Below are 101,129 nucleotides of genomic sequence, written 5' to 3' on the forward strand. Positions count from 1 at the left end.
ATCTGCATTTCCGGGGAAAGCACGGTACAGGCCGTTGTCTTGTGTGGTTGGGGAGTGGGGTGGGGTGGTGGGGATCTGTTGGGGTGGGGCGTTCGGCGTCAGGGGCGTGTCCTGTTCCGTCTACCATGTAGTGGTGAAGGAAGAGGATGGTCGCGGCGACAACCGCGAGGGACGTCAGGGTCAGGGTGCCGGCACCGGCCGTAAGGGCGGGCAGACCGGACGGAAGCCGGGCGGATCTCGCAAGCCGGTGAAGCCGGGCGGGAAGGCCGGCGGTCCGCGGCACGGTAAAAACGGGGGAGGGCAGGGCAAAGACGGCAAGCCACAGTCGGGCCGTCCGTTCGGCGCGCGTGAGGGCGAACGCCGGGAAGGCGGGTTCAGGCGCGACGACCGTCCGCAGGGCGGCGGGTTCCGCGACGACCGCCCGCAGGGTGGCTTCCGTAGGGACGACCGGCCGCAGGGCGGGTTCCGGCGTGACGACGAGCGTCAGGGTGAGCGGCGTGAGTTCCGGCCCCGGGACGACCGTCAGCAGGGTGGCCGTCGTGACGATCGCGAAGGCGGCCGCCGTGAGTTCCGGCCGCGGGACGACAGGCCCCAGGGCGAGCGTCAGCAGGGCGGGTTCCGCCGCGACGACCGGCCGCAGGGCGGCGGCTACCGGGGCGAGCGCTCGCAGAGCGGCTTCCGGCGTGACGACGACCGCCGTGAGTCCCGTCCGCGCGACGACCGCCAGCAGGGCGGGTTCCGGCGTGATGACCGGCCGCAGGGCGGCTTCCGACGGGACGACAGGCCCCAGGGAGACCGCTCGCAGGGCGGGTTCCGCAGGGATGACCGGCCGCAGGGCGGTGGCTATCGGGGCGACCGCTCCCAGGGTGGGTTCAAGCGTGACGACCGGCCGCAGGGTGAGCGGCGTGAGTTCCGTCCGCGCGACGACCGTCCGCAGGGCGGGTTCCGGCGTGACGATCGTCCGCAGGGTGACCGTCAGCAGGGTGGTTTCCGGCGTGATGACCGGCCCCAGGGAGACCGCCAGCAGGGTGGTTTCCGTAGGTATGACCGTCCGCAGGGCGGTGGCTATCGAGGCGACCGCTCGCAGGGCGGGTTCAAGCGTGACGACAGGCCCCAGGGTGAGCGGCGTGAGTTCCGGCCCCGGGACGATCGTCAGCAGGGTGAGCGTAAGGACCGTGAGGGCGGCTACCGGGGGGACCGCTCGCAGGGTGGTTTCCGTAGGGATGACCGTCCGCAGGGCGGTGGTTATCGGGGCGACCGCTCGCAGGGTGGGTTCAAGCGTGATGACCGTCCGCAGGGTGAGCGGCGTGAGTTCCGTCCGCGCGACGACCGTCCGCAGGGTGGCTTTCGGCGCGATGACCGGCCGCAGGGCGACCGGCAGCAGCGCGGATTCCGGGACGACAAGGGCGAAGGGGGCCGTGGCGGCTTCCGGCGTGACGACCGTCCGCAGGGCGGCGGCTACCGGGGCGACCGCGCCGAAGGCCGTCGTGACGACAGGCAGGGCGGCGGCCGTGGCGGCTACCGCGACGCCGCCCCCGGACGGCGTGACGAGCGTCGCCCCTTCACCGGTAAGGACGCGCGTCGTGGCGGGTTCCGCGAGGAGGGCCGTGACGAGCGGACCACCGAGGAGAAGTTCGCCGAGCGGCGTGAGGAGCGGCAGGCGCGCGGCGGCTACGGCGCGCGTGAGGACCGCGACCCGAACCGGACCTCCTACGACGACCCGGTGATCCCCGAGGAGATCACCGGCGACGAGCTCGACCCCGAGGCCCGCGAGGAGCTGCGGACGCTGCCGAAGGAGCTCGCCAAGCACGTCGCGCGGCACCTGGTCGCGGCGGGCGGCCTCGTCGACGAGGACCCCGAGGCCGCGTTCCGGCACGCGCGCACGGCGCGTCGGCTGGCGAGCCGGGTCGGCGTCGTCAGGGAGGCGTGCGGGCTCGCCGCCTACCACGCGGGCGAGTGGTCGGAGGCGCTGTCGGAGCTGCGGGCCGCCCGCAGGCTGCCCGGCCGTGAGGAGCTGTACCTGCCGATCCTCGCCGACTGCGAGCGCGGCCTCGGCCGTCCCGAGCGGGCGCTGGAGATCGCCAGGTCCAAGGAGGCGGGCGCGCTGCCCCGCGAGGAGCGCGTCGAGCTGCAGATCGTCGCGTCCGGCGCGCGGCGCGACCTCGGCGAGTTCGACGCCGCCGTCGTGGCGCTGCAGATCCCGGAGCTGAAGGACCGCAGGCTGCGCCCCTGGTCGGCCCGCCTGTTCTACGCCTACGCGGACGCGCTCGTCGCCGCCGACCGCGGTGCGGAGGCCAAGGACTGGTTCCTGCGCGCCGCCGCCGCCGACCGCGAAGAGGAGACCGACGCCACCGAGCGCTACGCCGAACTCGACGGCCTCCACATCATCGACACCGGCGAGGACGCCCCGTCCGACGCCCTGGAAGCCCCGTCCACCCTCACCCCCACCTTCCAGGCCCCCCCGACCCTCCTCAACACCGAGGACGACGAGGCCGACGAAGAGGACGAGGACGGCGAGGACTTCGACACCCTGTCCTTCACCGAGTCCGACGACGAGGACGAAGACGACACGGACGAGGACGCCGACGAGCTTCCCGAGGCTGAGCCCGCCGACGTCACTTTCCTCACCGAGTCCGACGAGGACGAAGACGACGAGGACGACGAGGACGACGACGACGCAGAACTCGCCGACGAAGCAGCGGACACCCCGTCCCTCATCGACGACGAGGAAGCTGCCGACCTCCCCTCACCCGCTGAGGCCGACGCCGACAAGGACGACACGGCACCGGCCCCGTCCCGCGCCGAGTCCGCCGAGGACGTCCCCCCGGCCCCCGCCGAGGACCCCTCGCCGCGCCCCGCCGAATAAGCGCGGCAGCACCGCACAAGCGCAGCACCACAGTGAAAGCCCGGCCCAGCGTCGGGCTTTCGCCTTTTCGCCGGGCGCCGCCATGCCCGACGGCGAGGATGACGTGCTGCGGCCCGACGCCAAGGCGGCCGACCCCTCGCTCACGCCGAGGCGGCGTCGATGGGGAAGAGGCGGCGTCGGCGGACGGTGCCTTGGCCGACGGCGAGGGCGACTCGGCGTGGACCGGTGGAAGGGCCGCCGACCCTCGCTTGCGCTGGAGCCGATGTCGATGCGGGCGGCGCGGCACCGGTCGCCGATGAGGTGGCGGATCTGTTCCGCGCTGGAGGCGGCGGGGGTGTCGGCCGAAGGTGATGAAGGGTGTGGGTGGCCGGTTGTGGTGGGGGGAGTAAGTGAGCGTTGACTGGGGTGGGGTGTTGGGGGGATATTCACTGGGTTGTTGTGGATTGTCGGGGTTGGTGGGTGATCAGGTGTTTGGCGGCGATCGCCATGGATGAGGAGGATGTTATGGGTGTGACTCTGGGACGGCGGGGGTTTCTTCGCGGGGCCGTGGTCGGGGGCGGGGCTGTGGCGTTCGCAGGGGGGCTCTGGCAGTCGGCGGCGGGGGCCGCGCCGGCACAGCCGGGAGTGGGGCCCTACGGGGCGCTGGGGGCCGCGGACGGGAACGGGCTGCGGCTGCCAGCGGGGTTCAGCAGCAGGGTTGTGGCCCGGTCTATGAAGCAGGTGCCGGGCACCGGGTACGTGTGGCACTCGGCGCCGGACGGCGGGGCGTGCTTCCCCGACGGGGACGGCTGGATCTATGTGAGCAACTCGGAGGTGCCCCTGGTCGGCGGGGCGTCGGCGGTGAGGTTCGCGGCGGACGGGAGCGTCACGGGCGCCTACCGGATCCTCAACCTGACGCAGATCAACTGCGCGGGCGGCGCCACGCCCTGGAAGACGTGGCTGTCGTGCGAGGAGTACGACTTCGGGCTCGTCTACGAGACCGACCCCTACGGGAACAAGAAGGCCAAGGCGCACCCTGCGATGGGCCGGTTCAAGCACGAGGCGGCGGCCTGTGACGGCGACCGCAAGGTGGTCTACCTGACGGAGGACCAGAGGGACGGCTGCTTCTACCGGTTCGTTCCGAAGACGTGGGGCGACCTGTCCAAGGGCACGCTGGAGGTCCTCGTGGGCGACGGCCCCGGGCCCGTCCAGTGGAAGAAGGTCCCCAACCCGGAGCTGTGGCTGAAGCCGACGCGTGAGCAGGTGGCGGGCGCCGTCAAGTTCAACGGAGGCGAGGGCTGCTACTACGCCGACGACGTCTGCTACTTCACCACCAAGGGCGACAACCGGGTGTGGGCCTACCGGGCCGCCGAAGGCGTCCTGGACATCGCCTACGACGACGACCTGGTGACGTCCGGGGAGGCGCCGCTCACCGGGGTGGACAACATCACCGGCACCGCGGGCGGCGACCTGTACGTCGCGGAGGACGGCGGCGACATGCAGATCAACGTGATCACCCGGGAGGGTGTGGTGACGCCGTTCCTGGAGATCGTGGGCCACCCCGACTCCGAGATCACCGGCCCCGCGTTCTCCCCGGACGGGTCCCGCCTGTACTTCTCGTCCCAGCGCGGCGCCAGCGGCGTCATCCTGGGCACGGGCGGCGTGACCTACGAGGTGACGGGTCCCTTCCGCGCGTAGGCCGACGGGCGGCTAGTGCGACAGTGAGTGGAGGATGCCCGCGACGTTCGACCTCATGTCGTTGAGGATCGCGTGCTTCTCCTTGAGTTCCGGGTCGTCGAGCGCCTTGTAGCGGCCCGCCGTGCGTTCGACGACCATCGCGACGGCGTGGTCGAGGTCAAGGTCGGCCTCGTGTGCCGCCTTGACGGTCTCCACCCACAGCCGTAGCTCCTCCTCGGACCTGTCGAGGGTGAGGGGGACGTCCGTGACGGGCCCGTAGTGGGCGAACAGGAGGCGGGTCGGCTGGAGCGCGCGGAAGCGGTCGAGGGAGGCCAGCGCGGTGTCCAGGTCGAAGTCCGGGGGCGGCGTGGCGGGCCGTACCTCGGCCGTCTCGGGGATGTAGATGCCGGCCGCGTCGCCGACGTAGAGGTCGCCGGTGAGGGAGTCCAGTAGGCCGACGTGGTGCTTGGCGTGGCCGGGCGAGTAGTGGCTCTCCAGGCGGCGGCCTCCACCGAGGTCGATGACGCCGGTCTCCTCGACGGCCCGGATGCGGGACGCCTCGGTGGGCTTGAGGCCGCCGAAGAGCGTGTCGAAGGCGTCGCCGAAGACCATCCGGGCGCTGCGGACGAGCCGTTCGGGGGAGACGAGGTGCCGCGCGCCCTTCTCGTGTACGACGACCTCGGCCTCCGGGTACATCTCGGCGATGTCGCCGACGCCCCCGGCGTGGTCGAGGTGGATGTGCGTGACGACGACCGAGGCCAGGTCGCCGGGGGAGACGCCCAGCTCGGTGAGCGCGTCGCGGACGACCGGGGCGGAGCCGGCGGTGCCGGGTTCGATGAGGCAGGGCCGGTCGCCGAGGACGAGGTATCCGGCGGTGATCCCGGTGTGCCCGGCCATCTGGGTGTCGATCTCGTAGACGTCGTTCCCGAGCGGGGTGATCAGGTTGGCCATGCCCCAACCTAACCCGCTGACGTCGCGAGTCCTTGATCTACAATGTAAAGGCGTCTGCTTCGAGTAGCCGCATCACCAGGCCCGTGCGCGGCTTCGGCCCGAACGACGTGGACTTGCGCGGCACCCGCTCGCCCTCGGCGGCCAGGGCCGTCACGCCCGGCACCGTCAGCGGGTTGAGGATCACTGCGGTGCCGCCGAGCGAAGCGGCCCGGTCGACGGCGTGCGCCGCGTCGTCGTGGACGACCTGGACGGTGTGCTCGTCGGGCGTGATCCCCCACAGGCCGCGCACGAGCAGCCCGTCGAGGACGGCGGTGTTCAGCGCCTTCCAGCGGGCCGACCGCGCGGCGGGCAGCGCGGCGGCGACGCGGGCCGGGTCGGGGTCGGTGAGCAGCCAGAACCGTCCGGCGCCGGCCACCAGGAGGCCGTCAGACGCCTTCTCCAGCGCCGCGAGCGCCGTGTCCAGGTCGGTACCCGGCGAGGCGACGGCGAAGGCCGCACGGGCCTTCTCGACGGCTTCCAGCGGGTCGAGCCCCGGCAGTACCCGGTGGATCGCGCCGAGCCGGGGCGGGTAGCGCAGCGCGTCGACGAGCAGCGCCAGCCCGAAGTCCCACGGTCCGGGGCCCTCGCGTCGCGCCTGGTAAGCCCGGTATGCGGCGTACCGGTGGTGTCCGTCCGCGATGAGCGCGCGCCGGCCGCGCAGGTCCGTGGCGACGGCGCCGAGCGACGCGGCGTCGTCCAGCCTCCACAGCCGGTACCGGGTCCCGGCCGCCGAGACCGCCTCGACGAGCGGAGCGGCGCCGTCGGCCGTCGCGTCCACGAGGTCGCTGGCCGAGCCGCCGCCCTCGTACGTCAGGAAGATCGGTTCGAGGTGCGCGCCGGTCGCCTCCATGAGCGCCAGCCTGTCCTGGACGGGCCCCGGATAGACGTCCTCGTGCGGCAGGATCACGCCCTCGGACTCGTCCCGCAGGCCGACCGCGCCGATGAGCCCCCGCTGGACGTCGCCGGAAGTCCGCCTCTCGTACACGTACAGCGCGGGGGAGGGGTCCACGCCCAGGACGTCCGAGGACAGCCAGGACCGCAGCAGCTCCCCGGCGGCCGCGTGATCCCCGTCGGGAAGGGTGATCCGGACGATGTTGTGGGAGTCGGCGGCCCGCAGCCGGGCGAGGTCCTCCTCGTCGATGAGGTCGTACGGTGGACAGGTGACGTCCGCGAGGCAGGCGCCCGCGGACGCCGTGAACCGCACACCGTGAACAGGGGCCAGGACAAGGCCCTCGCGAAGGTCGAATCCGTCCATGGTGGGGCATGGTACGGAGGGAGGCGTATGGGAGGTGCACACGGTGGTTCAAAGTTCCGGAGAGCCCGCTGATTCCCGCAGGACGCGGGAGCAGGGCGGGGAGGACGTCTATGACCTGTACTCACGTGGTCTGAAGCTGCTGGCGTCGGGGAGTCCGGCGGCGGCGGCGCAGCTGCTGAGCCGGGCCGCGGAGGCCGAGCCGGAGTCGCAGAGCATCAGGGAGGCGCTGGGGCGGGCGCTGTTCGGGGCGAGGCACTACGCGGAGGCCGCCGACCGCTTCCGTTCCATCATCGAGGAGAATCCGGCTGAGGACTTCGCCCTCTTCGGCCTCGGCCTTTCGCTGAGCCGGATGGGCATGTTCCAGGCCGCGGCCGAACATCTGGCCCTGGCCGTCGCGATGCGGCCGGAGAACAAGGACTACGTCTCCGCGCTGCGGCATGTCCGAGCCACCCTCGACTCACGGAGATGACCCCCGCATGCTGACCGACACCTACGACGTCGCCCTGCTGGACCTGGACGGCGTCGTCTACCGAGGGCACCACCCGATCGAGAAGGCCGCCGAGGCGCTCGCGGAGGCGCGCGGCAGGGGCATGCGCCTGGCCTATGTGACGAACAACGCATCACGGACTCCGGGCGCGGTCGCGGCCCTGTTGACCGGCATGGGCGTCCCGGCGGGCGAGGAGGACGTCGTCACGTCGGCGCAGAGCGCGGCCCGCCTGCTGTCTGAGAAGCTGCCCCCCGGCGCGAAGGTGCTCGCGGTGGGCGGGACGGCCCTGCGGCACGCCCTGTACGCGCGGGGCCTGACGCCGGTGTCCACGGCCGCGGAGGGACCCGAGGCGGTCGTGCAGGGGTTCAGCCCGGATCTGTCCTACGGGCTGATCGCGCAGGGCGCACAGGCGGTCCGCAACGGCGCGCTGTTCGTGGCGTCGAACGGCGACTTCACCGTGCCGGTCAACCAGGGCCCGCCCAAGCCCGGCAACGGCTCGCTCACGAAGGTGATCGAGTACGCGACGGGCGTGGCGCCGGTCGTCACGGGCAAGCCGGAGATCCCGCTGCACCGGGAGAGCATCCTGCGGACGGGGGCGGAGCGCCCGCTGATCGTGGGGGACAGGCTCGACACCGACATCGAGGGCGCGCACAACGGCGGCGCCGACAGCCTCCTGGTGTTCACCGGCGTCACCGACCCCCTGACGGCGCTGACGGCGGCCCCCGAGCACCGCGCGACCTACCTCGCCCCCGACCTCACCGGCCTTTTGACGGCCTATCCCGACGTCACAGAGGAAGCCGAAGCGTATGGGTGTGGTGGCTGGCATGCCCGGTGGCAGGACGGCGCGGTACGGCTCACCGGCGAGGGGGATCCCTGGCACGGTCTGCGGGCCCTGGCCGCCGCCGCGTGGCGCGCGCCCGAGCCGGTTCCGGCCGACGCCGTCAGGGCGGCCCTCACGGGGCTCGGCCTGGCCTGACGGGGGCGGCGTGCGGTCAGAGGATCTTGCGGAGCCGGACGAGGTCGAGCAGGCTCGCCTCGATCTTGAGCCTTCCGGTGGCCCACGCCTTGGCCGGGCTGATCCGGTCGGCGGCGAGGTCGAGCAGGTCGGCCGACTTCATCGTCAGCCGGACCTGGGCGGTACGGGGGTCCTCGGTCGGGACGAAGGGGTCGAGGCCGGTCTTGGTGATGCGGGTCGCGTAGGCGAGGTCGAGGTCGCTGACGCGGCAGCTGACCGAGCGGTCCACGGCGTGCCGGGCCCAGGCCTCGGGATGCACTTCGCCGAGTTTCTGCGCCAGCCTGCTGAGCGCTTCCTCGCACTCCTGCACGGTCGCCATGACTCGAAATCCCCGCTTCCGTCGACATCAATGTCGGCACAGGACGGTAGCGTTCCTCATGTGGTCCGCGCGAACCGCGGCACGCCGGGAAGACGTTCGGGTCGCACACGGCCCGACCTGCGACTTGAGTGGATGGGCGCTGGGATGGGCGGGGAGATGCAGGCAGGGGTGCCCTCGGGCGAGGCCGGGGTGGCGGCGGTGCTCGCCGCCCTGGACGGCCTGGAGGGGGTGCCGGTGGCCGGGCACGTCGCGGTGTTCGGACGGGTCCACGCGGGCCTCCAGGAGATCCTGGCGGCCTCCGAGGAGCCGCGGGAGCCGCGGGAGGCCCGGTGAGCCGGCGCAGGCTGGACGCCGAGCTGGTGCGGCGCAAACTGGCCAGGTCGCGTGAGCACGCGGGCGAGCTGATCGGCGCGGGCCGGGTGAAGGTCGGCGGCCAGGTCGCCACGAAGGCCGCCACCCAGGTCGAGGCGTCGGTCGCGGTCGTGGTGGAGACGGCCGAGGAGGGCCCGGAGTACGTCTCGCGGGGCGGGCACAAGCTGGCGGGCGCGCTGGCCGCCTTCCCCGGCCTGAGGGTCGCGGGCCGCCGCGCGCTGGACGCGGGCGCGTCCACCGGCGGGTTCACCGACGTGCTGCTGCGCGCGGGCGCCGCGCACGTGGTGGCCGTGGACGTCGGGTACGGGCAGATCGCCTGGTCACTGCGCACGGACGAACGTGTGACGGTCGTGGAGCGGCTCAACATCAGGGAGATGACCCCCGAGCACGTGGGGGAGCCGCCCGGCCTTGTGGTGGGCGACCTTTCGTTCATCTCCCTGACCAAGGTGCTGGCGCCGATCCAGGCGTGCGTGACGCCCGACGCGGACTACGCGATGATGGTCAAGCCGCAGTTCGAGGTCGGCAGGGCCCGGGTGGGTGCGGGCGGCGTGGTGCGCGATCCTGAGCTGCGCAAGGAGGCGGTCCGTGACGTCGCGGCCTACGCGGCGACGCTGGGCCTGGGCGTCCTGGGCGTGACGGCGAGCCCCCTGCCGGGGCCGTCGGGGAACGTCGAGTACTTCCTGTGGCTGAGGGCGGGCGCGCCGCCGCTGGCCGAGGAGGACCTCGCCAAGGCGATCGCGGAGGGCCCCGCATGACGCGTTCAGTGCTGATCATGGCGCACACCGGAAGGCCGGGCGCGGTCACCAGCGCCCAGCTGGTGATCAAACGGCTGGCCGAGGCCGGGATCAACCTCCGGGTCCTGGAGGGTGAGGCCAAGGACATCGGCTGCGCCGAGGTCGAGGTGTTCCCGGCCGATCCGGCCGCGACGGCGGGCGCCGAACTCGTCATCGTGCTGGGCGGTGACGGCACGCTGCTGCGCGCGGCGGAGCTGACCCGGCAGACGGGCACCCCGGTCCTGGGCGTCAACCTGGGCCACGTGGGGTTCCTCGCGGAGGCGGAGCGGGCGGATCTCGCGGCGGTGGCGAGCCGTGCCGTCAGCCGGGAGTACGAGGTCGAAGAGCGGATGGCGATAGACGTCACCGTCCGGCACAACGGAAGCGAACACCGCACCTGGGCGCTCAACGAGGCGTCCGTGGAGAAGCTCGCCAGGGAGAAGCTGCTCCAGCTCGTCGTGGGCATCGACGGAAGGCCGCTGTCGCACTGGGGCTGTGACGGCGTGGTCTGCGCCACACCCACCGGCTCCACCGCCTACGCGTTCTCCGCCGGCGGGCCCGTCGTGTGGCCGGAGGTGGAGGCGATGCTCGTGGTGCCGATCAGCGCGCACGCCCTGTTCGCCCGGCCGCTGGTGGTCTCCCCGGCGTCCACGGTGGCGGTGGAGGTGACGCACGAGAACGAGGGGGCCGTACTGTGGTGCGACGGACGCAGAACCGTCGACCTGCCCCCCGGCGCCCGGGTCGAGGTGCGCCGCAGCGACGTCCCCGTCCGGCTGGCGCGCCTGCACCTGACCCCGTTCACCGACAGGCTGGTGACGAAGTTCGGCCTTCCCGTGGCCGGCTGGCGGGGGCGCGTTCGCACACAGGAGCGATAATCTGTCCGGCGAAGACGGATACGGCGTGAGCGGATGAGGTGTCCGGAGTTGAGCCCAAGACCGAGGGTCGAAGAGGTCCGCATCCAGGGCCTAGGCGTCATCGACGAGGCCGTGCTCGAACTGTCCGAGGGGTTCAACGTCGTCACCGGTGAGACGGGCGCGGGCAAGACCATGGTGGTCACCAGCCTGAACCTGCTGTTCGGCGGCAGGGCGGACCCGCAGCGGGTCCGTCCCGGCGCGGAGAAGGCGACGGTCGAGGGCCGCGTCCTGCTCGCCCCCGAAGGCAGGGCCGCCGCCAGGGTCGAGGAGGCGGGCGGCGAACTCGACGAGGGCACTTTGATCGTCACGAGGTCCGTCTCGGCCGAGGGCCGCTCGCGCGCGCACCTGGGCGGCAGGTCGGTGCCGGTGAGCACGCTGCTCACCCTCGCCGACGACCTGGTGGCCGTGCACGGCCAGTCCGACCAGCAGCGGCTGCTTCAGCCGGGCCGCCAACGCGCCGCGCTCGACAGGTTCGCCGGGCAGGAGCTGGTAGGCCCGCTGCGCGCCTACGGCGACGCCTACCAGCGGCACCGCAAGGTCGCCGCCGAACTCGCCGAGCTGACGACGCAGGCACGGCAACGCGCTGACGAGGCCGACAGGCTCAGGTTCGGCCTGGAGGAGATCGAGAAGATCGCCCCGCGCGAGGGCGAGGACGTCGAGCTGGCCGCCGAGGACGAGCGCCTCGCCAACGCCGACGCGCTGCGCACCGCGTCCAGCACCGCGCACGAGGCGCTGCTGGGCGACCCGTCCCGGATGGACGCGCTCGCCGACGTCACCAGCCTCCTGGGCACCGCGCGCGCCGCGCTGGAGGCCGTCCGCGACCACGACCCGGAGCTCGGCGTCCTGGCCGACCGGGTGGCCGAGGCCGGCTACCTCGTGGCCGACATCGGAGGCGAGCTCGCGGCCTACGCCGAGTCCGTCGAGGCCGACCCCGCGCGGCTGGCGGCGGTGCAGGGGCGTCGCGCCGACCTGTCGATGGTGGCCCGCAAGTATGGCGGCACCGTGGACGAGGCGTTGGCCTGGGCCGCGGAGTCGGCGGTCCGCCTTGCCGAGCTGGAGGGCGACGACGACAGGATCGCCGCCCTGGCCGCCGAGGAGGCCGGGCTCGCCGCGAGCCTGCAGGACCTCGCCGACAAGGTGACCGACGTCAGGTCCGTGGCCGCCGAGCGGTTCGGCGACGCCGTGACGGCGGAGCTGACCGCGCTGGCGATGCCGCACGCCTGCGTCGTGGCCGCGCTGACCCGCCTGCCTTCGTTCGCCCCGCACGGCCAGGACGAGGTCGAGCTGCGCCTCGCGTCCCACCCGGGCGCGCCCGCCCTGCCGCTGCACCGGGGCGCCTCAGGCGGTGAGCTGTCCCGCGTCATGCTGGCCATCGAGGTGGTCTTCGCGGGCGCCGACCCCGTCCCGACGTTTGTGTTCGACGAGGTGGACGCGGGCGTCGGCGGCAAGGCCGCGGTCGAGATCGGCCGCCGCCTGGCCAAGCTCGCCCGGACGTCCCAGGTGATCGTGGTGACGCACCTGCCGCAGGTCGCCGCGTTCGCCGACCAGCACCTGCTCGTCGAAAAGTCCGATGACGGCACTGTCGTCCGCAGCGGTGTGACAGCCTTGGACACCGAGTCGAGGATCCGGGAGCTGTCCCGGATGCTGGCGGGCATGGCCGACAGCGAACTCGGGCGCGCACACGCCGAGGAACTGCTGGCCATCGCCGCACGGGACAAGGACGGACACGCCTGACCGCGCGCCCGGCTCGGGCGGTCGCGGGCTCTGGCAGGATGAGAAGGCAATGAGCGGACCGGGGGACGAATCGGATACGCGCACGCGCCGCTGGCCGGTGCCCGCGCGGCTGCTGCGGCTGCGCCGCCGTGGCGCCCCCGGCGCGGCGGGCATCGTCGGCACCGTCCGGGTCGACAAGCGCACCAAGGACCTCGCCAAGCGGCTCCAGCCCGGTGAGATCGCGGTGATCGACCACGTGGACCTCGACCGCGTCGCCGCCGAGTCCCTGGTCGCCGCGGGCGCCGCCGCGGTGGTGAACGTCGCGCCGAGCATCTCCGGCCGCTACCCGAACCTGGGTCCGGAGATCCTCGTGGACGCCGGGATAGCCCTCGTGGACGACGTCGGCTCCGACATCTTCCAGAAGGTGCACGAGGGCGAGACGCTGCGGGTGGACGGCAGCCGGGTGCTGCTGGACGACGAGCTCGTCGCCAAGGGCATCAGGCACACCGCCGAGAGCGTCGCCGAGGCCGTCGAGGAGGCCAAGGGCAACCTCTCGGTCCAGCTCGAGTCGTTCGTCGCGAACACCCTGGAATACGTCAGACGCGAGCAGGACCTCCTCATCGACGGGGTGGGCGTGCCCGACGTCGCGACGTCCTTCGAGGGCAGGCACGCCCTCATCGTCGTGCGCGGCTACCACTACCGCGAGGACATAGCCACGCTGCGGCCCTACATCCGCGAGTACCGGCCCGTCCTCATCGGCGTGGACGGCGGCGCGGACGCCCTGCTCAAGGCCGGCTACAAGCCCGACATGATCGTCGGCGACATGGACTCGGTGTCGGACGAGGCGCTGACCTGCGGCGCGGAGATCGTCGTGCACGCCTACCGGGACGGCCGCGCGCCCGGCCTGAAGCGGGTCGAGGAGCTCGGCGTCACCGACGCCGTGGTGTTCCCGGCCGCCGCCACCAGCGAGGACTGCGCGATGCTGCTGGCCGACGAGAAGGGCGCCAAGCTCATCGTCGCGGTCGGCACCCACATGAACATGGTCGAGTTCTTCGACAAGGGCCGCGCCGGCATGTCCAGCACGTTCCTCACCCGGCTGCGGGTGGGCAGCAAACTGGTCGACGCCAAGGGCGTGAGCCTGCTGTACCGCAGCCGGATCTCCTCCTCCGCGCTGCTCGTGCTCGTCGCCGCCGCGCTGGTCACCATGGTCGCCGCCCTGTCGGTCTCGCCGGTCGGGCCGCTGGTGATGTCGGGCCTGGTGGAGCGCTGGCACTCCTTCCTCTTCTGGCTGACCGGACTCTTCACGTGATCGATTTCCGCTACCACCTCGTCTCGATCGTCGCCGTCTTCCTCGCGCTGGCGACCGGGCTCCTGCTGGGCTCCACGAACACCGTGCAGCGCGCGTCCCAGGTGATCGTCGACAAGAACCTCCAGTTCATCCAGAAGAACAACGACGAGCTGCGCGCCCAGGTGACCGCGCAGGACGACCAGCTCGCGGGCCAGGAGCAGTTCGCGCGGGTCGTCGGCCCGTCGCTGCTGGCCGACCGGCTGAAGGGCCAGTCCGTGGTGTTCGTGCTGGCGCCGGGCGCCGCCGAGCAGACCCGCACCGGCCTGGACGCCGCGGTGAAGTCCGCGGGCGGCACCGTCTCGGGCTGGGTGAGCCTCACCGACGAGTTCCTCGCCGACGGCCAGCTCGAAGTGGTCGAGCAGCTCACCGCGACGCTCAAGCCCGAGGACTTCGCCTACCCCGACAACGCCGACACCTACACCAAGGCCGGGGCGCTGCTCTCGCACGTGCTGCTGACCAAGGACAAGGAGGAGGTCGGCCATGAGGACGTCGCTTCCGGGGCCGTCCTTGAGGCGTTCAAGCAGGCCGGGCTGCTGACGATCAGCGGCAAGCCCGCCGCGCGCGCCACCCTCGCGATCGTCGTCGCGCCCGGCAGCCCGTACGAGGGCGACGGCGGCGAGGCCGACACCAAGGCGCTCGTCGCGCTGACCGGCGCGCTGGACCGGGCGGGCGGCGGCACCGTCGCGGCCGGGAACACCGCTTCGGCGGGCGAGCGCGGGCTGCTGTCGGCGCTGCGCTCGAACTCGGCGGGCGAGCACGTCTCGTCGGTGGACACCGCCGACACCTCCGCGGGCCAGGTCGTCGTCGTGTTGGCGCTCAACGTCGAGATGGCGGGGCAGTCGGGCGAGTACGGTACGGGTTCCGGGGTCAGCGGCTATCTGCCCGACCCGCTTCCGCCCGTTCCCGCCACCACCGGAGCCAGGCCGTGAAACGTCTCCTGATCGGCGCCGTGCTCGGCGCAGCCGCCGCGCGCACCGCCTACGTCGCGCTGACCAGCCGCCCGCCCGGCTACGCCGGACGCAAGGGCGAGGAGGTGTGGGGGCGCACCAACCACCGGGGTGAGCCCGTCACGCTGCTCGAAGGCCCGGCTTTCGCGCTCGGAAGCGCGGCCGCCGGCCTCGTCGCGCCGGGGCTGCCCGGAAGGCTGCGGGCCGCCGCGTTCGTCGCGGGCGCGGGATCGGGCGCGTTCGGCGCCTACGACGACCTCGCCGGGTCGGCCTCCTCACGCGGCTTCAAGGGCCACCTGAGCGCGCTGGCGCGGGGCGAGGTGACGACGGGCGCGGTGAAGATCCTCGGCATCGGCGCGACCGGGCTGACCGCCGCCGCGCTCGCCGGGTCGCCCGCCGCCACCCCCGTGCGGCGCGCCGCCGACACGCTGCTGAACGGCGCGATCGTCGCCGCGTCGGCCAACCTGATGAACCTGTTCGACCTGCGGCCCGGCCGGGCCATCAAGGTCGGCGCGCTGGCCGGCGTCCCGCTGACGGCCACGTCCGGCGGCGCCGTCGTCGCGGCCCCGCTGGGCGCCGCGTTCGCGCTGCTGCCCGAGGACCTCGGCGAGCGCGCCATGCTCGGCGACGCGGGCGCCAACGCCCTGGGCGCCCTGCTGGGCCTGGCCGCGACCCGGCTGAACCTCCCGGCCCGGCTCGCCGTCGCGGGCGGCCTGGTCGCGCTGAACGCCGCGAGCGAGTACGTCAGCTTCACCAAGGTCATCCGGGAGACCCCGGCCCTGAACTGGCTCGACATGCTCGGCCGCCGCCCCCTGGACCCCCCTCCCACTGAGGCGGCGGGGGACCAGCCGGGTTCGTGAGGCGGCTCGGCGCGGGCATCGCGGGGGCCGCCGCGCTCATCGCGGTGCTCACCGTGCTCGCCCGGATCGCCGGGTTCGGGCGGACCGTCGTGTTCTCCCAGACGGTCGGCGAGAACTGCCTCAGCGACGCCTATCTCACCGCGAACTACATCCCGAACATCATGTTCGAGATCGTCGCGGGCGGGGCGCTGGCCAGCATGGTCGTGCCCGTGCTCGCCGCGCCCGCCGAGCGGGGCGACAGAGACGCCGTCCGGCGGATCTCCTCGGCGCTGCTCACCTGGGTGCTGCTCCTCCTCGTGCCGCTCGCGCTCCTCGTGGCGGTGGCGGCCGGGCCGATCATGGGGCTGTTCAGCCAGGGGATCGAAGGCTGCGACGCCGCCGCCTACCGGGGCATCGGGACGCGGATGCTCCAGGTGTTCGCCCCGCAGATCGCCTTCTACGGCCTCGCCGTCGTGCTGTACGGGGTGCTCCAAGCGCACCGGAGGTTCACCGGCCCGGCGATCGCGCCCCTGGTGTCCAGCCTCGTGGTGATCGGGGCCTACCTGCTGTATGTGCCGGTGATGGGCGGGAACGACCCCTACGACCTCACCTCGGTGCCGAGCGGCGCGGAACTCGTCCTGTCGGTGGGGACGACGCTGGGGGTGCTCGCGCTGGTCGTCGTCGCCGTCTTCGCGGTGCTCCCGCTGCGGCTGAGGCTCCGGCCCACCCTGCGGTTCCCCGAGGGCGTCGCGGGGCGGGTGAAGGGGCTGGCGCTGGCCGGGCTCGCGACCGTCGTCGCGCAGCAGGTCGCGATGGCGGTGGTCCTCGCCCTGAAGAACCTCGGCACGGTCGGCACCCTCACCCTCTACAACTACGCGTGGGCGGTCTATCTGCTGCCGTGGGCGATCCTCGTGGTGCCGATCGCCACCAGCGCGTTCCAGGCGCTGTCCGCGCGGGCCGACGACCCCGACCCGGCCGGGTTCGACCGGACGGCCGCCGCGACGACCCGCGCCGTCCTGCTCGCCTCGTGCCTGGGCGCGGCGGGGGTCGCCGCCGTCGCCGCCCCCGTAGGCGCGTTCTTCACCAGCAACGCCGAGAACGCCACGATCATGGCCCGCGCCCTGCTGGCGTTCGCACCGGGCCTCCTCGGCTACGGCCTCGTCGCCCACCTGGGCCGAGCCCTGTACGCCTGCGGGCAGGGCCGCGCCTCAGCCTGGGCGACAGTCACCGGCTGGGCCGTAGTGCTTGTCGCCGACGTGGCCCTGGCCCTGACCGTCCCCCGAGACTGGGTCGTCGCCGCCTTCGGCCTGGGCAACACCCTGGGCATGACCGTCGCAGGCACCCTCCTGACCGTGGCCCTCCTTCGAGCCCGAGGCCGCACCGCCCTGACGGGCCTACCCCGAACCCTCACCCTGGGCACCGCCGCCGCCTCCGCCGCCGCCCTGGCAGGCCACCTGGTCGCCAACACCCTGGGCACCGGCCCCCAGCCCCAGAACGTCACAACGGGCCTGGCCGCCGCCCTCACCGCCCTAACCGTCTTCGCCCTAATCACCACCTTCGGCGCCCGCCAAGACCTCAAAACCCTCCTACGAAGAACCCCCCAAGACCCCACCCCCTGACCCACCCCAACCCACCAAGCCCAGCCAATCCGGGTTTTGTTCCAGCCCAGCCCCGCGCGGATCGGGCGCCCCGGGGTCGCCCCGGAGGCCGCCAGGCCGGAGGGGCGGCGCCGGGCTCGCAAGCGCCCGATCCCCGCCGCACCGCAGGCCGCCAAGGCCGGAGGTGCGGCCAGCAAACACAGCCGGGCGGGAGAACCTTGACGGCTGGGCTGGAAACTCGATGGTTGGTCCGGAAACTCGCTGGCCGGGCTGGAAACCCCGATGGGTTGGGGTTTGGGGGACGGGGATCTGCCCCGTGCGGGGTCTTCGCCGGGCGGCGCGGGTTATCCACAACTTGGGGTTGGGGGCGTGTCGACGGGTGGGGATGCGGCAAGGTGGGGGGCATGGATGATGTGCAGGGGATGCGGGTGGCGTTGGTGTTGGCGACCAGTGCCGGAGGGGTCGGGCGGCATGTGAGGGCCGTGGCGGCGGGGCTCGCGGAGCGGGGGGCCAAAGTGGCGGTGCTGGGGCCGGGGGCGACGGAGCGGACGTTCGGGTTCAGTGGGCCGGGGGTGCGGTTCGCCGAGGTGGACATCAGTGACAGGCCGCGTCCGGCGGGGGATCTGGCGGCGGTGCGGCGGCTGCGGGGTCTGGTGAGGGGTGCTGACGTCGTGCACGCGCACGGGTTGCGGGCCGGGGGGCTCGCGGTGATGGCGCGGGGCAGGTTCGCGGGGCGGGGTCCGGCGCTGCGGTTGGAGGCGCGGCCGCCGGTGCTCGTCACCTTGCACAACGCGCCTCCGGCGGGCGGGGTGGCCGGGGCGGCCTACGGGGCGCTGGAGCGGATCGTGGCGCGGGGCGCGTCGGGGGTGTTGGCCGTTTCGCCGGATCTGGCGGAGCGGATGCGGGCGTTGGGCGCGCGGGAGGTGGGCCACGCGATCGTGCCCGCGCCGCCGCGCGGCCCGCAGCCGGGCGCGGACGTGCGGGAGCGGCTGCGTGAGGAGTTGGGCGCGGGTTCGGGCCAGGTCGTCCTGACGGTAGCGCGGCTGGCCGAGCAGAAGGGTCTGCCTGTGCTGCTGGAGGCGGTGGAGCGGTTGGGGGAGCGGGCTCCGCTCGTCCTCATCGCGGGCGACGGCCCCCTGGACGGCGTGTTGCGCGACCGGATCGCGTCGGCTGATCTGCCCGTCCGGCTGCTGGGCCGCAGGAACGACGTGCCCGATCTGCTCGCGGCCTGTGACGTCGTGGCGGTGCCGAGCCTGTGGGAGGGCCAGCCCTTGTTCGTGCAGGAGGCGTTGCGGGCGGGCCGCCCGATCGTCGCGACGGCCACGGGCGGCGTCCCGGGCCTGGTGGACGACGCGGCGGTGCTCGTCCCGCCGGGCGATCCCGCGGCGCTGGCGGAGGCGCTGGGGGGTGTCCTGTCCGATTCGGCGCGCGCGGTGCGGTTGGGCGCCGCCGCCGCGCAGCGCGCCACCGCGCTGCCCACGGACGACGACGCGGTGGACCAGCTCGCCGCCCGTTACCGGGGGTTCCTCCCGACCTGAGGAATGAGTAGAGTCACCTCCGACAGGGAGACGAACCGCGTTCTAGAATAAAGCTCGAATCTTGTTCCGCACCCCTGGGCGGAGCCGGGCACCGAACTTTCGACCGAGAGGTGTGCAATGGCCATCGGACTGACCGAGGAGCACGAGGACCTTGCCGAGTCCGTACGGGGACTCGCCGAGCGCCATGTGACGCAGGCGGTGGTCCGCGCCGCGCTGGAGGCCGAGCAGGAGACCCGGCCCGCGTTCTGGCCGCACCTCGCCGAGCAGGGCCTGCTCGGCCTGCACCTGCCCGAGGAGCACGGCGGCCAGGGCTTCGGCCTGCTGGAGCTCGCCGTGGTCCTGGAGGAACTCGGCCGCGCCGCCGCCCCCGGGCCGTTCCTCGCGACGGTGCTGGCCAGCGCCGTCGTCAACGCCTCCTCCAACGCCAAGGCGCACGCGCTGCTGCCCGGCCTCGCCGACGGGTCCGTCACCGCGACCGTCGTGCTCGGCGGCGGCTTCACCGGCGTCCGCGAGGGCGACGCGATCGTGGTGGACGGCGCTGCCGAGCCCGTCCTCAGCGCCACCCTCGCCGACCTCGTCGTGCTGCGCGCGGGCGAGGAGTGGGTCGTCGTGGACGCCGCCCAGCTCACCGTCACCGCCCGGCCCAGCCTCGACGTGGTGCGCCGCTCCGGCAGGGTCGAGGCGGCGGGCGTCCGGGTCAGCACCGAGCGCGTCCTGGACGGCGTCACCGACCAGACCGTCGCCGACCTCGCCGCCGTCCTGCTGGGCGCCGAGGGCGCGGGAGTCGGCCAGTGGGCCGTCACCACCGCCTCGGAGTACGCCAAGGTCCGCGAGCAGTTCGGCCGCCCGATCGGCCAGTTCCAGGGCGTCAAGCACAAGGCCGCCCGGATGCTCATCAACCTGGAGCAGTCCCGCGCCGCCGTCTGGGACGCCGCCCGCGCGGTCGGCGAGGGCGCCGAGGACGCGCACTTCGCCGCCTCGGTCGCCTCGGTGATCGCGCCCGGCGCGATCGCCCAGATCGCCCGCGACGCGGTGCAGATCCTCGGTGGCATCGGCTTCACCTGGGAGCACGACGCGCACATCTACCTGCGCCGCGCCCTCACCCTGAAGGCGTACTCGCGCCCCGCCGACGCCGCCGCCGCCGAGGTCGCCGACCTCGCCCTGGCCGGCGGCCGCCGCGAGGTCGAGCTGGAGCTGGACGACGACACCGCGCCGCTGCGCGAGCGGATCCGGTCCGAGGTCGCCGAGCTGGCCCGGATCGCCGACCGCACCGAGCTGAGCACCAGGATGGGCGACGAGGGCTGGACCGTCCCGCACTTCCCCCAGCCGTGGGGCAGGGGCGCGGGCCCGATCGAGCAGGTCCTCATCCAGCAGGAGCTGCGCGCCGCCAAGGTGAAGGCGCCCAACCTGGTGATCGGCGCCTGGCTGGTGCCGTCCCTCGTCGCGTACGGCACCGAGGAGCAGAAGGAGCGCTTCCTGCGCCCGACGCTGCGCGGCCAGATCGTCTGGTGCCAGCTGTTCTCCGAGCCGGGCGCGGGCTCCGACCTCGCGTCCCTGTCGATGAAGGCCGAGAAGGTCGAGGGCGGCTGGAAGCTGACCGGCCAGAAGATCTGGACGTCGGTCGCGCAGCTCGCCGAGTGGGGCTTCTGCATCGCCCGCACCAACCCGGACGCGCCCAAGCACGAGGGCATCACCTACTTCCTCGTGGACATGAAGGCGCCCGGCGTGGACGTCCGCCCGCTGCGCGAGCTGACGGGCGAGGCGCTGTTCAACGAGGTGTTCCTGGACGAGGTCTTTGTGCCGGACGACTGCGTGGTCGGCGAGGTCGACAAGGGCTGGCAGGTCGCCCGCAACACGCTGTCCAACGAGCGCGTCTCGCTGTCCACGGGCGGCGGCCTGGGCATGGGCGTCCCCGAGCTGCTCGACTGGTTCAAGGGCAAGGAGCTCGGCCCGATCGCCAAGGCCGAGGTCGGAAGGCTCGTCGCGCAGGGCCAGTCGATCGACCTGCTGGGGCTGCGCACCACGCTCAAGCAGCTCTCGGGCGTCAACCCGGGCGCCGAGGCGTCGGTCCGCAAGCTGCTCGGCGTCCAGTTCAACCAGGACGTCGCGGACTACTGCTACGCGAGCCAGGGTGAGCTGGCGGCGTTGGAGGAGCTGCTGGCGCCCACCGGCATCGTCGCCCGCGCCATGCTGTTCAGCCGGGCCATGACGATCTACGGCGGCACCACCGAGGTGCAGCTCAACATCATCGGTGAGCGGCTGCTGGGCCTCCCGCGCGACCCCGAGCCGGGCAAGTAACGCGAAACCGGGCGGTAAGGGGAGAAGGGCGTCCATGTCTCCCTACCGCCCGGTACGATGCATCGCCCGACGCGTCGATCTCGCCGCTCATCCCCGGAGGCTCCGTGAAACCCCTCGCCGTCGCCCTCGCCGCCGTCCTCACCCTGTCCCTGACCGCCTGCGGCGGCGGGGGAGCGGAGAAGGAGGGCGCGGCCCCGGAGACGTCAGCCAGCACGTCCGCGGCGCCCGCCGAGGAGCCCGGCGCGCCCGGCCTGTCGCCCAAGACCGGCGAGCCGCTCGGCGAGCCGCTGGTGGAGCCGTCCGAGACGGGCAAGCCCGCGCCCAAGCCGCAGCCGAGCCAGGTCAAGCCGCTCGTCGGCACCTGGCAGGGCGACGGCCCGGTCAAGGAGTACTTCGTCTTCACCGCCAAGGGCGAGGGCGAGCTGATCGCCGGCGGCAAGACGCTGTGGAGCGGCACCGTGATCCCGGCGGGCAAGAACACCTACCGGCTGTCGTGGGAGGGCACCGACCCGGGCGCCACCTACTGGCAGGTCGTGCTGAAGGATGGAGGCAAGTCCTTCACCTTCGCCGCCAACAGCCAGACCTACAAGAAGGTCACCAAGCCGGCCACCGGCAAGCCCGAGACCCCGAAGCCCGAGGAATCATGACGCTGTTCTCCTCCCCCGCGCACGCCGCCGAGGCCCTGTCCGGCGTCGGCTACCTGCCGGGCCACGAGATCGCCACGACCGTCTTCCTCGCGGACGCGCTGGGCAAGCCCCTGCTCATCGAGGGCCCCGCAGGCGTCGGCAAGACCGAGCTGGCCAAGGCCGTCGCCGCCGCTACCGGCGCGGAGCTGATCCGCCTCCAGTGCTACGAGGGGCTCGACGAGGCGCGCGCGCTGTACGAGTGGAACTACAAGAAGCAGCTCCTGCGCATCCAGGCGGCGGGCGACAGGGCGTGGGACGAGACCCACGACGACATCTTCACCGACGAGTTCCTCCTCGAACGCCCGCTGCTCGCGGCGATCCGGCGCGACGCGGCGACGGTCCTGCTCATCGACGAGACGGACAAGGCGGACGTCGAGGTCGAGGGCCTCCTCCTTGAGGTGCTGTCGGACTTCCAGGTGACGATCCCCGAACTCGGCACGATCACCGCCAAGCGCAAGCCGTTCGTCGTCCTCACCTCCAACGCGGCCCGCGAGCTCTCCGAGGCGCTCAAGAGGCGCTGCCTCTACCTGCACCTGGACTACCCGCCGCTGGAGCGGGAACGTGACATCGTGCTCACCCGGGTGCCCGGCATCGAAGCGGGCCTCGCCGAGCAGATCGTCAAGACCGTCGGGGCGCTGCGCGGCCTTGAGGTGAAGAAGGCCCCGTCGATCGCGGAGACCATCGACTGGGCCCGCACCCTCCTCGCGCTCGGCCTCGACACGCTGGACTCCCAGGCCGTCCGGGACACCCTCGGCGTCGTCCTCAAGCACGTGGCCGACCAGCGCCGGGCCATCACGGAACTGAAACTGGGATGAGCCTCGTCGACCGGCATGTCGGGTTCGTACAGGCGCTGCGGGAGGCGGGGCTGCCGGTCTCGGTCGCCGAGGGGCTGGACGCCGTCCGGGCGATCGGGCACGTCGACCTGATCGACCGGGAGGCGCTGCGGTCGGCGTTCGCGGCGACGCTCGTCAAGCGGCCCACCCACCGGGCGCAGTTCGACCTGCTGTTCGACCTGTGGTTCCCGGCGGCGCTCGGCGCGGGGGAGGGCAACACCGACCGGGAGCCCGACCCGGAGCGGCGGCGGGTGCCGCCCGCGCTGGACCCCGAGGTGCAGGCGATGCGGGAGGAGCTGTTCGACCTGCTGCTCTCCGGGGACGAGGCGGGCATGCGCGGCTTCGCCCGCAGGGCCGTCGCCGGGTACGGGCGCAGCCCCAACGGGCAGAGCTGGTTCTCCTCGTCCGTCGTCAGGGCGATGTCACCCGAGACGCTCATGGCGGCGCTGCTGGACGCCGTCCTGAACCAGCGCGGCGGCCTGGAGGAGGCGGCCGCGCGGCGGCTGTTCCGGACCCGGATCACCGGGTTCCAGGAGGCCGTCGCCACCGAGGTGCGGCGGCGCATCGCCGAGAACACCGGGGTCGAGCGGACCGGCCGGGCCACCGTCCGGCCGCCGCTGGAGCAGCTCGACTTCAACCGGGCGACCCGCGCCGACCTGACCGCGCTGCGCCGCGAGGTGCACCCGCTGGCCCGCCGCCTCGCCTCCCGGCTCGCCCAGCGCAACCGGCTCGGCGACCGTGGCCGCCTCGACTTCCGCAGGACGGTCCGGGCCTCGCTGGCGACCGGCGGCGTCCCGCTCACCACGCACTTCAAGCCGAAACGGCCGCACAAGCCCGAACTGGTCATCCTGTGCGACGCCTCGGACTCCTGCCAGGCGTTCGCGCACTTCACGCTGCTGCTGACCTTCGCGCTGCGGGAGCAGTTCACCAAGGTCCGCGCGTTCGCGTTCATCGACTCGACCGACGAGATCACCCGGTTCTTCGAGCCGGGCGCCGACGTTGTGGACGCGATGACGCGGATGGCGCGGGAGGCCGACCTCGTCTGGCTCACCGGGCGCAGCAACTACGGGCACGCGTTCAAGACGTTCAACGAGAAGTACGGCGACGCGGTGACCTCCCGGACGTCGCTCCTCATCCTGGGCGACGCGCGCTCCAACTACGGGCCGCTCGCGCTCCCGATCGTCAGGCGCCTGGCGGCCACCGCGCGGCACGCCTACTGGCTGAACCCCGAGCGGCTGCGCGACTGGGACACCGGCGACTCGGCCGCCAGCACCTACGGCGACGTCATCGAGATGCACGAGTGCCGCAACCTCGTCCAGCTCGGGCAGTTCGTGGAGCTGCTGGCCTAGGCCGTCGCGCGGCCCGGACGGCCGGTGGTGAGCCGGGTCACGGGCCTCACCACGGGGGGTCGCGCGGAGTGATGTGACCCGAACGGCGGCCACACGGCCGGGCAACACTTCCGAAACACCCGGTGCCTACGTTCGCGGACATGACCGCCCGCCTGCTCACCCCGGCCCGTCCGGCCGCGCCCGCCGTCCCCGCCGGGCCCGCCCTCACCGCCAAGATCATCGTCGCGGGCGGCCCCGGCACCGACCGCCGCGCCTTCGTCCGCGCCGTCGCCGACGCGCCCGGCGTGCCGCTCGCGTACCCCCGCCACTGCGCTCTGTCTTCCCCCACCCGTGATCCTTCCTGCTGGGAGACCGCCCGGGTCACCCTCGCTCCGTCGCTTGTCGTCGACCTGTACGCCACCCCTGAACCCCTTCCCGCTGCCGACAGCCCGCTCCTGGCCGAGGCGCTGGGCGCGGTGATCCTGTTCGACACCCGCCGCCCCCGCCGCCACACCCCGGCCCTGGACTTCTTCGAGGACCACGGCCTGGCCCACCTCGTCGCGCTCACCCACACCCACCACCCCGCCCGCCCCGCGCTCCCGCTCTACGACGCCGTGCCCACCACGCCCTGCGTGCCCAGCGACCCGAGTTCGGCCCGCACCACCCTTCTTGCCCTGCTCCAAGCGAACGTAGTGGCCACCACTCCCTGACCCCCACGGGACCGTTCCGTGGCGGTCAGGTGAGGGCCTGGGTGAGGAGGTCGGCGACGGCGTCGGGGTCGATGCGGTCGCCGGTGAGCTGGTGCAGGTGCTCCTGGTAGAGCAGGACCGTGGCGAACGTGGTGGCGGCGATCTCCAAGCGGGCGGTGTCGCCACGGGTGCCGGGGAGGGTGGACTCCAGCGCGCGGCGGGCCAGCCGGACGAGCTCGCGGTTGAGGGTGCCCAGCCGTTCGCGGACGCTGCGGTGGGTGTCGGCCTCGCGGAACAGGATGCGGCGCATGCGGGGCGAGGCGCGCAGCGGGAGGCGGGCGGCCAGCCGGCGCAGCGCGCCCGCCGGGTCCGGGTCGGCCGCCGGCGGGTCGTCGGGGTCCTCGATGGCGGTGCGCTCGTCGACGAGCGTGATGAGGACGTCGAGCTTCTGCGGGAAGTAGTGGAAGACCAGGCCCTTGGGGACGGCGGCGACCTCGGCTATCCGCGCCGTGGACGTGGCCTCGTAGCCCGTCTCGGCGAACAGCTCCTCGGCGGCGTCGAGGATGCGGGTGCGTGAGTCGCTCAAGGTCGGCCCCCCGGTGTGCATGGGTGTGGTCCCCGGCGTGCCCCGCCGGGGACCACTGGACGGATGAGGCGCCGCGGGTCAGTCCGCCGCGTCCCCCGCCGTCGCGGAGTCGTACAGCCCGACGATAACGGTCACGGCACCGGCGATCCATGCCGTCCAGGCGGCGGCGTCGGAACCGGTGAACTGCCACGCCCAGGGCGCGACGAACAGGAGCACCGCGAACGCCGTCGCGGTCCACTCGCTGGGGCCCGCCTTGCCGAGCAGGCCGAACGCGCCGACCAGCGCGAGCAGGGCGCCCAGCACGAACAGCGGCTCGCGGCCCGCGCCGTCGGCCCACAGGTCCGGCGCCAGCAGGGCCGCCAGACCGGCCACGAACGCCACCGCGGCGGGCAGGGAGAACTTCACCGACATTTTCGCCACCTCCAGGGGGATCTGGACTTCTTCGTCCCACTTTCGAGAATCCTCTGATTGACCGTCCGGTCAATCAGTCGAGATGGTGACAGTCGGCTAACCGCGAGGTGAGGTGGCTCTCACTCGGCTCGACGTTTACCGTCACAGTCTGCTATTGGGCGAGGTGGCGCATACCGCGCGGGGGTACCCAGGGTGACCCCGCCGCCGAGACGGCTCCCGCCCGGCCCTTCACGGAAAAGGAACGGTCGCTTAACGGCCGCGAAACGCCGTCGCGGTGTTCTGTGGGGGACTCGCTGCCAGCGAGGCGCGTCTAGGGTTCCGCGGCGAGAGCCGGACTGGTCCGAGAGACGCAGACGGTCCGGTGAGACCGTTCCACGGCGGGACAAAAGCCCGGGAGGCCAGCCGCGCTCCCGGCTGCCGCCGGGGGCATCCCGTGAACGAGGTGCCCGTGCACTGGAACCACCGACGCCTCCCGCCCGAGTTCGATCCGGGCAAGCTGCACGACGACTACGGCCCCGAGGCCAGGTACGCCGTCGCGGCCGAGGAGGTCCTCCCGACCACCCGCCACGAGGAGGAGATCCGCCGTGGCCTGGAGTACGGCCTCCCCGGCGCCGAATCCATCGTCGACAAGACCATCCCGACCTTCTCCCGCGGCGAGCTCCCGCACTTCGCGGGCATCAACACCTTCCTGAAGGCCCCCTACGTCGAGGACGTCAGGCGCTGCGGCGAGTACGACGTCGCGATCCTGGGCGCGCCCTTCGACGGCGGCACCACCTACCGGTCGGGGACGCGCTTCGGCCCCCAGGGCATCCGCAAGATCTCCGCCCTGTACGGCCCGTACAGCTTCGAGCTGGGCGTGGACCTGCGCGAGACGATCACCATGTGCGACCTCGGGGACATCTTCACCATCCCCGGCAACATCGAGAAGACCTTCGACCAGATCTCCAAGGCCGTCTCCCACGTGTACGCCTCCGGCGCGTTCCCGGTGGTGCTGGGCGGCGACCACTCCATCGGCTACCCGACGGTGCGCGGCGTGGCCGAGCACCTGCAGGGCAACCTCGGCATCATCCACTTCGACAGGCACGTCGACACCCAGGAGACGGACCTGGACGAGCGGATGCACACGACGCCGTGGTTCCACGCGACCGACATCCCGAACGTGCCCGCGGAGAACCTCGTCCAGATCGGCATCGGCGGTTGGCAGGCGCCCCGGCCCGGCGTCAAGGTCGGGCGGGAGCGCGGCACCACCATCATGACCGTCACCGACTGCGTCGAGATGGGCATCGAGGCGGCGGCGGAGAAAGCCCTGGAGGTCGCCTGGCGGAACGCCGAGGCCGTCTGGCTGTCGTTCGACGTCGACTGCCTGGACGCCGCGTTCGTGCCCGGCACGGGCTGGCCCGAGCCCGGCGGGTTCCTGCCGCGCGAGGTCCTCAAGTTCATCCAGATCATCGCCGACTCAGCGCCGCTGGCCGGCATCGAGGTCGTCGAGTGCTCCCCGCCCTACGACAACGCCGAGATCACCTCGCTCATCGCCACCCGCGTCATCTGCGACACCCTCGGCTGCCTCGTGCGCTCCGGCCACCTCCCGCAGAAGAAGAGAGCCTGAACCATGCGCCCCTTCAAGACACTCACCGCCCTGGTGCTGGCCGCCGTCCTCGCCGCGGGCTGCGGCGGCGCCGACACCTCCGACGACGCGCCCTCCGGCGGCACCCTCACCCTCGGCTTCTCCGCCTGGCCCGGCTGGTTCCCCTGGCAGGTCGCGCAGGAGCAGGGCCTGTTCGCCAAGAACGGGGTGGACGTCGAACTCAAGTACTTCGACAGCTACACCGACTCGCTCCAGGCCCTGGCGACGGGCGCCGTGGACGGTAACAGCCAGACGCTCAACGACACGCTCGCGTCCGTCGCGGGCGGCGCGAAGCAGACGATCGTGCTGGTGAACGACAACTCCACCGGCAACGACCAGATCATCGCCGCCAAGGGCATCGACTCCGTCGCCGACCTCAAGGGCAAGACGGTCGCCGCCGAGCAGGGCACCGTGGACCACTACCTTCTCCTGCTCGCCCTGGAGAAGGCGGGGCTGTCGCAGGACGACATCACCTTCAGCCCGCTCACGACCGACGCGGCCGCCGCCGCTTTCGCCGCCGGAAGGGTGGACGCCGTGGGCGCGTTCGCCCCGTTCACCACGACGGCGCTCAAGCGCGCGGGCAGCAAGGCCGTCGCGACGTCCGCGGACTTCCCCGGCGCGATCCCCGACCACCTGGTGCTGGCCAGCTCGGTCGTCGCCGAGCGGCCCGACGACGTCCAGGCGCTGGTCCAGACGTGGTTCGACACGGTCGCGTGGATCGAGGCCAACCCGGACGCCGCGATCAAGATCATGGCCGAGCGGGCGGGCGTCAGCGAGGCCGACTACAAGTCCTACGACGCGGGCACCACGATCTTCACCCTGGACCAGAACAAGGCGGCGTTCGGGGAGGGCACCGAGCCGACGAACCTCGCCCACCAGGCCGGGCTCATCGCCCAGTTCCTCGTGGACAGCGGCCTCGCCGACGAGAAGCCGTCGCTGGACGGACTGTTCGAGCCGAAGTTCCTCGAGGGGCTGAAGTGAGATGACCGCCGTCCTGGAGGAGGGCCGCAAGGGGGCGCCGCTGCCGCGGCGGCGCCCCGCCAGGCCCGTCCCCGCCCTGCTGCGCCTGGGCACGCCCGTGCCGCCCCGGACGCGCTGGGTGCTGCGCGGGGTGTCCCTGGCCGTCCCGCTGGCCCTGTGGTGGCTCGTGAGCGCCACCGGGGCCGTCCAGCCGGAGTTCCTGCCGACGCCCGCCGCCACCTGGTCGGCGGGCGTGGAGATGGCGGCGAGCGGCCAGCTCTGGGACGACCTGTGGGCCAGCACCGGGCGCATCCTGTGGGGCTTCGGGATCGCGGTGGCCATCTCGGTGCCGCTCGGCCTGCTCATGGGCGCCTACCAGGGCGCGCACGCCGCCCTGGAGCCGCTCGTGGGCATGCTGCGGTACCTGCCCGCCAGCGCGTTCATCCCGCTGCTGGTGATCTGGCTCGGCATCGGCGAGAGCTCGAAGATCGCGCTGCTCGTCATCGGCGTCGTCTTCTTCAACACGCTGATGACGGCGGACGCCGTCAAGACCGTCCCGGCCGAGCTGCGGCAGGTCTCCGCGACGCTCGGGGCGCGGCAGGGCGAGATCCTGCGGAAGGTCGTCGTGCCGTACGCGGTGCCGGGGGCGCTGGACGCGATCCGGGTGAACTTCGCCGTCGCGTGGAACCTCGTCGTCGTGGCCGAGCTGATCGCCGCCGAGTCCGGGCTCGGCTACCGGATCGCGCGGTCGGGCAGGTTCCTGCAGAGCGACAAGATCTTCGCGGTGCTCATCGTCATCGGGCTGATCGGCCTGGCGATCGACGTCCTGCTGCGGGTGCTGCGGGACCGCGTGGGGAGGTGGCAGCCATGAGGCTCGTCGTGGACGGCGTGGGGCGCGTGTACGGCGCCAACCGCGCGCTGGAGGACATCCGGCTGGAGATCTCCGGCGGGGAGTTCGTCTGTGTGGTCGGCGCGAGCGGCTCGGGCAAGTCGACGCTGCTGGCGCTGATCGCCGGGCTCGACCGGCCGTCGGAGGGCGTCATCACCCTGGACGGCGCGCCCGTCACCGGGCCGGGGCCGGAACGGGGCCTGGTGTTCCAGACGGGCGCCCTGCACCCGTGGCGGACCGTCGAGAAGAACGTCGCCTTCGGGCTTGAGCTGCTTCCGCTCAGCCGGGCCGAGCGTAAGGCGCGTGTCTCCTGGTACCTCAGGGAGGTCGGCCTGGAGGGGCTGGAGAAGCGGCTGCCCAAGGAGCTGTCGGGCGGGCAGCGCCAGCGGGTGGCGATAGCGCGCGCGCTCGCGTGCGAGCCCTCGGTGCTGCTGCTGGACGAGCCGTTCGGCGCGCTCGACTGCCAGACCAAGGACGACATGCAGGTGTTCCTGCGCCGCGTCTGGAAGGACACGGGCACGACCGTCGTCATGGTCACGCACGACGTCGAGGAGGCGGTGTTCCTGGGCCAGCGGGTGACGGTCCTGGCCAGCCACCCGGGCCGGGTCGCCGCCGAGCTGCCCGTGGCGCTGCCCGACGAACGCGACCTGCCGCTCAAACGCGAACCGGAGTTCCTCAAGCTGCGCGCCGCCGTGGACGACCTCGTCCGAGCGCACCGGTGACGTCATGAGACAAGGCTCACAGGTGACGGCTGTGCTTGTTTGGGCCGAGGTCAGCCGCTTGGGCGGCCCCGACTTCGTCGGGAGCGGCCGACCTCGGCCTGGGACTGACCCGTTTCGGGCAGCCACCCTCCGTCGCCGCAGGACTAGGCTTGGCCCAGCGCGTCTCCGCCCAGCTCGAATGGGCGGAGACGCGCGCTGCATTTCCCCGTGCATTCCGTCCCGGCGGCGCCCGAAAGCATTCGGTGTTCTTTGTCGAATAGTGCGCGTAATAACCGGGGTGTTTGTCAGTTAATGGCGTCCGGCCGACGGCCCGGGAAAAGCGGAACGGGCCTGGCTCCGCCCAGCTCGAATGGGCGGAGGCAGGCCCGCCTCCTCGGGTCGCGGGACGCCGCGGGGTGTTACGGGGTCATGCCGAGGCGGACACCGCCCGCGCCGACCAGGTTGTAGGTGCCCTGGGTGATGCTGGCGCTGCCGGGGCACAGGAAGATGCCCGCGGTCTTGGGGATGGTGATCCCGGCGAGGCTGACCTTGGCGTAGTCGCCGCCGACCGGGTTGGTGGCCGGTGCGGTGATGTTGGCGCCGTAGGTGCAGTTGACGCCCAGGACCGTCGCCCGCATGGAGAAGCCGTTGAGCACGACGGTGCCCTGGGGCGCGGTCGGGCTCACGTAGTTGACGCTGCCGGACCAGCTGAGGCCCTGCGGGGTGATGGCCGAGGCGGTGCCGGAGCAGCCCGTCACCGACGCCGAGCTGATCGTCAGGGCGCCGCCGCTGGTGACGGAGCCGCCCAGGCTCGACGAGGTGCAGGTGGTGGTGCCGCCGCCGGAGATCACGAGGTTGCCGGTCAGCTGCGCCGTCGCGGTGCCGGAGTAGGCGGCCGAGGTGTCCCAGTTGATCACGGTGCCGGCCGCGCGCGCCGGGGTGGCCAGCGCCGCGGACGCCAGAGCGGCGGCCCCCACGACGGCGGCGACGCGATGGATCCTTGCCATTTGACATCTCCTTTTCTCTTGTGATGTCACAGCGAAGGTAAGGAGGTGTGCGACCGGGGGTCAACGGATGGAGAGTTGCAGAAATTGGCCGGTTTGTGACAGTCGTCACACGTTTTTCATACTTGTGTGCGGCGGAGCATGGCCGGTTGTGGTCTTGTCACTGGAAAACGAGAAACCGGCACCGGGTGCGGAGGGTGCCCGCCCGGTACCTTTTGAGAATCTCGTTCCGAAAATCGCGATCCCGCTCAGAGATCACCAAAGCGGATCTTCTGCAGGCGGTCGGCCTCCGCCCGGTCCAGGACGACGACCGACGCCGCCGTGGGCAGCCCGCCCCTGGAGGCCCGCGCCACCAGCGCCCGCCAACGCCGCACATGACGCGCGAACGTCAGCGGCGTCACCGTCCTACCCCGCATCCGCTGGCCCTCCAAGGCCGTCCGTGGAGGCACGTCCAGCATGACGACGTGCATCTCGTGGCCCGTCCGCGCGGCGAGCCTCCCGAGCCCCTTCATGAGGTGCGGCCAGGTGCCCCGCGTGTGCGCGACGACCGCCTGCCCGGCCATGACGCCCCGCGCGATCCGCCACACGTGCAGCGAGTAGACGAACGGGATGCGCGCGCGCGGCGGCAGCGCCCGCAGCGCGTGCGCGAGCCGGTTGCGGGCCTGGCGCGAGTCGATGACCAGCGCGCCGCCGGACTCGACCGGCGCGTTCTCCTTGTCGGTCAGCCCGTACAGCCGCCGCAGCAGCGTGCTCTTGCCCGCCCCCGGCAAGCCGGCGACGAGGACGAGCGCGCCGTCGGGAAACACGAGTTCCCGACGATCCTCGGACATGGGCGGCGACCTCAGTTCGGAGTGTGACGGAACATCATCATGCGGCACACCCCTCCAACTCCCGGGGCGCGCGGGCCGTTCCCCTCACCAGCCCCGGTCGCGCCACAGCGGCAGCGACGGGCGCTCCCGGCCGAGCGTGGAGTCCTTGCCGTGCCCCGGATAGAACCACGTCTCGTCCGGCAGCGCGTCGAAGACCCGCTCGGTGACGTCGGTGAGCAGCCTGTCGAACAGCTTCGGGTCGCCCCAGGTGTTGCCGACGCCGCCGGGGAACAGGCTGTCCCCGGTGAACAGGTGCGGCCGCGACGGCGTGCGCAGCAGCAGCGCGACGCCGCCCGGCGTGTGCCCGCGCAGGTGGATCACCTCAAGGCGGTGCTCGCCGAGCGTGATGACGTCGCCGCCCTCGACCGGCTCGGTGACCGGCACCGGCAGCGGCTCGGCGTCGCGCGGGTGCGCGGTGACGGCGGCGCTGGTGGCGCGGGCGACCTCGGCGAGCGCCTGCCAGTGGTCCTGGTGGCGGTGCGTGGTGACGATCCTGCCCAGCGGCCTGTCCCCGACGAGCTCAAGCAGCCGGTCGGGCTCGGCCGCCGCGTCGATGAGTAGCTGCTCGCCGGACGCCGCGTCGCGCAGCAGGTAGGCGTTGTTGTCGTACGGGCCGACCGCCAGCTTGCTCACCGTCAGGCCGGGCAGCAGCTCCCGGGTGTCGGCGGGCCCGCCCACGGCGACGTCTCCGGTGTAGCTCATGCCTCGCTCCAATCGGTGGCGGCCGGGTAGGGCCAGGGCGGTACGGGGGCGTGCGGCGCGGGCGCCCTGCCCGTCACCCAGCCGAGCAGCTCACCGCCGTCGCCGCGCAGCTCGGGCCCGGCGCCGCCGAGCTCGACCACGAGGTCGGGGCCGGTCACGACGATCCGGGCGTAGGGCACCGATCCGCGCAGCATCGGAAGCGACTCGGCCAGCTCCCAGCGCACGTAGGCGGCGGGCCAGTCGGCGACGCCGTACCCGGCGTCCAGGTCGACGTGGTGCACTTCGACCTCGCGCCAGCGCCGGTACAGCGTGTACCAGGCCGGGTGCGCCCAGCCCTGCAGCGCCGCGACCCTCGCCTCCCACCGGTCCTCGGGCAGGGCCCGCGCCAGCGCCACGAACCGCTCGCCCGCCGCGCGCGCGTCCGCGACGAGCTCGTCGTACGGGAGGTGCGCGCCCGCCTCGATCTCCTCCTCGCGGGCCGCCGCGCTCGCGTACTGCGGGGTGACGACGCCCGTCGCCGCCCACTCCAGCAGCCGCGAGTAGGAGTCGGCGTTGCGCGCGATGTGCTGGACCAGGTGCCCGCGCGTCCACCCCGCCAGGGGCGAGGGGGCGCGCAGCGCCGCGTCGTCGAGTGCCGCCAGGGTACGGTCGAGCCGCTCCTGGGAGGCGACGACCTCCCCGAGCACGGTGCGCCAGTCGTGCATGCCCATATCTTGGCCTACCGCCGTCCCGCGCCTCACACCAGCCCGCCCCGTCGCGCGCCCGCGGCGCCGGAAAATGTCAGTGGCCCGGCCTAGCCTGGGGAACGTGATGTCATTCGGCTGGACTGTCCTGCAGACGCCGATCGGCCCGCTGTTCCTCGCGGAGACCGACCGGGGCCTGGTCAACGTGCGGTTCCACGCGCACGAGGCGCGTGACGACGCCGCCGATCTCGCCGCGCGGCTGGGCGGCCGCGCCGCGCGCGGCGGGCTGTGCGAGCCGGTCGCGCAACTGTCGGCGTACTTCGCCGGGGATCTCACCGCGTTCACCCTCCCGCTCGACTGGCGGCTGTCGTCCGGGTTCAACGCGCTGGTGCTGCGCGAGCTGTACCGCTCGGTCCCGCACGGCCAGGTGATCGCCTACGGCGCGCTGGCCGCCCGCGTCGGCTCCCCGGACGCGGCGCGTGCGGTGGGCGTCGCCATGGGGTCCAATCCGCTGCCCGTCGTTGTGCCCTGCCACCGCGTCGTCGCCTCCGACGGCCTGGGCGGGTTCGGCGGCGGCCTGCCCGCCAAGGAGTCCCTGCTGGCCCTGGAAGGTGTGCTCCCGGCCCCGCTCTTCTGAACCGGGCGCCGGTCAGGGCGCGGTGCTGGTGGGTGTGGCTTTCGGCGGTTCGGGGGTGGGCAGCAGCGGCGTGTAGGCGAAGGTGAAGGCGGCGTGGGCCATCGCGCCCAGGTTGACGCGCAGGGCACGGCGGTTGAGGTTGGCGAGCGTGTCGCAGGCGCGGTGGTAGCAGGGGTCGTACGGCTTGCCCGCGGTGCCGCCGAAGCGCAGCGCCTCGGCCTCGGTCTTGTCGCCCTCCGCGCCGGTGAACAGGCCGCCCGCCGGGATGCCGCGCGCGATGAACGGGCCGTAGTCGGAGCGGCCGGTGAAGTCGGTGCCCTGGGTGGGCACGCCGATCGCCTTGAAGTAGCCCTCGTACGCCTTCTCGATCCGGGCCGACCCCTCGGGCCCCGGCCCCTCGCCCGTCCTGTCGGAGTCGTCGCCGTCGTAGATGCCGTAGACGTGGTTGGGCGAGGCGATCATGTCGTGGTTCAGGTACAGCCGGACGGCCGCCCGCTCCCGCGCCGACAGCGCGGCGACATAGTGCTCGGAGCCGAGCAGGCCCAGCTCCTCGGCGCCCCACCAGGCGAAGCGCAGCCGGTTGGGCACCGGCACCCGGTAGGCGTACTTGGCCAGCTCCAGCAGCGCCGCCGCGCCCGAGGCGTTGTCGTTGATGCCGGGGCCCTCCGGCACGCTGTCGAAGTGCGCGCCGACCATGACGACCCGGCGCGGGTCGCCGCGCCGGGTGTCGGCGATGACGTTCCAGGTCTGCCGGGTCTCGCTCGTCGTCCGCGTCGTCACCCGGACCGTGGTGCCCGCCCTGGCCAGCTCCTCGCCGACGGCGTGGGACGCGCCCAGCACCGGGATCGCCACCTCGCCCGGCTTGCCCACGGTGCCGCTCAGCGTGTCCGTCCGGCCCTCGCCGCCGTCGTTGAAGATGACGGCGGCCGCCGCGCCCGCCGCCTGCGCGTTGGCCGCCTTCACCGCGAACGTGCAGGTGCCGCGGCGCAGGAGCGCGACCGCGCCGCGCGGGAACCCGGCGAAGTCGGCGGCCTCACACCCCGAGGTGCTCGCCTTGCCCTTGGCGGGCGCCCCGGCGTCCACCGCACGGACCGGGCCGGAGACGTCGCCGGAGCCGGAGAACGTCATGGTGGCGAAGTCGCCCAGCTTGTCGGCGCCCGCGACGCTCGGCAGGTAGGTGTGCGGGGTCGGGGACAGGCGGGACAGCTCGGCCGTGCCTTCCTCCTGGAAGTACGGGAAGTCGAACTCCTGCACCACCGGCCGGTACCCGGCGGCGCGCAACTGCGTCACGAGGTAGTCGCGGGCGGCGGCGTAGCCGGGCGTCCCGGCCGCGCGGGTGTCGCCGTGCGCCGACGCGATCCGGGCGAGCGCCGCGAGATGCGACTCGACAGCCGAGGCGCGCACCCCCGCGACCGCCCGCGCCGCCGGATCGGCGACCCGCGCCGTCGCGCCGCCGGGCACGGCGAGCAGGGCGAGCACGGCGGCACCCGCGGTGAGCACGGCACCGCGCCGAGGCCGAAACATGACGGAACCCCCGTTCCCTCCCCCGTGGGCGGTTCCCCCGTGGACCCGCCCGGACGGGCCGCCGCACGACACGGCGGCCCCTTTCCGTCAACCGAGGATCTTTGCCAGGTACTGCCCGGTGTGGCTCTCGCTGACACGCGCGACGTCCTCGGGCGTGCCCGTCGCGACGACCGTGCCGCCCCGGGAACCGCCCTCCGGACCCATGTCCACGATCCAGTCCGCCGTCTTGATGACGTCCAGGTTGTGCTCGATGACCAGCACCGTGTTGCCCTTCTCGACGAGGCCGTTCAGCACCCCGAGGAGCTTGCGGATGTCCTCGAAGTGCAGGCCCGTCGTCGGCTCGTCCAGCACGTAGATCGTGCGGCCGGTCGAGCGCCGCTGCAGCTCGGACGCCAGCTTGACGCGCTGCGCCTCGCCGCCCGACAGCGTCGGCGCGGGCTGGCCCAGCCGGACGTACCCCAGGCCCACGTCGTTGAGGGTCTTCAGGTGCCGGTGGATCGCCGTGATCGGCTCGAAGAACTCCGCCGCCTCCTCGATCGGCATGTCCAGCACGTCGGCGATGGTCTTGCCCTTGTAGTGGACCTCCAGGGTCTCCCGGTTGTACCGGGCCCCGTGGCAGACCTCGCACGGCACGTAGACGTCCGGCAGGAAGTTCATCTCGATCTTGATGGTGCCGTCGCCGGAGCAGTTCTCGCAGCGGCCGCCCTTGATGTTGAACGAGAACCGGCCCGGCTGGTAGCCGCGGACCTTGGCCTCGGCCGTCGCGGCGAACAGCTTGCGGATGTTGTCGAACACGCCGGTGTACGTCGCCGGGTTGGACCGGGGGGTGCGGCCGATCGGCGACTGGTCGACGTGCACGACCTTGTCGAGCTGGTCCAGGCCCAGGATGCGCTTGTGCCTGCCCGGCACCGTCTTGGCGTGGTGCAGCTCCTTGGCCAGCGCGTTGTACAGGATGTCGTTGACGAGGGTGGACTTGCCCGAACCGGACACGCCCGTGACGGCGGTGAACACCCCGAGCGGGAACGCCACGTCCACGTTCCGCAGGTTGTTGGCCGTGGCGCCCTTGACGGTGATCTCGCGGCCCTTCTGGCGCGGCCTGCGCACCGCGGGCACCTCGATCGAGCGCCGCCCGGACACGTACTGCCCGGTCAGTGAGTCCGGGGACGTCAGGAGGTCCTCGACGGTGCCGGAGACCACGACGTTGCCGCCGTGCTCGCCCGCGCCCGGCCCGATGTCCACGACCCAGTCGGCTGCCTGGATGGTGTCCTCGTCGTGCTCGACCACGATGAGGGTGTTGCCGATGTCGCGCAGCCGCAGCAGCGTCTCCAGCAGCCGCGAGTTGTCGCGCTGGTGCAGGCCGATCGACGGCTCGTCCAGCACGTACAGCACGCCGACCAGGCCGGAGCCGATCTGGGTGGCCAGCCGGATCCGCTGCGCCTCGCCGCCCGCCAGGGTGGCCGCCGCGCGGTCCAGGCTGAGGTAGTCCAGGCCGACGTCGAGCAGGAAGCCCAGGCGCGCGTTGACCTCCTTGAGCACCTGCTCGGCGATCCGCGCGTCGCGGGAGTCGAGGTCGAGGCCGCGCAGGAACTCGGCGGAGTCGGAGATCGGCATCGCGGCGATCTCGGCGATGGACGCGCCCGCGACCTTGACGGCGAGGATCAGCGGCTTGAGCCGGGCGCCCGCGCAGGACGGGCACGGGATCTCCCGCATGTAGCCCTCGAACCGCTCACGGCTGGTGTCGCTCTCGGACTCGGTGTGCCGCCGCTGCACCCACGGGATGACGCCCTCGTACTCGGTGTAGTAGGAGCGTTTGCGCCCGTACCGGTTGCTGTAGGAGACGTGCACCTGGGTGGGGCTGCCGTGCAGGATCGCCTTGCGGGCCTTGGCCGGGATCTGCCGCCACGGTTCGTCCAGGGTGAAGCCCAGGGTGTCGCCGAGGCCCTGGAGCAGCCGTAGGAAGTACTCCGAGGCGTGGCCGCCCGCCCAGGGGGACAGCGCGCCGTCCGCGAGGCTCTTCTCCTCGTCCGGGACGATCAGCTCGGGGTCCACCTCCATCCGGGTGCCCAGGCCCGCGCAGTCCGGGCAGGCGCCGTAGGGGGAGTTGAACGAGAAGGAGCGCGGCTCCAGCTCCTCGAAGGACAGGTCGTCGTACGGGCAGTACAGGTGCTCGGAGTACATGCGTTCGCGGGCCGGGTCGTCCTCGGGCAGGTCCACGAAGTCCAGGACCAGGGTGCCGCCCGCCAGCGCCAGGCCCGTCTCCACCGAGTCGGCCAGGCGGCGGCGCGCCGACTCCTTGACCGAGAGCCTGTCCACGATCACCGAGATGTCGTGCTTCTCCTGCTTCTTCAGCTGCGGCGGGTCGTCCAGGCGCACCGCGACGCCGTCCACCAGCGCGCGCGAGAAGCCCTTGGCCTGGAGCTCGCGGAACAGCTCCACGTATTCGCCCTTGCGGCCGCGGACCACCGGCGCGAGCACCTGGAAGCGGGTGCCCTCGGCCAGCTCCAGCACCCTGTCCACGATCTGCTGCGGGCTCTGCCGGGAGATCGGCCGCCCGCACTCGGGGCAGTGCGGCTTGCCGATCCGCGCGTACAGCAGGCGCAGGTAGTCGTACACCTCGGTGATCGTGCCGACGGTCGAGCGGGGGTTCTTCGACGTCGACTTCTGGTCGATCGAGACGGCCGGGGACAGGCCCTCGATGAAGTCGACGTTCGGCTTGTCCATCTGGCCGAGGAACTGGCGCGCGTAGGCCGACAGCGACTCCACGTAGCGCCGCTGCCCCTCGGCGAAGATCGTGTCGAACGCGAGGCTGGACTTGCCCGAGCCGGACAGCCCGGTGAACACGATCAGCGAGTCGCGCGGCAGATCGAGCGAGACGTCCTTGAGATTGTGCTCGCGCGCGCCGCGAACGACGAGTCGATCATGCACGGTGTGTTTCCCCAGATCATCGGCGGTTTTGGGCGGAGGAGGAAGGGCCCGATTCAGGCTAACCACCGGGACTGACATTTTCGTCCCGCGAGCGGTGCGCCCGCCGTCACCGTACACGTGTTCGAACGTCCGCCGCCACCGAACGCGCGTCTTCCGCCAGTGTCCCGCGCCTCCCACGCCCGAGCCCCTCGCGACGGCAGAATGCCACGGTGGACTCGGGGCTTGCGATGTTCTCGGTGATCGTCCTCCTGATGCTCGTCACCGTGCTCGCGGTGGGCCTGGGCGACCGGATCAGACGCCCGTACCCGGTGCTGGTGAGCGTCTTCGGGCTCGCCGTCGCCTTCACGCCGCTGCCCGCGCTCCAGATCCCGCCCGAACTGATCCTCCCGCTGTTCCTTCCGCCGCTCATCTACGCGACGGCCCAGCGCACGTCGTGGCGGCTGCTGATCTCCCGGCGCAGGACGATCTTCTGGCTGGCGGGCGTCCTCGTCCTCATGACCGTCGCCGCGTCGGCGGCCACCACCTACTGGGCCATCGGCGGGGTGAGCGTCGCCGCCGCGATCGCGCTCGGCGCCGCCGTCGCGCCGCCCGACCCGGTGGCCACCGAGGCCGTCGCGGGACCGCTCGGCCTGCCCCGCCGGGTGATCACCGTGCTGCAGACCGAGGGCCTCTGCAACGACGCGACCGCCTTCGTCGTCTACGCGGTCGCGATCAGCGCGGTGCACACGGGGCACTACTCGCTGCCGGAGGCCGTCCTGCTGTTCCTGTGGGAGGTCGTGGCCGCCGTCGCGATCGGCCTCGCGGCGGGCTGGCTCGGCACCTGGCTCCAGGGCCACCTCGACAACGTGACGGCACGCAGCGCCCTCACCCTCGTGTTCCCCTTCGCGACCTACCTCCTCGCCGACGTCTGCCACGCCTCGGGCGTCCTGTCCGTCCTCGTCGTCAGCCTCTACCTCGGGCAGACGACCGCCGACGCGGGCGGCGTGAGCGACCGGCTCACCTCCACCGCCTTCTGGAACACCCTGGAGATGCTCATCACCGGCCTCGCCTTCGGCCTCATCGGCCTGGAGTTGCGCGAGGTGTGGCCCGGCACCGAGCGGCTGCCCGCCTACGCGCTGCACGCGGCGATCATCTGTGCTGTGGTGATCGCGCTGCGGTTCGCCTGGATGATGACGGTAGGCCCGTTCATGCGCAGGTTCGGCACCCGCGGCTACCAGGGGTACCGGGAGGAGGTCGCGCGGGACTGGCGCGACGACTTCATCCTCGCCTTCTGCGGCTTCCGGGGCCTGGCCACCCTCGCCCTGGCCCTCGCGCTGCCCGCGACGACCCCGCACCGCGCCGAACTCCTGTTCGTCGCCTTCACCGTCATCCTCGTGACGCTGATCGTGCCGGGCCTGGTGATGCCGTGGGTCGTCCGCGTCCTCGGGGTCCGCAAGGACGAGGAGGGGGAGACGGAGGCCGTCCAGGACCTCGCCTACCGCGCCTCCCGAGCCGCCCTGCGGAGGCTCCGCCAGCTCGACGTGGAGGAGGACCTGCCGACGGAGGTGGTCCAGCGGCTCCGGTACACGCAGCGGCTGCTCACCAGCGAGCTGTGCGACGAGCTCCCCGACGACGTCCAGGAGGGCTACGAGCAGCGCAGGATGTACGCCCAGATCAAGCGGCGGGTGGAGGCGGAGATGCTGGAGGCGTCCCGCGCCGAGGTGCTGCTGGCCCGCTCGGAGCACGGCGTGGACCCGGAGGCCGCCGACAAGGTGCTCCGCCGCCTCGACCTCCGCAGCGCCCACCTGCTCTGACAAGCAGCTTTCAGGAGGTGCCTCGGGCGCCTATTCGGGGGGTGGGTCGGAGCAGCGTGGGGGAGGGCCCATGATGGTCTGCATGTCTGACCTCAGCCGTCGTGCCGCGCTCGGGGCGTTCGGGGCCGCCGGGCTCGCGGGCGCCGCCGCCTGCGCGGGACCCTCCGCCCCCACCACACCGCCGAACCTCGCGGGCAGGGAACTGATCAAAGCAGCCGACGTGCCCGTCGGCGGCGGCAAGATCATCGGCGAGCACAAGGTCTTTGTGGTCCAGCCCACCGCCGGCGTCTTCAAGTGCTTCAGCTCGGTCTGCACCCACCGCAACTGCGGCGTGACCGCCCCCCGCGACGGCAAGGTCCACTGCCCCTGCCACGGCAGCGAGTTCGACGCCACCACCGGCGCCGTCACCAAGCCCCCGGCCGCCGCCCCCCTCCGCGAGTACCCCGTCGAAGTCCGCGACGGCGCCATCGTCGTCGTCTGAGGGTGTTCGGAGCGCCCAAAAACGTCACTCACGCCTACTAGTCTGGGCGTGTGGCAGATCCCGCGTCGTATAGGCCCGCTCCCGGGGCGATTCCCGAGTCGCCGGGGGTGTACCGGTTCCGTGACGAGCACGGCCGGGTCGTCTACGTGGGCAAGGCCAAGAACCTGCGGCAGCGGCTGAACTCCTACTTCACCGACCACGCGGCGCTGCATCCGCGCACCCAGAGCATGGTCACCACCGCCGCGTCCGTCACGTGGACGGTGGTGTCCACCGAGGTCGAGGCGCTCCAGCTCGAGTACTCCTGGATCAAGGAGTACGACCCGCGCTTCAACGTCCGCTACCGGGACGACAAGTCCTACCCGTACCTCGCGGTCACCATGAACGAGGAGTACCCGCGCGTCACGGTGATGCGCGGGGCCAAGCGCAAGGGCGTCCGCTACTTCGGGCCCTACTCGCACGCGTGGGCGATCCGCGAGACGGTCGACCTGCTGCTGCGCGTCTTCCCGGTCCGCACGTGCAGCGCCGGGGTGTTCAAGCGGCACGGCCAGATCGGCCGTCCCTGCCTGCTCGGCTACATCGGCAAGTGCTCGGCCCCCTGCGTCGGCCGGATCGACGAGGCGGGCCACCGCGCGCTCGCCGACGACTTCTGCGCGTTCATGGCGGGCGACACCGGCAGGTTCATGAAGCGCCTGGAGCGCGAGATGTACGCCGCCGCCGACGCCGAGGAGTACGAGACGGCGGCCCGCCGCCGCGACGACATCCGCGCGCTGGAGCGCGCCCTGGAGAAGCAGGCCGTCGTGCTGTCCGACAGCACCGACTGCGACGTCATCGCGTTCGCCCGCGACGAGCTGGAGGCCGCCGCCCAGGTCTTCTACGTGCGCGGCGGCCGCATCCGGGGCCAGCGCGGCTGGGTGGTGGACCTCGTGGAGGAGCGCACCACAGCCGACCTCGTCGAGGACTTCCTCATCCAGGCGTACGGCGAGAGCGACGCCGTCCCGCGCGAGGTCCTCGTGCCGGAGCTGCCGCCGGACACCGAGGCGATGGGCGAGCTGCTCGCCGAGGTGCGCGGCGGGCCCGTCCAGGTCAGGGTGCCCAAGCGCGGCGACAAGAAGGAGCTGCTGGGCACCGTCGCGCGCAACGCGCACGAGGCGCTCAAGCAGCACAAGACGCGCCGCGCGGGCGACCTCACCGCGCGCAGCCGCGCCCTGCAGGAGATCCAGGAGGCGCTGGAGCTGGACCAGGCGCCGCTGCGGGTGGAGTGCGTCGACGTCTCCAACCTCCAGGGCACCAACGTCGTCGCGTCCATGGTCGTGTTCGAGGACGGCCTCCCGCGCAAGTCCGAGTACCGCAGGTTCACCATCAAGACGGTGCAGGGCCAGGACGACGTCCGCTCCATCCACGAGGTCGTCACCCGCAGGTTCAAGCGCTACCTGGCGGAGAGCCAGAAGGCGGGAGAGCTGTCACCCGAGGGCATCGCGGGCGAGGACGCCGAAGGGCTGCTGTCGTCCTACGGTTTCGGCGGCGACGCCGACGAGCCCGCCGCGCGTCAGCCGCTCGATCCTGAGACGGGCCGTCCGCGCAAGTTCGCCTACCCGCCCAACCTGCTCGTCATCGACGGCGGCCCGCCGCAGGTCGCCGCCGCCCAGCGCGCGCTGGACGAGCTCGGCATCGACGACATCGCCGTCTGCGGCCTCGCCAAGCGGCTGGAGGAGGTCTGGCTCCCCGGCGAGGAGGACCCGGTGATCCTGCCGCGCACCAGCGAGGGCCTGTACCTGCTCCAGCGGGTCCGCGACGAGGCGCACAGGTTCGCCATCACCTTCCACCGGGCCAAGCGGTCCAAGGCAATGACCGAGAGCGAGCTGGACGCGGTGCCGGGCCTGGGCCCCGCGCGCCGCTCCGCGCTGCTCAAGCACTTCGGCTCGGTGCGGCGGCTCAAGGAGGCGACGCCCGAGCAGATCGCCGAGGTCCCGGGCATCGGGCGCAGAACGGCGGAGTCCATCGCGGCCGCACTTCAGGGGGGATCGACCACATGACACCGCAGCACGTCCCCGACATCGTCATCGTCACCGGCATGTCGGGCGCGGGCCGCAGCACGGCCGCCAAGGCGCTGGAGGACCTCGACTGGTTCGTCGTGGACAACCTCCCGCCCGGCCTGCTCGCCACCATGGCCGACCTGGGCGGACGCGTCCAGGACGCGGTCCCGCGCATCGCCGTCGTCGTGGACGTCCGCAGCCGCGCCTTCACCTCCGACCTGCACTCGGCCACCGCCGAACTGGAGGCGCGCGGGGTGCGGCCCCGCGTCGTGTTCCTGGAGGCGGGCGACGACGCCCTCGTCCGGCGGTTCGAGAGCGTGCGCCGCCCGCACCCGCTCCAGGCCGACGGGCGCATCGTGGACGGCATCGCCCGCGAACGCGCCCAACTGCTGCAGATACGGGCCGAGGCCGACCTCGTCCTGGACACCACCGACCTCAACGTGCACCAGCTCCGCGCCAAGGTGGTCGACTACTTCGGCGACACCGACAGCGAGTCGAGCCTGCGCGCCACCGTCGTGTCCTTCGGCTACAAGTACGGCCTGCCGGTGGACGCCGACCTCGTGGTCGACTGCCGCTTCCTGCCGAACCCGCACTGGGTGCCCGAGCTGCGCCCCCAGTCCGGCAAGGACCCGGGCGTCCGTGACTTCGTGCTGCGCCAGCGCGGAGCCAAGGAGTTCCTCGACGCCTACACCGAGGTGTTGCGCCTCCTGACGGCGGGCTACGAGCGCGAGGGCAAGCACTACGTGACGCTCGCGGTCGGCTGTACCGGGGGCAAGCACCGCAGCGTCGCGATGGCCGAGCAGCTCGGCCAGCGGCTCAGAGACGAGGGAGTGGACGTCCAGGTGGCCCACCGAGACCTCGGCAGGGAGTAAGTGAACAACCCCGGAGTGGTCGCCCTGGGCGGCGGCCATGGCCTCTACGCGTCCCTGTCCGCGCTGCGGAAGGTGACCGACCGGCTCACCGCCGTGGTCACCGTCGCCGACGACGGCGGCTCGTCGGGCAGGCTGCGCCGCGAACTCGGCGTCATCCCGCCCGGCGACCTGCGGATGGCGCTGGCCGCGCTGTGCGGCGACGACCAGTGGGGACGCACCTGGAGCGAGGTCGTCCAGCACCGGTTCCGCAGCCATGGCGACCTGCACGAGCACGCGGTGGGCAACCTCCTCATCGTCGCCCTGTGGGAGCTGCTGGGCGACACCGTCGAGGGTCTCGACTGGGTGGGCCGCCTGCTCGGCGCGCAAGGCAGGGTGCTGCCTATGGCGACGGTCCCGCTCGACATCGTCGCCGACGTCCAGGGCGTCGACCCCGACCGGCCGCTCGACATCACCCGGGTGCGCGGCCAGGTCGCGTGCGCCAGCACGCCCGGCAAGGTCCGCGGCGTCTCCCTGGTGCCCGAGGACCCGCCCGCGAGCCCGCAGGCCCTGGAGGCGATCCACGAGGCCGACTGGGTGGTGTTCGGCCCCGGCTCCTGGTTCACCAGCGTCCTGCCGCACCTGAAGGTCCCCGAACTCCAGCACGCGCTCGTCGAGACGCGGGCGCGCCGCGTGGTCGCGCTGAACCTCGCCCCGCAGCCCGGCGAGACCGACGACTTCTCCCAGCAGGCGCACCTGGACGTCCTGCACGCGCACGCCCCCGACCTGCGGGTGGACGTCGTGCTCGCCGACAAGGGGGTGGTCGAGGACCCGGAGGCGCTCGCCAAGTCCGTCGAGCGGCTCGGCGGCGAGCTCATCCTCGCCGAGGTCGCCATGCGCGACGGCTCGCCCCGGCACGATCCCGCACTCCTGGCCCAAGCTTTCGTACAGATCTTCGCTAGTGGCCGATGAGCGCGCCTGGATCCGGAAGACTGGTGCGGACATTCCGACGCGCGGGGTCAGCCTCTAAAGCTGGCGGGGGGAGAAGAGGTAGCGCATGGCGATGACCGGCGTGGTGAAGGACGAACTCAGCCGGCTGCCCATCATGAAACCGTGCTGCCGCAAGGCCGAGGTGTCGACGGTCCTGCGGTTCGCGGGCGGGCTGCACCTGGTGAGCGGCAGGATCGTGATCGAGGCCGAGCTCGACACCGGGGCCGCCGCGCGCCGACTGCGCAAGGACATCGCCGAGGTCTTCGGACACACCTCCGACGTCATCGTGCTCGCGCCCAGCGGCCTGCGCAAGGGCAACCGCTACGTGGTGCGGGTGATCCGCGACGGCGAGTCCCTGGCCCGGCAGACGGGCCTGATCGACAACCACGGCCGTCCGGTGCGCGGCCTGCCGCGGCACGTCGTGGCGGGCGCGGCCTGCGACGCCGAGTCGGCGTGGCGCGGCGCGTTCCTCGCGCACGGCTCGCTGACCGAACCCGGCCGCTCCATGTCGATGGAGATCACCTGCCCCGGGCCGGAGGCGGCGCTCGCCCTCGTCGGCGCGGCGCGGCGGCTGCGGATCAACGCCAAGAACCGCGAGGTGCGCGGCGTGGACCGGGTGGTGGTCCGCGACGGCGACGCGATCTCCGCGCTGCTCACCCGGCTCGGCGCGCACGACAGCGTGCTGGCCTGGGAGGAGCGGCGGATGCGCCGCGAGGTGCGGGCGACCGCCAACCGCCTCGCCAACTTCGACGACGCCAACCTGCGCCGCTCGGCGCGGGCCGCCGTCGCCGCGGGGGCGCGGGTGGCCAGGGCGATGGAGATCCTCGGTGAGGACGCCCCCGAGCACCTCATCGCCGCGGGCAGGCTGCGCCTGGAGCACAAGCAGGCGTCGCTGGAGGAACTCGGGCAGCTCGCCTCGCCGCCGCTCACCAAGGACGCCATCGCCGGCCGCATCCGGCGGCTGCTCGCGATGGCGGACAAACGCGCGGCCGATCTCGGACTTCCCGGGACAGAGGCGAATCTCACCCCGGACATGCTCGTCCCCTGACCCCGCGCCGGACACCCGTGACGGCACCGAGAGCAGGGCCCGCTGCTCACACCGCTGGTCTAAACCAGACCTCTATACCAATCTGGTCTAGACCTCTGGGATCATGTCGCAGGTGAGCGCATCTCCCCAACGCAGGGGAGGCGCGTTCACCCTTCGGCTCAGCCCGGACCAGGTGCCAGACGCGGGCGTCCCGTTCGGTAGGGTCGGCGGAGAAACAGGGCGGTGAGTGAACCCGGTCCTGGTAGCAGACGCAACGCATGAGGAGAGTCGTGACCATCCGAGTAGGCATCAACGGCTTTGGCCGGATCGGCCGCAACTTCTACCGCGCCGTCAAGGCGAGCGGCGCCGACATCGACATCGTCGCCGTGAACGACCTGACCGACACCGCGACCCTCGCGCACCTGCTCAAGTACGACAGCATCCTCGGCCGCTTCCCCGAGGAAGTGAAGGCCGGCGCCGGCGAGATCATCGTCGGCGGCAAGGCCATCAAGGTGTTCGCGGACCGCGACCCCGCGAACCTGCCCTGGGGCGAGGTCGGCGTCGACATCGTCGTGGAGTCCACCGGCTTCTTCACCGACGCCAACAAGGCCAAGGTGCACGCCGAGAACGGCGCCAAGAAGGTCATCATCTCCGCGCCCGCCAAGAACGAGGACATCACCGTCGTCCTCGGCGCGAACGACGACCTGTACGACCCGGCCCAGCACACGGTCATCTCCAACGCGTCCTGCACCACCAACTGCCTGGCGCCGCTGGCCAAGGTCCTGAACGACACGTTCGGGATCGAGAAGGGCCTGATGACCACGATCCACGCCTACACCCAGGACCAGAACCTCCAGGACGCCCCGCACAGCGACCTGCGCCGCGCCCGCGCCGCCGCGCTGAACATCGTCCCGACCTCCACCGGCGCCGCCAAGGCGATCGGCCTGGTCCTGCCCGAGCTGAAGGGCAAGCTGGACGGCTACGCGCTGCGCGTGCCGATCCCCACCGGCTCGGCCACCGACCTCACCGTCGAGCTGGCGCGCGAGACCACCGTGGACGAGGTCAACGCCGCGTTCAAGGCCGCCGCCGAGGGCCCGCTCAAGGGCTACCTCACCTACACCGAGGACCCGATCGTCTCCTCCGACATCGTGACCGACCCGTCCTCCTGCATCTTCGACTCGGGCCTGACCAAGGTCATCGGCAACCAGGTCAAGGTCGTCGGCTGGTACGACAACGAGTGGGGCTACTCCAACCGCCTCGTCGACCTCGTCAAGCTCGTCGGCGAGAGCCTGTAAGGGTTCTTCGTCGACCGGACGGGGTCCTTCTCGTGAGGAGGGGCCCCGTCCGTCGGTTGTGGCCGGTAAGCGCTTCTCTGGGTGAGGGGTTGGACATGAAGACGGTTGAGGAACTCGACGTTCGCGGCAAGAAGGTGCTGGTCCGGGCGGACCTGAACGTGCCGCTGCAGGACGGGCGGATCACCGACGACGGGCGGATCCGGGCGAGCCTGCCCACGATCCGGCAGCTCGTCGACAAGGGCGCGCGGGTCGTCGTCGTGGCGCACCTGGGCCGGCCCAAGGGCGAGCCGAAGCCGGAGTTCTCGCTGGCGCCGGTCGCCGGACGCCTCGCCGAACTGCTCGGCCAGGGCGTCGCGTTCGCCTCCGACACGGTCGGCGAGTCCGCCAAGGCGGTCGTCGCGGCGCTCGGCGACGGCGAGGTCGCGCTGCTGGAGAACCTGCGGTTCAACGCGGGCGAGACCGCCAAGGACGACGCCGAGCGCGGCGCGTTCGCCGACAGGCTGGCCGCGCTCGCCGACGTGTACGTGGGCGACGGGTTCGGCGCCGTGCACCGCAAGCACGCCTCCGTCTACGACGTGCCGCGGCGCCTCCCGCACGCCGCGGGCGGCCTCATCGCCACCGAGGTCGGCGTGCTGAGGAAGCTCACCGAGGACGTCCAGCGGCCCTACGCGGTGGTGCTCGGCGGCTCCAAGGTCTCCGACAAGCTCGGCGTCATCGACAACCTGCTGGAGACGGCAGACCGCATCCTCGTCGGCGGTGGCATGGTCTTCACCTTCCTCAAGGCCAAGGGCCACGAGGTCGGCAAGTCGCTGCTCGAAGAGGACCAGATCCCGGTCGTCCTGGACTACCTCGCGCGCGCCGAGGCCAAGGGCGTCGAGTTTGTCCTGCCGGTCGACATCGTCGCGGCGACCGCCTTCGCCGCCGACGCCGATCACGACGTCGTCGCGGCCGAGGCGATCCCCGCCGACCGGCTCGGCCTGGACATCGGCCCCGAGTCCGGCAAGCTGTTCGCCGCCCGCCTCGCCGACGCCAAGACGGTGTTCTGGAACGGCCCGATGGGCGTGTTCGAACTGGAGCCGTACTCGCACGGCACCCGCGCCGTCGCGCAGGGCCTCATCGACTCGGGCGCGTTCACCGTCGTCGGCGGCGGCGACTCCGCGGCGGCCGTGCGCACCCTCGGTTTTGACGAGGCGGCCTTCTCCCACATCTCGACCGGCGGCGGCGCCAGCCTCGAGTACCTCGAAGGCAAGACCCTGCCCGGCCTGCAAGCTCTGGAGGACTGATCCGTATGGCCCGCAAGCCCCTCATGGCCGGCAACTGGAAGATGCACAACAACCACCTCGAGGCGATCGCGCTGGTGCAGAAGCTCGCGTTCGCGCTCAAGGAGAAGGACCACGAGGCCGTCGAGATCGCGGTGCTGCCGCCGTTCACCGACCTCAGGTCCGTGCAGACCCTCGTGGACGCCGACAAGCTGCACCTCGCCTACGGCTCGCAGGACATCTCCGCGCACGACAAGGGCGCCTACACCGGTGAGATCGCCGGGTCGATGCTGGCCAAGCTCGGCTGCACCTTCGCCACGATCGGGCACTCCGAGCGCCGCCAGTACCACAACGAGGACGACGCCCTCGTCAACGCCAAGACCAAGGCGGCGCTGAAGAACGGGCTGACCCCGATCGTCTGTGTCGGTGAGGGCCTGGACGTCCGCAGGGCGGGCGAGCAGGTGCCCTACACGCTCGCCCAGGTGGACGGCGCCCTGGAGGGCCTGACGGCGGAACAGGCCAGGACCGTCGTCATCGCCTACGAGCCCGTCTGGGCGATCGGCACCGGCGAGGTCGCCACCCCGGCGGACGCGCAGGAGGTCTGCGGCGCGATCCGGGGCCGACTGGCCAAGCTGTACGACACCGAGGTGGCCGACGCCGTGCGGATCCTCTACGGTGGCTCGGTGAAGTCCGGTAACGTGGCGGGGATCATGGCGCAGCCCGACGTGGACGGCGGTCTCATCGGCGGGGCGGCGCTGGACGCCGAGGAATTCGTCAAGATCTGCCGATACCGGGACCTTCCGGTGGTGAGCTGAAGCCAAACTTGCGCCCCCGAAGGGTGGGTTCTGCTGAACCACCGGCTGGTTCGTCGTACCCTTCATAGCGGCAGGTAAACCCAACGTCCTGCCGGACCGTCCTATACATTCGAACGAGCCCCGCGCCGCGGGGCGGCTCAGAAGGCGCAAACCGTGATTCTTGCAACCTCGATCGTGCTGATCATCACGAGCCTGCTCATGGTGGTGCTCGTGCTGCTGCACAAGGGCAAGGGCGGGGGCCTGTCCGACATGTTCGGCGGCGGCATCTCGTCCTCGCTCGGCGGATCGTCGGTCGTCGAGCGCAATCTGGACCGTCTCACGATCGGCACCGGACTCATCTGGTTCGCCGCCATCGTGGTGCTCGGCTTCCTGTTCAAGGCCAAGGGCCTCTGACGCAGGCGCCTACGGGCCGCATTCATTTGGAGAACGCGCCGGGAGCCTGGCTCCCGGCGCGCGTGATTGACTTGAGGAGTGTCCGTGGCTAGTGGCAGTGCCATTCGCGGCAGCAGGGTCGGCGCAGGCCCCATGGGCGAGGCGGAGCGCGGCGAAGCCGCCCCGCGCGTCATCGTCAGCTTCTACTGCGCCAACAAGCACGAGACCCGGCCCAGCTTCGCCAGCGACTGCCAGGTCCCCGACACCTGGGACTGCCCGCGCTGCGGCCTGCCCGCCGGCACCGACGCCGCCAACCCGCCGGCGGCGCCGAAGAACGAGCCGTACAAGACCCACCTGGCCTACGTGAAGGAGCGCCGCTCCGACGCCGACGGCCAGGCGATCCTGGAGGAGGCGCTCGGCAAGCTGCGCGAGCAGCGCCGCCTCGTCCAGGCCGCGATGGCCGCGGCGGCCCGCAACTAGGACCGCACGACGAAGACCCCCGCCGGGGGGCGCTCCCGACGTGGTCGGGTCGCCTCCGGGCGAACAGACCCGGACCCGTTTCGCGACGGGCCCGGGTTTTTGTGTTCCGGTTCGCGACCGGCACGGGCTCTGTGTTCCGGGAAATGTCAGCGGCGTTCGCTAGTGTGTTCGGCATGACATTGAGTTTGGGAGCGGTGACCGTCGACTGCACGGAGCCGAAGAACCTGGCGCACTGGTGGGCGAAGGCCCTGAACGGCGAGATCACCATGGACTACGGGTCCTACGTCACCGTGGCGGGGTCCGGGCTGGTGCTGTCCTTCCAGGAGGTCGGGGAGCCGACGCCGGGCAAGAACCGGGCGCACGTGGACTTCAGGTCCGACGACAGGCTCGGCGACGTCGCGCGGCTCAAGGGCCTGGGCGCGGTCGAGGTGGCCGAGCACGAGGTGCCGGGGCTCGCCTGGACGGTCCTGGCCGACCCGGAGGGCAACCGGTTCTGCGTGGCCGAGGAGCGCCCGGTGGGGTGACCGGAACAGCTGATTCTTCGCCGGGAACGGGGTAGGAGACCCGACATGGCCGGAGTCGAAGAAGCTGACGTGGTGGTGGTGGGCCTGGGTCCGGGCGGGGAGAACGCCGCCGGGCTGCTCGCCGAGGCGGGGCTGGACGTGGTCGCCGTCGAGGCGGGGCTCGTCGGGGGTGAGTGCCCGTACTACGGGTGTGTGCCGACCAAGATGCTGGTGCGGGCGGCGGAGACCCTCGGCGAGGCCCGCCGGGTGGATCGCCTGGCGGGGCGGGCCCGGGTCGAGCCGGACTACCGGGTGCCCGCCACCCGCGTCCGCGACGAGGCGACCGACGGCTGGCACGACAAGGCCGCCGCCGACAGGCTCACCGGCAAGGGCGTCAGGCTCGTGCGCGGGTACGGGACGCTGACCGGGCCGCGCGAGGTCGCCGTCGGCGGCCGGGTGTTCCGGGGGCGGCGCGGCGTGCTGCTCAACCCCGGCACCGAACCGGCCGTGCCGCCGATCGACGGCCTCGCGGGCACCCCGTTCTGGACCAACCGGGACGCGGTGAAGGCCCACGAGGCGCCGCGCTCGCTCGTTGTGCTGGGCGGCGGGGCGATCGGCGTCGAGCTGGCCCAGGTCTACGCCAGGTTCGGCACCGAGGTGACGCTCGTGGAGGGCGCCGAACGGCTCATCGCCACCCACGAGCCGGAGGCGGGCGAACTACTCGGCAGGGTCTTCGCCGCCGAGGGCATCACCGTGCACACCGGCACCCGCGCCTCCCGCGTCGAGCACAGCTCGGAGGGCTTCGGGTTGGAGTTCGGCGGCGGGAGTGTGAGCGGGGAGCGGCTGCTGGTCGCCACCGGCCGTAGGACGGACCTGGAGCGCCTCGGGGTGGCTTCCGTGGGTCTGGACCCCAGGGCGCGCTCCATCCCCGTGGACGGCAGGATGCGGGCCGGGGACGGCCTGTGGGCGATCGGCGACGTGGTGGGCGAGGGCGCCTTCACCCACGTGTCGATGTACCAGTCTGCCGTCGCGGTCCGCGACATCCTCGGGCAGGACGGGCCCGAGGCCGACTACCACGCGCTCCCGCACGTCACCTTCACCGATCCGGAGATCGGCGTCGTCGGGGTCACCGAGGCGCAGGCCCGCGCGCACGGCAGGCCGGTCCGCACCACGCTGACCCCGATCACCGAATCCACCCGCGGCTGGATCCACGAGGCCGAGGGCTTCCTGAAGCTCGTCGCTGACGGCGACCACCTCGTCGGCGCCACCGTCGCGGCCCCCTACGGCGGCGAGATCATGGGCTTCCTGGCCCTTGCCGTGCAGGCCCGCGTCCCCCTCGGGACCCTCAGGCACATGATGTACGCCTACCCGACCTTCTACCGGGTGATCGAAACCGGCCTCCAGGACCTCTGACCTCGGGCGTGACCGGATCGGTCCGGGGCGGGGCGGGTTCGTGGCTGGGAAGGGGAGGGGCGGGCGGGGGAGGATCGGGGGTATGACACGAGCGCATCTGATCATTGACGTGCAGGAGTCGTTCCGGGCGCTGCCCTCGTGGGGCGCGATCTCGGATCCGGAGATCGCGAAGTCCGTCGGACGGCTGGTGGACGGGGCGCGGGAGCGGGGCGAACTCGTCGTCTGGGTGCTGCACGCCGTCCCCGGGCTCGGGCCGTTCGACCCGGCCAGCGGCCTCGTCAAGCTCCTGGACGGGCTTGAGGTCCGGGAGGGCGAGCCGGTCGTGCACAAGTCCGCGCACAACGCCTTCACCACGACGGGCCTGCAACGGCTCCTCACCCAGTTCGGCGTCACCGAGGTCAGCGTGAGCGGCATCAGGGCCGAGCAGTGTGTGGAGACGACCGCGCGGGTCGCCGCCGATCTGGGGTTCGGTGTCCTGTTCGTGCGGGACGCCGTCGCGACCCATCCGCTGGGCGCGCCGGGCGGCCCCGTCGAGCGGTCCGCCGAGGACCTGCTGGCCGACCCCGAGGCGCTTCCGGCGGCCGAGGTGATCCGCCGCACCGAGTACGCGCTCTCCGGCAGGTTCGCCAGGATCGTCACGGTGGACGAAGCCCTAGACTGACCGGATCATGCCGAAGGTCGTCTTCCTGCTGCTGCCCGGCGTGCACCTGCTCGACCTGGGCGGGCCCGCGCAGGTGTTCTCCTCCGCGACGGCCCTCGGTTTCCCGTACACGCTGCACTACGTGGGGGAGGGCGGCACCGTCCCGTCCCACCAGGGCCTCCCCCTCGCGACTGAGGCGGAGTGGCCGGAACTGGACCCCGACGACCTCGTGCTGGTGCCCGGATGGCACGGGCGGCGCCGGATGGGCCCGGAGGCGGCGCGACGGCTCGCGGCGCACCACACGGCGGGCGGCACTGTCGCGAGCGTCTGCGCGGGCGCGGACGCGCTCGGCGCGGCGGGCCTCCTGGACGGCCGCCGCTGCACCACCCACCACGAGCTGCAGGACTGGCTGGCCCACCGCTACCCGAAGGCCACGGTCGTCCGGGACATCCTCTTTGTCGTGGACGACCGGGTGATCACGTCGGCGGGGATCGCCAGCGGCACCGACCTCGCCCTGCACCTCGTCGCCCAGCGGCACGGACCGGCCGCCGCCGCGCGGGTGGCCCGCGCGATGGTCGTCTACGTGCGGCGCAACGGCGACGAGCCGCAGACGAGCGTGATGCTCAGGCACCGGGCGCACCTGTCGGACGCGGTGCACCGGGTCCAGGACCTCATCGACGCGAGGTTCCACGAGCCCCTGACCCTCGCCGGGCTCGCCGCCCACGCCGACGTCAGCACCCGCACCCTGACCCGCCGCTTCGTCGCGGCGACCGGCCTGACGCCGCTGCGCTACCAGCAGGAGCTGCGTGCCGAGCACGCCGAAAGGCTCATCGCCAGGGGCGGCACCGTCGAGGCCGCCGCCCACGCCGTCGGCTTCCGCGACGCCCGCATGCTCCGCCGCCTCCGCGCCCGTGCCCGCGCGACACCCCCGCAACCCGGCACCACCCTCTGACCCCTCCGGGGACCCCGTCCAAAGGAGGAGTGTGGAGTGGGCGGAACCCGCTTTTTGGCGGATCCGGCGGGTGGGGCGGCGTGGGTAGCGTGACGGCCATGGAAGCGGGGGTCTCGGAAACACACGTGCTCGACCACAACGGACGCAGGTACGAGCTGGAGTGCGCCGCGAAGGGGGCGCTGGGGAACGCCGTCGTGCTCCGGGTGGACGGCGAGGTGGTGGCGGAGGGCGCGAAGGAGTTGGAGCCGGTCAGGCTGGAGCGGGACGGGCTCAGCGTCGAGGTGCGGTTCGACCTCCGGCACCGGGTCAAACGGATCAGGGCGAAGGACGGCGACCGCGACGTCCACTTCACGCCGCCGCCCGGCACGTTGCTGGCGAGGCTGGAGCGCTGGGAGCGGGAGCGGCCCGTGCTCTACGCGTCGCGGCACGTGCTGCTGGCGCTCGGCCAGGTGGTCCTCCCGCTGCTCGGGATCGGCGCGCTGCTCCGGCTGCTCATCCCGAACATCGACCTCCCACGGATCGACCTGCCCGACATCCCCTTCCCCGACCTGCCGGACCTGCCGGACTTCCCCGACATCCTCCCGGACATCGACCTGCCCGACCTCGTCCTGCCCGGCTGGATGCAGACGGCGGCCCAGGCGCTGAAGTTCGTCGTCCCCGTCCTCATCGCCCTCGGCGTCGCCGCCAACGAGATCAAGAAGAACCGCCGCAAGCACGCGGCCCGGCAGCACGAGGCGAACCCCGGTGTGGGGCCCGGAGACGGCGGTCAGACGAACCCGCACGAGCACGCGGCACGGGACGAGGAGCGGTCGGGGGACGAGGCGGGCGGTCAGCTGTCGCGGTAGAGGGCGAGGACCTCGGCGACGCAGGCGGGACGGCGCTGCCCGTCGATCTCGATGGTGACCTTGAGCGTGCCGAGCTTGCCCGCCGGGGAGTTCTTCAGATCCGCGAGCACCGCCTTGGCGCGCACCTTCGACCCGACGGTGACGGGCGTGTGGAAGCGGACCTTGTTGAGGCCGAAGTTGACGACCATGGTGAGGGACTCGACGGTGAAGATCTGCACGACGTGCGCGGTGACGAGGCTGAGGGTCAGGTAGCCGTGCGCGATGGTGCCGCCGAAGGGGCTCTCGGCGGCGGCCCGCTCGGGGTCCACGTGGATCCACTGGTGGTCGCCGGTCGCGTCCGCGAACTTGTCGACCTGCGCCTGGGTGATCTCCTGCCAGTCGCTGTACCCCAGGTCCTCTCCGACGGCGGCGGCGAACTCGTCAAGGTCGGCGAACGTACGCATGTGCTGGTCTCCTAGCGGATTGGCCTGATCTGGGCTATTCCAGCACGCCCGCCCGCCCCCGCGCGAACCAGGCCGTGTTCCTCGGCCCGTGGGCCGGGCCCGCGAAGCGTCCGGCCCACGGGCGGGAGCGGCGGGCCTCGTGGACGTGGTCGGGGATCTCTGATATCCGGGGCCGATGAATTCCAACATCGACTCCGCCGACGCGTTCACCTCGGGCACCGTGCCGCTGCCCGGACACGACGGCGACGAGATCGAGGCGTACGTCGCCCGTCCGCTGGCGGCCGAGCACCGTGGCGGTGTCGTCGTCATCCACCACATGCCGGGGTACGACGCGCCCACCAAGGAGATCACCCGTAGGTTCGCCGCCGAGGGCTACAACGCCGTCATGCCGAACCTGCACTTCCGGGACGCGCCGGGCGCCGACCCGGACGACGCGGCGGCGGCGAGCCGCGCGCGCGGCGGGGTGCCGGACGCCCGGCTCGTCGGCGACGTCGCGGGCGCCGCCGCCCATCTGCGCGGCCTGCCGAACAGCAACGGGAAGGTCGGCGTCATCGGGTTCTGCTCGGGTGGCCGCCAGGCGTTCCTCGCGGCCTGCTCGCTCGATCTGGACGCCGCGGTGGACTGCTACGGCGCGTTCGTCACGGCGCACTCGCCGGACGGCTTCCCGATCACCGTGCGGCCGGTGGTGGGCCTGGCCCCTGGCCTGTCGTGCCCGCTGCTCGGCCTGTTCGGCGCGGACGACAAGTTCCCGTCGCCGGGCGAGACGGCGGAGCTGTCGGCGGTCCTCGCCGAGTTGGGCAAGGAGTTCGAGTTCCACACCTACGAGGGCGCGGGCCACGCGTTCTTCGCGGTGAACCGGCCCGCCTACCAGCCGGAGGCCGCCGTCGCGGGTTGGGAGCGCGTCCTGGACTTCTTCGGCAGGCACCTGTCCGACGGATGACGCGGGTGGACACGAGCGGGGGCGGCGCCCGCCCCCGCCCTCCCGTGGCAGGCTGGACGCATGTGCACCCACCACACCGAGTTCGCCCCGCTGGAGGGCAGTGCCAAGGGCAGGGACGGCTGGTTCGCCGTCACGCAGGCCGCCGTCTATGTGGACCACCCCTACCACGCGCAGCTTGAGCACTCGGTGAACATCGACTTCACCGCGCCGGGGCTGGGCCCGTCCGCGCGGGTCGCGGTCGAGCTGACCGAGGAGTCGGCGCGGGCGCTGGTCGGCGCGATCGAGGCGGCGCTGGCGGCGGCCCCGCCGGGGCTGGCCGCGAAGGGCGGTCAGTCCAGGAACGACACGTCGTTGTAGACGACGGGTTCGCCGTCCTTCCAGTGCGAGACGGACGCGTTGGCGACGGTCTCCTTCTCGATCTCCATCACCTCGGCCTCCGACAGGCCCTCGACGATGTAGCGGACGAGCACGATCACGGCGTCGTGCGCGCCGATGAGGACCCTGCCGTCGGCGGGCAGTTCGGCGAGGACCGTGCGCAGCCGCAACGCCACGTCGGCCCAGGACTCGCCGCCGGGCGGCCGGTAGTAGAACTTGCCGAGCCGCCGCTGCTCGGCGTGCTCGGCGGGCAGCCGCCGCCGGACGCCCTCGGGGGTGAGCCTGGCGAACACGCCCATGTCGCGGTCGCGCAGCCGCTCGTCCACCCGGATGTCGGTGCGGCCGGTCGCTATCCGCACCGTCTCCAGCGCGCGCACGTACGGCGACGACAGCACGAGGGTCGGCTCCGGGAACCCGGCGAGCCATCTGCCCACGGCCGCCGCCTGGTCCCTGCCGCGCGGTGAGAGCGGGATGTCGGCCTCCCGCTCGGGGACGTCGAAGGTGTCCGCGTCCGCGCGGATCGCGGCCTCGCGCGCGGCGTTGCCCGTGCTCTCCCCGTGCCGGACCAGCATGAGCTCCATGCGGGGAGCCTACCCGCGCTCAGCGTCCGGAGATCAGGTCCGCGAGCAGCGCGACCTTCGACGTCTTGCGCAGGCCGCGTTCACGCGCGTCGGCCCGCTTGTAGAGCGCGTACATGAGCTGGACGCCGAGCCAGCGCAGCGGCTCGGGCTCCCAGGGCCGCACGTGCCAGCCGACCCACGGCATGTCGGTGAGGTCGGTGTGCTCGCCCAGAACCAGGTCGCGCAGGGTGCGTCCGGCGAGGTTGGTGGTGGCGACGCCGTGGCCGGTGTACCCGCCGGCGTGGCCGAGGCCGCTGCGCCGGTCGAGCGCGGCCGTCGAGCACCAGTCGCGCGGCACCGCGAGCACGCCGGACCAGGCGTGCGCGACGGGCACCCGCGCGGCGGCCGGGAAGAAGTCGGCCAGGAGGGTGTGCAGTTGCCTTACCGTCCGTTCCGGGGTGCGGCCCGCGTCGTCGATGCGGGAGCCGTACCTGTAGGGCTTGCCTCGCCCGCCGAAGGCGATGCGCCCGTCTGCGGTGCGCTGGGCGTACATGTAGTAGTGGGCCATGTCGCCGAGCAGCTCCGCGCCGTGCCAGCCGATCTCGTCCAGGACGGACTCGGGCAGCGGGTCGGTGACGATCATCGAGCTGTTCATCGGCAGCCAGTCGCGGTGCAGCGGCCGGAACGCGGCGGTGAACCCCTCGGTCGCCCGGATGACGTACTCGGCCGTCACCCTGCCGTAGGGCGTCAGCGCGGCCGCCGACGAGGTGATCGACCGGGGCCGCAGCGCGGTGACCTCGGTGCCCTCGTACAGCTCGACCCCGAGGTCGCGGACGACCCGCGCCAGGCCGCGCACCAGCTTGGCGGGCTGCACGCGGGCGCAGTGCGGGGTGTACATGGCGTCCACCGCGCCCGCGACCCGGACCCGCTCGCCCGGCTCGACCAGCCGCAGGTCGTCCTCGCCCCAGCCCCACCCGCGCGCGTGCTCGACCTCCTGCCGCATCCGCCAGCGCTGCGCCCGGTTCCGCGCGACGGTGACGAGGCCGTCGTGCGCGAGGTCGGCCTCGATGCCCTCCTTGGCCGCGACGTCCACGACCTCGCCGACGGTCGCGAACATCTCCCGCTGGAGCCGGACCACCGCGTCCCTGCCGAACCTGTCGGCGTAGGCGGTGGGCGAGCCCGCCAGTTCCCCGACGACCCAGCCGCCGTTGCGCCCGGACGCGCCGAACCCGGCGAACTCCTTCTCCAGGATGACGATCCGGAGGTCGGGCCGCGCCTTCTTCAGGTAGTAGGCGGTCCACAGCCCTGTGTAGCCCGCGCCGACGAGGCAGACGTCGGCCTGGAGCGATCCGGGCAGCCGCGCCGCGGGGGCGGGCAGGCCGGTCTCGCCGAACCAGTGGGACACCGCGCCGTTCACCATCGGGCCGTTCACAAAAGGCATGGTCACATCCTGCTTTATCCGTCGCCCGCGCGCATCACGCGGAGTCCGGGCGGCGCCCCGCCGAGCACGCGGACGCGGCCCGGCGAGACCAAGCTCACGCCGTGATTCGGCGCCGTGAAACGCCCGACACACGAACCCGTAACACGCCTCGGCGAGTCTTACTGAATCGAGAAAGAAGGGGGATTCCGATGACCACAGCACTACAAGGTGAGCCCGCGCTACTGACCGTGCGGCCTCTGGTCCAGGGGGACCGCGACGCCGTGGTGGCGATGCACGACCGCTGCTCGATGGCCAGCCGCCGGCTCCGCTACTTCAGCGCCAAGCCGGTGCTGCCGCCGCGTCTGCTCGACGTGTTCACCGACCGCTCGCGGGGGCTGTCCCTCGCGGTGGACGACGGGAGCGGACGGATCGTGGCGCTCGGCCACATGATGTACGACGCGACCCGGCCGGGCACCGCCGAGCTCGCGTTCCTCGTGGAGGACGCCTGGCAGGGCCGGGGGGTCGGCCGTCGCCTGGCGACGCTGCTGCGCGACCTGGGTGAGGCGGAGGGCCTGGCCGAGCTGCGCGCGAGCGTGTTCAGCGAGAACGCGCGGATGCGCAAGCTGCTGACCGCGATGGGCGGCCGCACCACCCGCACCGACGACCCCGCCGTCCTGGAGATCGTGCTCCCGCTGCGGACGCTCGCCGCCGCCGCGTAACTGGAACGATCCATGGGTGGGACGATGGCGGCGTGGCCATCTATGACGACCCAGAAGCCTACGAACTCGCCTGCGGCTACCGTGACGTCCCCGCCGAGGTGGACGCGCTGCTGAGCTGGTCGGCCCGCCACGGCAGGACGCCGGGCACGGTGCTGGAGCTGGCGGCGGGGCCCGCCGAGCACGCGCGGGAGCTGTCCCGCAGGGGCCTGGACGTCACGGCGCTGGACCTCAACCCGGCGATGTGCGCCTACGCCAAGGCCAGGGGGCCGGAGCTGACCGTCGTGCAGGGCGACATGACGGACTTCGCGCTCGACGAGAGGTTCGACCTGATCGTCACCCTGCTGGACAGCACGGCACACCTGCACACCCTCGACGCGCTCGCCGCCCACCTGCACCGGGTCGGCGCGCACCTCGCGGACGGCGCCGCCTACATCCTGGAGATGAGCCATCCGGCCGACCGGCTGAGCCTTGACGAGTCCACGATGACGTCCTGGACGGTCGAGCGCGACGGCGTCACCGCGCACGTCTCCTGGGGCTCCCTGGACGACCCGCTCGACCCGCTCACCCAGATGGTGGACGACAGGGTGGTCATCCGGATCACCGAGCCGCCCTCCCGTCCAGGCGGCCCGGCACGGGTGCGGACCGTCGAGGGCGTCGTCCCGTTCCGGTTCTGGACCGCCACCGAACTGGACGCCGCCGTGCGGGTCGCGGCGCTGGAGCATCCGGAGACGGCGCTGGAGATCGTCGCCCGGTACGGCGACTTCGCCGACGTGTCCCCGACCGCCGACGAGGCGTGGCGGCTCATCAGCGTGCTCCGGCGCCGCCGCTGACGTCGGCGGGACGGGTATCGTCCGGGGCATGTCGGAACCCCTCACCGCGCGGGAGACGGAGCGGTTCGTCGCCGCGATGGTCCCCGTCGTCGCCGAGAAGATCACCAGCGCCGGGCGGTTCAGGATCACCGCGTGGACGCCCGCCGAGCAGGCCATGTACCGCGAGGTGACGTCGAGGGCGGCCGAAACGCTCGGCCGCCCCCTGATGAGCTACGGCAACGGCAGGGACCTCTGGATCGTCCCCGCCGAAGCCGGAGACCCGATAGCCCCCCTCACGCCCTGAGAAGCGCTCTCAGGGCCGCTCAGACCCCGTCGAGACGGGACGCGGCGGCCCGGTCGAGCAGGTACAGCGTCGCCTCGCGCCCGCGCGCCGTCGCGACCGGCGCCTCACTCGGGTCCGCGCCCCCCAGGCCCAGGCTGACCGCCTCGGCCTTGCCCTCGCCCGCCGCGACCACCCAGACCTCGCGCGCCGCCTGGATCACCGGGACGGTCAGCGACACCCGGATCGGCGGCGGCTTCGGCGAGTCGTGCACGCCGACGACCGTCCGCTTCTCCTCAAGCACGCCCGGCAGGCCCGGGAACAGCGACGCGATGTGCGCGTCCGGCCCGACGCCCAGCATGAGCACGTCGAACGAGGGCGCCTCCACCGGGTCCTCCGGCCGGGCGGCGGCGGCCAGTTCGGCGGCGTGCCGCGCGGCCGCCGCCTCCACGTCGGCGCCGTCGGGCCCGTCCGAGGCGGGCATCGGGTGGACGCGCGCCTGGAGTACCGGCACGTGGTCCAGCAGCGCCTCGCGCGCCTGTGTCTCGTTGCGCTCGATGTCGCCGGTCGGCAGGAACCGCTCGTCCCCCCACCACACGTCGAGGTTCGCCCAGTCCACCGCGTCGCGCGCCGGGGACTCCGCGACGGCCGCCAGCACCGCGATGCCGACGGTGCCGCCGGTCAGCACCACCGAGGCGGTGCCGCGCGCGGCCTGCGCGTCGACCAGTGCCGTCACCAGCCGTGCCGCGACGGCGCGCGCCAGCACCCGCGCGTCCTCGTGCACGACGGTCTTCGGCTCGGAACCGCTCATGAACCCGCCCTCTTCCGTGTCCGCTGCTGCCCGTTGTTCTCCTGGGGGGCGTCGGCGGGGGGAGCGGTGTACGTGCGGTCGAACCGTGACACCGCGTCGTGGTAGACCTCGTCGGGGTCGAGGCGGCGCAGCTCCTCGGCCAGCAGCTCCGACATGGGACGCCGGTGCAGCGCCACCTGCCGGTCGGGCTGGCCGGGACGGGCGAGCGTGGCGACGCGCCCGTCGGGCCTGGTCACCGAGATCGGGCCGTCGGCCGTCTGGAGGATGACGGCGGTGATACCGGGCCCGCCCGACGTCGTCCGGGAGGCGGGCGCCGAGAGCCGTCCGCCCAGCCAGGCGGCGAGCAGCTCGGCGCTCGGGCTGTCCGGCTCGGCCTGCACCTCGACGGAGGTGATGGGCGGTGTCTTCTGGTCCAGGGCGGCGGCCAGGAGGGTGCGCCACGGTGTCAGCCGGGTCCAGGAGAAGTCGGTGTCTCCCGGCGTGTAGGACTTGTCGAGCTGGATGAGCGTGCCGAGCCGGTCCAGGCCCGCGTAGGCGTCGGTGACGCGGCGCTGCGCGAGCGCGCCCAGCGGGTCGTCGGCCGGGTTGGCGGGCGCCTGGCCCGGCCACCAGGTGACGACGGGCGCGTCCGGCACCAGCAGCGGCACCACGACCGAGTCGGCGTGCCCGGCCAGCGGCCCGTACATGCGCAGCAGGACGGTCTCGCCGGGGCCGGTCTCGCCGATCCTTATCTCCGCGTCCAGCCGGGACGAGCTGCCGCGCGCGTCCCGCGAGATCACGGTGAGCACCCGGCACGGGTGTTCGCGGGCCGCCTCGGTGGCCGCGCGCAGCGAGTCGTACTGGGCGGACTCGTCGGTGACGATCACCAGGGTGAGCACCATGCCGACGGCGGGGCCGCCCATCTGGTGCCGGGCCTGGGTCAGCGCCTCCTGGATCCGCCGGGTGGTCGTCGCGGTGAGGTCGATGTTCACGTCAGATCCTCCGCCAGGCGCGGCCGTCGCGCTTCATGAGCAGGTCCGAGGACTTGGGGCCGTAACCGCCCGACTTGTACTGGTCGGGCCGCCCGTGCGCGGCCCAGTACTCCTCGGCGGGGTCGAGGATCTGCCAGGACAGCTCGACCTCCTCCTGTCGGGGGAACAGCGGGGGGTCGCCGATGAGGACGTCGAGGATGAGCCGCTCGTACGCCTCGGGGGAGGACTCGGTGAAGGACTCCCCGTAGGCGAAGTCCATGTTGACGTCCCGGACCTCCATCGCGGTGCCCGGCACCTTCGAGCCGAACCGGAGCGTCACGCCCTCGTCCGGCTGGATGCGGAACACCAGCGCGTTCTGCCCCAGCTCCTCGGTCTCGGTGTGCGAGAACGGCAGGTGCGGGGCCTTCTGGAACATCATCGCGACCTCGGTGGCCCGCCGGGAAAGGCGCTTGCCCGTCCGCAGGTACCAGGGCACGCCCGCCCAGCGCCGCGAGTCGATCTCCAGCTTGATGGCCGCGTACGTCTCGGTGGTGGAGGTGGCGGGGATGCCCTCCTCCTCCAGGTAGCCCTTGACGGCCACGCCGCCCTGCCACCCCGCCGCGTACTGGCCGCGCGCGGTGGAACGTCCCAAGTCGCCCTCAGGCAGCCGCACCGAAGACAGCACCTTGGCCTTCTCCGCGCGGACCGCCTCGGCGCTGAACGACGTCGGCTCCTCCATCGCGGTGAGGGCCAGCAACTGGAGCAGGTGGTTCTGGATGACGTCGCGGGCCGCGCCGATGCCGTCGTAGTACCCGGCCCGGCCTCCGATGCCGATGTCCTCGGCCATGGTGATCTGCACGTGGTCCACGTACGACCGGTTCCAGATCGGCTCGAACAGGGTGTTCGCGAAGCGCAGCGCCAGGATGTTCTGGACGGTCTCCTTGCCCAGGTAGTGGTCGATCCGGAAGATCGACTCCTCGGGGAAGACCCGGTGCACGATGTTGTTCAGCTCGCGGGCGCTCTTCAGGTCGTGCCCGAACGGCTTCTCGATGACGACCCGGCGGAACGACTCGGGGGAGTGCTCGGCGAGGCCGGAGCGCTGGAGCTGCTCCACGACGACGTCGAAGAACTTCGGGGGGATCGAGAGGTAGAAGGCGTAGTTCCCGCCGGTGCCGCGGGTCTCGTCCAGCTCCTTGACGGCCAGCGCGAGCGTGTCGAACGCGCCGGGGTCGCTGAACTCGCCGGGCACGAAGTGCATGCCCTCCGACAGGTGCCGCCAGACGTCCTCGCGGAACGGCGTGCGCGCGTGCTGCTTGACCGCCTCGTAGGCGACCTGGCGGAAGTCCTGGTTCTCCCAGTCGCGCCGGGCGAAGCCGACGAGGGAGAAGCCGGGGGGAAGCAGCCCCCGGTTGGCCAGGTCGTAGATGGCCGGGAGCAGCTTCTTGCGGGAGAGGTCCCCGGTGACGCCGAACAGCACCAGCACGCTGGGCCCGGCGACACGGGGCAGTCTCTTGTCGCGGGGATCCCGGAGTGGATTCCCGTCGATCCCGATCAATTCAGCGGGCGATGGCATGCCCGTCCCTTTCCTGCGTGTCGATCAGACTGGTCTCAGGGCGGTCAAGGAGGGGATCGACCGGCTTGCGGTGACGGCCGCGCGGGGCCGCCCCGGACCTGTGGGCCCGGGCACGGCCCCGCGGTGACGCCGTCGTGTTCAGTTTTTCAGTGCGTCGAGCAGTTGCGCCAGCCCTTCGGCGCGATCACGCAGATGCAGGCGGAGCGCGGGGCGGCCGCGCGAGCGCAGCGCCCGCAGGTCGCCGATGGCCTGGGCGAGCTGCAGTGTCCGGAACGTGTACGGCCGGCCCGGCACCGGCACGTCCACCGGCGCCGCCCCGGTGATCTGGAGGAAGACGCCGTCCTGCGGACCGCCCTTGTGGTACTGGCCGGTCGAGTGCAGGAAGCGCGGCCCCCACCCGAAGGTGACGGGCGCTGGCGCGTGCCGCAGCCGCTCCGAGCGGAGCGTCAGCAGCGGGCGCAGCGCCGCCGCCTCGGCGTCCTGGCCGGTGCGGTCCAGGTACGCCATGACGGCCAGGTAGCCGCGCGTCGAGACCGCCCCGACCAGGGAGTCCAGCACCTCGGCGAGGCCCGCCCCGGCGAACGCGCCGCCGGAGTAGACCTCGACGGCGCCGTCCACGACGTCGGGCGCGCCCTCGTCGAGCGCGGCCTCGCCCTCGGTCTCGAACGCCTTCAGCACCTCGCCGGTGCGGTCCTTGGACTCCTGGACGTTGGGCTGGTCGAACGGGTTGATGCCGATGACCCGTCCGGCGATCGCCGTCGCGTACTCCCACAGCAGGAACTGCGCGCCCAGCGGCCCCTTGACGGCCAGCGCGGCCGCCTCGTAGTCACCGAGGACGACGCCGCGCACGTCCGGCGCCGGGACGAAGCCGGGCGCGTCCACGCCCTCCACGACGACGGGCAGCAGGCCCTTGCCGTCCTTGCCGGTGGACTCGGCGATGAGCTGCTCCGCCCAGTCGCCGAAGCCGCTGATGCCCGAGCCGTTGTCAGCGATGAGCAGCTTGTCGCGGCCCGACACGGCGGCCGCGCCGAGCGCGGCGCCGAGCGTCAGCGCCGGGTTGTCCAGCGGCTGGCGCAGCGTCGGGGCGAGCGCGGCGGCCTCGTCCAGCAGGGCGCCGATGTCGGCCCCGGCCAGCGCGGACGGCACCAGGCCGAACGCCGTCAGCGCGCTGTAGCGCCCGCCGACGTCCGGGTCGGCCAGGACGACGTGGTAGCCGGCCTGCCGCGCGGCGTTCTCCAGCGGCGAGCCCGGGTCGGTGATCACCACAAAGCGGCGGCGCAGCGCGTCGCCGGTGACACCCGCGTCCTGGAACGCCTGCTCGAAGATCCTGCGGTGGCTGTCGGTCTCGATCGTGCCGCCGCTCTTGGACGCCACGACGACGACGGTCCGCTCGATCCGGTCCGCGATCACCCGGCCGACCTGGAGGGGGTCGGTGGTGTCGAGGATGGTGAGCTCCACGCCCGCCGTCTGGGTGATGACCTCGGGCGCGAGCGACGAGCCGCCCATGCCGGCCAGCACGAAGTGGTCGAGCCCCTCGGCGCGGTACTCCTCGGCGAGCCGGGCCAGCGGCTCCACCAGCGCCCGCGACGTCTCGGGCAGGTCGAGCCAGCCGAGCCGCCGGCCCGCCTCCGCCACCGCGTCCGGGCCCCACAGCTGGGCGTTCTTGGCGGCGAGCGCGGTGGGGGCGCCGTCGGAGATCAACCGCTGCTGCACGCTCTCGGTGTTCTCCACGGCGTCACCGCGCACGGTGACCGTCACGCCCGCCGCCGCCGTGACGACAGAGGTCACGCCTTGGCCTCCAGTTCGGTCTTCAGGGTGTCCAGCAACTGGTTCCAGGAGACCTCGAACTTGTCGACGCCCTCGTCCTCCAGGACCCGCACGACGTCGTCATAGTCGACGCCCGCGGCCTTGAGCTCGGCGAACAGGGCGTGCGCGGCCGGGTAGGAGCCCGCGATCGCGTCGCCGTTGATGTCGCCGCCCTCGGCGGTGGCCTTGAGGGTGGCCTCCGGCATCGTGTTGACGGTGCCGGGCGCGACCAGCTCGGTGACGTACAGGGTGGCGGGCAGCGACGGGTCCTTCACGCCGGTGGACGCCCACAGAGGGCGCTGCGGCCGGGCCCCGGCGTCAGCGAGCGCCTTCCACCGGTCGGAGGCGAACTTCTGCTCGTACAGCTCGTAGGCGAGCCGGGCGTTGGCGACGCCCGCCTTGCTCTTGAGCTCGGGCTTGCCGAGCTTCTCCAGCCGCTTGTCGATCTCGGTGTCCACCCGGGACACGAAGAACGACGCGACCGACTCGATCTTGTTGACGTCGTGCCCGTTGGCGTGCGCCTGCTCCAGACCGGCGAAGAACGCGTCGATGACCTGGCCGTAGCGCTCCAGCGAGAAGATCAGCGTGACGTTCACGCTGATGCCCTCGGCCAGCACCGCGGTGATCGCGGGCAGGCCCTCGGCCGTCGCGGGGATCTTGATGAGCAGGTTGGGCCTGTCCACCTGCCACCACAGCGCCTTGGCCTCGGCGATCGTCGCCTCGGTCTTACGGGCGAGCCTCGGGTCCACCTCGATGGACACGCGGCCGTCCACACCGTCGGTGCGGTCGTAGACGGGGCGCAGCACGTCGCACGCCCAGCGGATGTCGTAGGTGGGGATGGCGCGGGACGCCTCCTCCACGCTGACCCCGCGCACGGCGAGCTCACGTAGCTGCTCGTCATAGGCGTCGCCCTTGCTGAGGGCGTTCGCGAAGATCGTCGGGTTGGAGGTGACGCCGACGACGTGGGAGTTCCGGACGAGATCGGCGAGGTTGCCCGAGCGCAGCCGTTCCCGGCTCACGTCGTCGAGCCAGATCGACACGCCCTCGTCGGAGAGCTTCTTCAGATTGTCACTCACGGTTATTCATCCCTTGGCCTTGGTGAGGCTTTCACGGGCGGCGGCGACCACCGCTTCGGGGGTGATGCCGAATTCCCTGTAGAGGGTCTTGTAGTCGGCGGAGGCGCCGAAGTGCTCAAGGCTGACCGACGCGCCGGCGTCGCCGACGAACCGGTGCCAGCCCAGCGCGACGCCGGCCTCGACCGACACGCGGGCGCGGACGGCGGGCGGCAGGACGTCGTTCCGGTAGGACTCGTCCTGCGCGTCGAACCACTCGACGCACGGCATCGACACCACGCGCGCGGCGGTGCCCTCGGCCTGCAGCGTCTCGCGGGCGGCCAGCGCGATCTCCACCTCGGAGCCGGTGGCGATGATGATGACCTCGGGCGTGCCGCCCTCGGCCTCGGCGAGCACGTAGCCGCCCTTGGCGGCGCCCTCGGCCGACGCGAGCACGTCCCGGTCGAACACCGGCAGCTTCTGGCGGGTCAGCGCCAGGCCGGACGGCCGGTCGGTCTGCTCCAGGATCGCGCGCCACGCGACCGTCGTCTCGTTGGCGTCGGCCGGGCGGACCACGTTGAGGCCGGGGATCGCGCGCAGCGCCCACAGGTGCTCCACCGGCTGGTGCGTCGGGCCGTCCTCGCCCAGGCCGATCGAGTCGTGCGTCCACACGTAGATGACCGGCAGCTCCATCAGCGCGGCCAGCCGCACCGAGGGGCGCATGTAGTCGGAGAACACCAGGAAGGTGCCGCCGTAGGGGCGGGTGCCGCCGTGCAGCGCGATGCCGTTGAGGATCGCGCCCATCGCGTGCTCGCGGATGCCGAAGTGCAGGGTGCGGCCGTAGGGCCCGCCCCGCCACTCGTCGGTCTGGAACTCCGCCGGGATGAAGGACGGCTCGCCCTTCATCGTGGTGTTGTTGGACTCCGCGAGGTCGGCCGAGCCGCCCCACAGCTCCGGCAGCACCGGGCCGACCGCGCTCAGCACCTCGCCGGACGCGGCCCGCGTCGCGAGGTCCTTGCCCGCCGGGAACACCGGCAGCTTGGCCGTCCAGCCCTCGGGCAGGCGGCGCGCGGCGATCCGGTCGAACTCGGCGGCCCGCTCGGGGTGGGCGGCCCGCCAGGCGGTGAACTTCTCGTCCCACGCCTTGCGCTCGTCCCGGCCGCGCTCGACGACTTCGCGCGCGTGCGCGAGGACCTCGGCGTCGACGTCGAAGGTCTTGTCCGGGTCCAGGCCCAGGATCTTCTTGGTGGCGGCGACCTCGTCGGCGCCCAGCGCCGAGCCGTGGATCTTGCCGGTGTCCTTCTTGTTCGGCGCGGGCCAGCCGATGACGGTGCGCAGCGCGATGAAGGTCGGGCGGCCCGTCTCGTTCTTGGCGGCCTGGAGCACGTTGTAGAGGCGCTGGACGTCCTCGACGTACTCGCCGGTCTTCAGCCAGTCCACCCGGTAGGTGTCCCAGCCGTAGGCGGCGTAGCGCGCGATGACGTCCTCGGACATCGCGATCTGGGTGTCGTCCTCGATCGAGATGCGGTTGTCGTCCCAGACGACGACGAGGTTGCCCAGGCGCTGGTGGCCCGCGATGGCGCTCGCCTCGTGGCTGATGCCCTCCTGGATGTCGCCGTCGGAGCAGAACGCCCAGATGGTGTGGTCGAAGGGGGACTCGCCGGCGGCGGCCTCGGGGTCGAACAGGCCGCGCTCGCGGCGCGCCGCCATCGCCATGCCGACCGCGTTGGCCAGGCCCTGGCCCAGGGGGCCGGTCGTCGTCTCGACGCCGACCGTGAAGCCGTGCTCGGGGTGGCCCGGGGTCTTGCTGCCCCACGTGCGCAGCGCCTTCAGGTCGTCCAGTTCGAGGCCGTAGCCGGACAGGTAGAGCTGGATGTAGAGGGTGAGGCTGGAGTGGCCGCAGGACAGCACGAAGCGGTCGCGTCCGGTCCACGCGGGATCGGACGGGTCGTGCTTGAGCACCTTGTTGAACAACAGGTAAGCGGCCGGAGCCAGGCTCATCGCGGTGCCAGGGTGCCCTGAGCCCACCTTCTCGACGGCGTCCATCGCGAGGGCGCGGACGGTGTCGACCGCCCGGTCGTCGAGCTCGGACCAGTCAAGAGTGAGATTGTCGGTAGTCACCGGAGAACGTCGGTCCTTCCACACTTGGGATTTTCGTCAGACCACGCCCGTGCCCAAGGCGCTGATCACAGCGAGCCTACTCATTATGACCGTCGCGTGGATTGGTCTAAACCAATCGGCCCGCTCTCGCCCGAACACTGGGCACATGCCCGATCATTCCCCTTCCGACACCTGCGGAAGTCACCGGTGCGGGGGAGACCACAGGTGAAACACCGCACCCGATGATGGACCCTCCGGGGGGCGGCACTACAGTGATGGCGCGGTCGCACGGGGCGGCCGAAACAGACCAAGCAGAAGGCTCTCCAGTTGTGACGGTGCTCAGTAACCGGGCCGGCCGCGCGGACGGCTCCCGCATCGAGGCGGCCGAGACCGCGCCCCCCCTTCTCGGGGAGACCGAAGGGCCGCTGACGCTCGGCGCGAAGATCGGCGCCTACGTGGCGCTCACCAAGCCGCGGGTCATCGAGCTGCTGCTGATCACCACGCTACCCGTGATGTTCCTGGCCGCCAAGGGCGTCCCGGACCTCGGCCTCGTCGTCGCCACCCTGGCGTGGGGCACCATGTCGGCGGGCAGCGCCAACGCGATCAACTGCTTCATCGACCGCGACATCGACGCCAAGATGCGCCGCACCCGCCGCCGTCCGCTGGCCCGCCACCAGGTCAGCCCCCGCGCCGCGCTGGTCTTCGGCGCCGCGCTCGGCGTGCTGTCCACGGTCGGCTTCCTGGCGACGGTCAACACGCTGGCCGCCGCGCTGTCGGTCTTCGCGATCCTCTATTACGTCTTCGTCTATTCGCTGCTGTTGAAGCGGCGCACGAAGCAGAACATCGTGTGGGGCGGCATCGCGGGGTGCATGCCGGTCCTCATCGGCTGGGCCGCCGTCACCGGGTCCCTCGCGCTGACCCCGTTCATCCTGTTCGGCGTCGTCTTCCTGTGGACGCCGCCGCACACCTGGACCCTGGCGATGCGCTACAAGGAGGACTACGCGCTCGCGGGCGTCCCGATGCTGCCGGTGGTGGCCACCGACAAGCGCGTCGTCGTCGAGTCGGTCGTCTACACCTGGGCCACGGTCCTGTGCTCCCTGGCCCTGTGGCCCGCCGCCGACCTCACCCCCGTCTACGGCGTCGTCGCCGTCGTCCTGGGCGCGATCTTCGTCATCGAGGCCCACCGCCTCCTGGCCCGCGTCAACCGCGGCCTCACCGGCGCCCTCCTCCGCCCCATGCGCTTCTTCCACCTCTCCAACACCTACCTGGCCCTCCTCTTCACCGCCGTAGCCATCGACTTCCTCTTCCAGTAACCAGCAACGGTCGACTACTCTCGCGGCTTGGCTTCCGCCGCCTTGGAGGGCGGAGGTCCCGGCGGTCGCCCGCCGGGGTTCCTGTTTCGCCGGGCCGTGCCCTGGCCGCTCGCGCGGCCGGGGTCCTACCGTCCCTCCACAGGCGTTTCGGCTCTCCGCCAGCCCGGCGGCGAGCAGGTTACGTGCGGCGTTGACGTCCCGGTCATGGGCCGTCGCGCAGCCGTCGCAGGTCCATTGGCGGACGTGGAGCGGCATCGTGCTGGTCCGGTGCCCGCACGCCGAGCACATTTTGGACGAGGGGTACCAGCGGTCCGCCACGACCAGGGTGCGGCCGTACCAGTCGGCCTTGTACTCCAGCATCGAGCGCAACTCCCGCCAGGCGGCGTCGGAGACCGCGCGGGCGAGCGTGCGGTTCCCGGCCAGGTTGCGGACGGCGAGGTCCTCGATCACGACCGTTTGGTTCTCACGGACGAGCCGAGTGGTGAGCTTGTGCAGGAAGTCCCGTCGGCGATCAGCGATCCGCGCGTGCGCGCGAGCCACCCGAAGGCGGGCCTTGCCGCGGTTCCTGCCGCCTTTGGCCTTGCGGGACAGCGCCCGCTGGGCCTTGGCCAGGCGACGCCGGTCACGGCGTTCATGCCGGGGGTTGGGGACCTTCTCACCCGTCGAGAGCGTCACCAGCGACGTGAGCCCGACATCCACCCCCACCGCCGACTCCACCGGCTCCAGGGCGCTGACGACCTCTTCGCACAGCAGGGACACGAACCAGCGGCCCGCCGCGTCACGGGACACCGTCACCGTGGACGGCTCCGCACCATCGGGCAGAGGGCGGGACCAGATGACGTCCAACGGCTGATTCATCTTGGCCAGAGTGAGCCGCCCGTCCCGGTACCTGGACCCGGAACGGGTGTACTCGGCTGAGGCGCGGGACTTCCTCTTCGACTTGAACGCCGGATACTGCGCGCGCTTGCTCCAGAGGTTCACGAACGCGGCCTGCAGATGCCGAAGCGCCTGCTGGAGCGGCACGGACGACACCTCGTTGAGGAAGGCCAACTCCTCGGTGCGCTTCCATCTGGTCAGGTGCGCGGAGGACTCCCCGTAGGAGACGCTCCGGCCCTCGCTGGCGTAGGCTCGAGTGCGTTCCTCCAGCATCCTGTTGTAGACCAGGCGCACGCAACCGAACGTCCGGGCCAGCTCTCCGGCCTGGTCGGGAGTCGGGTAGAAACGGAACTTGAACGCCCGCTTCACGGTACGCGCCATGCCCCGCATGTTACCGACAGTTCATGTAAGAACACTCTATGAAAGGAGGAAGTGGCGTTACCTCCCCTCCTGAGGGAAGGCGGGGGTCTCCACGCCGCGAGAAACGATGACCAAGCTCGATCCGCAGGCGATTTTGGACGGCCGGACGCCCGGTCGGCCTTCGCTGAAGTTGATCGTGGGGATGGTCATCACGTCCACGTGTGCGTTGGGGACGTTGGCGCTGTTCGCGTTTCTCGGGCAGGACGGGAACTTCTTTGTCGGGCTCGGGTTGGCGATGCTGCCTGTGCCGATCCTGCTTTCGGCGGTTCTGCTGTTGGACCGGTTGGAGCCGGAGCCGGTGCGGGACCTGGTGTTCGCGTTCCTGTGGGGGGCGGGGGTGGCCGTCGTGGGGGCGCTCGTGCTCAACACGCTCGGCTACCGGTACGTCACGGCGCCCTTCTTCGGGGACGACCAGGGGCTGTTCTGGACGACGACCGTGGGCGCGCCCGTCATCGAGGAGTCCCTCAAGGGGGCCGTCCTCTTTGTCCTGCTGTGGTTCCGGCGCAACGAGATCGACGGCGTCACCGACGGGATCGTCTACGCGGCCATGGTGGCGCTCGGCTTCGCCATGATGGAGAACATCTCCTATTACATGCAGGCGCTCGACGACGGCGGGGCGGGCAAGCTGGAGGCCGTCTTCATCCTGCGCGGGCTGATCTCGCCCTTCGGGCACCCGCTGTTCACCGCCATGACGGGCCTGGGTGTCGCGTGGGCGGCCAACCACCGGCGCGGCCGTGTCCCGGCCCTCGTGCTGGGCCTCGTGGGGGCGATCCTGCTGCACGCGCTGTGGAACGGCGCGGCGTCCTACGGGCTCGGCGGGCTGGCCGTCGTGTACGTGCTGGACTTCGGCATCCTCGTGGTGCTGCTCGTCCTGATCTTCCTGGAGCGGCGCGGGCTCGTGCACCGGATCGGGCGGTACCTGCCCGTCTACGTCCGGACCGGGCTGGTCTCGCCGCAGGACATCGTGATGCTCGGCTCGATCCAGCGGCGCCGCGCGGCCCGGCGCTGGGCCCGCTCGGTCGGCGGGCGGGGCGCGGCCCGTGCCATGTCGGACTACCAGCTTGGCGCGACGGAACTCGTCCTGCTGCACAAGCGGCTGGACGCGGGCGTGATCGACGGCGACTACTTCGCGACCCGGCGCAACGAGCTCCTGCACCTGATGGCGGTGGCCCGTCAGGCGCTCCTCATCGCCCGTCCCAAGCCCGCCACCCCGCCCTGGGGGCCGTCCGGCATCACCGGCGAGACGCCGCAGCCGCCCCCGCCGGGGCCGCCGCCGCGCCGCTGACGGGAGCCTTGAGAACACGAAGGCCCGCGCCGTGTGGCGCGGGCCTCGTACGTCGGCGGGCGGGTCAGGCGTCGGGGCGGACGCGCTGGGTGTACAGGACGTGCAGGACGGCGATCCACAGCAGGGCCGAGCCGAGCAGGTGGATGCCCACGAGGACCGCCGGGACCTCCAGGTAGTACTGGAGGTAGCCGATGAACCCCTGGGCGACGAGCGCGCCGATGAGGACGTGCGCGGCCCGTCGCGGCCGGGCCGGGGCGTTGGTGCGGTGCAGCAGCCAGGCGATCACGAGGGTGAGCGCGACGGCCGCCCACGCGGTGAGCCCGTGGATCCGGGCGACCGTCTCGATCGCGAAGGGGAACCGCTCGGCCTGCGCGTCGCCTGCGTGCGGCCCGGTGCCGGTGACGACGGTGCCCGCCGCCAGCACCACGACCGTCACCCAGACCAGCGCGGACGTCAGGTGCCGCACCAGCGGCGTGACGACCCGCACGGCGGGCCCGTCGCCCTCGCCGACCCGGACATAGAGCAGGAACGCCACAAAGATCATCGCGCTGGACAGCAGGTAGTGCGCGGAGACCGTCGCCGGGTGCAGCTTGGTCAGCACGGTGACGCCGCCCAGGCCCGCCTGCGCCAGCACCCCGATCGGCTGGAGCGCGGCCAGCACGACCAGCTCGGGCCGCCGGGGGCGCAGCCGCCGGGCCGCGACGAACACCGCGACCGCCGCCGCCAGGACGAGGAACGTCAGCATCCGGTTGCCGAACTCGATCGCCATGTTGATCGGCGAGTGAGACGGGTGGGCCGTCGGGATGAGGCTGTCGCCGGTGCACTTGGGCCATGTCGGGCAGCCCAGGCCGGAGGAGGTGAGCCGGACGGCGCCCCCGGTGAAGATGATCCCGGTGTTCACCGCCACCCCGGCCAGCGCCAGCAGGCGCATCGAGGCGGTGGAGGGGTTCCAGACCGCGTCGCGCGCTCTGGCCAGCGGGGTCCTGCTCTTGTCCACGGTCGTCACAGCCACGGCCTCATCGTAGGACCGCCTTTCTGGTGGCCCGACCCGGGTCAGGTCCTGGCGCCCCGGGTGGCTCCCGCGCACGCCAGGATGACCGCCCCTATCGCCAGCCACTGGACGGGCGAGAGCAGCTCGTGCAGCAGCAGCACCCCGACGAGCGCCGCCACCGCCGGTTCCAGACTCATGAGGATGCCGAAGACGCCCTGCGGGATGCGGCGCAGCGCCTCCAGCTCCAGCGTGTACGGGATCACCGACGACAGCAGGCCCACGCCGATCCCGAGCGCGACCACGCCGGGGGTGAGGACGCTCCACCCGGCGTCCACGAGCGCGACGACGCCCGGCGGCAGCACCACGAGCGTCGCCACCAGGCTGCCCAGCGCGAGGCCCGTGGCGCCCGGCAGGCGCCTCCCGGCGGCCGTCGCGGCGTAGATGTACAGCGCCCAGCCGACGCCCGCCAGCAGCGCCCACAGGACGCCGGGGACGTTGACGTCTCCGCCGTCCCTGGCCAGCGCGACGACACCGCCGAACGCGAGCGCCGCCCACAGCAGGTCGAGCGGCCGCCGCGACGCGAGGACGGCGACGGCCAGCGGCCCGAGGAACTCGATCGTCACGGCGATGCCCAGCGGGATGTGCTGCAACGACTGGTAGATCGAGAAGTTCATCAGGGCGAGGGAGCCGCCGAGCGCGGCCGCCGCGCCCAGGTCGCGCCGCGACGCCTCCCGCAGCACCCGCCACAGCCTGCGCCGCACCACAAACCCGACGACGACGGCCGAGGTCGCCAGCCGGAGCACCACGATCGCCGTCGGCGGCATCCTGTCGAACATGCCCTTGGCCAGCCCCGCGCCGACCTGCACCGAAAGAATCCCGCACAGGACAAGGAGCGAAGGCGGGAAGGACCCCAGCCCGAACCCCCGAACCCCCCGTGCGGCCGTGTTACCGGCCACGCCGTGCCCCTCGCCGTCGAAAGGTCATTCCCACCTGAAGAACCTGGCCGCCAGCGCCAGCCCGGCGACCGCCCACACCGCCAGGACCGCCAGCTCCGCGCCGGGCAGCGCGACACCGTCGGCCAGCACCGCGCGCAGCGCGCCGGACAGCGCCGAGATCGGCAGCAGCTCCAGCACGGCGGCGAAGGCGGCGGGGAACTTGCTCAGCGGGAAGACGACGCCGCCCAGCACGAGCAGCAGCAGGTAGACGAGGTTCGCGGCGGCAAGGGTCGCCTCGGCCCTGAGCGTCCCGGCCATGAGCAGGCCGAAGCCGCTGAAGGCGGCGGTGCCCAGCAGGACGGCGAGGACGGCCCCGGCGAAGTGCCCCGACGGGTTCCAGCCGAGCGCGAACGCCACGCCGATGATCACGACGGCCTGGAGCAGCTCGACGAGCACCACGGTGAGCGTCTTGGCGAGGATGAGGCCCGACCTGGGCAGCGGCGTCGCGCCGAGCCGCTTGAGGACGCCGTAGCGGCGCTCGAACCCTGTGCCGATCGCCTGGCCGGTGAAGGCCGTGGACATGACGGCGAGCGCAAGCACGCCCGGCGTCAGGAAATCCACCCGGGCGCCCTCGCCCAGATCCAACAGCGAGGTAAGGCTGAACACCGTGAGCAGCATCACCGGGATGATGAGGGTGAGGAGAAGCTGCTCCCCGTTCCGGAGCATGGCCTTGAGCTCGTAGGACGTCTGGGCCGCGACCATCCGGGCGAGCGGGGCCGCCACCGGGCGGGGGCTGAGGTCCATGACGGTCATCCGCGCAGCTCCCTGCCGGTCAGTTCCAGAAAGACGTCCTCCAGGCTGCGGCGCTCGATCCGGAGGTCCTCGGCCAGCACGCCGTGCGCGGCGCACCAGGCCGTGACGGTGGCCAGCAGCTCCGGGCCGACCTCGCCCTCGACCAGGTAGTGGCCCGTGGGCGACTCCTTGGCGGCGCTGCCGTCCGGGAGCGCGTTGAGCAGCTCGTCCAGGCCCAGCCCGGCGCGGGCACGGAACCTGAGCTGGTGCTCGGCGCCGGTCAGCTCGGCGGGCGCGCCCTGCGCGACGACCCTGCCGCCGTCCACGATGACGATCCTGTCGGCGAGATGCTCGGCCTCGTCCATGAAGTGTGTGGTGAGCAGCACCGAGACGCCCGCCGCGCGCAGCTCCGCCACCAGATCCCAGGTGGCGCGGCGTGCCTGCGGGTCGAGACCGGCCGTCGGCTCGTCCAGGAAGACCAGTTCCGGCCTGCCGACGATCGCCGCGGCGAGCGACAGCCGCTGCTGCTGGCCGCCCGACAGCCGCCGGTAGGGCGTGCGGGCGTGCTCGGTGAGGCCGAGCCGTTCCATCAGCGCGGCGGGGCTCAGCGGGTGGGCGTGGAACGACGCCATCAGCCGCAGGAACTCCCCGGCCTTCGCGGTGCCCGGCACCCCGCCCGACTGCGGCATGACGCCGACGCGCGGGCGCAGCGCCCTGTCACGCGGATCGAGGCCGAGCACGCGGACGGTGCCCGCGTCGAAGTCGCGGTAGCCCTCGCAGATCTCCAACGTGCTCGTCTTGCCCGCCCCGTTGGGGCCCAGCAGCGCGGTGACCTCGCCGCGTCCGGCGGTGAACGTCAGGTCAGCGACCGCCGTGGTCCTGCCGTAGCGCTTGACCAGGCCGGTGATCTCCAGTGCGGGGGGTGCTGCCATGGGGGGAAGTCTAGAGGCGGGGTCTGACGGTTCCGGCACCGGCCGCGCGAAACTTCCATCGGCACGGAACGTCAAGGCATGCGCACGCGCTGTCCTTGACACCTCCAATTCGGCGGTGGGGCACGTCCGGGGGCCGTCGTCGTCTGGCACGGTCGAAGCATGGGGGCAGAACTCAGGAAGCTGCGCGGCCGTATCCGCTCGATCAAGTCGACGGCGAAGATCACCAGGGCGCAGGAGCTGATCGCGACGTCGCGGATCTCGCGCGCGCAGGCCCGTCAGGCGGCGTCCCGGCCTTACGCGCGGCAGATCACCCGGGCCGTCAGCGCGCTGGTCACGCACAACGTGTCCGAGGACCACGCGCTGCTCAACCGGCGTCCCGACGCGTCACGGGTGGCGATCCTCATGATCACCGGCGACCGCGGGTTCTGCGGCGCCTACAACGCGAACGTGCTGCGGCACGCCAACGCGCTGACGAAGATGCTCAAGGCCGAGGGCAAGGACGTGGTGTTCTACATCACCGGCCGCAAGGGCGTGGACAACTTCACCTTCAACGGACGTCCTATCGAGCGCTTCTGGGTGGGGGAATCCGGAGAGCCCACCTACGCGACGGCCGCGGAGATCGGCAAGGAGCTCGTCGAGCGGTTCTCGATGCCGACGACCGAGGGCGGCGTCGGCGAGGTCCACGTCATCTTCACCCGGTTCGTCTCGATGATCAGCCAGCAGATGACGGTCCGTCGCATCCTGCCGCTGGAGATCGAGGACGTCGAGGAACTGCCCGGCGGCGAAGGCCCGGCCGCCAGCTACGACTTCGAACCCTCCGTCAGCGAGGTCCTGGACGCCCTCATCCAGCAGTACGTCCGAGGCCGCATCTGGAACATGCTCCTGGAGTCCGCCGCCTCCGAACACGCCGCCCGCCGCCAGGCCATGATGTCCGCCACCGACAACGCCAACGACCTCATCTTCCGCCTGTCCCGCCAGGCCAACGAAGCCCGCCAAGCCGAAATCACCAACGAACTCATCGACATCGTCAGCGGCGCCAACGCCCTGACCGCCACCACCAAGGACGACTAGCCCCACCGGCTCACGCTTCGCTCCGCGAGGGGTTACCCCCGACGACCAGTCCCGCCCACCGGCCTCACACCTCGCCGTCCCACGGCTGCCCGCCCCGCCCGGTGACGCCGACGGCTTACGCGGCGTCCCGCACCGGTCACGTCAGGGCAGCACAAAGGACAACTCCGGCACACCGGGCAGCCCGATGGTCTGTTGGGCGGGCGTCACGCGCATACGGAAGCGCTCCGGCCCCGGCCGCCCGGCGTCGTCCCACGCGCCGAGCGCCCGCTCGATCCGCGACCAGAGACGGACAGGCCCACCTTCCCGGACAACCCAGCCACCCTCTTCCGGCGTCAGCGCGGCGACCGCCCGATCGACCGGATCGAGAAGATAGACGGTCCCGTCGATCTCGGCCGAGGTGGCCGTCGGCACCGCGAGCTGCGCGAGAAAGCGACCGAAGAAGCTCTCCTCATCTGTGGCCGAGATCCGGCCGGGCCCGTGCCGTGCCGCGCGCGGCGAGCCGTCAAGCAGCCGCGCCCACCGGTGCGGGCTGCCGCACCACGGCGGCAGGTGCCCCCGCGCCGGCATGAACGAGATCGTGCCGGGCAGCAGCGCCCCTTCCGCCGTCCCGTCCTCCCCGACCGTGAGCAGCACCCGCCCCGATCCGTACAGCCACCCGGAAAGCGTGGTGAGGATCTTCCCTCCGGGCTTCGCCTGCGCGAGCCACGCCGCCGGGATCGTCCTGACGGAACACGCCGCGACAATTCGGTCATAGGGCGCGAACGGCGGGTACCCGTACAGTCCGTCGGCGACGTCAAGCCCGAGCCGGTACCCGCACCGGTTGAGCGCCGCGGCGGCCTGCCGCGCCCGCTCGGGATCCACCTCGACCGAGACGACGTCCCCGTCCTCCCCGAGCCGCGCGCACGCCAACGCCGCCGAGTACCCCGTCCCCGTCCCGATCTCCAACACCTCGTGCCCGTCCCGCACGTCCGCGTCCACCCACATCCGCACCACCAGCGACGGCAACGTGGACGACGAAGACGGCGCCCCACCCACCCGCCGCCCCGCTGCATCCCAGTCCGTCTCCACCTCATCAAACTGCGTCACCAACGTCCGATCCCCATAAACCGCCCCCAACCACCGCTCAGCATCCCTTTTCTCCGTCACCCCCTCCCAAACCACCATCCCAGACCCCTCATCCCTCCCCTCCGCCACAAAGAACCCCGGCACAAACCAATGCCGAGGCACCTCCCCCACCGCCCTCCGCCACCCCAAATCCCCCAAAACCCCCTCCTCAACCAGTTCCTCCACCAACCGAGCCCGCAACCCCCGAGCCCGCTCCTCCACAGAATCGTCCTCGATGTACGCCATTTCGATCACCCTTCCCGTAGCAACTCGGCGAACGCATCAGCGATACGCCCGGCCTCAGGCAAGAACCCCCACTGCCCATTCGGATTGCACTCGATCCAGACACAGTCACCGTCCTCGGTGATCGCCAGATCAAAGCAGCCAAAGACCAGCCCGAACCGGTCGAGATACTCACGCAACATCCCAGCCAGCCCGTCGGACAGCACAAACGGGCGATAGCGCAGAGCGTCCCAGTCCCCGGCCCGCCAGTCGAGTGCTTCTCCGGGCGCGTCGATGCGCCACGCGAAGACCTCGTCGCCGACGACGGTGACCCGCGCATCCGCGATCTTGGGAACCTCGGCCTGGAAGAGATGCGCGGTGACGCCGAGCCGCTCATCGACGTCGGACGCCCGGACCCGCTGTGTCCAGACGACGCCCGCGTGCCCGTCGCCGGGCGGCACGCCCCGGAACGTCTTGTAGACCAGCGGCCCGTGCTCCTCTTCGAACACGCGCACCGCGGCCGGGTCGTTGGTGACCAGGGTGGGCGGCACGCGGAACCCGAGTTCGGCGGCGACCTTGAGCTGAAGTGGCTTGTACTCGGCCCGCGACGTGGCGAACACGTCGTTCACATGCAGGCCAGGCACGGACGCGAGCACTCCACCGAGCCCGTGCCGCGCCTCGGCAGTCGCGAAGGCACGGGCCTGTTCGGGCAGATGCCCGAACCGCCAGCGGCCGGGCCGCCGGTGGTACACCGCCCGTGGCGTCGCGAGATCCAGCTCCCGCGTCTCGGTCGCCAACCCGCCCCGGACCGGGTCGCCGAGCCGCGCGGCGAAGCGCACTCCGGCGCCGATGTCGGCCGGATCGACCCGGACGACGGGCACGTCCCGCTCGTGCAGCGCGGCGATGACCATGCAGGCCGTGACATCCTCAAGCGAGGTCACGACCAGGACCGGCCTGCGCACCACGCTTCTAGTCCTGGAAGTAATCGGTCGTGGAGTCGTCGGTGACCTGTTCCCGTGGCCCCGGGCAAGAACCCCTGATTCTTCTGATCGCGCATTCCGATCGTTTCCCCCGATCCAGTCCTTTGCCCGGTACCGGCAGGCGTTTGCCGTCGCTCAGCGGGCCAGGCCGAGGAGTAGGCGGGACCAAGCCTCTCGTGCGTCTGTACGTCGGGGTGACAGCCCGGACGGATACATCTTGACGTTCTTGGCGGCGTGCCTCAGTACCCGGTAGCAGCCTCCGGCCATGACCCACTCGTACATGAGTGAGACGCCGGGGCCGGTCGGGCAGCGTCCGCACGTCGCCTCGTAGACCCGCGCCCGCCCGCCCGGCCAGGGCATCCACTCCAACTCGGCGACGTCTTCGGAGGGCGGGGTCACGTGGAGCCCTACGCACAACTGGCCGGAGAGGGAAGCCTGGGAGTAGAGCGCTGACGTGCTCATCGGCCCCGCCGTGTGAGGACGAGCGCGGCGAGTACCACCAGGGCGAGGACGTTCAGCAGCGCCGAGATGACGAGGGCCGCGATGATCTCGGTCATTGCCCGTCCACCTCGACGGTCGCCTGCTCCGCCGGTGAAAGTGAACGGTTCATCAGGTCCTCCCTGGTAACGGATGTGTCGCTACGAGTGAAACGCGAGCGAACACGTGCGCGGGAGGGGAGACTTAGGGACGAAGCGTGGGTGCGACGTGCGCCCCCCGTGAAAGGTGCGAGCCATGCCCGTTGAGCAGCATGCGTTCGGTGGGCGGCTCCGCGCCGCTCGTGAAGCTGAGGGATGGTCTCGTGCTGAACTCGCCAGGCGCATCCGTGCGGTATCTGGCGACACGCAGATACCGGGGGTCGAAAGCCTGATCTCCATGATCAAGGGCTGGGAGCGCGGGAGGAACGGTATCAGCAAGCGCTATGAGGTCCTGATCAAGAAGGCCGGGCTTGACGTCGCGCCTTCCCGCCGGGCGTTTGTCGCCGCCGGGCTCGGCCTTACGCTTTCGGGCGGCGGTACCGGGCAATATGGCGAGAAGATTGGAATGTCCACCGTCAGCCGTCTTCGGGAGCGCGCTGTCCGGCTCCAGAATCTTGATGACTTCCTCGGCGGTGCCGACACCTATGCCGTGTACGCCGCTGAAGCCTCGGGCACGGCCCGTTTGCTGGATACCGCCGCCTACTCCACGGTGGTCGGCCGGGAGTTGCGGCGGCTGTTGTCCGAGCAGCTCCAGCAGGCCGGATGGGCGGCCTTCGACGCCGGTGCCCACGGGCAGGCGCGCGGGCACTACCTCGATGCGCTGACAGCGGCACGGGAGGCCGAGGATTCCGTCCTGGTGGCTGCCTGCCTTGCGCATCTCGGCTATCAGGCGAGCGTCGTGAGCGGGGAGGGCCTGGCGGAGGCCACGGCGGCGACGGAGGCCGTCGGCTCCGGGGCACCGGGGCCTGTCCGGGCGTTGCTGCTGGAGCGGCAGGCGTGGGCGCACGCGGTCCAGGGAGACGAGTCGTGTGTCGCGCGGGCGCTCGGTGATGCCGAGGCTGCCCTGTCCCAGGTCGGCGATCAGGTCCCGCACTGGGCGGGGTGGGTCGACCGGGTCGAACTCCAGATCATGTCCGGGCGCTGCTGGGCGGAACTCGGCCGCCCGGTGCGCGCGGCGCCCATGTTGGAGAACGCGCTCATGGCCTATCCGGACACGCATGCACGGGACAAGTCCCTTTATCTGACGTGGTTGTCCTCGGCCTATATCGATGGGCGTGAGCTTGAGCGGGCGGCCGTTGTCGCGACGCGGGCGCTCGAACTGGCCACCGATGTGGGGTCCGCGCGTCCGCGTCAGCGAATCGGACAGCTTATGGTGCGGTTCGAGCCGTATGCCGGGCGGTCGGATGTCCGCGTGTTGCTTGATCAGGCGGAGGAGTGGATCACGTTGTGGTTTGGGTGATCCAGGTGAGGTAGGTGGGGGAGCCGTCTATGGGGGTGATGGTGAGTTCGGCGGAGGGGCCCCAGGGGTGGTTTGTGGTGATGTGGTGTTCCAGGGCTGGGCGGCGGGTTGTTGTGGTCTTGAGGAGGAGGATCCATTCTTCGCTTTCGCCGTATTCGCCGTTGTGCCACCAGGCGGCGGTGACGGGGCCGTGGATCTGGCCGGAGGCGGCGTGGCGGTTCTGGACGGTGGAGCGGAGGAGGGTGAGGGCTTCTTGGTGGGAGGGGAGGGCGGTTGTCGCGGTGAGGTGGGTCATGGGGGGAGCGTAGGGCGGGGTGGGGTGGGGGTGGATCAAGGGTGGGTAAAAGGTGGGGGATGGGGGGTTCTGGGGGTGGGGTGGGGTGGGGAGGGGGAGGCTGTTGGGATCTTGTTCGGCTGTGGGGAGGGCCGGGCGGGGCTAGGTCGGGGGGCCAGATGGGGGAGGCGCGGGGGCGCGCGGGGGCTGCGGCCTCGGGGGGTGGGGTGCCCGTGGAAGGGGGGGTTAAGGCTGGGGGGACGCTTGGGTTGCCGGGGGCGGTGGCGTTGGTGGTGGGGAACATTGTGGGGACGGGGATCTTTCTGCTTCCGGCGTCGCTTGCGGCTATCGGGAGTGTCAGTGTGCTGGTGCTTTTGTTGGTGACGGTGGGCGCTATCGCGTTGGCGGTGGTTTTCGGGTGGTTGGGGAATCGGATTCCGGCGGGGGGTGGGCCTTACGCCTATGCGCGGGGCGCGTTCGGGGAGTTCGCCGGGTTCTGGGTGGCCTGGTCGTTCTGGTTGACGGCGTGGATCGGGAATGCGGGGATCGCGTACGCGTGGGTGGGGTACGTGAACTCGTTGTTCGGGTGGCGGGCGGACAACGCACTTCAGAACATCGTCATCGGATTGGTCGGGCTGTGGATTCCGGCGGTGATCAACCTGAGTGGTGTGAAGAACATCGGGCTGTTCCAGATCGTCACGACCGTGTTGAAGTTCGCGCCGTTGTTGTTCGTGGGGATCGTCGGGGTGTTCTTTGTCAAGGCCGCGAACTTCCCCGCGTGGAACGCCACCGGGGGCTCGCAGTTGGCCGCGATCTCGCTGGCGGCGGGCCTGATCCTGTTCGCCTACTCCGGGATGGAGAGTGTGACGATCGTGGCGGAGCGGCTCAGGGATCCGGCGCGGATGATCGGCAAGGCCAGCGTCTACGGGGTCCTGGCCTGCGCGGCGATGTACCTGCTCGCCACCGTCGCGATCTTCGGCACCGTCCCGTCCGGCCAGCTCACCCAGTCCACCGCGCCCTTCGCGGACGCCATCAACAACATGTTCGGCGGGAGCGTCTGGGGCAAGGTGATGGCCGCGTGCGCGGTGGTCTCCGGGATCGGCGCGCTCAACGGCTGGACGATGCTCGTCGCGGAGATGCCGATGGCCGCCGCGCGCGACCGGATGTTCCCCAGGCCGTTCGCGAAACTCTCACGCCGGGGCGCCCCCGTCTTCGGCATCCTCCTCGGCACCGTCCTCACCTCCCTCATGCTCGCCTACGCCTACCTGGGCTCGGAGAACGGCTTCGACACGATCCTGTTGCTTGCGTCGTTCACCAGTGCGCTCCCCTACTTCTTCTCGGCCGCCGCGCAGTTGTTCTGGCTCGTCACCGGCGGCCGGGAGATCGACAGGACGAGGCTCGCCCGCGACCTCGTCATCACCGGCCTTGCCGTGCTGTTCGGCGGGTGGATCGTCTACGGCGCGGGGGCCGACGCCGCCCTCTACGGGGTGCTCATGATGCTCGTGGGGGTCCCCGTCTACATCTGGGTGAAGGCACGGCGCGGTGAGTACGGCCCCGGCCAGGTGGATCGAAGACACGCCACGCCCGTCTCCTGAACATGTCTCTCGACGGCTCCAAGGAAGGACTCCCATGTTCCACGTCGACTCCGAGGTCGGCAGGCTCAAGCAGGTGCTGCTGCACAAGCCGGAGCTCGCGCTGAAGCGGCTGACGCCGTCCAACAAGGACGAGCTGCTCTTCGACGACGTCCTGTGGGTGGAGCGCGCCAAGGAGGAGCACGACGAGTTCCGTGTCCTCCTGGAGAGCCGCGGCGTGCGCGTGCACATGCTCGCGGACCTGCTGCGCGAGACGGTCGGCATCCCCGAGGCCAAAAAACACGTCCTCGACCACATCATCGATGACCGTTTCTTCGGCCCGCTCGCGACCGACGCCGTCCGCAACACCCTGGACGCGATGCACGACGACGAGCTGGGGGTGACGCTGACGGGCGGCATCACCAAGCGGGAGATGCTCCTGCGCATGCCGGAGCCGAAGTCGATCGCGTTCCACTCGATGGAGATGGACGCCTTTGTCCTGCCGCCGCTGCCCAATCATCTGTTCACGCGGGACACGTCCTGCTGGATCTATGACGGCCTGTCGGTCAACGCGATGCGCAAGAAGGCGCGGATGCGGGAGACGACGAACATGGAGGCGATCTACCGATATCACCCGATGTTCGCGTCCGGCTACGACCGTCCAGGGCAGTCCGGCGGCTACCACGTCTGGAATCAGGGTTCGGTGTCGGCACCCGCCACGATGGAGGGCGGTGACGTGCTCGTCATCGGGGACGGCGCCGTCCTCATCGGGATGAGCGAGCGCACCCAGCCGCAGTCGGTGGAGATGCTGGCGAACCGGCTGTTCCGGGCGGGGTCGGCGCGCCGGATCGTGGCGCTGCGGATGCCGAAGGCACGCGCGTTCATGCATCTGGACACGGTGATGACGAACGTCGCGCCCGGCGTCTTCACCAAGTACGCGGGCATGGGGATGCTGCCGTCGTACACGATCGAGCCGGGCGACACCGAGAAGGAGCTGAAGGTCACCGACCACGCGCCGGAGGAGATGCACAAGGCGATCGGGCGGGCCATCGGCCTCGACGAGATCCGGGTGCTGACGCCCACCCAGGACGTCATGGCGGCCGAACGTGAGCAGTGGGACGACGGGTGCAACGTGCTCACGCTGGAGCCGGGCGTCGTCGTCGCCTACGAGCGCAACACGACGACCAACAACTACCTGCGCCGCCACGGCGTCGAGGTGATCACCATCAAGGGCAGCGAGCTGGGACGGGGGCGCGGGGGGCCGCGCTGTATGTCGTGTCCGATGGAGCGGGACGCCGTCTGACGGCCGCGCCAAGCGCCTTTCACTGACTTTCGGGGGAGCACGATGGGTTTCAACCTGCGCGGCCGTTCGTTCCTGCGCGAACTGGATTTCACGCCCAAGGAATGGCGGTTCCTGCTGGATCTCTCGGCCGATCTCAAGGCCGCCAAGTACAGCGGTGCCGAGCAGCGGCGGCTGCGCGGAAAGAACATCGCGCTGATCTTCGAGAAGACCTCGACCCGCACCCGCTGCGCCTTTGAGGTAGCCGCACATGACGAGGGCGCGCACACCACTTATCTCGATCCTTCGGGCACCCAGATCGGGCACAAGGAGTCGATGAAGGACACCGCGCGCGTCCTGGGCCGGATGTTCGACGCGATCGAGTATCGGGGCAGTGAACAGAGTGATGTCGAGGAGCTCGCGGTGTACGCGGGGGTGCCGGTCTACAACGGGCTGACCGACCAGTGGCATCCCACCCAGATGCTCGCCGACCAGCTCACCATGCGCGAGCACGCCGACAAGCCGCTGCACGAGATCACGTTCGCCTATCTGGGTGACGCCCGGTTCAACATGGCCAATTCCTATATCGCGGCGGCGGCGCTGATGGGGATGAACTGCCGGATCGTCGCGCCCAAGCAGTTGTGGCCGGACAAGGACTTCGTCGTCAAACCGGCCGGGGAGGTCGCGGCGCGGACGGGCGCCCAGATCAAGATCACCGACAAGGTGTCGGAGGGCGTCAAAGGCGCCGACTTCGTCATGACGGACGTGTGGGTCTCGATGGGTGAGCCGAAGGACGTCTGGAAGGAGCGGATCAAGTTGCTGCGCCCCTACCAGGTGAACCGTGACGTCATGAAGATGACCGGCAATCCGCGGGCGAAGTTCATGCACTGCCTTCCGGCCTTCCACAACCGGGAGACGGTGGTCGGCGAGGACATCTTCCAGAAGACCGGCATGTCCGCACTGGAGGTCACCGAGGACGTCTTCGAGTCCGACGCCTCCCTGGTGTTCGACGAGGCGGAGAACCGGATGCACACCATCAAGGCCGTCATGGTCGCGACGCTGGGGCACTGAGATGCGCGTCGTGGTGGCCCTCGGGGGCAACGCGCTGCTGCGGCGGGGCCAGAAGCCGGACGCCGACGTCCAGCGCGACAACGTCATGACGGCGGTGCGGTCGCTCGCGCCGGTCGCCGCCGACCACGAGCTGATCATCACGCACGGGAACGGGCCGCAGGTCGGGGTGCTGGCGCTGGAGAGCGCGAACGACCCGAACCTGTCGCGGCCCTACCCGTTCGACACGCTCGGCGCGATGACCGAGGGCATGATCGGCTACTGGATGCTCCAGGCGTTGCAGAACGCGCTGCCCGGACGCCAGGTCGTCGCGATGATCAACCAGACGCTCGTGTCCGTCGCGGATCCCGCTTTCGCGAACCCGACGAAGTTCGTCGGCGAGATCTACACCCGTGACGAGGCCGAGAAGCTCGCCAGGGCCAACGGCTGGACCGTCAGGCCGGACGGCGACCACTACCGCCGTGTTGTGCCGTCTCCGGCCCCGCAGCGGGTCGTGGAGACGCGGCTGATCCGCACCCTCGTCCGGCAGGGCGTCATCGTGGTGTGCGCGGGCGGCGGCGGGGTGCCCGTCGTCCGCAACGAGAAGGGCCAGCTGGAGGGGGTCGAGGCGGTCATCGACAAGGACCTCACCGGCGCGCTGCTCGCCGAGGCGCTGGAGGCCGACGCGTTCCTCAGCCTCACCGACGTGCCCGAGGTGCTCCGCCACTTCGGGACGCCGCGGCAGGAGGCGATCCGGCACACCACGCCGCACGAGCTGCGCGCCGAGCGGTTCCCGGCCGGGTCGATGGGGCCGAAGGTCGAGGCGGCGTGCGGGTTCGTCGAGCGGACCGGCGACATGGCCGCGATCGGCAGCCTCGACCAGTGCGCGGAGATCCTCGCCGGGCGCAGCGGCACCATCGTCACGCCGAACGCCACATGGCCGCTGGCCAGCACGCTGTAACCGAGCCGACCGAGCCGATCCGGGGGGAGAGCGCGTGGAGACGTCGTTCTGGCGCGACCTGTGGCGGACCAAACCCGTCGACCAGATCGTCCGCGAGGGCGGCGGCGGGGAGGGCGGCCACCTCAAGCGGTCGATGACGCTGCTCCAGCTGACGTTCTTCAGCGTCGGCGCGACGCTCGGCACCGGCATCTTCGTCGTCATGGGCGAGGCGACGCCGCTGGCCGGGCCCGCCGTCGTCCTGGCGTTCCTGCTGGCCGCCGTCACCGCGCTGTTCTCGGCGCTCTCCTACGCCGAACTCGCGGGGACGATCCCTGTGTCGGGATCCTCCTACTCCTACACCTACGCCACGATGGGCGAGCTCGTCGCGTGGGTGTGCGGGTGGTGTCTGATGCTGGAGTACGGGGTGTCCGTCTCGGCCGTCGCGGTCGGGTGGGCGCAGTACCTCAACGACTTCCTGGACAAGGCGTTCGGCTTCCGCATCCCCGACGCGTGGTCGCAGGCGCCCGACAAGGGCGGCATCGTCAACCTCACCGCGGTCCTCGTCGTCGCCGCTATGACGGTGCTGCTGCTGCGCGGCGCGTCCGAGAGCGCGAAGGTCAACACCGCGATGGTGTTCTTCAAGATCGGGCTGCTGCTGTTCTTCTGCGTCGTCGCCTTCACCGGGTTCCGGTCGGGCAACCTCACCCCGTTCATGCCGCTCGGCGTCGCCGGGGTGAGCGCGGCGGGCGCCCAGGTGTTCTTCTCCTACATCGGCTTCGACGCCGCCTCCACGGCCGGTGAGGAGGCCAAGAACCCCAAACGGGACCTGCCACTGGCGATCATCTTCTCCCTCGTCATCGTCACCACCCTGTACGTGCTGGTGGCGCTCGCCGCGGTGGGCGCGATGCCGTGGCAGGAGCTCGACAGCGACACCGAGGCTTCCCTGTCGGCGATCCTCACCGACGTCACGGGCACGTCCTGGGCCGCGCTGCTGCTCTCGGCGGGCGCGGTCATCGCCATCACGAGCGTCGTGCTCACCGTGCTGTACGGGCAGACGCGCATCCTGTTCGCGATGTCCCGGGACGGCCTGATCCCGCCGCTGTTCCAGAAGGTGAACGCGCGCACGTCGGTGCCGGTCGGCAACACACTCGCGGTCGGGCTGTTCGTCTCGGTGCTCGCCGCGCTGATCCCGCTCGACCACCTCACCGACGCCACCAGCATCGGGACGCTGTTCGCGTTCGCGCTCGTCAACCTGGGCGTCATGGTGCTGCGCCGCACCAAGCCGGATCTGCCGCGCAGCTTCCGCACGCCGTTCTACCCGCTCACGCCGCTGCTCGGCGTCTTCTTCTGCCTGTACGTCATGCAGGGCCTCCGGTGGATCACCTGGGCGGTGTTCGGCCTGTGGACCCTCGCCGGGCTGGCGTTCTACTTCGGCTACAGCCGCAGGCACTCCGTCCTGCGCCGACAAGAGAGGGAACGCGCCGATGGCCGCTGACAAGTCCACCGAAAGGCTGCTCGTCGGCTACACCGCCGACAAGCGGGGCGCCGACGCGCTGGCCCTGGGCGCCTGCGCGGTGCGCGGCATGGCCGCCGACCTGGTGCTCGGCCACATCCGCGCGACGGCCTGGCCGCCCGTCCCCGGCCCCGGCCACGTGGACGCCGAATGGGAGCGCTACCTGGACGACCAGGCCGCTTCCGTGCTCGAAAAGGGCGCCGCCCTCGCCGTCCAGGAGTACGGGATCGAGCCGGTGGAGCTGCTCGTCGGCGCCAACCGGGGGAGCGGACGCGGCCTGGCGAAACTGGCGTCCAAAGCCGGGGCGGGCGTGGTGGCGATCGGTTCGGCGCCGGGCGGGCCGCGCGCCGGGATCGCCCTCGGCAGCACCGCCGACCAGCTCCTGCACGGCTCGCCCGTGCCCGTCATGATCGCGCCGAAGGGCTACGCCGACCGCCGTCTCGAAGGGTTCGACCGCGTCACCGTCGCCTACCTGCGGGTCCCGGAGTCGACGCCCGCCGTGGCGCTCGCCGCCGAGGTCGCCGCCCGGCGCGGCATCCCGCTACGGCTGCTCACCTTCGCCGTCGACTCGCCCGTTCGCGGCAAGGGCAACGCGGCCATGGCCGAACAGCAGCTCCGCCGCCTAGTCGACACCCTGGAGAACGACCTGGCTCTCGCCGCCCGCGAGGCCGCCGAAGGCAGCACCCTCACCAAACGCGACGTCCTCACCCAGGTCGCCGAGGGCCGCGACGCCGCCCAGGCCGTCACCGGCGCGGGCTGGACCGAGGGCGACCTCCTCGTCTGCGCCTCCAGCGCCTCCGGCCCCCTCCGCCGCGTCTTCATGGGCGACATGTCCATGAAGATCATCCGCTCCGTCCCCTGCCCCGCCCTCATCCTCCCCCGCACCATCAAATGACCCGCCGGGGCGACTCCGTCGCGGAATTGTGTACACAATGTGCACAAGGTACACTGTGTACATGACGAGCCTTCCCATCGAGTCGATCCGCGACGTCCGGGCACATCTGGCCGAGGTCGTCGAGCGCGCCGACCGCGACGACATCCCCACGGTGATCACCCGGCACGGCCGGGAGGTCGCCGCGGTCGTGTCCATCGACGTGCTGCACAAGTACCAGGAGTGGGAGGAGCGCGAGATCAACCGCGTCATCGACGAGCGGATGGCGCAGCGCCCGGCGGGCGTGCCGATCGAGGACGTCATGCGCGAGACCCTCGCCCGCGGTGAGTGAGTACCGCACGGTCTTCCACCCCGAGGCGCAGGCCGAGCTGCGGAAGATCCCCAAGGACGTCGCGTTGCGCATCCTCGCCAAACTCACCGAGCTGGAGACCGACCCGTTCGGCTTCGGGACCGTCGCGCTGGTCTCACGGCCCGAGCGCCGTCGGCTGCGGGTCGGGGACCACAGGGCCATCTACACCGTTGACAACGGTGAACTCACCGTCTGGGTGATCAGGGTCGCGCACCGCTCCACGGTCTACGACCGCTGACCGCGTCGCGGCCGATCTCCTCCGGCGGGTGCCCTTGGACGGGCTCCCGGAGCGGGCCGCCGACCCGGTCGAGTAGCATCGCGCGGGCTGTGGGCTCACGCGCGGTGAACGGGTGGTTAAGGTTAGGTAAGGCTTGCCTGCGTGAGCGGGATTACCGGGATTCGTTTGGTTGTGGGGAAGGAATTACGGCACACTGACGTTGTGAAAAACGTGCCCGAGAACGCGTCGCAGGTCACGGCCGGTACCCCGGCCGTCGTCGGCGTGCCTCGGGCGGAGCGGGACACTCGGGCGCGGGTCGCCAGGCTGATTCTGGAGAACGGGCCCGTGGCGGCGTCGGCGCTGGGGGAGCGGCTCGGGCTGACGCCCGCGGCGGTTCGCAGGCACCTGGACGCGTTGCTGGCCGACGGCATGATCGAGGTCGAGGTCAAGCGGACCAGGCCCGCCGCCACCCGCGGCAGGGGCAGGCCCGCCAAGCTGTTCGCGATCACCGACCGCGGCCGCAACACGTTCGTGCACGCCTACGACGACCTCGCCGCCAACGCGCTGAAGTTCCTGGCCGAGGCGGCCGGGCCCGAGGCCGTCGCGGAGTTCGCGCGCCGTCAGCTCGCCGGCCTGGAGAACCGCTACGGCCCCGGCCTGCGCGCGCTGCCGCCCGAGCAGCGCGTCAAGGCGCTGGTCGAGGCGCTCTCGGCCGAGGGCTACGCGGCCTCGGCGAGCAAGGCGCCGCACGTCCTGGGCGGCATCCAGCTGTGCCAGCACCACTGCCCGGTCGCCCACGTGGCGGCCCGGTTCCCGCAGCTCTGCGAGGCCGAGACCGAGGCGTTCGCGCGCATGCTCGACACCCCGGTGCAGCGGCTGGCGACCATCGCCCACGGCGACGGCGTCTGCACCACCCACGTGTCACCGGTAAAAGCAGGTATTAACGAGGAGTCCGGAGGGATCTCCCTATGACTACGGCAGCCAACCCCGAACTAGAGGGTCTGGGCAACTACAAGTACGGCTGGGCCGACTCCGACGCGGCGGGAGCCGCGGCCAGGCGCGGCCTGTCGGAAGCGGTGGTCCGCGACATCTCGGCGAAGAAGGACGAGCCCGAATGGATGCTCGACCTCCGCCTCAAGGGGCTGCGGCTGTTCGACCGCAAGCCGATGCCGCACTGGGGCTCGGACCTGTCGGAGATCGACTTCGACAACATCAAGTACTTCGTGCGCTCCACCGAGAAGCAGGCCGAGTCCTGGGAGGACCTGCCCGAGGACATCAAGAACACCTACGACAGGCTGGGCATCCCCGAGGCGGAGAAGCAGCGGCTGATCGCGGGCGTCGCGGCCCAGTACGAGTCGGAGGTCGTCTACCACAAGATCCGTGAGGACCTCGAGGAGAAGGGCGTCATCTTCCTCGACACCGACACCGGCCTGCGCGAGCACCCCGAACTGTTCCAGGAGTACTTCGGCTCGGTGATCCCCGTCGGCGACAACAAGTTCGCCGCGCTGAACACCGCCGTGTGGTCCGGCGGCTCGTTCATCTACGTGCCCAAGGGCGTCAACGTGGAGATCCCGCTCCAGGCGTACTTCCGGATCAACACCGAGAACATGGGCCAGTTCGAGCGGACCCTGATCATCGTCGACGAGGACGCCTACGTCCACTACGTCGAGGGCTGTACCGCGCCGATCTACAAGTCCGACTCGCTGCACTCGGCCGTCGTGGAGATCGTCGTGAAGAAGGGCGGCCGCTGCCGCTACACCACGATCCAGAACTGGTCGAACAACGTCTACAACCTCGTCACCAAGCGCGCCGTCGCCTACGAGGGCGCGACGATGGAGTGGGTGGACGGCAACATCGGCTCCAAGGTCACCATGAAGTACCCGGCGGTGTACCTGATGGGCCCGCACGCCAAGGGCGAGACGCTGTCCATCGCGTTCGCCGGGGCCGGCCAGCACCAGGACGCGGGCGCCAAGATGGTGCACTGCGCCCCGCACACGTCGTCCTCGATCATCTCCAAGTCCGTCGCCCGTGGCGGCGGCCGCACCTCCTACCGCGGCCTGGTCCAGGTCCAGGAGGGCGCCGAGCACAGCAAGTCCACCGTGAAGTGCGACGCGCTGCTCGTCGACCAGATCTCCCGCTCCGACACCTACCCGTACGTCGACGTCCGCGAGGACGACGTCGAGATGGGCCACGAGGCCACCGTCTCCAAGGTGTCGGAGGACCAGCTCTTCTACCTGATGAGCCGCGGCCTCACCGAGGACGAGGCCATGGCGATGATCGTCCGCGGGTTCGTGGAGCCGATCGCGCGGGAGCTGCCCATGGAATACGCGCTTGAGCTGAACCGGCTCATCGAACTGCAGATGGAAGGAGCCGTCGGCTGATGGGCGTGGAAGTCAAGCCTGTCTCGACCCTGTCGGAGCGGTCGTCCTACGACGTCGCGGACTTCGCCGTCCCCACGGGACGCGAGGAGGAGTGGCGGTTCACCCCGCTGCGCCGGCTGCGCGGACTGCACGACGGTTCGGCGGCCCCCGACGGCAAGGTCCACCTGGAGGTCGACGCGGCCCCCGAGGTCACCGTCGAGACCGTCGGCCGGGACGACCCGCGCCTCGGCTCGGGCTACACCCCGACCGACCGGGTCTCCGCGCAGGCGTTCAGCTCCTTCACCAGCGCGACCGTCATCACGGTGCCGCGCGAGGCTGTCGCGTCCGTCCCGACCGTCCTGCGGCTGCGCGGCGACGACCCGGGCCAGGCCGCCTACGGGCACACCACGGTGATCGTGGAGCCGTTCGGCAGGGCGACCATCGTGCTGGACCACTCCGGCTCGGCCACCTACGCCGACAACGTCGAGTTCCTCGTCGGCGAGCAGGCGTCGCTGACCGTCGTCTCGGTCCAGGACTGGGCGGCCGACGCGGTGCACGTCGCGCACCAGCACGCCCGCCTGGCCAAGGACGCGAAGTTCACCGGCTTCAACGTCACCCTCGGCGGCGACGTGGTGCGCGTCCGCCCGTCGGTCTCCTACCACGGGCAGGGCGGCGACGCCGAGCTGTACGGCGTCTACTTCGTGGACGCCGGCCAGCACCTGGAGCACCGCCTCCTGGCCGACCACAGCGTGCCGAACTGCAAGTCCCGGGTCGACTACCGGGGCGCCCTGCAGGGCGAGGACGCGCACGCCGTCTGGATCGGCGACGTCGTCATCCGCGCCGAGGCCGAGGGCACCGACACCTACGAGCTGAACCGCAACCTCGTCCTCACCGACGGCACGCGGGTCGACTCGGTGCCGAACCTGGAGATCCTCACCGGCGAGGTCGCCGGCGCGGGCCACGCGTCGGCGTCCGGCCGCCTGGACGAGGAGCACCTGTTCTACCTCCAGGCGCGCGGCATTCCGGCGGACGACGCCAAGCGCATGGTCGTGCGCGGCTACCTCAACCAGATCGTCCAGCGCATCGAGGTGGACGAGCTGCGGGCGCGGGTCGAGGCGGCGATCGACGCGGAGCTGACCCGGTGAGCGGATACGTCGACATCGGGCCGGTCGCCGAGATCGCCGACGACACGCCCGTCGTCGTGGAGATCGAGGACGTGCCCGTCGTGCTCGTCAAGACCGGCGGCGAGGTGTACGCGATGAACGACATCTGCTCACACGCCGAGGTCTCGCTCTCCGAGGGCGAGGTCTACAACGGAACACTGGAGTGCTGGCTGCACGGGTCCTGCTTCGACCTGCGCACCGGCAAGCCCACCAACCCGCCCGCGACCAGGGCGGTGCCCACCTACCGAGTGAAGATCGAGGACGGCCGCGTCCTGGTGAACGTCGCGGAGCCGTCCGAGTATGGGGAGTCCTGACATGGCCACGCTGGAGATCCGCGACCTGCATGTGACGGTCGCCGACAAGGAGATCCTGAAGGGCGTCAACCTGACGGTGAAGGCGGGGGAGACCCACGCCATCATGGGCCCGAACGGATCGGGCAAGTCCACCCTGGCCTACGCCATCGCCGGACACCCCAAGTACACCGTCACCTCCGGCACCGTCCTGCTGGACGGCGAGGACGTCCTGGAGATGAGCGTCGACGAGCGGGCCCGCGCCGGCCTGTTCCTCGCGATGCAGTACCCGGTGGAGGTGCCGGGCGTGTCCGTCGCGAACTTCCTGCGGACCGCCGTCACCGCCGTGCGCGGCGAGGCGCCCAAGCTGCGGGTGTTCTCCAAGGACCTCAAGGAGTCGATGGCGAAGCTCCAGATGGACCCGGCGTTCGCGCAGCGCAACGTCAACGAGGGCTTCTCCGGCGGCGAGAAGAAGCGCCACGAGATCCTCCAGCTCGAACTGCTCAAGCCGAAGATCGCGGTGCTGGACGAGACGGACTCCGGCCTCGACGTGGACGCGCTCAAGGTCGTCTCCGAGGGTGTGAACCGCTTCAGCGAAGAGGGGGAGACGGGCGTCCTGCTCATCACCCACTACACCCGCATCCTGCGCTACGTGAAGCCGGACTTCGTCCACGTCTTCGCCGGTGGCAAGATCGTGGAAGAGGGCGGCCCCGAGCTGGCCGAGATCCTCGAATCCGAAGGATACGAGAAGTACGCGAAGGCGGGCGTCTGACCCATGTCGCTGCTGGCTGAGGAGATCCGGAAGGACTTCCCGATCCTGGGCCGTACGGTCCGGAACGGGAACCCGCTCGTCTACCTGGACTCCGGCGCGACCTCGCAGAAGCCGCGCCGCGTCCTGGACGCCGAACGCGCGTTCTACGAGAAGCACAACGCCGCCGTCCACCGCGGCGCGCACCTGCTGGCCGAGGAGGCCACCGACGCGTTCGAGGCGGCCCGCGCCACCATCGGAGCGTTCGTCGGGGCCCCCGCGGGCGAGATCGTGTTCACCAAGAACGCGACGGAGGCGATCAACCTGGTCGCCTACTCGCTGAGCAACGCCGCGACGTTCGGGCCCGAGGCGGCCCGGTTCGCGGTCGGCCCCGGCGACGAGATCGTGGTGACCGAGATGGAGCACCACGCCAACCTCGTCCCGTGGCAGGAGCTGTGCCGCCGCACCGGCGCCACCCTGCGCTGGTTCGGGCTCACCGACGACGGCAGGCTCGACCTGTCGAACCTGGACGAGCTCGTGGGCCCGCGCACCAAACTCGTCGCGCTCACCCAGCAGTCGAACGTGCTGGGCACCGTCAACCCGGTCCCGCTGATCGCGGAGCGGGCGCACGCCTTCGGCGCGTTCGTGCTGGTGGACGGCGCCCAGTCCGTCCCGCACCTGCCGGTGGACGTCACCGCGCTCGGCGCCGACTTCCTCGTGTTCTCCGGACACAAGATGCTGGGCCCGCTCGGCATCGGCGTGCTGTGGGGGCGGCGTGAGCTGCTGGAGTCGATGCCGCCGTTCATCACCGGCGGCTCGATGATCGAGGTGGTGCAGTTGGAGCAGTCCACCTACGCCGCCCCGCCGCAGCGGTTCGAGGCGGGTGTCCCGGTGACGGCCCAGGCCGTCGGGCTCGCCGCCGCCTGCGACTACCTCACCGACCTCGGCATGGACCGGGTCGCCGAGCACGAGCACGAGCTGGCCGTCTACGCGCTGGAGACCGTCGGGTCTATCCCCGGCGTCCGGATCATCGGCCCGACCGACACCGCGGCGCGCGGCGCGACCGTCTCGTTCGTCGTGGACGGGATCCACCCGCACGACGTCGGCCAGGTCCTCGACGACGAGGGCGTCGCCGTCCGGGTCGGCCACCACTGCGCGTGGCCGCTGTGCCGCCGCTACGGAATACCCGCGACCACCCGGGCGTCGTTCTACGTGTACAACACGCTGAGCGAGATCGACGCGCTCGCCGAGGGCGTCCGCAGGGCGCAGAAGTTCTTCGGGACGGTCTAAGTGCAGCTTGAATCCATGTACCAGGAGATCATCCTGGACCACTACCGGAACCCGCAGCACCGTGGGCTGCGGGAGCCGTTCGGGGCCGAGGTCCACCACGTGAACCCGACGTGCGGTGACGAGATCACTCTGCGGGTCGCGTTGGAGGGCGCCGGTGACGACGCGGTGGTCAAGGACGTCTCCTACGAGAACCAGGGGTGCTCGATCAGCCAGGCGAGCGCCTCGGTGATGAGCGAGCTGATCATCGGCCGGTCCGTCAAGGACGCGATGCGTGTCGGCGAGGAGTTCCTCGCCCTCATGCAGTCGCGCGGCGAGCTGGAGCCCGACGAGGACATCCTGGAGGACGCCGTCGCGTTCGCCGGGGTGTCCAGGTATCCCGCGCGCGTGAAGTGCGCCCTGCTGGGCTGGATGGCCTGGAAGGACGCGACAGCCCAGACCCTGGAGAAGGCATCATGACCGAGAACGCAGAGCTCTCGCCGTCCGAGGAGTCGGTGCTCGACGCCCTCACCGGCGGCTCCGAGGAGGAGGAGCAGATCCTCGACGCCCTCCGCGACGTCGTGGACCCGGAACTCGGCATCAACGTGGTCGACCTGGGCCTCATCTACGGCCTCAACGTCGACGAGACCGAGGGCCACAAACTCCTCACCGTCGACATGACCCTCACCAGCGCCGCCTGCCCCCTCACCGACGTCATCGAGGACCAGGCCCAGTCCGCCACCGCCGACCTCGTAGACGAACTAAAGATCAACTGGGTCTGGCTCCCCCCATGGGGCCCCGACAAAATCACCGAAGACGGCCGAGAACAACTCCGCGCCCTCGGCTTCAACGTCTAACCCGCCACGCACTGTGAGCGGGCACCCGACCACCCGCGACCAACGAAGCGCACTCAGCCCGGTCCCTTCAAAGGGCCGGGCTTCGTGCTGCGGGAGGCACCGCATGCCGTCGATCCAGCGAGCACACCGCTTAGGTGCCTGAGCCGTCGGGATGTCGGTCGAGGACCCGGCCGGAGCGCAACTTCCCTACACAGCGCCTGATCTATCGGCGATGTCCACCGCGTCCCGGTGGCCTAATCGCGTGCGTACGGTGCCCGACTGTCGCTGGGCCAGGCACCGTACGCACGGGTCCGGACCCCAACCGGAAACCAGCCAGATGGCTGCAATTCGCTGTGACGTTCACGGCCGGCGCCAACTGATCCCGTGCGGGCAATTCTGGACTATCGGGCGGATATCGGCTCATGGCGGTCGGTGGCGTGTCCGATGGGCGTTATTTCAGGCGGTACATAGTAGGCGCAGCATTCGGAACCTTTGGGGTGCCTTAATCTCTAGAGCCTGTTTGAAGTCTGATCGAGGTTTCTGATGTTCCCGTACTGGATAGCTGCCCGCGCGCTTTCTCAGTTGCCTCGAGCAGTGACGACTTAACCGGTTGTTTCCTTTGGATCGCCGACATTGGTCATGAGTTGTCGCATCCGGTCATCGAACTCGCTGCGCCAGGGCTCGACGTTGATGTCGATGCCCTCGTCGCATGAGTAGTTCCAGGTGAAGTCGTTGGTGTCGGGGTTGCTTCCCTGGCGTTGGGTGACTGTGACGCCGAGTCCGTCCTGGAAGATGATCCGGTGCTCCGCGACGACCAGTGCGTCGAACAGTCTGACGAGGTCGGGGCCGAACATCGCGGACTGTCTTCCCATTGGGAGAAGCGCTGCCTTCTCACCGGTGAGGAGCGTCAGGACCACCAGTCGGCTCAAGGTTCCGTTTGCGGTGTAGGCGAATCTCTCGGCGAAATCGTCTCCGGCCGGTTCGGGAGTGAAGACGATGTCGGCCAGGTCGGTGATACGGATCCGGCTTAGCCGCTTGGAATTACCCTTCAGCGCGAGATAGATCGCCCGATCAGAGAGAAGCACGTCCACGCGCTCCCCACGCCCCGCGAGGATCATGGCCAGGTCGCCGGAGGTCCGGCAGATGTCATAGGAGATCAGTGCCTCGCCAGCTTCCATCTGCGACTGGATCGCGCGCTGGGCGCGGGCCAACGCTCTCGCTTCGAGTTTGAACAGCATCGGTTCCTGCCTTGGTTCAGGTGGCGTGATCAGCGGAGGCCGGCGGCACGCTCGGCGTGGGCTTTGAGTGTGGCGGCGGACAAGAGTTGGGCGATCCAGTAGACGACCGCCCAACCTGTGAAGATCAGCGCGAAGATGGGGTGGGGACTAAAGAGCGCCCCGATCGCTCCGACGACGGCGCCGATCATGGAGACTAGGGCGAAGCTGCCTGTCGTGCTCGGTAGTAGCCAGGCCCCGGCTAGCACAAGAACGATCCACAGCAAGGTCATCCATGCAGCGCTGCTGGGAGGTGTCTGGGCGATCATGTCCTCGCGGTGCGGCCAGATCACCATCTGGATTGCGGCGCCGATCCCCAGAAGTGTGCCGATCATGCTGCACCGTCAGGAGTAGTTCGACGCCAGACGAGACGGCCGACATACACCATGAATGCCACCGTCGAGATGGACAAGAGGAACTTGAAGACGCTGGAGGTGTTGGCATCCCAGCCAAACAAGAGCGTTCCGCCGACGTCAAGGATGAGGCCAATGACGATGCTTCCGACGAGCCAAGCAACAATCACCGCCAAAATGACCTTCAGGACTCTCAAGAGGCACCTTCAAGAAGACGAACTGATGAGGTGAAAGGAGCATACGGAAGGCGGATCACCACTTGGTATCGGAAAAATATCTAATGGGATCCAGGTGGCGCTGCCGCCGAACTAGGGAGGCGTGGTCCGGTACCCGGCGCGGGTGCGTAAGGTATTCGGCAAACGGGGGAACATCACCCTGGACAAGCCGGAACGGTCGCTCGGTCAGCAGTAGCTACTGAGTTTTTCCCAGTGAAAGTGAGCTGGCCTGTAGGGACATGCCGGGCTTATCGGCGGATAGGGCAATTGTTAGATAATGCTGAAACGAGGGCGGGGCCTCGGTAAGCAAGTGGTTCACCACAAACTCTGCTCGCCCAAGGACCCCGCGTGATCGCTCATCCTGCCTGCTCGACGTCGCCCGCGAGCTCGTTCTGTACGTCTCGGCACTGCTGCACCGCGAACGCTGCGCGGTCGGGACGCTGAAGGGCAGCAGGACGCTGACCTGCTCGAAGCAAGCGATATTCGCGGCGGCGTGGTTCTAGTCCAGGCACAACATCACCCTCCACGGGAGGGCGTTCGGGATCTCTCCGTCGACCGCCTACCGCTACCTCCACGAGTCCGTGGACGTCCTGGCCGAGCAGGCGCCCGACCTCCACGAGGCCCTGGAGCGGGCCGTCGCCGACAGGCTGCCGCCCCTCACCGGTCACGAGGCACCGCCCCCCTCGCCGATGCCGCCCCCCTCGTCGGTGACCTCGGTCCGCACCCCGTCGACGTCGCCACCCGCCGCGACCGCACCGAGCCCGCGCGCCGAGATCCCCGCCGGCGACGGTGTCGGCGAGCCCGGCGGCGAGCCCGCACCCGCCCCGCTGGGACGGGTCACGCGGGTCGAGGAGTCCCACACCGACCCTTTCGCCGCGATCGAACCATCCCCCGCCGCCGACACCCTCGGCTCCTCAGACACAGGCGCAGGCCCCGGTCCAGGTGCGGGAGCAGTCACAGCCAGCGCACGACGGGCCAGCACCACCGACCACCCCGACACCACCAGCCCCACCAGCGCGACGAACACCCCCACCACACTGGCCGCCTTGTCCGCATCATCCAAACCCAGCTTCACAAACCACAACCCCAACCCGACCACCCCCAGCCCCCCGACCACAGCAACCCCAGCCCACACCACCCGAGACCCCGTCATAACAAACATTCTCAACCACCACCACAAGATCACACAGTGAGCCGCTCCGAAGGTTCTTGAGCCGCCCCGAAGGTTCCGGACAGCGTTCCCACTAGAATGGGGCGACCGGAAAGGTGGAAGTCATTGGCTGGTTCAAGAAAGTCGTTCTCCCCTGAATATCGGGAGGAGGCGGTGAAGTTGGTGATCGAGTCGTCGAAGCCTATCGCGCAAGTGGCGAGAGATCTCGGACTGAACGCGGGGACGCTGACGAATTGGGTGAACGCCTATCGGCGGGAGCACTCTGACGAGGAGCCCGCGCTGACCGTCGAAGAGCGGGCACGCCTCAAGGAGCAGGAACGCATCATCAGGGAACTTCGGTTGGAGAACGAGTTCCTGAAAAAAGCCGCAGCGTACTTTGCGCAAGAGCAGCAGTGAGCGCGAAATACGAGTTCATCGACGCGGAGTACGCCACCCCCTCGGCCGTCATCGACGACCACTGCTCGACCATCGTCCAAATGTGCACATGGCTCGGAGTCTCCCGCTCTGGCTTCTATGAATGGAGGACGCGCCCCGCATCGGCAACCGCACGCCGGCGAGAGGAACTCACAACTCTCGTGCGGCACTTCTTCGACGCCTCCGACGGCACCTACGGGTACCGGCGCATCCACGCGGACCTGGCCGACCACGGCGTCGCGGCCGGACCCGAACTGGTCCGCTCCCTCATGCGGGAGCTGGGGCTGGAGCCCTGCCAGCCACGCCCGTGGCGATTCAACCTGACCGAGGGCGACGGCCAGGAGCACGACATCCCCGACCTCGTCCAGCGCGACTTCACCGCCGAAGCACCCGGCCTGAAAATGGTCGGCGACATCACCTACGTCGAAACCTGGGAAGGATGGGTCTACCTCGCCACCGTCATCGACTGCCACACCAAAGCAGTGATCGGCTGGGCCATGGACGACAACTACAAGACACCCCTCATCGAAAAAGCCATCAACATGGCCGCCCGGAACCACACCCTCGCCGACCAGGCAGTCTTTCATTCCGACCGCGGCAGCAACGGTGAATTCAATCGGTCGTTGCAACACCTCGTAGTCGGAGGTGTCTCTGGTGGGTGGAGGGAGGCGGCAGCAAGCTGTCCGGTTGTATCGGGGGCAGATTCCGTCTCCGGGGCGGCCGACGGTGGTGTGGCGTGAGGATCGTGTCCGGTTCTGGCGTGCGATCGCGCAGGGGTCGAGTTCGGAGGACGCCGCGGTGGGGATCGGCGTGTCCCAGGCGGTGGGGACTCGATGGTTTCGCCAGGCTGGCGGGGTGGGACCGTGTCTTGCCCCGACGGTGTCGGGCCGCTATCTGTCGTTCGCGGAGCGGGAGGAGATCGCGTTGTTGCGTGCCCGTCAGGCCGGCGTTCGGGAGATCGCACGGATTTTGGGACGTTCACCGTCGACCATTTCGCGGGAGATACGGAGAAATGCTTCTACCCGATCGCATTCGGTGGATTACAGGGCATCGGTGCACAATGGCATGCCGAGCGGCGGGCACGACGGCCGAAGCCTGCGAAACTGACCGTAAACGAGCGGTTGCGCTCCTATGTTCAGGAACGTTTGTCCGGGGCCGTCCGCACTCCTGGCGGATTGATCGCCGCGGGACCATGGGTACCGGAGTGGAAAGGCCGTAACAAGCCCCGGCGGCAGGACCGATGCTGGGTGAGGGGCTGGAGTCCGGAGCAGATATCCCACCGGTTGAAGGCCGATTTCCCCGAGGATGAGTCCATGCGGATCTCACACGAGGCGATCTACCAGGCCCTGTTCATCCAGGGACGAGGCGCCCTCAAGCGGGAGCTGGCCGCCTGCCTGCGCACCGGCCGGGCCCTGAGGGTTCCGAGGGCACGCTCCCGCCAGCGCGCCGCCGGCCACGTCACCCCCGAGGTGATGATCAGCCGACGGCCCGCCGAGGCCGAAGACCGCGCGATACCAGGCCATTGGGAAGGAGATCTCATCATCGGCACCGGCCGTTCCGCGATCGGCACGCTCGTGGAACGCACGACACGGTTCACCCTGCTCCTGAACCTGCCGCCGATGGACGGCCACGGAATCGAGCCACGTGTGAAGAACGGCCCGGCACTGGCCGGTCGAGGTGCCGAGGCCGTGAAAGACGCGATCACCGGCACGATCACCACCCTGCCCGCCGAACTGCGCCGCTCCTTGACCTGGGACCGCGGCAAGGAACTGGCCCAGCACGCCCAGCTCCGCATCGACACCGGGCTACAGGTCTACTTCGCCGACCCCCACAGCCCCTGGCAGCGGGGAACGAACGAGAACACGAACGGACTCCTGCGCCAATACTTCCCCAAAGGCACAGACCTATCACGATGGGACGAAGAAGAACTCGCAGCCGTCGCCCACACCCTCAACACCAGACCCCGCAAAACACTCGGATGGAAAACACCCGCCGAAGAAGCCCTCAACGAACAACTACTGTCGATCCAACAAGCCGGTGTTGCGACGACCGGTTGAACTCAAGAACTATACATCCACCCAGTTCGCCGACACCCTGAAACGCCACAACCTCCGGCAATCAGTAGGCCGAACCGGCATCTGCTACGACAACGCAATGGCCGAATCGTTCTTCGCCGCCCTCAAGAATGAATGCGTCCACCGCACCCAATACCCGACCCAAGCACACGCACACCGCGACATTGCGCGATACATCGAACTCCGCTACAATTCACGACGACGCCATTCAGGACTCGACTACAAGACCCCTCAACAGGTCCACAACGAGTACCACGAACGACAGTTCGCAGCGTGAATCGACCGCAAAAAGAGCTGTCCGGAATCAGCGGGGCGCATCACAACGCCCTCACCGCCCTCGATTTCAAACTCGCCGAACGCATCGACGCGATAGCCGCCGAACACGGCGCCTGATCAGCGATGCCCCCGCCTCCGTGCAGCGTGGGGGCGTCGGCATTTTGGGCGCGTTGCGCTATGAACACTC

At 71.1% G+C, this 101,129-nt stretch carries 100 protein-coding genes, 2 pseudogenes and 1 riboswitch; of the genes and pseudogenes, 68 read left to right on the top strand and 34 right to left on the bottom strand.

Going from position 1 to position 101,129, the window contains the following annotated elements; translation table 11 throughout:
- Window positions 1-1,810, bottom strand: a 1,810-nt coding sequence (locus LO762_RS31300; protein ID WP_230619861.1) for a hypothetical protein, incomplete at its 3' end; no start/stop codon positions are given.
- Here LO762_RS31300 and LO762_RS31305 point away from each other — a divergent pair.
- Both LO762_RS31305 and LO762_RS31310 read left to right on the top strand, forming a co-directional pair.
- Window positions 1,724-2,866, top strand: a complete 1,143-nt coding sequence (locus LO762_RS31305) for a hypothetical protein (protein ID WP_230619862.1) — start codon at window positions 1,724-1,726, stop codon at window positions 2,864-2,866. The two genes, LO762_RS31300 and LO762_RS31305, sit on opposite strands and share 87 nt — an antisense overlap.
- 711 nt (window positions 2,867-3,577) lie before the next feature.
- Window positions 3,578-4,543 carry an alkaline phosphatase PhoX gene (locus LO762_RS31310; RefSeq protein WP_308104872.1) on the top strand — a complete coding sequence of 322 codons (966 nt, stop codon included), beginning with the start codon at window positions 3,578-3,580 and terminating at the stop codon, window positions 4,541-4,543.
- A 12-nt stretch (window positions 4,544-4,555) separates the two neighbouring features.
- Here LO762_RS31310 and LO762_RS31315 read toward each other — a convergent pair whose 3' ends face one another.
- Window positions 4,556-5,473 (bottom strand): MBL fold metallo-hydrolase, encoded by a 918-nt coding sequence (locus LO762_RS31315; protein ID WP_230619864.1) that lies wholly within the window; start codon window positions 5,471-5,473, stop codon window positions 4,556-4,558.
- A gap of 37 nt (window positions 5,474-5,510) precedes the next feature.
- Window positions 5,511-6,767 carry a DUF1015 domain-containing protein gene (locus tag LO762_RS31320; protein ID WP_230619865.1) on the bottom strand — a complete coding sequence of 419 codons (1,257 nt, stop codon included), beginning with the start codon at window positions 6,765-6,767 and terminating at the stop codon, window positions 5,511-5,513.
- Window positions 6,768-6,810: 43 nt separating this feature from the next.
- Between LO762_RS31320 and LO762_RS31325 the strand changes: the two genes are divergently transcribed.
- Together LO762_RS31325 and LO762_RS31330 are read left to right on the top strand one after the other, a co-directional pair.
- Entirely contained in the window at window positions 6,811-7,236 is a 426-nt protein-coding gene (locus LO762_RS31325) for a tetratricopeptide repeat protein (protein WP_230619866.1), read from the top strand.
- Window positions 7,237-7,243: 7 nt separating this feature from the next.
- A complete protein-coding gene (locus tag LO762_RS31330; protein WP_230619867.1) occupies window positions 7,244-8,230 on the top strand; it encodes an HAD-IIA family hydrolase in 987 nt (328 codons plus the stop codon).
- A 16-nt stretch (window positions 8,231-8,246) separates the two neighbouring features.
- Here LO762_RS31330 and LO762_RS31335 read toward each other — a convergent pair whose 3' ends face one another.
- On the bottom strand, window positions 8,247-8,588 hold the full coding sequence (locus LO762_RS31335; RefSeq protein WP_230619868.1) for an SCP2 sterol-binding domain-containing protein: 342 nt from the start codon (window positions 8,586-8,588) through the stop codon (window positions 8,247-8,249).
- Window positions 8,589-8,720: 132 nt separating this feature from the next.
- On the opposite strand from LO762_RS31335, the gene LO762_RS31340 reads away from it, so the two are divergent.
- The 14 genes from LO762_RS31340 to LO762_RS31405 all read left to right on the top strand — a co-directional run bounded on the left by LO762_RS31340 (window position 8,721) and on the right by LO762_RS31405 (window position 24,485).
- Entirely contained in the window at window positions 8,721-8,921 is a 201-nt protein-coding gene (locus tag LO762_RS31340; protein ID WP_230619869.1) for a hypothetical protein, read from the top strand.
- The gene (locus LO762_RS31345) at window positions 8,918-9,715 is read left to right on the top strand and encodes a TlyA family RNA methyltransferase (protein ID WP_230619870.1); all 798 of its coding nucleotides are present in this window, start codon (window positions 8,918-8,920) and stop codon (window positions 9,713-9,715) included. Before LO762_RS31340 ends, LO762_RS31345 begins: the two co-directional genes overlap by 4 nt.
- On the top strand, window positions 9,712-10,608 hold the full coding sequence (locus LO762_RS31350; RefSeq protein ID WP_230619871.1) for an NAD kinase: 897 nt from the start codon (window positions 9,712-9,714) through the stop codon (window positions 10,606-10,608). The genes LO762_RS31345 and LO762_RS31350 overlap by 4 nt, the downstream gene beginning before the upstream one ends.
- A gap of 48 nt (window positions 10,609-10,656) precedes the next feature.
- Window positions 10,657-12,381 (top strand): DNA repair protein RecN, encoded by a 1,725-nt coding sequence (gene recN, locus LO762_RS31355; protein ID WP_230619872.1) that lies wholly within the window; start codon window positions 10,657-10,659, stop codon window positions 12,379-12,381.
- A 49-nt stretch (window positions 12,382-12,430) separates the two neighbouring features.
- Window positions 12,431-13,669, top strand: coding sequence for a putative cytokinetic ring protein SteA (steA, locus tag LO762_RS31360; RefSeq protein WP_230619873.1), 1,239 nt, complete (start codon window positions 12,431-12,433; stop codon window positions 13,667-13,669).
- A complete protein-coding gene (locus tag LO762_RS31365; RefSeq protein WP_230619874.1) occupies window positions 13,666-14,637 on the top strand; it encodes a copper transporter in 972 nt (323 codons plus the stop codon). Before steA ends, LO762_RS31365 begins: the two co-directional genes overlap by 4 nt.
- Window positions 14,634-15,515, top strand: coding sequence for a hypothetical protein (locus LO762_RS31370; protein WP_230619875.1), 882 nt, complete (start codon window positions 14,634-14,636; stop codon window positions 15,513-15,515). Before LO762_RS31365 ends, LO762_RS31370 begins: the two co-directional genes overlap by 4 nt.
- Window positions 15,512-17,113, top strand: coding sequence for a murein biosynthesis integral membrane protein MurJ (murJ, locus tag LO762_RS31375; RefSeq protein ID WP_230619876.1), 1,602 nt, complete (start codon window positions 15,512-15,514; stop codon window positions 17,111-17,113). Before LO762_RS31370 ends, murJ begins: the two co-directional genes overlap by 4 nt.
- Before the next feature lie 383 nt (window positions 17,114-17,496).
- Window positions 17,497-18,630 carry a glycosyltransferase gene (locus LO762_RS31380; protein ID WP_230619877.1) on the top strand — a complete coding sequence of 378 codons (1,134 nt, stop codon included), beginning with the start codon at window positions 17,497-17,499 and terminating at the stop codon, window positions 18,628-18,630.
- Between the two features lie 117 nt (window positions 18,631-18,747).
- Window positions 18,748-20,928 carry an acyl-CoA dehydrogenase gene (locus LO762_RS31385; protein WP_230619878.1) on the top strand — a complete coding sequence of 727 codons (2,181 nt, stop codon included), beginning with the start codon at window positions 18,748-18,750 and terminating at the stop codon, window positions 20,926-20,928.
- A 104-nt stretch (window positions 20,929-21,032) separates the two neighbouring features.
- Window positions 21,033-21,575, top strand: coding sequence for a hypothetical protein (locus tag LO762_RS31390; RefSeq protein ID WP_230619879.1), 543 nt, complete (start codon window positions 21,033-21,035; stop codon window positions 21,573-21,575).
- Window positions 21,572-22,429, top strand: a complete 858-nt coding sequence (locus LO762_RS31395) for a MoxR family ATPase (RefSeq protein ID WP_230619880.1) — start codon at window positions 21,572-21,574, stop codon at window positions 22,427-22,429. Before LO762_RS31390 ends, LO762_RS31395 begins: the two co-directional genes overlap by 4 nt.
- Window positions 22,426-23,796, top strand: coding sequence for a VWA domain-containing protein (locus LO762_RS31400; protein WP_230619881.1), 1,371 nt, complete (start codon window positions 22,426-22,428; stop codon window positions 23,794-23,796). The genes LO762_RS31395 and LO762_RS31400 overlap by 4 nt, the downstream gene beginning before the upstream one ends.
- A 140-nt stretch (window positions 23,797-23,936) precedes the next feature.
- Window positions 23,937-24,485 carry a hypothetical protein gene (locus tag LO762_RS31405; protein ID WP_230619882.1) on the top strand — a complete coding sequence of 183 codons (549 nt, stop codon included), beginning with the start codon at window positions 23,937-23,939 and terminating at the stop codon, window positions 24,483-24,485.
- A gap of 25 nt (window positions 24,486-24,510) precedes the next feature.
- Here the strand turns inward: LO762_RS31405 and LO762_RS31410 are convergent, their stop codons facing one another.
- Together LO762_RS31410 and LO762_RS31415 are read right to left on the bottom strand one after the other, a co-directional pair.
- Window positions 24,511-25,050 (bottom strand): TetR/AcrR family transcriptional regulator, encoded by a 540-nt coding sequence (locus LO762_RS31410; RefSeq protein ID WP_230619883.1) that lies wholly within the window; start codon window positions 25,048-25,050, stop codon window positions 24,511-24,513.
- Between the two features lie 78 nt (window positions 25,051-25,128).
- Window positions 25,129-25,461, bottom strand: coding sequence for an SPW repeat protein (locus LO762_RS31415; protein ID WP_230619884.1), 333 nt, complete (start codon window positions 25,459-25,461; stop codon window positions 25,129-25,131).
- A 299-nt stretch (window positions 25,462-25,760) separates the two neighbouring features.
- A riboswitch (guanidine-I (ykkC/yxkD leader) is annotated at window positions 25,761-25,860 on the top strand.
- A 34-nt stretch (window positions 25,861-25,894) separates the two neighbouring features.
- Here LO762_RS31415 and LO762_RS31420 point away from each other — a divergent pair.
- Genes LO762_RS31420 through LO762_RS31435 form a run of 4 tightly spaced genes read left to right on the top strand, consistent with a single transcriptional unit; the run spans window position 25,895 to window position 29,656 of the window.
- Window positions 25,895-27,067: an agmatinase family protein gene (locus tag LO762_RS31420; protein WP_230619885.1), complete on the top strand. Its 1,173-nt coding sequence runs from the start codon at window positions 25,895-25,897 to the stop codon at window positions 27,065-27,067.
- 3 nt (window positions 27,068-27,070) lie between these two features.
- A complete protein-coding gene (locus tag LO762_RS31425; protein WP_230619886.1) occupies window positions 27,071-28,066 on the top strand; it encodes an ABC transporter substrate-binding protein in 996 nt (331 codons plus the stop codon).
- Between the two features lies 1 nt (window position 28,067).
- A complete protein-coding gene (locus LO762_RS31430) occupies window positions 28,068-28,916 on the top strand; it encodes an ABC transporter permease (RefSeq protein ID WP_230619887.1) in 849 nt (282 codons plus the stop codon).
- Window positions 28,913-29,656, top strand: coding sequence for an ABC transporter ATP-binding protein (locus LO762_RS31435; protein WP_230619888.1), 744 nt, complete (start codon window positions 28,913-28,915; stop codon window positions 29,654-29,656). Before LO762_RS31430 ends, LO762_RS31435 begins: the two co-directional genes overlap by 4 nt.
- 398 nt (window positions 29,657-30,054) lie before the next feature.
- Here LO762_RS31435 and LO762_RS31440 read toward each other — a convergent pair whose 3' ends face one another.
- From LO762_RS31440 to LO762_RS31455, 4 genes are all read right to left on the bottom strand, one after another.
- Window positions 30,055-30,642 carry a hypothetical protein gene (locus LO762_RS31440; protein ID WP_230619889.1) on the bottom strand — a complete coding sequence of 196 codons (588 nt, stop codon included), beginning with the start codon at window positions 30,640-30,642 and terminating at the stop codon, window positions 30,055-30,057.
- A 245-nt stretch (window positions 30,643-30,887) separates the two neighbouring features.
- Window positions 30,888-31,469, bottom strand: a complete 582-nt coding sequence (locus LO762_RS31445) for an AAA family ATPase (RefSeq protein WP_230619890.1) — start codon at window positions 31,467-31,469, stop codon at window positions 30,888-30,890.
- An 84-nt stretch (window positions 31,470-31,553) separates the two neighbouring features.
- Window positions 31,554-32,210, bottom strand: coding sequence for an MBL fold metallo-hydrolase (locus LO762_RS31450; protein WP_230619891.1), 657 nt, complete (start codon window positions 32,208-32,210; stop codon window positions 31,554-31,556).
- Window positions 32,207-32,914 carry a maleylpyruvate isomerase family mycothiol-dependent enzyme gene (locus tag LO762_RS31455; RefSeq protein WP_230619892.1) on the bottom strand — a complete coding sequence of 236 codons (708 nt, stop codon included), beginning with the start codon at window positions 32,912-32,914 and terminating at the stop codon, window positions 32,207-32,209. Before LO762_RS31455 ends, LO762_RS31450 begins: the two co-directional genes overlap by 4 nt.
- A 106-nt stretch (window positions 32,915-33,020) precedes the next feature.
- Here LO762_RS31455 and LO762_RS31460 point away from each other — a divergent pair, with 106 nt between their 5' ends.
- Complete coding sequence (locus LO762_RS31460; protein ID WP_230619977.1) at window positions 33,021-33,530, top strand: methylated-DNA--[protein]-cysteine S-methyltransferase; 510 nt, start codon at window positions 33,021-33,023, stop codon at window positions 33,528-33,530.
- 12 nt (window positions 33,531-33,542) lie between these two features.
- Here LO762_RS31460 and LO762_RS31465 read toward each other — a convergent pair whose 3' ends face one another.
- Entirely contained in the window at window positions 33,543-35,030 is a 1,488-nt protein-coding gene (locus LO762_RS31465) for a M28 family peptidase (protein WP_230619893.1), read from the bottom strand.
- A 111-nt stretch (window positions 35,031-35,141) separates the two neighbouring features.
- The gene (gene uvrA, locus LO762_RS31470; RefSeq protein ID WP_230619894.1) at window positions 35,142-37,979 is read right to left on the bottom strand and encodes an excinuclease ABC subunit UvrA; all 2,838 of its coding nucleotides are present in this window, start codon (window positions 37,977-37,979) and stop codon (window positions 35,142-35,144) included.
- Between the two features lie 209 nt (window positions 37,980-38,188).
- Here uvrA and LO762_RS31475 point away from each other — a divergent pair, with 209 nt between their 5' ends.
- From LO762_RS31475 to LO762_RS31550, 16 genes are all read left to right on the top strand, one after another.
- Window positions 38,189-39,772 (top strand): sodium:proton antiporter, encoded by a 1,584-nt coding sequence (locus tag LO762_RS31475; RefSeq protein ID WP_230619895.1) that lies wholly within the window; start codon window positions 38,189-38,191, stop codon window positions 39,770-39,772.
- A gap of 82 nt (window positions 39,773-39,854) precedes the next feature.
- Window positions 39,855-40,253: a Rieske (2Fe-2S) protein gene (locus LO762_RS31480; protein WP_230619896.1), complete on the top strand. Its 399-nt coding sequence runs from the start codon at window positions 39,855-39,857 to the stop codon at window positions 40,251-40,253.
- Window positions 40,254-40,303: 50 nt separating this feature from the next.
- Window positions 40,304-42,286 (top strand): excinuclease ABC subunit UvrC, encoded by a 1,983-nt coding sequence (uvrC, locus tag LO762_RS31485; RefSeq protein ID WP_230619897.1) that lies wholly within the window; start codon window positions 40,304-40,306, stop codon window positions 42,284-42,286.
- Window positions 42,283-43,158 carry an RNase adapter RapZ gene (gene rapZ / locus LO762_RS31490; RefSeq protein ID WP_230619898.1) on the top strand — a complete coding sequence of 292 codons (876 nt, stop codon included), beginning with the start codon at window positions 42,283-42,285 and terminating at the stop codon, window positions 43,156-43,158. Before uvrC ends, rapZ begins: the two co-directional genes overlap by 4 nt.
- Before the next feature lie 15 nt (window positions 43,159-43,173).
- Window positions 43,174-44,106: a uridine diphosphate-N-acetylglucosamine-binding protein YvcK gene (yvcK, locus tag LO762_RS31495; RefSeq protein ID WP_230619985.1), complete on the top strand. Its 933-nt coding sequence runs from the start codon at window positions 43,174-43,176 to the stop codon at window positions 44,104-44,106.
- 85 nt (window positions 44,107-44,191) lie between these two features.
- Window positions 44,192-45,172 (top strand): DNA-binding protein WhiA, encoded by a 981-nt coding sequence (gene whiA / locus LO762_RS31500; protein WP_230619899.1) that lies wholly within the window; start codon window positions 44,192-44,194, stop codon window positions 45,170-45,172.
- Between the two features lie 269 nt (window positions 45,173-45,441).
- Window positions 45,442-46,446 carry a type I glyceraldehyde-3-phosphate dehydrogenase gene (gap, locus tag LO762_RS31505; RefSeq protein ID WP_230619900.1) on the top strand — a complete coding sequence of 335 codons (1,005 nt, stop codon included), beginning with the start codon at window positions 45,442-45,444 and terminating at the stop codon, window positions 46,444-46,446.
- Between the two features lie 95 nt (window positions 46,447-46,541).
- Window positions 46,542-47,729 (top strand): phosphoglycerate kinase, encoded by a 1,188-nt coding sequence (pgk, locus tag LO762_RS31510; RefSeq protein WP_304523726.1) that lies wholly within the window; start codon window positions 46,542-46,544, stop codon window positions 47,727-47,729.
- Between the two features lie 5 nt (window positions 47,730-47,734).
- Entirely contained in the window at window positions 47,735-48,520 is a 786-nt protein-coding gene (tpiA, locus tag LO762_RS31515; protein WP_230619902.1) for a triose-phosphate isomerase, read from the top strand.
- 153 nt (window positions 48,521-48,673) lie between these two features.
- Window positions 48,674-48,913, top strand: a complete 240-nt coding sequence (gene secG, locus LO762_RS31520; RefSeq protein WP_230619903.1) for a preprotein translocase subunit SecG — start codon at window positions 48,674-48,676, stop codon at window positions 48,911-48,913.
- A gap of 84 nt (window positions 48,914-48,997) precedes the next feature.
- Window positions 48,998-49,372, top strand: coding sequence for an RNA polymerase-binding protein RbpA (locus LO762_RS31525; RefSeq protein WP_230619904.1), 375 nt, complete (start codon window positions 48,998-49,000; stop codon window positions 49,370-49,372).
- Window positions 49,373-49,545: 173 nt separating this feature from the next.
- On the top strand, window positions 49,546-49,896 hold the full coding sequence (locus tag LO762_RS31530) for a VOC family protein (RefSeq protein WP_230619905.1): 351 nt from the start codon (window positions 49,546-49,548) through the stop codon (window positions 49,894-49,896).
- Window positions 49,897-49,941: 45 nt separating this feature from the next.
- Window positions 49,942-51,288 (top strand): NAD(P)/FAD-dependent oxidoreductase, encoded by a 1,347-nt coding sequence (locus tag LO762_RS31535; RefSeq protein WP_230619906.1) that lies wholly within the window; start codon window positions 49,942-49,944, stop codon window positions 51,286-51,288.
- A gap of 82 nt (window positions 51,289-51,370) precedes the next feature.
- Window positions 51,371-51,949 carry an isochorismatase family protein gene (locus LO762_RS31540; protein WP_230619907.1) on the top strand — a complete coding sequence of 193 codons (579 nt, stop codon included), beginning with the start codon at window positions 51,371-51,373 and terminating at the stop codon, window positions 51,947-51,949.
- Window positions 51,950-51,956: 7 nt separating this feature from the next.
- On the top strand, window positions 51,957-52,880 hold the full coding sequence (locus LO762_RS31545) for a GlxA family transcriptional regulator (protein ID WP_230619908.1): 924 nt from the start codon (window positions 51,957-51,959) through the stop codon (window positions 52,878-52,880).
- A gap of 98 nt (window positions 52,881-52,978) precedes the next feature.
- Window positions 52,979-53,725, top strand: a complete 747-nt coding sequence (locus LO762_RS31550) for a hypothetical protein (RefSeq protein WP_230619909.1) — start codon at window positions 52,979-52,981, stop codon at window positions 53,723-53,725.
- Here LO762_RS31550 and LO762_RS31555 read toward each other — a convergent pair.
- Window positions 53,710-54,168 (bottom strand): MaoC family dehydratase, encoded by a 459-nt coding sequence (locus tag LO762_RS31555; protein WP_230619910.1) that lies wholly within the window; start codon window positions 54,166-54,168, stop codon window positions 53,710-53,712. The genes LO762_RS31550 and LO762_RS31555 overlap by 16 nt on opposite strands.
- A gap of 175 nt (window positions 54,169-54,343) precedes the next feature.
- Between LO762_RS31555 and LO762_RS31560 the strand changes: the two genes are divergently transcribed.
- Both LO762_RS31560 and LO762_RS31565 read left to right on the top strand, forming a co-directional pair.
- Window positions 54,344-55,108 (top strand): dienelactone hydrolase family protein, encoded by a 765-nt coding sequence (locus tag LO762_RS31560; protein WP_230619911.1) that lies wholly within the window; start codon window positions 54,344-54,346, stop codon window positions 55,106-55,108.
- A gap of 60 nt (window positions 55,109-55,168) precedes the next feature.
- Window positions 55,169-55,465: a DUF6295 family protein gene (locus LO762_RS31565; protein ID WP_230619912.1), complete on the top strand. Its 297-nt coding sequence runs from the start codon at window positions 55,169-55,171 to the stop codon at window positions 55,463-55,465.
- On the opposite strand, the gene LO762_RS31570 is transcribed toward LO762_RS31565, so the two are convergent.
- Together LO762_RS31570 and LO762_RS31575 are read right to left on the bottom strand one after the other, a co-directional pair.
- Entirely contained in the window at window positions 55,438-56,064 is a 627-nt protein-coding gene (locus LO762_RS31570; protein ID WP_230619913.1) for a histidine phosphatase family protein, read from the bottom strand. The two genes, LO762_RS31565 and LO762_RS31570, sit on opposite strands and share 28 nt — an antisense overlap.
- 19 nt (window positions 56,065-56,083) lie before the next feature.
- Entirely contained in the window at window positions 56,084-57,484 is a 1,401-nt protein-coding gene (locus LO762_RS31575) for an FAD-binding oxidoreductase (protein ID WP_230619914.1), read from the bottom strand.
- Between the two features lie 188 nt (window positions 57,485-57,672).
- On the opposite strand from LO762_RS31575, the gene LO762_RS31580 reads away from it, so the two are divergent.
- The 3 genes from LO762_RS31580 to LO762_RS31590 are packed head-to-tail and all read left to right on the top strand — an operon-like array spanning window position 57,673 to window position 59,295.
- Window positions 57,673-58,182 carry a GNAT family N-acetyltransferase gene (locus LO762_RS31580; protein WP_230619915.1) on the top strand — a complete coding sequence of 170 codons (510 nt, stop codon included), beginning with the start codon at window positions 57,673-57,675 and terminating at the stop codon, window positions 58,180-58,182.
- Between the two features lie 32 nt (window positions 58,183-58,214).
- Window positions 58,215-59,012: a trans-aconitate 2-methyltransferase gene (locus LO762_RS31585; RefSeq protein WP_230619916.1), complete on the top strand. Its 798-nt coding sequence runs from the start codon at window positions 58,215-58,217 to the stop codon at window positions 59,010-59,012.
- Between the two features lie 28 nt (window positions 59,013-59,040).
- Window positions 59,041-59,295: a hypothetical protein gene (locus LO762_RS31590; RefSeq protein WP_230619917.1), complete on the top strand. Its 255-nt coding sequence runs from the start codon at window positions 59,041-59,043 to the stop codon at window positions 59,293-59,295.
- A 19-nt stretch (window positions 59,296-59,314) separates the two neighbouring features.
- Here LO762_RS31590 and pgl read toward each other — a convergent pair whose 3' ends face one another.
- The 6 genes from pgl to tkt all read right to left on the bottom strand — a co-directional run bounded on the left by pgl (window position 59,315) and on the right by tkt (window position 67,584).
- A complete protein-coding gene (pgl, locus tag LO762_RS31595; protein WP_230619918.1) occupies window positions 59,315-60,082 on the bottom strand; it encodes a 6-phosphogluconolactonase in 768 nt (255 codons plus the stop codon).
- Complete coding sequence (locus tag LO762_RS31600; RefSeq protein WP_230619919.1) at window positions 60,079-61,053, bottom strand: glucose-6-phosphate dehydrogenase assembly protein OpcA; 975 nt, start codon at window positions 61,051-61,053, stop codon at window positions 60,079-60,081. Before LO762_RS31600 ends, pgl begins: the two co-directional genes overlap by 4 nt.
- Window position 61,054: 1 nt before the next feature.
- Window positions 61,055-62,605: a glucose-6-phosphate dehydrogenase gene (gene zwf / locus LO762_RS31605; protein ID WP_230619920.1), complete on the bottom strand. Its 1,551-nt coding sequence runs from the start codon at window positions 62,603-62,605 to the stop codon at window positions 61,055-61,057.
- 138 nt (window positions 62,606-62,743) lie between these two features.
- Window positions 62,744-64,393: a glucose-6-phosphate isomerase gene (locus LO762_RS31610; protein WP_230619921.1), complete on the bottom strand. Its 1,650-nt coding sequence runs from the start codon at window positions 64,391-64,393 to the stop codon at window positions 62,744-62,746.
- Window positions 64,390-65,487, bottom strand: a complete 1,098-nt coding sequence (tal, locus tag LO762_RS31615) for a transaldolase (protein ID WP_230619922.1) — start codon at window positions 65,485-65,487, stop codon at window positions 64,390-64,392. The genes LO762_RS31610 and tal overlap by 4 nt, the downstream gene beginning before the upstream one ends.
- Window positions 65,488-65,493: 6 nt before the next feature.
- Complete coding sequence (tkt, locus tag LO762_RS31620; protein ID WP_308104875.1) at window positions 65,494-67,584, bottom strand: transketolase; 2,091 nt, start codon at window positions 67,582-67,584, stop codon at window positions 65,494-65,496.
- Window positions 67,585-67,892: 308 nt separating this feature from the next.
- On the opposite strand from tkt, the gene LO762_RS31625 reads away from it, so the two are divergent.
- Window positions 67,893-68,876 carry a heme o synthase gene (locus LO762_RS31625; RefSeq protein ID WP_374201609.1) on the top strand — a complete coding sequence of 328 codons (984 nt, stop codon included), beginning with the start codon at window positions 67,893-67,895 and terminating at the stop codon, window positions 68,874-68,876.
- Between the two features lie 63 nt (window positions 68,877-68,939).
- On the opposite strand, the pseudogene LO762_RS31630 reads toward LO762_RS31625, so the two are convergent.
- Window positions 68,940-70,133 (bottom strand): annotated as a pseudogene (locus tag LO762_RS31630) (RNA-guided endonuclease InsQ/TnpB family protein); the annotation flags it as partial.
- Between the two features lie 106 nt (window positions 70,134-70,239).
- On the opposite strand from LO762_RS31630, the gene LO762_RS31635 reads away from it, so the two are divergent.
- Entirely contained in the window at window positions 70,240-71,457 is a 1,218-nt protein-coding gene (locus tag LO762_RS31635) for a PrsW family intramembrane metalloprotease (protein ID WP_230619923.1), read from the top strand.
- A gap of 64 nt (window positions 71,458-71,521) precedes the next feature.
- Here the strand turns inward: LO762_RS31635 and LO762_RS31640 are convergent, their stop codons facing one another.
- From LO762_RS31640 to LO762_RS31655, 4 genes are read right to left on the bottom strand one after another with little or no spacing between them, the layout of a single operon-like run.
- On the bottom strand, window positions 71,522-72,469 hold the full coding sequence (locus LO762_RS31640; RefSeq protein ID WP_230619924.1) for a heme A synthase: 948 nt from the start codon (window positions 72,467-72,469) through the stop codon (window positions 71,522-71,524).
- A gap of 41 nt (window positions 72,470-72,510) precedes the next feature.
- Complete coding sequence (locus LO762_RS31645) at window positions 72,511-73,404, bottom strand: DMT family transporter (RefSeq protein WP_230619925.1); 894 nt, start codon at window positions 73,402-73,404, stop codon at window positions 72,511-72,513.
- A gap of 24 nt (window positions 73,405-73,428) precedes the next feature.
- Window positions 73,429-74,196, bottom strand: coding sequence for an ABC transporter permease (locus LO762_RS31650; RefSeq protein WP_230619926.1), 768 nt, complete (start codon window positions 74,194-74,196; stop codon window positions 73,429-73,431).
- Window positions 74,193-75,107, bottom strand: coding sequence for an ABC transporter ATP-binding protein (locus tag LO762_RS31655; protein WP_230619927.1), 915 nt, complete (start codon window positions 75,105-75,107; stop codon window positions 74,193-74,195). The genes LO762_RS31650 and LO762_RS31655 overlap by 4 nt, the downstream gene beginning before the upstream one ends.
- Window positions 75,108-75,266: 159 nt before the next feature.
- Here LO762_RS31655 and LO762_RS31660 point away from each other — a divergent pair, with 159 nt between their 5' ends.
- Window positions 75,267-76,178, top strand: coding sequence for a F0F1 ATP synthase subunit gamma (locus LO762_RS31660; RefSeq protein WP_230619928.1), 912 nt, complete (start codon window positions 75,267-75,269; stop codon window positions 76,176-76,178).
- 141 nt (window positions 76,179-76,319) lie between these two features.
- Here the strand turns inward: LO762_RS31660 and tgmC are convergent, their stop codons facing one another.
- The 3 genes from tgmC to LO762_RS31675 all read right to left on the bottom strand — a co-directional run bounded on the left by tgmC (window position 76,320) and on the right by LO762_RS31675 (window position 78,946).
- A complete protein-coding gene (gene tgmC / locus LO762_RS31665; protein WP_230619929.1) occupies window positions 76,320-77,528 on the bottom strand; it encodes an ATP-grasp peptide maturase system methyltransferase in 1,209 nt (402 codons plus the stop codon).
- A 5-nt stretch (window positions 77,529-77,533) separates the two neighbouring features.
- Window positions 77,534-78,469: an ATP-grasp ribosomal peptide maturase gene (gene tgmB, locus LO762_RS31670; protein WP_230619930.1), complete on the bottom strand. Its 936-nt coding sequence runs from the start codon at window positions 78,467-78,469 to the stop codon at window positions 77,534-77,536.
- A gap of 150 nt (window positions 78,470-78,619) precedes the next feature.
- Window positions 78,620-78,946 carry a hypothetical protein gene (locus LO762_RS31675; protein ID WP_230619931.1) on the bottom strand — a complete coding sequence of 109 codons (327 nt, stop codon included), beginning with the start codon at window positions 78,944-78,946 and terminating at the stop codon, window positions 78,620-78,622.
- A gap of 270 nt (window positions 78,947-79,216) precedes the next feature.
- Here LO762_RS31675 and LO762_RS31680 point away from each other — a divergent pair, with 270 nt between their 5' ends.
- Window positions 79,217-80,419, top strand: coding sequence for a helix-turn-helix transcriptional regulator (locus LO762_RS31680; protein ID WP_230619932.1), 1,203 nt, complete (start codon window positions 79,217-79,219; stop codon window positions 80,417-80,419).
- On the opposite strand, the gene cutA is transcribed toward LO762_RS31680, so the two are convergent.
- A complete protein-coding gene (gene cutA / locus LO762_RS31685) occupies window positions 80,400-80,714 on the bottom strand; it encodes a divalent-cation tolerance protein CutA (RefSeq protein WP_230619933.1) in 315 nt (104 codons plus the stop codon). The genes LO762_RS31680 and cutA overlap by 20 nt on opposite strands.
- A gap of 158 nt (window positions 80,715-80,872) precedes the next feature.
- On the opposite strand from cutA, the gene LO762_RS31690 reads away from it, so the two are divergent.
- The 16 genes from LO762_RS31690 (at window position 80,873) to LO762_RS31765 (ending at window position 95,185) form a co-directional block, all read left to right on the top strand.
- Entirely contained in the window at window positions 80,873-82,288 is a 1,416-nt protein-coding gene (locus LO762_RS31690) for an amino acid permease (RefSeq protein ID WP_230619934.1), read from the top strand.
- A gap of 34 nt (window positions 82,289-82,322) precedes the next feature.
- The gene (locus tag LO762_RS31695) at window positions 82,323-83,567 is read left to right on the top strand and encodes an arginine deiminase (RefSeq protein WP_230619935.1); all 1,245 of its coding nucleotides are present in this window, start codon (window positions 82,323-82,325) and stop codon (window positions 83,565-83,567) included.
- Between the two features lie 42 nt (window positions 83,568-83,609).
- Window positions 83,610-84,614 carry an ornithine carbamoyltransferase gene (gene argF / locus LO762_RS31700; RefSeq protein WP_230619936.1) on the top strand — a complete coding sequence of 335 codons (1,005 nt, stop codon included), beginning with the start codon at window positions 83,610-83,612 and terminating at the stop codon, window positions 84,612-84,614.
- 1 nt (window position 84,615) lies between these two features.
- Window positions 84,616-85,551, top strand: coding sequence for a carbamate kinase (gene arcC / locus LO762_RS31705; RefSeq protein ID WP_230619937.1), 936 nt, complete (start codon window positions 84,616-84,618; stop codon window positions 85,549-85,551).
- Window positions 85,552-85,585: 34 nt separating this feature from the next.
- A complete protein-coding gene (locus LO762_RS31710; RefSeq protein WP_230619938.1) occupies window positions 85,586-87,025 on the top strand; it encodes an amino acid permease in 1,440 nt (479 codons plus the stop codon).
- Window positions 87,015-87,938 carry a universal stress protein gene (locus LO762_RS31715; RefSeq protein ID WP_230619941.1) on the top strand — a complete coding sequence of 308 codons (924 nt, stop codon included), beginning with the start codon at window positions 87,015-87,017 and terminating at the stop codon, window positions 87,936-87,938. Before LO762_RS31710 ends, LO762_RS31715 begins: the two co-directional genes overlap by 11 nt.
- A 61-nt stretch (window positions 87,939-87,999) precedes the next feature.
- A complete protein-coding gene (locus LO762_RS31720; protein WP_230619943.1) occupies window positions 88,000-88,266 on the top strand; it encodes a type II toxin-antitoxin system Phd/YefM family antitoxin in 267 nt (88 codons plus the stop codon).
- Window positions 88,259-88,522, top strand: coding sequence for a type II toxin-antitoxin system RelE/ParE family toxin (locus LO762_RS31725; protein ID WP_230619944.1), 264 nt, complete (start codon window positions 88,259-88,261; stop codon window positions 88,520-88,522). The genes LO762_RS31720 and LO762_RS31725 overlap by 8 nt, the downstream gene beginning before the upstream one ends.
- Before the next feature lie 210 nt (window positions 88,523-88,732).
- Window positions 88,733-89,473 (top strand): metalloregulator ArsR/SmtB family transcription factor, encoded by a 741-nt coding sequence (locus LO762_RS31730; protein ID WP_230619988.1) that lies wholly within the window; start codon window positions 88,733-88,735, stop codon window positions 89,471-89,473.
- Window positions 89,470-90,882 carry a Fe-S cluster assembly protein SufB gene (sufB, locus tag LO762_RS31735; protein WP_230619946.1) on the top strand — a complete coding sequence of 471 codons (1,413 nt, stop codon included), beginning with the start codon at window positions 89,470-89,472 and terminating at the stop codon, window positions 90,880-90,882. Before LO762_RS31730 ends, sufB begins: the two co-directional genes overlap by 4 nt.
- On the top strand, window positions 90,882-92,006 hold the full coding sequence (sufD, locus tag LO762_RS31740; RefSeq protein WP_230619952.1) for a Fe-S cluster assembly protein SufD: 1,125 nt from the start codon (window positions 90,882-90,884) through the stop codon (window positions 92,004-92,006). Before sufB ends, sufD begins: the two co-directional genes overlap by 1 nt.
- 14 nt (window positions 92,007-92,020) lie before the next feature.
- On the top strand, window positions 92,021-92,338 hold the full coding sequence (locus LO762_RS31745; RefSeq protein WP_374201611.1) for a non-heme iron oxygenase ferredoxin subunit: 318 nt from the start codon (window positions 92,021-92,023) through the stop codon (window positions 92,336-92,338).
- Window position 92,339: 1 nt separating this feature from the next.
- Window positions 92,340-93,086, top strand: coding sequence for a Fe-S cluster assembly ATPase SufC (sufC, locus tag LO762_RS31750; protein WP_230619961.1), 747 nt, complete (start codon window positions 92,340-92,342; stop codon window positions 93,084-93,086).
- Between the two features lie 3 nt (window positions 93,087-93,089).
- Window positions 93,090-94,352 (top strand): cysteine desulfurase, encoded by a 1,263-nt coding sequence (locus LO762_RS31755; RefSeq protein ID WP_304523727.1) that lies wholly within the window; start codon window positions 93,090-93,092, stop codon window positions 94,350-94,352.
- Window positions 94,353-94,808: a Fe-S cluster assembly sulfur transfer protein SufU gene (sufU, locus tag LO762_RS31760; protein ID WP_230619963.1), complete on the top strand. Its 456-nt coding sequence runs from the start codon at window positions 94,353-94,355 to the stop codon at window positions 94,806-94,808.
- Window positions 94,805-95,185, top strand: a complete 381-nt coding sequence (locus LO762_RS31765) for a metal-sulfur cluster assembly factor (protein ID WP_230619965.1) — start codon at window positions 94,805-94,807, stop codon at window positions 95,183-95,185. The genes sufU and LO762_RS31765 overlap by 4 nt, the downstream gene beginning before the upstream one ends.
- A 581-nt stretch (window positions 95,186-95,766) precedes the next feature.
- Here LO762_RS31765 and LO762_RS31770 read toward each other — a convergent pair.
- From LO762_RS31770 to LO762_RS31785, 4 genes are all read right to left on the bottom strand, one after another.
- Window positions 95,767-96,402, bottom strand: a complete 636-nt coding sequence (locus tag LO762_RS31770) for a hypothetical protein (protein WP_230619967.1) — start codon at window positions 96,400-96,402, stop codon at window positions 95,767-95,769.
- A gap of 29 nt (window positions 96,403-96,431) precedes the next feature.
- Entirely contained in the window at window positions 96,432-96,773 is a 342-nt protein-coding gene (locus tag LO762_RS31775) for a hypothetical protein (protein WP_230619968.1), read from the bottom strand.
- On the bottom strand, window positions 96,770-96,988 hold the full coding sequence (locus tag LO762_RS31780) for a hypothetical protein (protein ID WP_230619970.1): 219 nt from the start codon (window positions 96,986-96,988) through the stop codon (window positions 96,770-96,772). The genes LO762_RS31775 and LO762_RS31780 overlap by 4 nt, the downstream gene beginning before the upstream one ends.
- Before the next feature lie 682 nt (window positions 96,989-97,670).
- Window positions 97,671-98,081, bottom strand: coding sequence for a hypothetical protein (locus LO762_RS31785; protein ID WP_230619972.1), 411 nt, complete (start codon window positions 98,079-98,081; stop codon window positions 97,671-97,673).
- Between the two features lie 174 nt (window positions 98,082-98,255).
- On the opposite strand from LO762_RS31785, the gene LO762_RS31790 reads away from it, so the two are divergent.
- The 4 genes and pseudogenes from LO762_RS31790 (at window position 98,256) to LO762_RS31805 (ending at window position 100,943) form a co-directional block, all read left to right on the top strand.
- Window positions 98,256-98,573, top strand: coding sequence for a transposase (locus LO762_RS31790; RefSeq protein ID WP_255688142.1), 318 nt, complete (start codon window positions 98,256-98,258; stop codon window positions 98,571-98,573).
- The gene (locus LO762_RS31795; protein ID WP_230619975.1) at window positions 98,570-99,331 is read left to right on the top strand and encodes an IS3 family transposase; all 762 of its coding nucleotides are present in this window, start codon (window positions 98,570-98,572) and stop codon (window positions 99,329-99,331) included. Before LO762_RS31790 ends, LO762_RS31795 begins: the two co-directional genes overlap by 4 nt.
- A pseudogene (locus tag LO762_RS31800) lies at window positions 99,246-100,648 on the top strand (IS30 family transposase). The gene LO762_RS31795 and the pseudogene LO762_RS31800 overlap by 86 nt, the downstream one beginning before the upstream one ends.
- Window positions 100,629-100,943: an integrase core domain-containing protein gene (locus LO762_RS31805; RefSeq protein ID WP_374201610.1), complete on the top strand. Its 315-nt coding sequence runs from the start codon at window positions 100,629-100,631 to the stop codon at window positions 100,941-100,943. Before LO762_RS31800 ends, LO762_RS31805 begins: the two are co-directional and overlap by 20 nt.
- Window positions 100,944-101,129 lie beyond the last annotated feature (186 nt).

The organism is Actinocorallia sp. API 0066, assembly GCF_020991275.1.
GTDB lineage: Bacteria > Actinomycetota > Actinomycetes > Streptosporangiales > Streptosporangiaceae > Actinocorallia.

Coding starts and splice junctions, on each gene's coding strand:
- LO762_RS31310 (WP_308104872.1), top strand. CDS start 3,578: ATGAAGCAGGTGCCGGGCACCGGGTACGTGTGGCACTCGGCGCCGGAC.
- LO762_RS31315 (WP_230619864.1), bottom strand. CDS start 5,473: ATGGCCAACCTGATCACCCCGCTCGGGAACGACGTCTACGAGATCGAC.
- LO762_RS31320 (WP_230619865.1), bottom strand. CDS start 6,767: ATGGACGGATTCGACCTTCGCGAGGGCCTTGTCCTGGCCCCTGTTCAC.
- LO762_RS31330 (WP_230619867.1), top strand. CDS start 7,244: ATGCTGACCGACACCTACGACGTCGCCCTGCTGGACCTGGACGGCGTC.
- LO762_RS31335 (WP_230619868.1), bottom strand. CDS start 8,588: ATGGCGACCGTGCAGGAGTGCGAGGAAGCGCTCAGCAGGCTGGCGCAG.
- LO762_RS31340 (WP_230619869.1), top strand. CDS start 8,721: ATGGGCGCTGGGATGGGCGGGGAGATGCAGGCAGGGGTGCCCTCGGGC.
- LO762_RS31350 (WP_230619871.1), top strand. CDS start 9,712: ATGACGCGTTCAGTGCTGATCATGGCGCACACCGGAAGGCCGGGCGCG.
- steA (WP_230619873.1), top strand. CDS start 12,431: ATGAGCGGACCGGGGGACGAATCGGATACGCGCACGCGCCGCTGGCCG.
- LO762_RS31380 (WP_230619877.1), top strand. CDS start 17,497: ATGGATGATGTGCAGGGGATGCGGGTGGCGTTGGTGTTGGCGACCAGT.
- LO762_RS31385 (WP_230619878.1), top strand. CDS start 18,748: ATGGCCATCGGACTGACCGAGGAGCACGAGGACCTTGCCGAGTCCGTA.
- LO762_RS31395 (WP_230619880.1), top strand. CDS start 21,572: ATGACGCTGTTCTCCTCCCCCGCGCACGCCGCCGAGGCCCTGTCCGGC.
- LO762_RS31400 (WP_230619881.1), top strand. CDS start 22,426: ATGAGCCTCGTCGACCGGCATGTCGGGTTCGTACAGGCGCTGCGGGAG.
- LO762_RS31405 (WP_230619882.1), top strand. CDS start 23,937: ATGACCGCCCGCCTGCTCACCCCGGCCCGTCCGGCCGCGCCCGCCGTC.
- LO762_RS31415 (WP_230619884.1), bottom strand. CDS start 25,461: ATGTCGGTGAAGTTCTCCCTGCCCGCCGCGGTGGCGTTCGTGGCCGGT.
- LO762_RS31425 (WP_230619886.1), top strand. CDS start 27,071: ATGCGCCCCTTCAAGACACTCACCGCCCTGGTGCTGGCCGCCGTCCTC.
- LO762_RS31430 (WP_230619887.1), top strand. CDS start 28,068: ATGACCGCCGTCCTGGAGGAGGGCCGCAAGGGGGCGCCGCTGCCGCGG.
- LO762_RS31435 (WP_230619888.1), top strand. CDS start 28,913: ATGAGGCTCGTCGTGGACGGCGTGGGGCGCGTGTACGGCGCCAACCGC.
- LO762_RS31440 (WP_230619889.1), bottom strand. CDS start 30,642: ATGGCAAGGATCCATCGCGTCGCCGCCGTCGTGGGGGCCGCCGCTCTG.
- LO762_RS31445 (WP_230619890.1), bottom strand. CDS start 31,469: ATGTCCGAGGATCGTCGGGAACTCGTGTTTCCCGACGGCGCGCTCGTC.
- LO762_RS31450 (WP_230619891.1), bottom strand. CDS start 32,210: ATGAGCTACACCGGAGACGTCGCCGTGGGCGGGCCCGCCGACACCCGG.
- LO762_RS31455 (WP_230619892.1), bottom strand. CDS start 32,914: ATGCACGACTGGCGCACCGTGCTCGGGGAGGTCGTCGCCTCCCAGGAG.
- LO762_RS31460 (WP_230619977.1), top strand. CDS start 33,021: ATGTCATTCGGCTGGACTGTCCTGCAGACGCCGATCGGCCCGCTGTTC.
- LO762_RS31480 (WP_230619896.1), top strand. CDS start 39,855: ATGTCTGACCTCAGCCGTCGTGCCGCGCTCGGGGCGTTCGGGGCCGCC.
- rapZ (WP_230619898.1), top strand. CDS start 42,283: ATGACACCGCAGCACGTCCCCGACATCGTCATCGTCACCGGCATGTCG.
- whiA (WP_230619899.1), top strand. CDS start 44,192: ATGGCGATGACCGGCGTGGTGAAGGACGAACTCAGCCGGCTGCCCATC.
- pgk (WP_304523726.1), top strand. CDS start 46,542: ATGAAGACGGTTGAGGAACTCGACGTTCGCGGCAAGAAGGTGCTGGTC.
- tpiA (WP_230619902.1), top strand. CDS start 47,735: ATGGCCCGCAAGCCCCTCATGGCCGGCAACTGGAAGATGCACAACAAC.
- LO762_RS31530 (WP_230619905.1), top strand. CDS start 49,546: ATGACATTGAGTTTGGGAGCGGTGACCGTCGACTGCACGGAGCCGAAG.
- LO762_RS31535 (WP_230619906.1), top strand. CDS start 49,942: ATGGCCGGAGTCGAAGAAGCTGACGTGGTGGTGGTGGGCCTGGGTCCG.
- LO762_RS31540 (WP_230619907.1), top strand. CDS start 51,371: ATGACACGAGCGCATCTGATCATTGACGTGCAGGAGTCGTTCCGGGCG.
- LO762_RS31545 (WP_230619908.1), top strand. CDS start 51,957: ATGCCGAAGGTCGTCTTCCTGCTGCTGCCCGGCGTGCACCTGCTCGAC.
- LO762_RS31550 (WP_230619909.1), top strand. CDS start 52,979: ATGGAAGCGGGGGTCTCGGAAACACACGTGCTCGACCACAACGGACGC.
- LO762_RS31555 (WP_230619910.1), bottom strand. CDS start 54,168: ATGCGTACGTTCGCCGACCTTGACGAGTTCGCCGCCGCCGTCGGAGAG.
- LO762_RS31560 (WP_230619911.1), top strand. CDS start 54,344: ATGAATTCCAACATCGACTCCGCCGACGCGTTCACCTCGGGCACCGTG.
- LO762_RS31565 (WP_230619912.1), top strand. CDS start 55,169: ATGTGCACCCACCACACCGAGTTCGCCCCGCTGGAGGGCAGTGCCAAG.
- LO762_RS31570 (WP_230619913.1), bottom strand. CDS start 56,064: ATGGAGCTCATGCTGGTCCGGCACGGGGAGAGCACGGGCAACGCCGCG.
- LO762_RS31575 (WP_230619914.1), bottom strand. CDS start 57,484: ATGCCTTTTGTGAACGGCCCGATGGTGAACGGCGCGGTGTCCCACTGG.
- LO762_RS31580 (WP_230619915.1), top strand. CDS start 57,673: ATGACCACAGCACTACAAGGTGAGCCCGCGCTACTGACCGTGCGGCCT.
- LO762_RS31590 (WP_230619917.1), top strand. CDS start 59,041: ATGTCGGAACCCCTCACCGCGCGGGAGACGGAGCGGTTCGTCGCCGCG.
- pgl (WP_230619918.1), bottom strand. CDS start 60,082: ATGAGCGGTTCCGAGCCGAAGACCGTCGTGCACGAGGACGCGCGGGTG.
- zwf (WP_230619920.1), bottom strand. CDS start 62,605: ATGCCATCGCCCGCTGAATTGATCGGGATCGACGGGAATCCACTCCGG.
- LO762_RS31635 (WP_230619923.1), top strand. CDS start 70,240: ATGACCAAGCTCGATCCGCAGGCGATTTTGGACGGCCGGACGCCCGGT.
- LO762_RS31650 (WP_230619926.1), bottom strand. CDS start 74,196: ATGACCGTCATGGACCTCAGCCCCCGCCCGGTGGCGGCCCCGCTCGCC.
- LO762_RS31655 (WP_230619927.1), bottom strand. CDS start 75,107: ATGGCAGCACCCCCCGCACTGGAGATCACCGGCCTGGTCAAGCGCTAC.
- LO762_RS31660 (WP_230619928.1), top strand. CDS start 75,267: ATGGGGGCAGAACTCAGGAAGCTGCGCGGCCGTATCCGCTCGATCAAG.
- tgmC (WP_230619929.1), bottom strand. CDS start 77,528: ATGGCGTACATCGAGGACGATTCTGTGGAGGAGCGGGCTCGGGGGTTG.
- LO762_RS31675 (WP_230619931.1), bottom strand. CDS start 78,946: ATGAGCACGTCAGCGCTCTACTCCCAGGCTTCCCTCTCCGGCCAGTTG.
- LO762_RS31680 (WP_230619932.1), top strand. CDS start 79,217: ATGCCCGTTGAGCAGCATGCGTTCGGTGGGCGGCTCCGCGCCGCTCGT.
- cutA (WP_230619933.1), bottom strand. CDS start 80,714: ATGACCCACCTCACCGCGACAACCGCCCTCCCCTCCCACCAAGAAGCC.
- LO762_RS31690 (WP_230619934.1), top strand. CDS start 80,873: ATGGGGGAGGCGCGGGGGCGCGCGGGGGCTGCGGCCTCGGGGGGTGGG.
- LO762_RS31695 (WP_230619935.1), top strand. CDS start 82,323: ATGTTCCACGTCGACTCCGAGGTCGGCAGGCTCAAGCAGGTGCTGCTG.
- argF (WP_230619936.1), top strand. CDS start 83,610: ATGGGTTTCAACCTGCGCGGCCGTTCGTTCCTGCGCGAACTGGATTTC.
- arcC (WP_230619937.1), top strand. CDS start 84,616: ATGCGCGTCGTGGTGGCCCTCGGGGGCAACGCGCTGCTGCGGCGGGGC.
- LO762_RS31715 (WP_230619941.1), top strand. CDS start 87,015: ATGGCCGCTGACAAGTCCACCGAAAGGCTGCTCGTCGGCTACACCGCC.
- LO762_RS31720 (WP_230619943.1), top strand. CDS start 88,000: ATGACGAGCCTTCCCATCGAGTCGATCCGCGACGTCCGGGCACATCTG.
- sufB (WP_230619946.1), top strand. CDS start 89,470: ATGACTACGGCAGCCAACCCCGAACTAGAGGGTCTGGGCAACTACAAG.
- sufD (WP_230619952.1), top strand. CDS start 90,882: ATGGGCGTGGAAGTCAAGCCTGTCTCGACCCTGTCGGAGCGGTCGTCC.
- sufC (WP_230619961.1), top strand. CDS start 92,340: ATGGCCACGCTGGAGATCCGCGACCTGCATGTGACGGTCGCCGACAAG.
- LO762_RS31755 (WP_304523727.1), top strand. CDS start 93,090: ATGTCGCTGCTGGCTGAGGAGATCCGGAAGGACTTCCCGATCCTGGGC.
- LO762_RS31765 (WP_230619965.1), top strand. CDS start 94,805: ATGACCGAGAACGCAGAGCTCTCGCCGTCCGAGGAGTCGGTGCTCGAC.
- LO762_RS31770 (WP_230619967.1), bottom strand. CDS start 96,402: ATGCTGTTCAAACTCGAAGCGAGAGCGTTGGCCCGCGCCCAGCGCGCG.
- LO762_RS31775 (WP_230619968.1), bottom strand. CDS start 96,773: ATGATCGGCACACTTCTGGGGATCGGCGCCGCAATCCAGATGGTGATC.
- LO762_RS31790 (WP_255688142.1), top strand. CDS start 98,256: ATGGGGCGACCGGAAAGGTGGAAGTCATTGGCTGGTTCAAGAAAGTCG.